Source organism: Mesorhizobium sp. B2-3-6 (genome assembly GCF_006442305.1).
Classification (GTDB): Bacteria; Pseudomonadota; Alphaproteobacteria; order Rhizobiales; family Rhizobiaceae; genus Mesorhizobium.
The window spans coordinates 787241-901914 of sequence record NZ_VFVW01000001.1 but is presented as its reverse complement, the minus strand read 5'-3'; the positions used below and the strand labels follow the sequence as shown (position 1 = coordinate 901914).

Here is a 114674-nt window from a genome sequence, read left to right as displayed (position 1 = left end):
GCATCCGGCCCGCGCACCAACCCCTGGTTCCAGGAATGCTCCTCGCGCCTCATCGAGGCGGGCGATCTCGTCGCCTTCGACACCGACCTGATCGGCCCCTACGGCTTCTGCGCCGACCTGTCGCGCACCTGGCTGTGCGGGGATGTGAAGCCAACCGACGAACAGCGCGATCTTTTCCGCATCGCCGCCGACCAGATCGCGCACAACACCGAATTGATACAGCCGGGCACCGCCTTCCGCGACCTTGTCGACCGCTCGGCGGTGCCGCCCGGCGACTGTTTCCCGACCCGCTATGGTGTGCTCTACCATGGCGTCGGGCTGGCCGACGAATACCCCACCTTGCCGCATGCCGACGACTGGACATCGGACACGCCCGACGGCGTGATCGAGCCAGGCATGGTGCTGTGCGTGGAGAGCTATATCGGCAGGCTCGGCGGGCGCGAGGGTGTCAAGATCGAAGAACAGATCCTGGTCACCGGCACCGGCAACGAAAAGCTTTCAACCTATCCGCTGGATGCGAGGCTGCTCGGCTAAGCCGGCAAGGGCCTCGCGCATCGCGGCAACCGTTTTTTCCGGCGTCGTTTTCGCGGTGATGAAGGGCAGGCCCTTGCGCAGGCCCGTCCAGCCGACGACCTTCACTTGCCGGGCGGCCCCCTCGAAGCGCTGCGCCAGCGCCCAGCTCTCGCAGTCGATCGCCGCGACATCGGCCCTGCCCTCGGCCACGGCGACGATCGAAGCGCGATGTCCGCCGCTTTCGCTGCGCGAGGAAAACACATCAAGGCTTTCGCCCAGCGCCTCCAGGTCGCGCGTCGGCGCGATGATACCGGACATCGAATCGAGGCTGTTGAAGGTGAAGCGTTTGCCGCGGATCAGATCGAGCGGGATGACGGGCCTGCCATTGGCAGGCGCAGGCACGGACGCCTTGCCGTCCGCCCGCATGACAAGCGCGCTCGAATAAAGCTCGCCCTGGCCGCCTTCGTAGACGTCATAGCTCGGCTGGCCGACAACCTGCACATGGCTGGCCAGGCCAAGCTCCATTGGCCCCCAGCAAGTCTGCGCGAACAGCAGTGCGGGATGCAGCCAGAGCTGGTGAAAATCGAGCGCGTCCGGCGGCAATGTCGCGGGGTCGGGCGCGATCAGAACGCCGGTGGCACTATGAATGCCGCCCGGCACTGGCGGCAGATCGCCGTTGCGGCGAATGACGGTCTCCGGCGCATCGATTATCCCCCCTTGACGGAAGGCATCGCGCAGCAGTGCCCATTGGTCGTCGACCTCGCGGCGCACTTCCGGCCAGTCATACATCGGCAGCGCTGCAACGAATTCGCTCATGCCGGGATCTGACCATTAAATCTGGAGAGAGGTTCGCAAAAACGCGGCGTCGGATTTGAGTTAGCCGACACCGTCCGTCGTGTCGCGGGCTTCATTCCTTGGGCGGCTCGGCCGGGACTGGCGCGGTGCCGAGCCCGCTGATGCTGCGCGCCCTGACGCGCGGCTTGAACGCCCTGCCCGGCTCCGGCTGGCGCCGCAACACCGGATGCACGATCGGCTCCTTGGCCTTGAAAGCATAGGACCTGATCAGCGCGAAATAGTTGGGATAGGCATAGCCATTGTTCATCCGCAGCCATTCCTCGCGACGCTCGCGAAACAGCTGAGGCAGTCTGTACCAGGCCACCGTTGGGGTCTTGTGGTGGACGAAGTGCAAATTGTTGTTGAGGAACAGGAACGACAGCGGCGAGCGCTCGATGATCACCGTGCGGCCTTCGGGATGCTCGGACCATTGATGCTCGGCAAAGGTGCGGATCGCGATCAGCGACTGGCCGAGCCACACCGGCAGAATATAGAGCCAAAGCGGAATGCCGAAGCCGAACTGCACGATCGGCGCCACGACGGCGAGGCCGATCGCATGCAGCAGCCAGGCTTTGCGGATGGCCTTGTCGCCGGCCATCATATGTTTGGCGTCGTCGATGAAGAAGCCGATGCAGGACAGCCAGGGACCGAGGAAGAACCGGCCGGCCATGGTGTTGTTGATCCCGAGCAGGAATTTCATCGTCGGCGGCAGTTCATCATGCTGCCACAGCGCCTGATAGTAGCTTTCCGGATCGTCGAGCGGATCGGTCAGGCGCTCGTCGGCATGGTGGCGCAGATGAAGCGTCTTGAAGCGGCGGAACGGCCAGACCAGACCGATCGGCAGGAAGACGAAAGCCTCGTTGATCAGGGCATTGCGCGTCGGATGGCCGTGCAGCACTTCGTGCATGATCGACGACTGAAGTGCCAGGATGAAACCGAGGAGAGCGAGCGCGAAGATCGGATAGGACGGCCAGAGCAGTAGACCGGTGGCGAGCCATGCTCCGTAACAGAAGAAAGCGAGGGCTGCGGTTGGCCACTCGATGGCCGGTGTATTGCGTCGCCTTATGCTCTTGCCAGTCATGCTATCGACCACTGCCCCTCAGTCGCCGGAACCCCAGCGGCTCCTGACAGCATAGTGTCAGGAGAAACGATTCCACTCAACGAGACAAAGTGTACAAAATGTTGCGATTGCGCATTTTCAACCGCACATGTTACAGATTGTAAACAGGCCCAGGGATTCATTTACGCCTGGAGCGCCTCGTCAGGACGTCTCGGCGAAAATTTTTCCTCATGATTCGGAGACTTGGAAGATGGACAAACGAGATCTGTCAGCAATCTTTCGGGAGCGTCTCAAGTTGCTCCTGACAAGGTCCGACCTCAACCAGTCCGCCTTCGCCACCGCCGTCGGCATCGATCGGTCGGCGCTGTCACAGCTGATGTCCGGCGCGTCGACGCGCCTGCCGCGGGCCGAAACGCTGCTCAACATCGCGGCCGAGTTCAAAGTGTCGCTGGATTGGCTGCTCGGCCTCAGCCAGGACGAGGGCGTCACCGGTGAAATCCGCGAAAGCCTGGAGATCGAGGAAGCCCCCGACGGTTTCGACCGCACGCTTCTGGCCAGATGGTTCGCCGAGGCCGCAGGCACCAAGATCCGCTATGTGCCGGCCGGCATCCCCGATCTTCTGCGGACGCACGCGCTGGTCGACTATGAGGCAAACATCACCAACAGGAGCAGGCTCGCACAGGCCAGCGAGACCCAATACCGCATCGAATACAACCGGCGCCCAGAGACCGACATGGAAGTCTGCATGCCGCGACACACGCTGGAGATTTTCGCACGCGGCCTCGGCGTCTGGGACCGCTTTCCGGAGGCCGACCGTCGGCAGCAACTCGCCCATATGGCGACGCTGCTTGACGATCTCTATCCGACTTTCCGGCTGTTTCTCTACGACGGCCGCATGCGCTATTCGATCCCGCTCACCATCTTCGGACCTTACCGCGCCGCCATCTATGTCGGCGACATGTACGTCGTGCTGAATGCCACCCAGCCGGTCCAGGCCTTGACCCGGCATTTCGACAATCTGATCCGGGCCGCCGACGTCAACCCGCATGAGGCAGCAAGCTTCGCGCGCAATCTGGCTGGCCTGTCGTTTCCATCAGGTTCCGCATGACAGCGGCACCCGTAACCGCGCCCTTCAACTGCGACTCCGCCGTCGCTATTTCATTGACTGGACATAAAGACTTCTTTATATCCTTATTCGACTTCAGAATGTGAAAGCCAATCCGATGACGACGACCAACCCGATCGACGCGCTGCTGGCGCAAAAAGGCGTGCTTTTGGCCGACGGCGCCACGGGCACCAATTTGTTCGCAATGGGTCTGGAGGCTGGCGAGGCGCCTGAGTTGCTGAACGAGACCGCGCCCGACACCATCACCCGCCTGCACCAGAATTTCGTCGACGCCGGCGCCGACATCATCCTGACCAATTCGTTCGGCGGCACCCGTCACCGGCTGAAGCTGCATCATGCGCAGGACCGCGTGCACGCCCTGAACAAGCGCGCCGCCGAGATCGCCCGCGCGGTCGCCGACAAGGCCGGCCGCAAGGTGATCGTTGCCGGCTCCGTTGGCCCGACTGGTGAGTTGCTGGTGCCGCTTGGCGCCATGACCTATGACGAGGCGGTAGACGCCTTCGCCGAGCAGATCGAAGGCCTCAAGGAGGGCGGCGCCGAGGTCGCCTGGATCGAGACCATGTCGGCGCCCGACGAGATCCGTGCCGCCGCCCAAGCGGCGATCCGCGTCGGCCTGCCCTATACCTATACCGGGTCTTTCGACACAGCCGGCCGCACCATGATGGGCCTGCTGCCGAAGGACATACACGGCGTCGCCGACGGCTTGTCGCAAGCCCCTCTCGGCGTCGGCGCCAATTGCGGCGTCGGCGCTTCCGACATCCTCGCCTCGCTGCTCGACATGACGCAGGCGAAGCCGGAGGCAACCGTGATCGTCAAGGGCAATTGCGGCATTCCCGAATTCCGCGGCACCGAGATCCACTATTCCGGCACGCCCGAACTGATGGCCGACTATGTGCGTCTTGCTGTCGACGGCGGCGCGAAAATCATCGGCGGCTGCTGCGGCACCTCGTTCCAGCACCTGGCCGCCATGCGCAAGGCGCTCGACGCCCACACCAAGGCGGATCGTCCGACCGTCGAGACGATCGTCGAGCGCATCGGTCCGATGCGCAACAAGGTGGCCACGGCGAACACCGCCGAGACCAGTGAGGCCCGACGCGAGCGTCGTCGCAGCCGGGCCTGAAGCCACCGCTTTCTAATTATTCGCTGTTGTCGGCGTAGCTCGACTGCGCCGATTTAAGATCGACGACATTGGCGCCGCGCATCGTCATCAGCGCTCCGGATGAAACCGGATCGGTGATCTGCTCCAGCATAATGCGGAAACGGTCGTTGGTCAGAGCCGACATGGCGGTGTGGCGCGCCTGCGCGACATCGTCGCCGATGCGCCTGGATTCGGCTGATTGGGCGGCCGCCGAAGCGTCCCGTGCCGGCGGTGTCGAGTTGGCGGTAGTCCTGATCTGCAATTCCGGCTCCCTCAGCCCCACACACCTATCCGGCGTAACAAGAGGAAATTGCGATCCGGTACCGGAAATGCCGCGCAATTTAACGATCGCAAATTCCCGCAAAAAACGGGCCGGCAGGGAATGCCCCCTCGCCGGCCTCGCCTCACCCGCCCGTGGCCGGTTTTCCCATCAGAACGACCCCATCTGGAAGAAACCGACCGTCATCAACATCAGCGGTTGCCGCCCAGCGCCGAGGCAAGGCGCACAAGCGAGAGGAACTCGGACCTGTACCCAAACGGGTCGGCTCCCCGGGCGGCTGTGGCGATCTCCAAGATCTTGTCGTAGCCGAACTTCGCCGTTGCATCCTCCTCGCGCAGCTTCTGGCCGAACGCCGCGACGGCGACGGAGAAACGCTGGTCGGCGCCGGCCTGGTCGAAGGATGCCACCTCGTTGGCTGACGTCACCGGCGTGGTGATCAGCTTCGAGACGTCCTCGTTGGGCAGCTTGTAGCGTATCTTGACGAAGGCGTATTCGTCCGCATTGGCGACGCCACCATTGTTCATCGCGGCCTGGCCATAGCGCAGCGGATCGATCCGTTCGCCGCCGCTGCCCTTGGGCGTGATCTCGTAGATTGCGGTGACCGAATGGCCCGAGCCGATCTCGCCGGCATCGACCCGGTCATTGTTGAAATCCTCGCGGTTCAAGGCGCGGGTCTCATAGCCGATCAGCCTATATTCCGAGACCTTGGCGGGATTGAACTCGACCTGGATCTTCACGTCCTTGGCGATGGGGAACAGCGTCGAGGAGGCATCCTCCACCAGCACCTTTTCCGCCTCGGCCAGCGTGTCGATATAGGCGGCGGTGCCATTGCCGTTCTGGGCGATGGTCTGCATCATCTCGTCGTTGAGATTGCCGCGGCCGAAGCCGAACACCGACAAGAAGACGCCGCTCTTGCGCTCTTGTTCGATCAGGCGCTTGAGATCGTCGTCGTCGCTCTGGCCGACATTGAAGTCGCCGTCGGTGGCGAGCATCACGCGGTTGACCCCGTCCTTGATGAAGGACTGCTCGGCCAACTTGTAGGCCTCCTTGATGCCGGCCTCGCCGGCCGTCGAGCCACCCGGCTGCAAATTGTCGATGGCGTTGAGGATCTTGTCCTTCTCGGCAACCTTTGTCGGCATCAGCACCGTGCCGGCATCGCCGGCATAGGTGACGATCGAGATGGTGTCGTCGGCCTTCAGCTTGCTGACCAGCAGCCGGAATGCCGCCTTGAGCAGCGGCAATTTATCCGGTTCGTCCATCGAGCCCGAGACGTCGATCAGGAACACCAGATTGGCCTTGGGCTGCTCGGCCGGCTTGACGTCGAAACCCTTGATGGCGACATGCATCAGCTTGCTGTGCGCGTTCCACGGCGTCGGCATGACGCTGACGGTCGAATTGAACGGCGTCGACGCCGCATCCGGCCCCTTCCAGTCATAGGGGAAGTAGTTGATCATCTCCTCGACCCGCACCGTGTCGGCCTGCGGCAGGAAGCCCTCCTTCAGCGAACGGCGCACGAAGGAATAGGAGGCGGTGTCGACGTCGATCGAAAAGGTCGAGACCGGGTCCTCGAGTGCCGAATGTACCGGATTGGTCTTAAAATCCTGGACGCGATCGCGGTTTTCCTCCTGTGGTGCGATCTGGTCCGCCGGCGCCATGGCGGGCTGCTGCGGTGCTATCATTTTGGACATGCGTGCGGCTCGCGACGTGCTGGGCGCGGCAGTGCTATCCAGGGCGAACGCGCCCGTTGGCGCAGGTGGCGCAGGTTCCGCCGGCGCAACCTGTTCCTGCGCATTCTGCGGCGCCAGGCCTCCAGCAACGGCCGATTCGGATTTGCTCGGCGCCGCCAAGGCCTCCGTTTCGTCGCGGCTTTCCGCGTCGGTCTTCTTGTCTTTCTCAGGCGCGCTCGTTGCGAGCGGTTTGTCGATCGCCTGATCGCCCGTGGCCTGTTTAGCCAGCGGCTTCACCGTGGCGGGCTTGTCGGCCAGCGTCTCGGTGATCTTTTCGCCGCCGCCGAAAGTGGACGGCTGTTCCCTCAGCATATGGAAAGTGGCGTATCCGGCGATCGGCAGCGCGACGAGCCCGGCAATAGCCGGCGTGGCAATGAGTTTCTTTTGCATGATTTCGCTCCAGAGCTTTCGTGCTCGCTCTGTGAGACGAAGGCCGCCGGCCGATCCTTGGCTGACGGCGGAAATATTTTCCTCATCATAGGCGCGCAAGGCGGCCTCGAAGGCGCGCGCCTTCGCGCTCTCGCCGGGAGCCGGGATCACTATGTCGCGCAGCCTCTTGAGTTCGTTCTCGTCGACCATGCTCACACTTCCCCGGCTGAACGCATGAGCGTCTTCAGCCGTTTCTTCGCTTCATGGATGTGCCAGGAAACCGTCGTCTCCGAGATCGCCATCGCCTCGGCGGCGGCGGCGTGGCTCAAGCCCTCGCCATAGACCAGCAGCACGGCGTCGCGCTGCTTGTCGGGCAGTTGCCGCACCGCGACCCACATCGCCTCGGCAGGATCCTCGTTCTCGGCAGGATCCTCGCCCGAAATCAGCGCATGGACGCCATAGGCTTCGGTCTTGACCGTCTCGCGGGCGCTCTTGCGCATCATGTCGCGCGCGGCGTTCAGCGTCATGGCATAGAGCCACGTGGTGAAGGCGCTGCCGCCGCGATAGTCGCGGATCGCCTTGCCGAGCCGGACGCAGACTTCCTGGGCGATGTCTTCGGCATCCGCCTTCCGACCGCACCAGCGGTAGGCGGCGCGATAGACGAAGTCATAGTGCCTTTCGAGCAACGCGCCGAAAGCTCCCCTGTCTCCGCCCTTCGCCCGCCCGATCAGTTCGGCGTCGGAGGCTTCGCTCTCATCCAGCATCATCGCCATCATTTGCCTGTTGGACGAAGGCTAATGGCCAATCCTTGGGGTGAGGGAAAGATTTTTTTACTGGTACCTCTTCCTTCTCCCCGTTCTACGGGGAGAAGGTGCCCGAAGGGCGGATGAGGGGCGGCGCCGACCTCTCGAAGATTGGCTTTACCCGAGCGTCTCGGAAAACAGGGTGATCAACCGGTTCCAATGCCGCTCGGCGCCATCTTCGTTGTAGACGCTGTGGTCCGGCACGCACCAGCCATGCGCCATGCCGACATAATTCTCCAGCACGTAATCGACTTCCGCCGCCCTGAACGCCTCGGCCAGCCGCGCTGATTGTTCGGGCGGAAAACTCCTGTCGACGCCGGCCATGCCGACATGGACGCGTGCCTTGACCGACCCCGCCTTGCGGTGCGGACTGTCGGCCGCGTCGCTGGCGAGATTGCCGCCATGGAAACTGGCCGCCGCCCTGATGCGATCCGGATAGGAGGCGGCTGCGTTCAGCGCCCGCGCGCCGCCCATGCAATAGCCGACAACGCCGATCGGCCCGGTGACGCCTTCGGCAGCGAGTGCGTCGAGGAAGGCGCCGCTGTCGGCAATCGTCATCTCCTGCGTCGTGCCGCTGATCAGCGCCATTAGCGGCACCTTGGTTCTCTCCTCGACGAAGGCGGTCTTGGCATCGAAAGGACCGTAGGGCGCGTTGCGATAGAAGAGATCGGGCACCAGCACCGGATAGCCCTCGTCCGCCAGCCGCCCGGCCATGCCGTCGAGCGCGGGGCGCGGGCCGAAGGCATCCATATAGAGGATGATGCCGGCCTTGGGCGGGGAAGCGTTGGCCGGGCGGAACAGCCCCGCCCTCGCCATACCGTCCCTGGTCTTGATCTGAAGGTCTTGTTTCGCCATCGCCAGCTCCGTTCGGTGCTGGGCGATACATATCCGGGCACGCCGACAGGGCAAGCTGTTGCCTGATTTTGGCAGTCAACATTTCGTGCGGCAGCGCGACGAGCTTACCGGCCCGCGAACGCTGCCATGTGGAAGGCCTGCACCTCTGAGGGGTAGCGATAGGCTGTGCCATAGGGACAGGCGTTGCGGTCAAGGCAGCCGCCGTCACAACAGGGCCCGCCACTCGGCCCGCGCACATGCGCCAAGCAGGCCTGGTAGGCGAAGCCTTGGATGGAATAGGCATCGACCGGACAGGATTTCAGGCACGGTTTGTCGACACAGGTGTCGCAAAGATGGACCGCCTCGCGAGCCTCCGGGAGCGCGATCTCGTCCTCGAACAGCAGCGCGCCGCGATAGGCATGCCAAAGCCCATATCGCGGATGCATGAGGATGCCGAGCGGTGACGGCTTCAGGCCCTCGGCCCGCATCGCCCATCGCTGGAACGGCAGATAGGGCTTGTCGGACGGCGACACGGCGCGTGCGCCGAATTCTTCCGCGACCGCGCCTATGACCTGCCGGGACCAGGTGTCGAGCGGATTGGCGATTGCTCGCGGCTGCTTTTCACGCCAGCGCAGAAAATGCGGCCAGGGTGCTGCCCCCGCCTGTCCCACCAGCAGCGCCGACCTGGTTGGTGCACCGGAGCGGCCACAAGGCGCCGCCTCGCCGTCCCCAAAGGTGAAGCCGCCACGCAGGATGAGGCCGTCGGCGCCAAGCGCGGCCGCAATCTCCTCCATCCTGCCGCGCGAAGGAATCATCCCTTCTTGACCGGATCGGAGAAGGCGCTCCGCCAGACTTCCTTGTGGATGATGTTGGCGACTTTAGCCCCGCCTGACTCGGGCTCCTTTCACGTGAAGGCGTCGGGCATCGACCCCTTCTTCTTGGCGATGAAGTCCTTCAGCGCTTCGTCGATCGCCGGATCGAGATGCGGCGCCTCATAAGATTCCAGCCAGCGGCGGGCGAGTTCGTTGGCGCGCTGCGGCGCGGTCTTCTCGCCTTCGGCCAGCCACTGCTCGTATGAATTGTTGTCGGCGATGTTGGAGCGATAGAAGGCAGTCTGGAAATTCGCCTGCGTGTGGTCGCAGCCGAGATAGTGGCTGCCCGGCCCGACTTGGCGGATGGCGTCCATCGCCTGGCCGTTTTCCGACAGGTCGACGCCTTCGGAGAATTTTTGCGTCATGCCGAGCTGGTCGATGTCCATCATGAATTTTTCGTAGCAGGACGCCAGCCCGCCCTCGAGCCAGCCGGCCGAATGGAGGACGAAATTGGTGCCGGCCAGAATGGTCGAGTTCAGCGTGTTGGCGCTTTCATAAGCTGCCTGCGCGTCGGGGATTTTCGAGGCGCAGAGCGAACCGCCGGTGCGGAACGGCAGGCCGAGGCGCCGTGCGAGCTGTGCGGCGCCGTAGGATACCAGCGACGGCTCCGGCGTGCCGAAGGTCGGCGCGCCCGACTGCATCGAGATCGACGAGGCGAACGTGCCGAACAGCACCGGCGCGCCCGGCCGGATCAGCTGCGTGAACGAAGCGCCGGCAAGCACCTCGGCAAGCACCTGGGTCAGCGTGCCGGCCACCGTCACCGGGCTCATCGCGCCGGCGAGGATGAACGGCGTGACGATGCAGGCCTGGTTGTGGCGCGCATAGACCTTCAGCGCGCCAAGCATGGTCTCGTCGAAGACCATCGGCGAGTTGGCGTTGATCAGGCTGGTCAGGACCGTGTTGTTTTCGACGAAGTCGTCGCCGAACACCAGCTTGGCCATGGCGACCGTGTCTTCAGCACGTTCCGGTGCGGTGACCGAGCCCATGAACGGCTTGTCGGAATATTTGATGTGCGCGTAGATCATGTCGAGATGGCGCTTGTTGACCGGCACGTCGACCGGCTCGCACACGGTGCCGCCCGAATGGTGGATCGAAGGCGCCATATAGGCGAGCTTCACGAAATTCTGGAAATCCTCGATGGTCGCGTAACGCCTGACGCCGTCGAGGTCGCGCACGAAGGGCGGGCCATAGACCGGGGCGAAGACGGTAGCATTGCCGCCGATCTGCACCGAGCGTTCGGAATTGCGGGCATGCTGGGTGTAGATGGGGGGCGCGGTCTTCAAGAGCGAACGGCAGAGCCCCTTCGGGAAATGCACGCGTTCGCCCTTGACGTCGGCGCCCGCCTCTTTCCACAGCTGCAACGCCTCCGCATCGTCGCGGAAGATGATGCCGATTTCTTCGAGCACCGTGTCGGTGTTCTTCTCGATCAGCGCCAGGCCTTCCTCGTCCAGCACTTCATAGACGTTGATCTTGCGCTTGATGTAGGTGAGCTGGGTGCCGGGACCGCCGCCCGAACGCGCCGCCCGCCTTGCCGCCGCCCCGCCGCTGGCGCCGCGTCCACGTCGCGCGTTTGACGCTTCCTGGTCCACTGCCGCGTGTTCGCTCATGATCGTTCTTCCCTGAATTTGGACCGGCTTGACTAGCGCCCGGCCCGGAACCGTTGTGGCCGCCTAACGCGGCTTCCGGCGGATCGTAGCCATGCACCCTATTCGAAACGGCCCGTCCGCGCCAACGCCTGTCGCAAAATCGACAAGAAAACCGATAGATTTTTCAGTCGCTTTCCTTTTGCGGGAAGTCGCAAATCAGCTATGGATACCCGCCCCTTGCGGGTTAGGTATTGGCGCATTGATTTTAAGCTGCCATGGTCGTTCCCGGCAGCAAGGAGCCTGAGAAACAATGTCCGACGACGAGATTATCCTCTCCGAGCTTTCCGACGACGAGTTGGTGCAGCAGATGCACGACGATCTCTACGACGGTCTGAAGGAAGAGATCGAGGAAGGCACGCGCATCCTGCTCGAGCGCGGCTGGGCGCCCTACAAGGTGCTCACGGAAGCGCTGGTCGAAGGCATGCGCATCGTCGGCGAGGATTTTCGCGACGGCATCCTGTTCGTTCCCGAAGTGTTGCTGTCGGCCAATGCGATGAAGGCCGGCATGTTCATCCTGCGCCCGCTGCTCGCCGCCACCGGCGCGCCCAAGCAGGGCAAGATGGTGATCGGCACCGTCAAGGGCGACATCCACGACATCGGCAAGAACCTCGTCGGCATGATGATGGAAGGCGCCGGCTTCGACGTCATCGACCTTGGCATCAACAATGCGGTCGAGAAATATCTTGATGCCATCGAGCAGCACCAGCCGGACATTATCGGCATGTCGGCGCTGCTGACCACGACCATGCCCTACATGAAGGTCGTCATCGACACGATGAAGGAAAAGGGCATCCGCGACGACTACGTCGTCCTGGTCGGAGGCGCGCCGCTGAACGAGGAATTCGGCAAGGCGGTCGGCGCCGACGCCTATTGCCGCGACGCCGCTGTGGCGGTCGAGACGGCCAAGGACTACATGAAGCGTAAACACAATGTGCGCGCTTCCGCCTGATACAAGGCAAGGCGGACGCTCAACAGCCGAAGCCGCGCCTTGCAGCGCGGCTTTTTTGTTCCCAGATGTCGGGAGCGGCGGTCAGGGTTTCTTGACGGTATCGTCAACGGCTTTCGCGGTAGACTTGATATCCCTGCCGACGCCGCGAACGGTGTTGGCACAGGCCGAAAGGGCCAGGGCACAAGCCAGGATTGCGATTGGCGCAATGCGTAACAGTTTCATCGACGGTTTATCCCTCTCTCGGTAGATCGCCCCACAGCAACGAAAGCCGGCTCGGCTGGTTTCATGAAGATGCCCAGACCCAAGCAGAATCAAGCGGACAAGCTGCTCATCATCGCCTGCGGGATGATTGCGCGCGAGGTGTTGGCCGTCAAGGAACAGCTCGGGCTCGATCACCTTGAATTGACATGCCTTCCGGCCGAGTTTCATTTCTATCCGGACCGCATCGCGCCGGCGATGGACAAGGCCATCGAAAAGGCCAAGGCGGAAGGCTACAGCAACATCTTCGTCGGTTACGCCGATTGCGGCACCGGCGGCCTGCTCGATCGGGTCTGCGAGAAGCATGGCGTCGAACGCATGGCCGGTCCGCATTGCTTCGCCTTCTACCAGGGCATGGATGCCTATGCGAAGGTCGCCGACGACGACATGATGTCCTTCTACATGACCGATTTCCTCTGCCGCCAATTCGATGCCTTCTTCATGAAGCCGCTCGGCCTCGACAGGCATCCGGAGCTGATCAAGGACTATTTCGGCAATTACGAGAAGCTGATCTACCTGGCCCAGACCGACGATCCGGAGCTCGACAAGGTCGCGGAAAAGGCCGCGAAACTGCTTGGCCTCGTCTATGAGCGGCGCGCGACAGGCTATGGCGATCTGACGGCTGGGCTGGCCAAGGCCGCGGCTGACGTCTGACGTCTGACGCTGGCTGGGCTGCGGCCCTCTTGCGCGGCGATTGGCGATTATCGCCCTTTCCGAAGGCGAAGACAGGACGGATCGCCGCCTTCTACTGGAGAATGGCCTTGATTTGTTCCCAGGCCAATTGCCTTAATTTGGATCGCGGCGTGGTTTCGTTGTTAAGCACGGATGACAGCCTGCCGCGAATGGGTAAATTGCGCGCAACCCATGCAAAGGCGCCGTCCAGTGGTCGGCTGCCGGACACCGACGAGGAATGCCGATGACCCTTCGCCTGATGCTTGCCGTTGCCGGCCTTCTCTGCTGCACCTTGCCCGCGCTTGCTGACGGCGAGGTGCAGAAGCTGATCACCGCCGCCGACAAGGCGCGGCTGGACAAATATGGCGAGACGCGCAAGGCGGCTCTTGCCGAGGCGAAGGCGGGCAATCCTGGCGAGGTCAGGCAGCTCGACGCCTTGCTTGCCAAGCCGCTGGTTGCTTTCTCCGAGAAGGACCTCACCGGCAAATGGCAATGCCGCACCATCAAGGTGGGCGGGCTGAGCCCGCTCGTTATCTATGGCTGGTTCAAATGCCGGGTGACCGACGATGGCTCCGGCTGGCGGCTGGAAAAGCTCACCGGCTCGCAGCGCACCAAGGGCCGCTTCTTCGACGACGGCGAAAAGCGCGCGATCTATCTCGGTTCCGGTTCCGTCAACAACGACCAAGCAAAACCCTATGGCAGCGGCTCTCAAACAGACCAGGTCGGCTACGCCTTCCGCAATAGCGCCGGGGAATGGCGCATCGAGTTCCCCGCTCCCTATTACGAATCGAAGCTCGACATCATGGAGTTCAAGCGCTGAGCGGAGCCTTCCTGACGGCTCCGGCATACCAAGGATTAACCCGCCTCGTCTAAGCTCCGGCCGTGGCAGTTGGTCCCAGGGGTGGCAAGATCAATGGCAATACCGGAAACCGATCCGAGACCGATCGTGGTCGTTACCGGAGGAGGCCAGCACGTATGGGCAATGGTCAACGCCATCGCCGACCGTGTCGGCCCAGTCATCGTGATCCTGGAAGTCCCTGAATCCAAAAAGCGATTGCTGCTTGGCCGTGCCCGGCGCCAGGGCTGGCTGCAGGCCACCGGCCAGCTCGGCACGATGGTGCTGAGCAGGCTGGGCAAGCGGCTCTACGCCAGCCATGCCGCCCGGTTGATTGCGCAGGAGAAGCTCGAGACCGAGCCGCGGCCGGGCCAAGAGATCATCCATGTTGCCTCGGCCAACGGGCCGGAGTGTCTAGCGGCGATCCAGAGAATCCAGCCAGGCATCGTCCTGCTTAACGGCTGCCGACTCCTGTCGAAGGACATGTTGGCCAGGATGCCTTGCCCGGTGCTCAACTATCATGCAGGTATCACGCCGAAATATCGCGGCATGAACGGCGGCTACTGGGCGTTGGCATCGGGCGATTCCGCGAATTTCGGCACCACGGTGCATCTGGTCGATGCCGGCGTGGATACGGGCGGCGTGCTGAAACAGGCCTACGGTCAGCCGAAACCAGGCGACACGATCTCAAGCTATGCGCTGCGCCAAACGGCGTTTTCGCGCGACATCTGCGTCGAGGCGGTCAGCGATGCTCTGGCCGGAAAACTCGTGACGTTCGATCCAGGCCTGCCATCTAAACAGTGGTACCACCCGACGATCTGGTTCTATCTCTGGACGGGGCTCAGAACCGGCATCTGGTAGCGCTGGCGATACTGGCGATCGTATGCTATTGTCATACAAAATATGGAGCCCTATCGATGTCCAGCATGGCGCCTGTCAGCGTTCGCGTCACCTCGGACGAGCGTGACATTCTCGAGGCCGCCGCCAGGCAGGCTCATACAAATCTGAGCGACTTCATTCGGCGCAAGGCTGTTGAGGCGGCCGAGATGGAGGTTTTGGGCGGCCGTGTCGTCGTTATTCCCGCAGTCGATTGGGAACAATTCGAGGCCTGGGCGAAATCGACGCCAACGACCATGCCTGGACTGCAAAGGCTTGCTGCGTCCAGGCCAGTATGGCGGGACTGACGCCACCCCGCCCGCTTGCCGGAGATGACAGCTGGGACGCTTTCGATTGCGGTCGTGAGTCGTTGAACAACTGGCTTCGCCGTCATGCATGGCGCAACCAGCAGGATGGATTGTCGCGGACGAGCCTCATCTGTGATTCCGAAACCGGTGGGATAGCGGCTTACGTTGCGCTGAGCGCTGGCCATATCGAACGCGCATACCTGCCCAAATCGGCACAGCGTAATCGGCCTGATCCCATTCCGGTAATCCTGCTCGGCCAGTTGGCCGTCGATCGCAAATATCAGGGACGCGGCTGCGGGCGCTCCCTTCTCCTGTTTGCGCTCAGGACGGCGGTGCGGTTTTCCAGCAATATCGGCTGCTTCGGCGTTATCACACACCCGCTGGACGAAGGCGTAAGAGACTTCTATCGCGACTTCGCTTTTCAGGATCTTCCATTCGATCCCAAACGGAGCATGATCGTCCGCATTGCCGATCTGAGGCACAATGGCTTCGATGGCAGCATCGATCATTCCTGCTGATTTCTACCTCAGGCCGACATTGAAGATTGCCTTTCATTTTACGACATCCAAATGCGTCGCTTTTGAATGCGCGCGCGTCGTCCCATAACAAGCGGCCCAATTGCGCATGCGGCAATGCTCGCAGATCGAGGAGTGAGAATTCATGGCCGATCTGATCGTCGTCTACTGGCGCGACATCCCTGCCCAGGTCATCGTCAGGAAAGGCCGCCAGAACGCCAAGCGCGAACTGCCGCTGCGCTTCACCGAGGCGATCGACATGTGCGCCATGCGCACCGGCGCCGGCGGCACGGACGACTATCTAGCCGAATGGCGCAAGGCCGATCCGGTTCCGGTCGGCGACGACCTCGAAGCCGAGGTCGAGAAGGCATTCCAGGACATCGACGCGAAATATGACCGCGAGCGGCTGGTCGCTCTGGTGAAGGCGGGCGGCAAAGAAAATGTCTGAAACCATTCCCGCCAAGGAGAGCCCGGCGGCCCTCCAGCCGGTCACCCAGGCCACCCTGGTCAAGAAGGCGGCACCGAAATCCGACTACAAGCCGGCCGACGTGTCGCCACAGCGCCGCGTGCAGCGTTCTTTCGCGGTGAGATTATGGTCAGTCCGGCACTCGCGCCTGCTCGAATGGTTCTATGCCCGCTTCGCCGACACGTTCCTCCTGCTGCATCCTTTGTGGAAAGGCATCGGCTACAGCCGTGTCGAGGCCCCGGTGAAGTTTGTCGAAAAGCGCGTCAAGGGCTTCATGTTCGACTGCCGCATGTGCGGCCAGTGCATCCTGTCCTCGACCGGCATGTCGTGCCCGATGAACTGCCCCAAGCAGCTGCGCAACGGCCCTTGTGGCGGCGTGCGCGCCAACGGCAATTGCGAGGTCGAGCCCGATATGCCTTGCGTCTGGGTCAAGGCCTGGGAAGGGGCGCGCAACATGGAGCACGGCGACAGGATTCTTGCAGTGCAGAAGCCGGTCGACCAGTCGCTGCGCGAAACGTCCGCCTGGCTGCGCGTCACCGCGCAGGCGGCAGCCGCCCGTGAAGCCGCGGCCGATGCGAAGACCGGAGCGGCCGCATGATCGCCCGCCAGCGTGACGAGAACCCGGCCGGCATCCATCTGCCGCTCGACCCCTTGCCCGGCCACACCTCGCGCGGCCGGCTCGAACGCGTCCTGCGACGCGGTGAATTCGCGGTCACCACCGAGCTCAACCCGCCCGACAGCGCCGACCCCGAAGACGTCTACAACAGGGCGAAGATCTTCGACGGCTGGGTCGATGCCATCAATGCGGTCGATGCGTCGGGCGCCAACTGTCATATGTCGTCGGTCGGCATCTGCGCGCTCCTGACCCGCATGGGCTACGCACCGATCATGCAGATCGCCTGCCGGGACAAGAACCGCATCGCCATCCAGGGCGACGTGCTGGGCGGGGCTGCCATGGGCGTCGCCAACATGCTGTGCCTGACAGGCGACGGCGTGCAGGCCGGCGACCAGCCCGGCGCCAAGCCGGTGTTCGACCTCGATTCCATGTCGCTGCTCGAAACCATCCGCATCATGCGCGACAACGGCAAGTTCCTGTCCGGCCGCAAGCTCACCACGCCGCCGCAGTTGTTCCTCGGCGCGGCCGTCAATCCGTTCGCACCACCCTTCGACTTCCGCCCGATCCATCTCGGCAAGAAGATCGCCGCCGGCGCTCAGTTCGTCCAAACGCAGTATTGTTTCGACGTACCGATGTTCAAGACCTTCATGCAAAAGGCACGCGATCTCGGCCACACGGAGAAAGTGTTCGTCCTGTGCGGTGTCGGACCGCTCGCCTCGGCCAAGACCGCCAAATGGATCCGCTCCAACGTGCCGGGAATCCATATTCCCGATACCGTCATCAAGCGGCTGGAAGGCGCCCAGGACCAGAAGAAGGAAGGCAAGCAGCTCTGCATCGACATCATCAACGAGGTGAAGGAAATCCCAGGCGTTTCAGGCGTCCATGTGATGGCCTACCGCCAGGAGGAGTATGTCGCCGAGATCGTCGATGAATCGGGCGTGCTGAAGGGCCGCCAGCCGTGGAAGCGCGAAATCCGCCGCGACGACCAGATGGTCGCCGACCGGCTCGACCATATCCTGCACGACGATGTTACCGAAACCCAGGTGGACATGGTGAAGACCGCGCATTGACTTGCGCGGAGAACCACCATTCGCTTGATCGACAAGAGATAACGATATAAAGAACTCTTTATATCACGACGGAGAGATTTCATGACCCGGACCATCGTTGCCTCGGCGACACGAGAAATCATCATCGGCTTCGACCAGCCCTTCTGCGTGATTGGCGAGCGCATCAACCCGACTGGCCGCAAGAAGCTCGCCGCCGAGATGATCGCCGGCAATTTCGAAACCGTCATCAAGGACGCGCTGGAACAGGCCGCTTGCGGCGCCACCATGCTCGACGTCAATGCCGGCGTCACCGCCGTCGACCCCAACGCGACCGAGCCGGCATTGCTGGTACAGACGCTGGAGATCGTCCAGGGCTTGGTCGACCTGCCGCTGTCGATCGACTCCTCGGTCACCGCCGCGATCGAGGCGGCGCTCAAGGTCGCCAAGGGCCGTCCGCTGGTCAACTCCGTCACCGGCGAGGAGGAAAAACTCGAAGCCATCCTGCCGCTGATCAAGAAATACAACGTGCCGGTCGTCGCCATCTCCAATGACGAGACCGGCATTTCGATGGATCCGGATGTGCGCTTCGCCGTCGCCAAGAAGATCGTGCAGCGCTGCGCCGATTTCGGCATTCCGGCGCATGACGTCGTCGTCGACCCGCTGGTCATGCCGATCGGCGCGCTCGGCGACGCCGGCCGCCAGGTGTTCGCCCTGCTGCGGCGCCTGCGCGAGGAACTGAAGGTCAACACCACCTGCGGCCTGTCCAACATCTCCTTCGGCCTGCCGCACCGCCACGGCATCAACGCCGCCTTCATCCCGATGGTGATCGGCGCCGGCATGACATCGGCCATCATGAACCCGGTGCGTCCGCAGGAAATGGAAGCCGTGCGCGGCGCCAACGTTCTGAACGGCACCGACGAGAATTGCACCAACTGGATTCGCACCTATAAGGATTACAAGCCGGCCGAAGGCGGCCAAGCGGTCGCCGCTCCGACGGCGGTCAATGCACCAGGCGAAGGCGGCGGCAATGGCGGTCGCCGTCGTGGCGGTCGTGAAGCCCGCATGGCAAGGGGATAAGCGCGCAATCGTGAATTCGCATACCAACATCACCGATCCGCTCGTGCTGTTCATGCCGTCGGGCAAACGCGGGCGGTTTCCGGTCGGCACGCCGGTGCTCGACGCCGCGCGCCAGCTCGGCGTCTATGTCGAGAGCGTGTGCGGCGGGCGCGCCACTTGCGGGCGCTGCCAGATCGAGGTGCAGGAAGGCAATTTCGCCAAGCACAAGATCGTCTCCTCCAACGACCACATCTCGCCCAAGGGGCCCAAGGAAGAGCGCTATGAGCGCGTGCGCGGCCTGCCGGAACGGCGCCGCCTCTCCTGCTCGGCGCAGATCCTCGGCGACCTTGTCATCGACGTGCCGCAGGACACGGTCATCAACGCACAGACCATCCGCAAGGATGCCGACACCAGGGTGATCGCGCGCGATACGGCAATCCGCATGTGCTATGTCGAAATCGAAGAACCCGACATGCACAATCCTTCAGGCGATCTCGACCGGCTCAAGATCGCGCTGATGAAGGACTGGAACTTCAAGAACCTCGAATTCGATTTCTATTTGCTGCCGCAGGTGCAGGGCATCTTGCGCAAGGGCAACTGGACCGCGACCGCCGCCATCCACAAGGATGCCGACAGCGATATCGCGCGCGTCATCGCTTTGTGGCCCGGCCTCAAGAACGAGGCCTATGGGCTGGCCTGCGATATCGGCTCGACCACCATCGCCATGCATCTGGTGTCGCTGCTGTCGGGCCGCGTCGCCGCTTCGTCAGGCACGTCGAACCCGCAGATCCGCTTCGGCGAGGATCTGATGAGCCGCGTCTCCTATGTGATGATGAACCCGGATGGCCGCGAAGGCATGACGGTCGCGGTGCGCGAGGCGATCTCGGGCCTCGTCGACAAGGTCTGCGCGGAAGGCAGTGTCCAGCGCAACGACATCCTGGATTCCGTCTTCGTCGGCAATCCGATCATGCACCATCTGTTCCTCGGCATCGATCCGACCGAGCTCGGCGGCGCGCCCTTCGCGCTCGCCGTCTCGGGCGCGGTGCGCATCAAGGCCTCGGATATCGGTCTCAAGCTCAACCCGGGCGCACGTCTCTACATGCTGCCCTGCATCGCCGGCCATGTCGGCGCCGACGCCGCGGCGGTGACGCTGTCGGAGGGCCCGCATCGTCAGGACGAGATGATGCTGATCGTCGACGTCGGCACCAACGCCGAGATCGTGCTCGGCAATCGTGCCCGGGTCGTGGCTGCTTCCTCGCCCACCGGTCCGGCCTTCGAAGGCGCCGAAATCTCCGGCGGCCAGCGCGCCGCGCCCGGCGCCATCGAGCGCGTGCGCATCGATCCCGACACGCTCGAGCCGAAATACCGCGTCATCGGCTCTGAACTGTGGTCCGACGAGCCGGGCTTCCTCGACAGCGTGCAGGCGACCGGCGTCACCGGCATTTGCGGCTCCGGCATCATCGAGATCGTCGCGGAGATGTATCTGGCCGGCATCATTTCCGAAGACGGCGTCGTCGACGGATCGCTCAGCATGCGCTCGCCGCGTATCGTCGCCAACGGCCGCACCTTCTCCTACGTGCTGAAGGAAGGCGAGCCGAAGATCACCATCACCCAGACCGACGTGCGCGCCATCCAACTCGCCAAGGCAGCACTTTATGCCGGCACCAAGCTGTTGATGGAAAAGCAGAACACCGAGCATGTCGACCGCATCCACTTCGCCGGCGCCTTCGGCTCCTTCATCGATCCGAAATACGCCATGGTGCTGGGCCTGATCCCCGATTGCGACCTCGACAAGGTCTCGGCCGTCGGCAACGCCGCCGGCGCGGGCGCGCGCATGGCGCTGCTCAATCGCGGCTATCGTCGCGAGATCGAGGAGACGGTGAGCCAGATCGAGAAGATCGAGACCGCACTGGAGCCCAAATTCCAGGAGCACTTCGTCTATGCGATGGCGTTGCCGAACAAGGTCGATCCGTTCCCGAAACTGTCGGCGGCGGTGAAGCTGCCGCCGCGCAAGACGGTGAGCGAAGACGGCATCGCCGGCGACGCCACCCCGCGCCGGCGCTCGCGCGAAGGCCACGCCGCGCGACGTGGCCGGGAATAAAATTAGGGCACAATGCAACGCCGAGGCGCCTTGGCCGCTTGTCAGTCGTTTGCCTCATTCGATGGCAAGCGCAAGCTGGGCCGCTGAGCCAGCAACGGCATGCTTTTGACGCGCGACCGGTTGAGAAAGCCCGTCAGCGGCTTTTCAATCGACAGGTAAAGCATCGCGGAAAGCGCGATGCTGATCAAGGCAATCGGCGCCGGCTGCCAATTTGGCGGAACCCCAAGCCGCAGCATGATGCCAGTTACCACGACAACCACCAGCACATGCCACAAGTAGATCGAATACGAGGCACTACCAAAAAATGTAAGCAGGGCCACGGGGTTGAACGGTCTGGCACGCTCGGCAAAAACCGCTCCGGCAACGATCAGGGTCGCCGGAATACCCCAACGCAGAACACGAGGCAGCTCGGGGTCAAGCATCTGGATCGTCATCAACAGGAGAAATCCGCCAACAACCAGCGCCAGCGCCGGCACAAGCCGGAGCCGAATATCCTCCATCCACAGCCGCCCGATAACAATGCCGGCCGCGAACTCGAGCATGAGGGGAGAGGTAAAGCGGTAGCCTTTGAGCAGCAAGTTCGATGCGACCATCACCGTCAGCACGCCGATCAGCGCGGCAAAACGCTGCTTCTCGCCTAAAAAGAGCGCCAAGGCGAAAATGACGTAAAACATCATTTCATAGCACAGCGTCCAGCCCTGGATCACCACGGGATGAAGTACCCCATCCTGCACGATCGGAAGAAACACCAGCGAGCCGAAAAAATTTTCCGGGCTCAGCACATGTCCGTAGAGAAATTGCGGCTTGAGGAAAATTGCCAGCGCGGTCAGCACCGTGACGATCCAATAGAGCGGCACGATGCGAACAATCCGACGCCATATGAAACGCCGTGGATTGGCAGGGCGATCGGCCGTGGTCACCCACATGATGAAACCGCTGATGACAAAAAACAGGTCGACGCCAGCAGCACCGACCGCGAACGGACCGCCGAACTGTTCGTTGATGTGAAAGCAAACTACCGCGGAAGCGGCGAGTCCTCGAAGGTATTGGATACTGTGAATGTCATTCACGCCATACTCCTTACCCGCACCCCCGATGCTGCAATGCACAATAGCAGACATCCGCCATCTGCTGTCAACGGGCAAGCTAGGTAGGATCGCGGCACGCCCTCTTGGACGCGGCCAAGAAGCGATCGCTCGGGGGTGTCAATCGCCCTGCAATTTCATTTGTATGCAAATGTTTCCGGAATGACTGATCCGGAAACCAAATCACCGTTTTCGCGAAATCCGACCGATACATGGCAGGCGCATTTACCCGGCATCGAACGGCGGTCGAAGATAATCCTCGGCCGTCGCCGTTCTTCAAGGGAGATGAAAATGTCGATCTTCGAAAATCTCGGCCGCTACGGTGCGACCATCAGGCAGGCCCGTGCCAGGAACAAGGCCGTCCGCGCCCTGAACAGCCTGCCGGCGCATGTCCAGAAGGACATCGGCTGGCCGGCCTCGCCGCCCAGCGACCCGCAGGCGGCGCTTTCCGCCTTGCTTTTGGGCTTTACGCGCTGATGACCTTTGCCGAAAAGTGCAAACTGCTCGGCACGCGCCGGAGCCCGCGAGGGGCTCCGGCCGTCACCAGCAACCGCCTGCGCGCAGCCCTTCTGCCGCAGCGCTGATCCCTCCCGCGAGAAATGCGGCGCCGATCACAGCGACGTGTGCACACAGCGTAAATCTTGACATCTTCGACCAGGGCACGATCTTCAAATATGAAGGGGACTTCTCTTAGTCGGCTGCCGCCGAAGTTCGTGTATCCGCATGCCAAGTTTGAAAAGCCACGTCGTGTCCTTCGTGCTCAGGCACAGTCGCAAGAAGGCGTTTTCCAGCCCGGAAAACCTGCAGCGCTGGATCGCTGCGGCGCGCCGGACAGAGGACCATCACCCTCCGGTGTCAGTGCAGCAGCGCTTCAACATCGAGACGCGCACCGTCGACGGCTTTCCCGTCTACGAGATCGCCCCCAGGGCCGGCGAGCGCAAGCGGGTTCTCTATCTGCACGGCGGCGCCTATGTCTTTGAAATCACGCCCTATCATTGGCACCTGATCGCCGACATGGCCGACCGGCTGGGCTATGCCTTTACGGTGCCCATCTATCCCATCGCGCCCGAGCATGACTTCCACGCCATGTTCGGCATGGTCGGCGACGTCTATCGCCGGATGCTCGGCGAGACGGAGGCGGAAGACATCATCTTCATGGGCGATTCCGCCGGCGGCAACATGGCCGTGGTGCTCACCATGATGGCTGCCGAAGAAGGCCTGCCCTTGCCGTCGCGCCATGTGCTGATCTCACCCGGGCTCGACGTCTCGCTTGCAAACCCCGAGGTGTTCGAGGCGGAGCGGAACGATCCCTGGCTGGGCATCGCGGGCGGACGGGAGGCTATCCGGCTCTACAGTGCCGGAATAGACCCGACGGACTGGCATATCAGCCCCGTCTATGGCGACCTCTCGGTGCTGCCCAGGACATTGCTCCTGGCGGGCTCTCGCGATCTTCTCACGCCCGACAATCTGATCTTCGCACAAAAAGCACGGGCCGCTGGCGTCGAGGTAGAGCTCGTGCACGAGGAAGGCATGTTCCACGTCTGGCCGCTGATCGACATGCCGGAATCGCGCCGCGCGCGCGAACGGATCGTGGCGTTTCTGACCGAGAACCCCTCGCCCCTTGTTGAAGGCGCCGGCGCAAGCTTCGAAGCGCCGTCCACCGAGGCTTCGGGGCAGAGCCTCCAGTCAGAGCACCCCGGTTGATCAGAACTTGCCGGTTTCCCGGAAGACTTCGAACGTCGCCCGGATGTGGTCGGCCACCGCCTTGACCGGCGCGCTGGCGTCCGGCGCTACCACCATGGCGAGGTTATAGGTGCCGATATCGGGCATGCCGTCCTTGGGGCAGAGCTCGACCATGTCGTTGCCGAGGAAAGACTTCGGCAGCGGCGCCACGGCGAGATCTGACATGATGGCGGCGCGCTGGCCGGCCGTATGCGCGCTCATATACGCGATGCGGTAGTTGCGGCCCTCGCGGCTCAGCGCTTCGAGCGCCCCTGCCCGCCAGGCGCAGCCCTCTTCCCACAGCGACACCGGCAAGGGTTCGCGCAGATGCGCGCAGCCGCCCTTGGCGCCGGCCCAGACGATCGGCTCCGTCAACAGCACCTCGGCGCCGAGCGCGCTGGTCTTGTAGGAATTGGTGAGCAGCGTGATGTCGAGCGCCCGGTCATCCATGCGCCGGCGCAGATTGCTGCTCTGGTCGATGGTGACGTCGACGGCGATCGATGGATGCGACTGCGCAAAACGCTTCAGCACATGCGGCAGCACGCGCTCGCCATAATCGTCCGGCGAACCCAGCCGCACCACGCCGACAATATCGGGAATGATGAACTTGGACACCGCCTCGCGATTGATCGACAGCAGACGACGGGCATAGCCCAGCAGCATTTCCCCGTCGGTGGTCAGCGTCACCGAGCGCGCATCGCGCGCGAACACCGAGCGGCCCAGAATATCTTCCAGCTTCTTGATCTGCATGGAGACCGCCGAGGGCGTACGGAAGACCGCATTGGCCGCTGTGGTGAAGCTGCCGGTTTCGGCGATCGCCACGAAAGTGCGCAGCACGTCGAGGTCCAGCAGCGGCAGCGGATGATTGAGTGGGGCGTTCATGACGATCGACCTTCAATTTTTCTGATGCAAACTATCATTCCATTTCGTTTGATTGAACATCAGTTCGAGCGCATAGTCAACTCCATCGAAGCAGGATGCTGCCAAGGCAGCCACGAAACGATCACGACACAGACCTGCCTTCGACATGCAATGAAGCTGATACAGACCTGACGTAAGGCATTGCCGGGCACTTCCGCCCCGACATGAGGAGATCGAAATGTCTATCCTGTCATCCATCGGTCGGCTTGCGACCGAATTCAGCGCGGCCCGCGCCCGCTACCAGACCGAACGCGCCATCCGCTCCCTGCCGATCGAGCTGCAGAAGGATATTGGCTGGCCTGAAGCGGCCGACACGAAGGCCGGCATACGCGCCGGCGTCGGATCCTGGGCTGGAGCAAAGTAAACCGTGTGTACCATGCATTGAAGGCCTGCCGCGCAAACCGCCCGGCAGGTCTTCTTGTTTTACCGACCTGTTTTGCCGTTTTATTTGCGTTCACATGAATTTCGGAGCCATGCTGCCGCTGCATGGCGCATATGAACAAGCCGCATAGCGGCTTGGTTTTAAGCTAACCGTTTGTAAATTATCGAAAAATCCGGGAATGCCTACAAAGCCTCCCGCCTTGCGTGTCGCTTTTCATATCAAGTGCTTCGCTTTTGCGATTTAGTTTTTACTTACACAAGCCTATATCCACGCCAGCAAACGAGCTGCCCCACTCCATCAAGCGAAGGCGACCCGTCTGAGCAACCGATTGGAGATGAACATGAAGCTTTTTGCCCGCCTTTTCCCTCGCCGCGAAATGAACCTGACCACGGCCCTCGAGCGCCAGCGCCTTGCCAACACCATGCCCGGCCAGACCGGCGCCATGGCTGCCGCACGCCTCGGTTTTGTCGCCTGAACCGATCCCGCAGGCAGCGCTCCCTCGCGCTGCCTGAATAGATGACGCCGCCCGGTTCCGCCGAGGCGGCGTTTGTTTGCACACCCCTGACGGCGCTTCCATCATGGACGGCGCCGCGGCTGCGCGGCATCGCAACACGATTGCTCATTTGCGACCCATGTCGCAAATTAAATCTTGCTAAAGCTCCTTAGCCGATTGACAAGGATGGTTTTTCCTGTTGTCGCTATGCTATTCGCGACATTCTGTTCGCGCCATGGCTGCGTGAGGTTCCCGTGAACGCCGTTAAGCATCCGATCAAGCGATCGTTTGTATTTTTTCTCATTCCCGACTTCACCATGATCGCCTTTGCGACGGCGCTCGACCCGCTGCGCTCGGCCAATCGCATGCTCGGCTACGAGGCCTATCGATGGCGCCTCGCCAGCATCGACGGCAAGCCGGTGCGCGCTTCGAACGGTGTCGAATGCGCGGTCAACACCTCGCTGGAGGAGGAGCGCAGGAAGATGGGAGGGCCGGATCGCCCCAACATGGCCATCGTCTGCAGCGGCACCAATGTCGAGCGCTACCAGAACAAGTCCGCCTTTGCCTGGCTGCGCGAGGAATACAATCGCGGCGTCTCCGTCGGCGGCCTGTGCACCGGAGCGCATGTTCTGGCCGCTGCCGGCCTGTTGTCCAACAAGCGCTGCGCCATCCATTGGGAGAACCTGCCCGGCTTCTCCGAGGCATTCCCGAAAGCCAATGTCTTTGCCGACCTGTTCGAGATCGACCAGAACATCTACACCTGCGCCGGCGGCACCGCCGCGCTCGACATGATGCTGAAGCTGATCGGCGACGATTTCGACGAGAATCTCGTCAACCGCGTTTGCGAACAGGTGCTGACCGACCGTGTGCGCAGCCCCACCGACCGCCAGCGCCTGCCGCTGCGCGCCCGGCTCGGCGTACAGAACTCGAAAGTGCTGACCATCATCGAACTGATGGAAGGCAATCTGTCGGAGCCGCTGTCGCTGATCGAGATCGCCGACCATGTCGACCTGTCGCGCCGCCAGATCGAGCGGCTGTTCCGCACCGAGATGGGACGCTCGCCGGCCCGTTATTATCTCGAAATCCGCCTCGACCGTGCAAGGCATCTCTTGATCCAGTCCTCGATGCCGGTGGTCGAGGTGGCGGTCGCCTGCGGCTTCGTCTCGGCCTCGCATTTTTCGAAATGCTACCGCGAGCTCTACGCCCGCTCGCCGCAGCAGGAACGCGTCGATCGCAAGCAGCTGCTGGCGGCATAGCGGCGCGCCTCAGAGCACCTCTGCCGACCGCATCGCCTCGACGCGGATGTCCTCGGTCAGCCGCGCCTTCAACACGGAGAATTCCGGACTGGTCTTCAGCGTGTAGTGGCGCGGGTGCGGCAGGTCGATGGTGACGTCCGACTTGATCCGGCCGGGCCTGGCCGTCATCACCACCACGCGCGATGCCATGAAGATCGCCTCCTCGATGTCGTGGGTGACGAACAGAACCGTCTTCTTGCGCCGTTCCCAGATGCCGAGCAGCAGTTCCTGCATCAGCCCGCGCGTCTGGTTGTCGAGCGCGCCGAACGGCTCGTCCAGCAAAAGGATCGCGGGGTCATTGGCCAGCGCCCTGGCGATCGCCGTGCGCTGCTGCATGCCGCCGGAAAGTTGCTTCGGCCAGTGGTTCTCGAAGCCCTTCAGCCCGACGAGGTCGATATAGGAGGCGACGATTTCGCCCCTCTCCCGCTCGGCCATGCCGCGTTCGCGCAGGCCGAAGGCGATGTTTTCGGCGACCGTCAGCCATGGGAACAGCGTATAGGACTGGAAGACCATGCCGCGATCCGGCCCCGGCCGGGTCACCGCTTTGCCGTCGAGCAGCACGCGCCCTTCGCTCGGCGCCTCCAGCCCGGCGACGATGCGCAAGAGCGTCGACTTCCCGCATCCAGAAGGTCCCAGGATGGTGATGAAATCATTGGCCGCGACCGCCAGGTCGATCGGCATCAGCGCCTGGACGGGTGAGCCGCCGCGCACGCCGGCGAACGTGCGCGAGACGCCCTCGATGAGAAGCTTGCTCATGCCAGGCTCCATGGGAAGAGCCAACGATTAAGCGCCTTGAAGGCAAGGTCGGACAACAGGCCGATCAGTCCGATGACGATGATGCCGAAGATGATCTGCCCCGTTGCCAGCCGCGACTGGCTGTTGATGATCATGTAGCCGATGCCCGACGACGAGCCGATCAGTTCGGCGACGATGACATAGGTCCAAGCCCAGCCGAGCACCAGCCGCAGCGTCTCGGCGATCTCGGGCGCATTGGCAGGCATGATCACACGCTTGACGATGCCGTTGTCCGTGGACCCGAGCGTGTAGGCCGCCTCGACGAGATCGCGACGCGTGGAGCCGACCTTTACCGCGATGATCAGGATGATCTGGAACACGGAGCCGACGAAGATGACCAGCAGCTTCTCCAGTTCGCCTATGCCGGCCCAAAGGATGAGCAGCGGAATGAAGGCCGAGGCCGGCAGGTAGCGGGCGAAGGAGACGAACGGCTCCAGGAAGGCCTCGACAGGTTTCCACGCGCCCATCGCTATGCCCAGCGGCACGGCGACGGCCGATGCCAGCACGAAGCCGCCGAAGACGCGCCAGATGGTGATCAGTATGTCGAGCCAGAACCGGTCCTCGACCAGCAGCCGCCAGCCATCCCGCAGCATCGACAGCGGATCGGCGAGAAAGATGCGGTTGACGTGGCCGCCAAGCGTGATCCACGCCCAGAAAACGACGAACAGCACGAAGAAGGAAATGCCGAGCACGGTTCGCGTGCCCGGCGAGATCGGATGCAGGGGGCGCGGCATTTACAACGGTCCTTGTGGAAGCGAAACGGCGGCGCGGGGCGCCGCCGCAAGACAGCGGCCGCTCAGTTCGCCACGGCGCTGGTATCGGCCAGCGTGGAGACGTCAGGCGCTTCCTTGATCAGCCCCATCTGCAGCAGAAGCTCGCCGGCGGTCTTGGAGAAATCCTGGAACTCCTTGGTGAAGAACTGCTTGTTCTCCGCCCGGTCGGCCCATTTCAGGTACTTCGCCGAATCCTCGAACTCCTTGGCCGACTGTTTCACGTCCGCGCCCATGATGCCGTAGGATTTCTGCGGGTCCTTCTTGATCAGGTCGAGCGCGTCGAAATAGCTGTCGGCAAGCGCCTTGGCGGCGTCCGGATTGGCTTTGAGGAATTCGGGCGTGCAGCCGACCGTGTCGAGCACCATCGGGTAATCGAGCGTGGTCGCCAATATGTGGCCCTGGTCGGCCTTGTCGCGCACGGCCGAGATGAACGGCTCATAGGTGACGGCCGCGTCGTTCTGGCCGGCAAGGAACGCCTGCGCCGCCGCGTCCGGCTCGAGATTGACGACCGTGACATCCTTTGTCGACATGCCGTTCTTGTTCAGCACCCAGGCCAGCAGGAAATAGGGCGAGGTGCCCGGCGCCGAGGACGCGACAGTCTTGCCCTTGAGGTCGGCGACGGTCTTGATGTCGTTGCGCACCACGATGCCGTCGGCGCCGTAGGATTTGTCGAGCTGGAAGATCTGCTTGGTGGTCACGCCGCTGGCGTTCCACACCTGCCACGTCTCGACCGTGGTGGCGGCGCATTGCAGGTCGCCGCTGGCGATGGCGAGCGGGCGGCTGGCCTGCGGCACTTTCTTCAAGGTCACGTCGAGGCCGTGCTTCTCGAAGAGCCCCGCCTGTTTGGCGAGCGTTAGCGGCGCGAAGCCGGTCCAGCCGCTGATGCCGATAGTGACCGATGTGGCGGCCATCGCCGGCGCGGACAAGCCGGCGGCAAGCGCCAGCGTAAGGATAATGGTCCTGTTCATGTCAGTTCCCCTTTGTTTTCTCTGGGGGAATGTTCACGGACGCCGCCCGGCTGTCAATGAACAGGGCCGTGTTTGCCCACATCGTCGGCGACGAAGGTTCGCCTTGCCGCCACAAAACGGCAAGGCCGAGGACCTTGTCGTCAATACTGGTCGCAGTAGCACTCCGCGGACGAGATTCGGTCGTTCCAGTCGCTACCGCCGAAATCGCGGACCCTGCGCCTGATCTCGATCGATCGGCCTCCCCTGCGCGAATCCTCATAGGCAACGAGAGTGCAGCCTCGGCGAACGATCACCGACGACACGCGGTCGTTCCAGAACTCGCGGCCGCGAAAATTGACCGAATCGTCGGCCCCGAGCGCGATCGACCGTCCGCGAAAATTGCCATTTTCGAACATGATGCAGGCGGCCTGATCGTCGTATTGGGCGCTGGCGCCGTCGGCGTAAAGCATGGACGCGACCGCAGTCAGGATAGCTAGACGTCTCATCTGGTGTTTCCTCGGTTTGACCGCGTCACCCCGCCCGCCGGATGGCGCGGCAAGGTCAGTTTGCCACTGCTTCTGCCGGACTGGCAAGCCTGGAACAGTTCGGCATTTCACGGAAACGCCGAACCGCTTTAACTATTTTTTTCAATCAATTCCAAAGGGAAAGCGTTACGCGCGTACCGGCAAAGCGCTATGCGCTTTTTCTGGAATTTCTCAGCGGCTATCGAGCATCCAATTGCGGTTGCGCCACATCTTTTCGCCGACCAGGCAATCGCTGGTTTGTTCGGCCTGCGCCAGCACCACCGGCGGACGATTGGCCTGGTCAACCGACCGCGGCGAGGCCGGTCCGGCGAGCTCAAGCACAAGCTTGCGGCGGATAGCTTCGGGAAACTGCGTCCAGTCGTTGACCGGAACCATGAAGGCTCCGGGACCGCCGATGACGCAGTCGCTGTAATAGCGGTCGAGATCGTTGACATCGTAGGCGCTGGTGAAGCCGCCGCGGGTCATCAGCGGCAACCCGTTGATGACGATGCCTTGCTTGACCACCTCGTCGCGGATGATATCGACCGGCGCGCCCTGGTTGTTGGGGCCGTCGCCGGAAATATCGATGACCCGCTTCGTCCCTTGAAAGCCACTTTCGGCGAAAAGGTCCGCGCCGAATTCCAGCGCGCCGGAGATAGACGTGCGCCGCGCGCTGTTGGGAGGCTGGGCGGACAGCCGCGCCACCACCTGCTCGGCGTCGGCGCGAGTGGAGATCACCGTCCACGGCACGATGACGTGCTGCGAGTTGGTGCCAGCCCATTCGACATAAGTAACGGCGATCCTGCCATAAGCGCCGGCGGCGATGGCTTGCAGCACATGATCGTGCGTCAATGCAGCAGCGTAGCCGCGACGCTGGATCTCGAGCTCGTCCGCCGACATGGACAGCGAGACGTCGACCGCCAGCACCAGTTCGACGTCGACGGGTTCGTCCGCGAGCGACACCGGGGCCAGCCACAGCATCAGCGCCAGGGCGGCGGCGCCTGAAAGCAGATGTCTTGCGCGAGCAAAAGCAGACATGCCGCAGGGTAAGCCAGAATCGCCAGCCGAAAAAGAGAAAAGCCCGACCTTGGCCGCCGGGCTTATCCAAAAATTTGCTCACGAGCCCTGCTGGGAGGTTGCCTAGCTTCTCGGCTTCAGATTCTCCGGATCGTAGAGCGGCTTGTAGCCGACACCAGCGACCTCGACCGGATAGGTCTCGCCGAAATACTCCACCTTCAGCTTGCGGCCCTCTTGGGCATAGGCCCATGGCAGATAGGCGAGCGCGATGTTCTTGCCGATGGTCGGGCCGTAGGCGACCGACGTGGTGAAGGAACGGCGGCCGAGTTCGTCGACCAACGTCTCGCCGGTCTCGGGGTCCAGCACCGGCATCGTGCCCACCGGATAACGCGCCACACCCTTGGAATCGGTGTTTTCGGTCATCACCAGCGTGCACAGCATCGCCGGCTGGTGCTCGCGGGCGCGGTATTCCAGGTGCTTGGCCTTGCCGCAGAAGTCGTTCTCCTTGACTTTCGGGCGGGCAAGATCGGCCTCGAGCAGGTTGTACTCGGTGAGCAGATCGGCATTCTGCAAACGCAGGCTCTTTTCCATGCGCCGCGTATTGGCATAGGTCTCGACGCCGAACGGCATGACGCCGGTCGAGCGCAGCGCATCCCAGACGGCCAGGCCGTCCTCGTAGCGCATGTGCAGTTCCCATCCCTGTTCGCCGACATAGGAGATGCGGAAGGCGGTGACGTCCTTGCCGGCGATCCGGATCGGCTTGATCGCGGCGAACGGGAAATTCTCCAGCGCAAGGCCCTCGGGATTCTCGACCACCTTTTGCAGGGTTGCTCGCGCGTTCGGGCCCCAGATGCCGATGGTGACGTATTTTTCCGTCACATCGGTGATGGTGACATCGAAACCTTTATCCTGCGCGGTGCGGCGCATGTACTGGAAGTCGCGCGGGCCGGCGTCCGCGCCATCGATCAAACGGCAGCGGTCGGCCATGCGGATGACCGTGAAGTCGGCGCGCACCATGCCTTCCTCGTCTAGGAAGTGGGTGTAGATGCCCTTGCCGATATTGTTGTCGCCGCCGATCTTGGCCGCGCACAGCCACTCCAGCAGCGCGACGTGGTCAGGTCCCTCGATGTCATACATCGAAAAGTGCGACAGGTTGACGATGCCGCAGTCTTCGCTCATCGCCAGATGCTCGGCATTGGACACGCGCCAGAAATGGCGATTGTCCCATTCGTTCTCGCGCACCGGCACCCGGTTGGCGTATTTCTCCAGAAGATGCTCGTTGGCGGCATAGCCGTGCGCGCGCTCCCAGCCGCCCAGCTCCATGAAATAGCCACCGAGTTCCTTCTCGCGCTCCCAGAAGGGCGAGCGCCTTATGTTGCGGCCCTTGGAGAAGGGCTCGCGCGGGTGCACGGCGGGATTGTAGACCTTCATCGCCGTCTCGGTGCAGCGATCCCAAATGAACTGCTCCTTGGTCTGGTGCGGATAGAAGCGCGCATAGTCGATGGCGTGATGGTCGATCGAGGTGCGGCCGTCCGTCATCCAGTCGGCGATGAGCTTGCCCATGCCCGGGCCGTCCTTGACCCAGATGGCAACGGCATACCACAGCCCCCTCACCTTCTGGCTCTCGCCCATCGACGGGCCGCCATCCGCCGTCACCTGCAGCAGGCCGTTGAAGGAATGGCTTTCGTTGTAGCCGAGTTCGCCCAGGATCGGCGTCAGTTCCATGGCGCGCTCCAGCGGCGCCAGGATCTGCTCCATGTCGAGATCGCGCTGCGAAGGCGAAAGCCGGGCCTGGTCCTTCTCGAGCAGGTCGCGCGGATGGCAAAGGCGCGGATTGGTCTCTTCGTAATAACCCCATTCGATCTGCCCGCCCTCGGCGGTCTTGGGGTCGCCGGTGTCGCGCATATAGGCCGAATTGCCCTGGTCGCGCAGCAGCGGCCAGCCGATCTCCTTGCCCGTGCCGGCGAACTCGTTGTAGGGCCCGAAGAAGGTGAGCGGATGGTCGATCGGCATGACGGGCAGGTCCTCGCCCACCATCTCGGCGATCAGCCGGCCCCAGATGCCGGCGCAGACGATGACGTAGTCGGCCTCGATGGTGCCGCGGTCGGTCACCACGGCGCTGATGCGGCCGTCCTTGACGACGAGCGACCGGGCCGGCGTGTTGGCGAAGGATTTGAGCTTGCCCGAGGCTTCCGCCTGGTCGACGAGCTTGCCGGCGACCGTCTGCGAGCGCGGGATGACCAGGCCGGCGTCGGGATCCCACAGGCCGCCCTGCACCATTGCCTCTTCGATGAGCGGAAATTTCTCCTTGATCTCGGCGGGTTCGATCAGCCGGGCGCGCGTGCCAAAAGCCTTGGCCGAAGCGATCTTGCGCTTGATTTCGTCCATGCGGCTGTCATCGCCGACGCGCGCGACTTCGAGGCCGCCGATGCGCGCGTAATGGCCCATCTTCTCGTAGAAATCGATGGAGTAGAGCGTCGTCCAGCAGGACAGGAAATCGTGGCTGGTGGTGTAGCAGAAGTCGGAAGCGTGCGCCGTCGAGCCGATGTCGGTCGGGATGCCTGATTTGTCGATACCGACAATGTCGTCCCAGCCGCGTTCGATCAGGTGATGGGCGATCGACGCGCCGACAATGCCACCCAGGCCGATGATGACGACCTTCGCCTTGTTCGGAAACTCTGCCATTGCCCGCGACTCCAAGTGCTGTTGCGGGCGGCGTCGGCGCCCGTCTGATCGGCGCACAATATGCAGACGACGATGAGCGCGCTACCGCCTGTTTGCGACACGCCGCGGATGCGTCGCGACCCGACTTGGATCAGGAAAATCGCTGCCGTCAGGCGAAGGCCCAGATGTCCTCGGCCTGGAAACCGACCTGGTAGCCGGCGGTCTTGAGCTTGACCACGACCTGGCCGATCTCCTGAGCGGGCAGTGCGCCGACCTCGACCTTGATCATGCCCGGACGGTAGCGTTGGAGATCGAGTTGCTCGAAGACCATCCAGTCTGCGCCCTCGCAATCGACGAGGAAGGCGTCGATATGGGTTATGCCGTTGCGGTCGAGCAATGTCTGCAACGTCTCGGATGGCACTTCGATGTCCCTGAGATACGGCGCGAACTTGTTGAAATTCACGTCATCCTCGCCCCAGGCATTCTTGCCCGACATCAGGTTGGTGTCGGTGACCGAGGAGCAGCCGATGAACTCGATCGGCAGCGTGCCGGCCTCGAGCGCGGCGGCATCGAAGGTGTGGACGGTGATCGTCCCCCTTATTTTCGTGACGGCAACCGGCTCGATGATGAAGCGGCTGGTATCGGAATAATTGGCGCGCAGGCGCTTCTGGTTATAGGGGATCGGCTCGACCAGCAGGGCACGGGCGCCCGGTATGCGATGCAGCCAGGGTGTGACATCGTCGAACAGGGCGCCGTCGCAGGCGCCGACATTGACCATCTGGAAGGGCCGCCTTGTCCCGCCGAAACGCGCTTTCAGTGCCGCCCCGGCCAGGAATTTCGTGCCGCGCAGCGACGGACCGCGGTCGAGCAAACCAGCCGGAAGGCCAAGCGACAGCGCTATGCGCGTCAGGCTGGACAGCGAACTCATGGCGTGTCTCCGGGAATTGGATGCAAGGCGGCGCGGTGCTGGCCGCGGGCGACTGTCACCCACAGCGCCATGAAAGGGGTGGCCAGCAGCAGGAATGGCGGGACCAGATGCGGGAAATAGATGCGCGTGTCGTGGATCGGGAAGACGGTGAATTTCGCCAGCGCGCCGAGCACGAGCGCGGCAAACAGAATGCCGGCGCGTCGGTCGAGCCGGAAGCCGGTCCGGCCGGCCGCGTACCAGCCGGCCAGCGCCAGCACCGAGACGCCAACCCAGCTGTTCAGGTTGACGGCGCGCAGCAGCGATGCGGCAAATGCCTTGAGATAGGCAACGACCGAGAACGGCGGCTCGAATCCGTCCATGTTGTAGTGCTGCGCGACGCTGGAGAACCACAGATGCGGCCACCAGCCAGGATGATGTGCCCAGTGCGAGATAGCGAAATAGGCGACGAAAGACGCCGCAAAACCGGCCAGCGCACCCCATGCCTTCTGCCGGAAGGCGATGAGCAGAACGGCGAAAACGGCAAGAAAGACAATATTGTCCGGCCGCACCATGAAGGCGAGGAAGAGCAGGATCGCCGTCGCCGCCTCGCGGCCCCTGACATAGGCGTAAAGCCCGCCGAGCAGCAGTGCCGAAGTCAGCAGATCCGGCGTCGAGGCGCGCGCCGCATCGCCGAAATCGGCCATGATCAACACCGCGCCGATCACCGGCGCCAGCGCCAGGGCCTTTTCCGAGCGCAGCCAGAGCAGCGTGATCGCGCCGAACAGCAGCACCGAGGCTACCTGCACCAGCCGCATCGCCTCGACCGGCGACATCGCCGCGCTCAGCGTCGACAGGATCTCGGCGTAGAGGAACTTGATCCGGTACATGCCGAGCAGCGAATGGAAGTCGGCGGCATTCTCCGCCATGTGGCTGCGGAAGCCGCCGCCATCATCGGTCAGCGTCTTGTAGTCACCTGCCGAGACCCCGGCCTTGACGGTGTTGTAGGCATAATCATGCAGCGCCTGCGCATCGGGGTATGTGCCTTCCTCTGATATGGCGAGATAGGGAAGCATGTCCCAATTAGAATCGGGCATCAACCAGGCCGTCAGCGCCGTCAAAAGGATGTAGAGCGCGAAAGCCGCCGCGCCGATGGGTGCCGCCAGCCGCGCATAGGTCCCCTCACCCCACGCCAGGCCGGCCGCTGTGAGCCGGTCGAGCGGGTTTTGCGGAGTGGGCGACTTGGTCAGCATCGTCGTGGGGCTCAACGAACCTGGCTTTTGACGAAATCCTTCACGATTCCCACAATGCCGCGCGACAAAAGGCTGTCGAAAGCATCGACAAACCGGTCGACATGCTCGCGCTGGCAGATCAGCGGCGGCTCGAGCCGGATGACGTTGCGGTTGTACTCGGTGAAGGCGACGAGCACGTCATAGTCACGCAGCAGCAGCGCGCCGACGAAGCCCGACAGCGAGCCCTTCAGCTTGTCGTCAAGCACGCTGACCACCGGCCGCAACACCGTGGGCAAGGTCTGCGAGAAATCATGGAACTCGAGCCCGATCATGAGCCCCTTGCCGCGGACGTCCTTGATGATCTTGGGGTATTTGTCCTTCAGTGCCTGGAGGCGCTGCAAAAGGTACTCGCCGGTAGCGGCGGCATTGTCGATCAGGCCCTCGTCATAGAGAACGTTGAGCGCTTCGATCGAGGTGACGCAGGCCTCGCCCATACCGCCGAAAGTCGCCATGGCATGGATCATCGCCGTCTTCGGCGTGCCATAGGCTTTCATATAGATCTCGCGCCTGGCGACCATCGCGCCGACCGCCGCCTTGCCGCCGCCGAGCGACTTGGCGAGCGCCGTCACGTCGGGAACGACGCCATAATGTTCGAAGGCATAGAAGCGGCCGGCGCGGCCATAGCCGCACTGCACTTCGTCGGCCACCCACAGCACACCGTATTGATCGCACAATGCGCGCAGCTTCTGCCAATATTCCGCGGGCGCCTGGATGATGCCGCCGCCGCCCTGGATGGTTTCCAGCACGATGACGCCGATCTCGGGATCGGAGCGGAATGCGCGCTCGACCGCTTCGATGTCGGCGAACGGAATCCGGACCGCATTGTCGGCCACCTTGAAATCGGCGCGGTAGAGCTGGCCGTCGGTGATCGCCAGCACACCCTTGGTCTTGCCGTGGAAGGAATTCTCGGCATAGACGATTTTGGGCCGCTTCGGACCGGCGGCACGCTCGGCGAGTTTTACCGCCGCTTCCATCGCTTCCGAGCCGGACGAGCCCAGAAACACCATGTCGAGATCGCCGGGCGAACATTTGGCGATGTTGTGGGCCAACGCGGCCGCATATTGCGACATGAAGGCGATGGCGATCTCCTGGCGCTTCTCCTCCTGGAATTTTTTCCGCGCTTCGAGGATGCGCGGATGGTTGTGGCCGAAGGCCAGCGAACCGAAGCCGCCGAAGAAATCCAGGATCTTGCGGCCGTTCTGGTCGATGTAGAACATGCCCTCGGCGCGCTCGATCTTGACCTTGTGGAAGCCGAGCAGCTTCATGAAATGCAGCTGGCCCGGGTTGAGATGCGCCTTGAACAGGTCCGTCATCGCAGCGACGTCCATCGCCTTGGCCTGCTCGACGCTGATCAGGTCAGGCTTGGCGATGGTGGCTGGCGACAGCGCCGGCGCGCTGACCATGGTGCGTGCGCTCGCCTGATCGGGCTTGGCCATGACGGTCATTTCAATCTCCTGTCCGCGCGCAGGATCGGGGATCGTGCGCAAATGAAACTGTTGGCGGGCTGCTATTCGGCGGGCACATGTTTGGTGGCGACGGCGTGGCCGGCCTTCCTGGCGCGGTATTCGCTGTAGGCGGCGATCAGCATGTCCTCGTCGCGATGTTGCGGCACCCAGCCGAGCTGGCGTCCCGCTTTGGAGACGTCGAGCACGCACTCCTCGTCGGCGATCAGATATTGCTCCGGATCCATGATCGGCAGGTTCATCAGGTCGAGCAGGTCCAGCGTGCGCTTCACCGCCCAGCCCGGTGTCGGGATCAGGATCGATTTCGAACCGGCATGCCTGATCAGGTCGCCGAGCAATTTCCTGACCGGCGGCGGGTTGAGCGAACCCAGATTATAGGCCTCGTTCGGTACGCCGGCTTTCCAGGCCGCGCGGGCCGCTTCCGCACAATCGAAAACAGAAATGAACTGGTATGGATTCCGGCCCGAGCCGATCAGCGGCACCGGAAGGTTCCAGTCGATCAGCTTGAACAGCTTTTCAAGGATGCCGAGGCGGCCGGGACCGATGATCAGGCGCGGACGAAACAGCGAGATCGACATGCCGCGCTTGCGCCATTCGGCGGCCAGTTCCTCCGTCTTCTGCTTCGACCAGCCATATTCGCCGAGCGGCGCGACCGGATGCTCCTCGGTCATCGGGAAGGTGACCGTATGGCCGTAGATCATGTCGGTCGTGTAGTGGACAAGCCTGGGTGCGCCGGCCTTGTCCATCGCCTGCATGATATGCTCGGTGCCATGGAAATTGACCGGAAAGAAGAAATCGTGCCGCTTGGCGCGCACCTGGATCGGCGACAGCATCTTTGCCGACAGATTGTAGATCATGTCATCGGCCTTCAGCCCGACCGCCGCCACCGATGCGGGATCGGTCACGTCGCAATGGATGAAGCCGGCGTTGCGATAATGCGCAAGATCGCTCTTGACGATGTCGGCGACGACAACCTCCTCGCCATCCGCCACGAGCTTCGGGGCAAGGTGGCGACCGACAAAGCCGTCGCCGCCGAAAATCACATGTCTCATCGAACGATCTCGCTGGTGCCGATCTTGTCGGAGGTGATGGAAACGGTCTGCTCGTCATGCCCGTGGTCACCCAGGTCTCGGCCGCTTTGGGCGATCAGCACCGTGCCCACGCAGATGCAGCCGATACCCGCGATGCGCCAGCCATTGAGGTCCTCGCGAAAGACGAAATAGGCGAAGACCGCGACGGCGACATAGGCGAGGCTAAGGAACGGGTAGGCAAAGGAAAGCTCGACCTTGGACAGCACGTAGAGATGCGAGGCCATGGAAATGACGAAGGTGCACAGGCCGAGGAACACCCAGGGGCTGAAGACGATCTGCAAAAGCCTGATAAGCGGGTTGGCGCCTTCGAACGAGATCGGTCCAAGCGACATCATGCCTTGCTTCAGCATCAGCTGCGCGGCCGCATTGGTCATGACCGTAAAGAGAATGAAGACGATATATTTCATAGCTGCTCACCCACCCGTGACGCCTTCTATTACAAACCCGAAAAGATTTCGTGAACTCACAAGGATATTTTGAGTAAATCTCCTCGTTAACCAGTCGCTAACCAAGATCCATTTCAATTTTATCTATTCGGCGGCCTCGGCGCCCCGCCTTCCCAGGTCGATGTTTTTCGCGGTGCGCGCCCAGAAGCCGGACATGAAGGCCGGATCGCGCTGCGCCTCCAGCCGCGACCACTCCGGAAAGGACGCGGCGAAGGTTGCGGCACTCATGCGCGCATCCTTGTAGGGGTTGACCGCTCCGCCGGCTCCGATGGCGATGCGGTCGAGTTCATCCAGCAATGCCAGGGTCGCGGCTCCCCTGTTGGGGAAATCCAGCGTCAGCGTGTAGCCAGGCCGCGGGAAGGAGAGCAGCGCCGGGGATCGGACGCCGCCGAAGCGTTTCAGAACAGTGAGGAACGAGCCCTGCCCCGCCCGCCTGGCAGCCGCGAGCAGCATCGGCACCGCTTCACGCGCGGCTTCTTCCGGCACAACGCTCTGGTGCTGGAACAGCCCGTTCGGACCGTAAAGCCTGTTCCAATCGCGCACACCGTCCAGCGGGAAGAAGAAGTCCTGGTAGCCGACCTGGCGCGGCGCGGCAGAGCGGCCCTTCCGCCATCGGTAGGCCGCATTGAAGGCGCTCAGGAACGGCCGGCTGAGCACATTGAAAGGCGGCTGGAACGGCACCGCGAAATTGCCGCCGGCACGCGCGGCGGTGTGCGAGCCATGCTCGGCGTGGTTGCCTGTGAACAGCAGGCCGCGCCCGCTGCGCCTGCCGCCGGCGAGCTGATCGATCCAGGCGACGGCATATTCATTGGCCTGGTCCGCCGCCTCGGCCAGGTCGAAGAACTCGCCCAGGTCGCGAAACGGCGTCACCTTCTCGATGATGTCGAGGGAATGCACCCGCATCAACCGGATCGAGGCCGACAGGATCAGGCCTGTCAGCCCCATGCCGCCGATCGTCGCCCGGAACAACCGCGGATTGTCCGTGGCGGAGCAGCGGTAGGTCTGTCCATCGGACCGCAGCAGCGTGAGGCTTTCGACATGGCAGCCGAACGTGCCGCGCCGGTGATGGTTCTTGCCGTGGACGTCGTTGGCTATGGCGCCGCCGAGCGTGACGAACTGCGTGCCCGGAACGACTGCCGGGAAGAAGCCGTAGGGCGCGGCGTGGGCAATGATGTCGGACAAAAGCACGCCCGCATCCGCTTCGAGAAGGCCGGTCTCGGCATTGAAGGCGCGGATGCGGTTCAGCGGCCGCATGTCGACGACCGCGCCGGCCTCGTTCTGGCAGGAATCGCCGTAGGATCTGCCATTGCCATAAGCAAGCAGCGAGGCTTGCCTGGCCTGGCCGCCCTTCAGCAACACGATCGCGTCATCGATGCCGATGACGCGGGGCGCGGGCAACGTCGCGCGCCCGAAGCTGTCGAAGCGCTCGCCGGCCATGTCTACCAGCCCCCAATCACCAGCAGCACGGCGCCGATCAGCACCACGATCTGGCTGCGCCAGTCGCGGATGATGAACACGACCGGATCGTCATGCATCTCATCGCGACGCGCCAGGATCCAGACCCGCATGGTGAGATAAAGCACGATCGGCGGCAGCGGCCAGATCAGCCAGGGATGCGGGTAGAGCTCACGCACCGCGACACTGTCCATGTAGAGCGCCAGCACCAGTGCCGAGGAGAAGGCCGAAGCCATGCCGGCCTGAGCGACAATCTCCTGGTCCTCGGTGCGATATCCGCGCCCGGCAATGCGCTCGCCGGGTGGAATGGCCGTGGTGCGCAATTCGACGAAGCGCTTCACCAGCGCCAGCGACAGGAAGAAGAAGATCGAGAAGGCGAGCAGCCAGAACGAGACCTCGACGCCGGTCGCGGCCGCGCCCGCCAGAACGCGGATCGTGTAGAGGCCGGCCAGCGTCAGCACGTCGACCAGCAGCATGCGCTTGAATGACAGCGAATAAGCCGTGGTGACAGCCATGTAGCCGCCGAGCACGGCGAGGAATTCGGGCGCCAGAAACAGTCCTGTGCCGATGCCGATCGCCAGCAGCACCGCGATCGCGCCGATCCCGAACGGGATGGAGAGCGCGCCGCTGGCGAATGGCCTGTGACGCTTGGTGGCATGCTTGCGGTCAAGCGCCAGGTCGAAGAAATCGTTGAGGATATAGATGGCCGACGCCACCGCGCTGAACGAGATGAACGCCAGCACGCACTCCCAGATCATGCCGGCGTTGAAATATTCATGCGACAGCACCATCGGCACCGCGATCAGCGAATTCTTCAGCCACTGATGCACGCGCAGCATTTTGACGATGGTCCGCAATGTCGGTTTCGGCGCCGACATGGTTTCGGCGCCATGCGCCGCCTGCCAGCGCGCGGCGTGGCGGTCCGGCGCCACCACGATCGCGCTGCGTGCCGCATCGAAAACCTGGAGATCATGGCGGCTGTTGCCGGCATAGTCGAAGCCGCCATCGCCATAGGCCGCGACAAGCGAGGCACGTTTCTTGCCGGAAGTCAGATTGTCGACCCCGTCCGTCGCAAGCACCCTGTCGAAGACACCGAGGTGGCGAGCGATGGCGTCGGCGAATTTGCGCGGCGTGCCTGTCGCCAGCACGATCTTGCGGCCTTCGGCATGCTCGGCCCGTATGCGGTCGAGCAATGGCGCGCGGTAAGGCAGCGACGCGGGATCGATATCGACGCGCTGGGCGATGGCCTGCTTCAGCCGGGCCGGCCCGGCGGCGGCCCAGAAAGGCACGAGGAAAATGTAGAGCGGGTTCTTCTTGAGAAGGATGAACAGTCCTTCCCATAGCAGGTCGGTCGCGATCAGCGTGCCGTCGAGATCGACCGCAAGCGGTATTGCGTTTCCGTCGGACCGCGCGTCCATGTCGTCCTGCCCTGCCTCGAACCCGCCGCGCCGTTTGTCGGCGTCTTCGCAAGACGTATAGCGGGGAGACGGCGTAACGAACGTTAAAACGCCCGGTTGTGGGCGGCTGCCGCCGCGGTATTTCCGGCGTCATTGTTAAACAACTGTTACCGAAAACAATAAAAGGCCGGACAAATGTCCGGCCTTTCAAGGCATGCCGTCGAAATTACTTGATGCGGGCGACGCCGCCCGAGATCTCGACCGTTTCCGAGCCGGTCAGGGCTTCGAGGTCGCCATTGGGCAAGGTGACGAAGCAGCCATTCGGGCAGAATTCCACGGTTTCGCCGGCGGCCAACGCCAGGTCGGTCTTGCTGCCGCCTTCCGTCACGATCAGCGTGCGGGTCTCGGCGTCCTTGTTGACCGCGCTGGCGGAATGGGCCGAGCCGCTCACGGCGAGCAAGGCGACGGCAGCGACGAGAGACTTCCACATGTGCAATATCGGTGTTCCCACCGCCTCTGTTGCATTTCGCAAGGCATCCTCGCCTTTGCATGGGAGCTTATATGAGATGGAAGCTGAACCGCAACTGAATGCCGCATTCATGCCGCAATTGGTTTCGACGGCCTGAAACCTTCCGATCGCCGATCTAATCCGGATCAGGTTTCTTCGCCTTGCGTCCCGATCTGGCTAGACGTTTGGCCTCGGCCGCGGCTTCCGCCTTTGCTCGTTCCTGCTCGGCGAAATCGGCCTCGATCTTGTCGTCGTCGGTCGGCCAGGCCTTCGCATGCTTGGGCTCGACGACCGCGCGTGGCGTCGAGGGTATCTCAATATGCTGGTCGCTGAACGTCTCCAGCACGGTGAAGCGGATATCGTTCTGCACGATGTTGCCGTTCATCACATCCGCCAGGAACAGGCGGATCTCGAATTCCAGCGCGGCAGGCCCGAAATTGGAAAACAGCACGAAGGGTTCGGGGTTCTTCAGCACCAGCGGATGACCGCGGGCGATCTCGAGCAGGACGGCGTGCACCTGCTTGACGTCGCTGCCATAGGCGACGCCGACCTTGATGTCGATGCGGCCGAGCTTGTTGCGGTGCGTCCAGTTGCCGACGGCGTTGTTGATCAGGTTCGAATTGGGCAGGATCACCGACTGCCGCTGGAAGGTCTCGATCTCGGTGGCGCGCACGCTGATCTTCTTGACGGTGCCGCTGATGTCGCCGGCGACGATCCAGTCGCCGACCTTGAACGGCCGCTCGGCCAGCAGGATCAGGCCCGAGACGAAGTTCGACACCACGTTCTGCAGGCCAAAGCCGATGCCGAGGGAAAGCGCGCCGGCGACCAGCGCCAGGCTGGACAGATCGATGCCCGCCGCCGAGATGCCGATCAGTGCCGCGAGTGCCACGCCGGCATAGCCGACGGCCAGCCGGATCGAGTTGCGCACGCCCGTGTCGACCTTGCCGCGCGCCATCACCGAACCGTCGAGCCAGCCCTGGAACCAGCGCGTCAGGAAATAGCCGATGATGAAGACGACGATGCCCGAAAGGATGCCGGTGACCGAAATCGTCACCGAACCGATATTAATCCCAGTCGCCAGTTTGTAAGCCCAGGCCTGGATGTCGCCCGGTTGGAAGCCCCACATCAACAGGATCAGCGGCAGGAAGACCAGCACGATCATCACATTGATGGCGACGCTGACGACAAGGCCGAGCTGGTCGAGTGCGGTGTCCTCGTAGCTGGAATTGGCCGACAGCCAGCGCCCGACCGACGTATTGGCGAAGGCGCCCTCGTCGCCGATCGCCTGTGCCGACAGGAAGCCGATATAAGCGGTGACGAGCGCCGTGCCGGTGACCACCACCTGCAGCGACACGAACAGCGCAAGGCCGATATAGCCAAGCAAGGCGGCTATGATGGTGAAGAGCCCCAGAGCCAGCGCCAGGTAGCGCAGCCATGCCGGCCAAGGCCGCCAGCTGCCGTCACGGGCCTTGAACGGCCGCAGCATCGCCATCAGGATCAGGATGATGCCGACGACGATGGTGGCCACGAAACTGCGCGCGATCGTCAGCGACAGCGGCGATCCCATCTTGTCGTTGATGACGGACAGGAAGGTGTTGACGCTGATGACCACGGCCATGGCGGTGGTCAGGCGCACCAGCCAACGCGCCGGGCCGGATTCGACCGGGATCAGGCGCCAGTTCGGCAGCCTCGGCTCGAGCGCCGCATTGGCCAGCCGATTGACGCAGAACACCACCCCGATGACCGTCGCCAGCGCGTTGAGGAAAAGGCCAATGTCGCCGCGCAAAACGTTGTAATAGTTGAAAAAGAAAATCGTCGATCCAAGAAAGGCGCCGACCGCCAGCGTCGGCAGCAATGTCGACCAGAAGGCCACCGACAGGCGGCTGAGATAGGACGGGTCCTCATTGGACGGATCGGCTTCGAACACCCGTCCAAACAACCGCCTGCCGCCGACCAGAAGCACCAGGGCCAGCCCGAGCGCCACGAAGGTAGCCGCCAGAATGGCCTGGAACTTGAACCTGAAGGCGAAGCTCAGCCAGGACGAGACCGCCTTGTAGAAATTGCCGAACTCGTCGCGGGCGTCGGAAAAGACCTGTGGGCTCAGCGCATCCGACAGCACATAGCGCTTGGTCAGGAGATTGCGGAAGAGCGCGCTGCGCATGTTGCCGATCTTGTCGATCATCCCGCTGATGCGGATCGACAGCGTCTGCGCCTGCGCGATGACCGCGTTGATCTCGGCCTTTTCGGAGACCAGCGCCTGGCGCTCGGTGCTGACGATATCGGGCTCGGGCGGCTGGCCGGCGGCGGGTGCCGGGCCGAGTTGCTCGAGCCGGCTGTTGATCTCGCTAAGGCGGGTGCGGAAGGCCAGCGCGCTGTTCAGCGATTGCCGCGACAACTCCTCGAGCTGCAGGCGGATATCGACGAGAGTGGCATCGTCATCACCGTCCTGCTGGATCTTCTTGTCGAAATTGTCGGTCTTGGTCGTCAGGTCCTGAAGGATTTTCTGCTGGTCGGCGACCAGTCCGGCAGGCGCCTGGCCAAGCCCTTGCGCCGACGCATCGAACGAAAGCGGCGCCGCAAGGACAAGCGCGAACATCAAGACGAGACGAAGCAATTTGAAAAACATGATTTGTTGGCGACTCAAGGCGGCAATGGCAATTGAATTTGCCTGTCCTTGATAAAGACGGCCATATCATGGGGCAAGCCGTCGCATCCGACCGCCAGGGCTCCGAACTCGGGGCAACAAGGGGCCCGATGGCGGCCAATCCCGCGCGCCGGCACTTTTTATGATAGGAATTTTTTCTTGACTGGGTGAAGGCAGCTATGGTAGATATTCGGTCATGGTGCTGAGTTGCGCCAACGACCCGCCGCACAGGCGGGTTTTCCGTTCAATGCTCCATCAACAGCGTACCGTCGAAGGAACCCGTTAACCCGGATTCGTTTGCCCTGATCCGACCGCACCTGCGCTGATCTGGCGGTGGCCGGAGCGTCGGCCAGTCGAAAGGCGATGGCGCAATATTGGCTTTGCGCGTGCGGCCTGCTCTATAGTCTGCCGCATCGCCCGAAACGGACATCATATCCATGGCAGAGTACTCGGCCCTTTCGCTGCTCGCGAATGCGCTCAAGGGAAACAAGGACTGGAAGCCGGCCTGGCGCAAGCCGGACCCGAAGGCATCCTACGACGTCATCATCATCGGTGGCGGCGGGCACGGGTTGTCGACCGCCTATTATCTCGCCAAGGAACACGGCATCACCAATGTCGCGGTGCTGGAGAAAGGCTGGCTCGGCTCCGGCAATGTCGGCCGCAACACCACCGCCGTGCGCTCCAACTATCTGCTGCCCGCCAACACCCGCTTCTACGAGCATTCGATGAAGCTGTGGGAGAACCTGTCGCACGATCTCAACTACAACGTCATGTTCTCGCAGCGCGGCTGCCTGAACCTGGCGCACACGCCGGCCCAGTTCGACGACTATGCACGGCGCGGCAACGCCATGCGCCATCTCGGTGTCGACGCCGAACTGATGACGCCGGCGCAAATCAAGCGCCTGATCCCCGCGCTCGATATTTCCAGTGATGCACGCTTCCCCGTGGTCGGCGGCCTGATGCAGCGGCGCGCCGGCACCGCCCGCCACGACGCCGTGGCCTGGGGCTATGCGCGCGGCGCCGACCGGCGCGGCGTCGACATCATCGAGAATTGCGAGGTCACCGGCTTCCTGCGCGACGGCGACCGCATCACCGGCGTCACCACATCACGCGGCGACATCCGCGCCAAGAAGGTGGCGGTCGCGGTGGCCGGCAGCACCGGCCGGGTGATGCAGCTTGCCGGCATCGAGACGATGCCGATCGAGAGCCATGTGCTGCAGGCCTTCGTCACCGAATCGCTGAAGCCCTTCATCGATACGGTCGTCACGTTCGGCATGGGCCATTTCTACATGTCGCAATCGGACAAGGGCGGCCTCGTCTACGGCGGCGACATCGACGGCTACAACAGCTACGCCCAGCGCGGCAACCTGCCCATCGTCGACGAGGTGATGAGCGAGATGCTGGCGCTGTTCCCGGGGCTTGCCCGCGTGCGCATGCTGCGCTCCTGGGGCGGCGTCTGCGACATGTCGATGGACGGCTCGCCCATCATCACCACCGGGCCCCTGCCCGGCATGTATCTCAACTGCGGCTGGTGCTATGGCGGCTTCAAGGCGACGCCCGCCTCCGGCTGGTGCTTTGCCTGGACCATCGCCAAGGACGAGCCGCATGACCTCAACGCCCCCTTCACGCTCGACCGCTTCCATCGCGGCCTGGTGATCGACGACAAAGGCCAGGGCGCCAATCCCAGACTGCACTGAACAATATCTCTCCAAGCAAGGCTTCACCAAGCAAGGCTGCACCAGGAATATCCGATGTTGATCACTTGTCCCTATTGCGGCCCGCGCGACGTCATCGAGTTCACCTACCAGGGTGACGGCAACCGCGAGCGTCCCGACCCCGCCTCGCAGAACTTCGAAGCCTGGAACGCCTATGTCTATGACCGGCTGAACCCGGCCGGAGACCACAACGAGATCTGGCAGCATTCCGGCGGCTGTCGCGCGCATCTCAGGGTCGTGCGCAACACGCTGACGCATGAGATTTCCAGCGTCGCCTTCGCACGCGGCGATCACGGTCCGGTCGCGCGGCGCAAGGCGGAGGGCAGATCGTGAGCCCGCGCCGGACCGAGACCGGCGGCCGCATCGACCGGCTGAAGACCATCCGCTTCACCTTTGATGGCACGCCCTACACCGGCCATGCCGGCGATACGCTGGCTTCGGCGCTGCTGGCCAACGGCGTCACGCTTTACGGGCGCTCGTTCAAATACCACCGCCCGCGCGGCCTCCTGACAGCAGGCGTGGAAGAGCCGAACGCACTGGTGACGGTGCTGAAGGGCGAGGTCCGCGAGCCCAACGTCGCGGCGACCATGGTCGAGCTTCATGACGGGCTGGTCGCCGTCAGCCAGAACCGTTTTCCGTCGCTGGCCTGGGACGTCAGCGCCGTCAACCAGCTCGGCGGCAAGCTCCTATCGGCCGGCTTCTACTACAAGACCTTCATGGGTCCGGTGATCGGTCCGCTGAAGGGCACGCGCTTCTGGATGTTCTGCGAGCATTTCATCCGCCGCGCCGCCGGCCTCGGCCGGGCCGGTTCCACCGCCGACCCGGCGCGCTATGAGCGCATGAACGCCTTTTGCGACGTGCTGGTGGTCGGCTCCGGCCCTGCCGGGCTGACGGCCGCCAAGGCCGCTGCTGATCAGGGCGCGCGCGTCATGCTTGCCGAACTCGATCCGCGTTTCGGCGGCTCTGCCAACTGGTCGAACGAGACGATCGATGACCTGCCGGCGGCCGACTGGGCCAGGCGAACCGTGGCCCAGCTCGAGGGTTACGACAACGTCCGGCTTCTGCCGCGCACCACGGTCTGGGGCTACTACGACAGCAATACGCTTGCCGCCCTTGAGCGCGTCACCGATCACAAGGAGACACCCGGCAAGGGCGAACCGCGCCATCGCTATTGGGCGATCCGCGCCCGATCGGTGGTCTTGGCCACCGGCGCTTTCGAACGGCCGCTCGTATTTCCGGGCAATGACCGCCCGGGCGTGATGCTGGCGCATGCCGCGGAGCGCTACGCCAACGAATTCGGCGTGCTGGCGGGGCAGACGGTCGCGCTGTTCACCAACAATGACAGCGCCTATCGCTGCGCCCTGGCGCTGAAGAAGGCCGGCGCAAGGATTGCCGCGATTGTCGATGTCCGTCCCGAGCTTTCGGGCGAAATGCGCAAGCTGGCCGAGGAGACCGAAGCCGAGATCTTTCCCGGCCATGCCGTGATCGCCACTGAGGGCGGCAAGGCGCTCTCCGGCGTCAAGCTGCAGCGCTTCGACATGACCAACGGCACGCTCACCGGCGACGCCCGCAGCATCCATGCCGACTGCCTCTTGATGTCGGGCGGCTGGTCGCCAACCATCCATCTGGCCAGCCAGGCCGGCGGCAAGGCGCAGTGGAATGCCGCCCGACAAGCCTTCCTGCCGCCGAAGCCGACGCAGAACTGGATTGGCGCCGGCGCCTTCACCGGCAGCTTTTCCACGGCCGAAGCAATGATCGAGGGCCGCGCCGCGGGCCTTGCCGCGGCAGGCGCGCAAGCCACGCCGGCCGCACTGCCCCCGGTCGAAGCCGTAGCTTGCGATCCCGATCCGGCGCCGGTGTTCGAGATCAGGGCCAGCGGCAAGAGCTTCGTCGACTTCCAGCACGACGTGACGTCGGAGGACGTGCGGCTGGCGCACCGCGAAGGCTTCGTCTCGGTCGAGCATCTGAAACGCTACACCACGCTCGGCATGGCGACCGACCAGGGCAAGAATTCCAACGTCCCCGGCCTGGCCATCATGGCCGAGGCGCTCGGCAAGCCGATCCCGGAAGTCGGCACGACACGCTTCCGGGCGCCCTTTGCACCGGTTTCGATCGGATCACTGGCAGCGGAGCGCTTCGGCGACCTCAAGCCCGAACGGCTGACGCCGATGCATGACTGGCACCTGGCCAATGGCGCGACCATGTATTCCGCCGGCCTGTGGTACCGGCCGATGATCTACGGCCTTGCCGGCGAGACGATCGAGCAGGCCTATGTACGCGAGGCCAGGGCAACGCGCGAAAGCGCCGGCATCGTCGATGTCTCGACGCTCGGCAAGATCGCGGTGCAGGGTCCGGACGCGGCCGAATTCCTCGACCGTGTCTACACCAACATGTTTTCCACGTTGGCCGTGGGCAAGGCGCGCTACGGACTGATGCTGCGCGAGGACGGGCTGGCCTTCGACGACGGCACCACATGGCGGCTCGGCGAACGGGATTTCCTGATGACCACCACCACGGCCAATGCCGGCAAGGTGATGCAGCATCTGGAATATTTTCTCGATGTGGTCTGGCCGGAGCTCAAGGTTCATGTCACCTCCGTGACCGACCAGTGGGCGGGCGCTGCGATCGGCGGGCCGAAAGCCAGGCAGATCCTGGCCGGCTGCGTCGCCGGCACCGCTGTCGACAATGCGGCGCTGCCGTTCATGGGCATCGTGCATGGCCAGATCGCTGGCGTGCCGGTGATGATCTGCCGGCTGTCCTTCTCCGGCGAAATGGCGTTCGAGGTCTATTGCGGCGCCGACCATGGCACCCATGTCTGGGAAACGCTTGTCGAGGCCGGCAAGCCGTTCGGCCTGGCAACCTACGGACTGGAAGCGCTGGGCACGATGCGCATCGAGAAAGGCCATGTGACGGGCGCCGAGATCGACGGCCGCACCACGGCGCGCGACCTGCATCTCGACTGGATGCTGTCGAAGAAGAAACCGTTTATCGGCTCGGCGATGATGGACCGCGAGGGCCTCATCTCGCCCGACCGGCTGGAACTTGTCGGCCTGGTCGCGCTCGACAACAGGCCGCTCAACGGCGGCGCGCATATCGTCGAGGAGCTTGACGAGTCCAACCCGCACGGCTCCATCGGCCACATCACGGCATGCTGCTATTCGCCGGCGCTCGGCAAGCACATCGCGCTGGCGCTGGTCAAAGGCGGCAAGGCCAGGCACGGCTCGCGCGCCCATGTCTCCGATCCGCTGCGCAACCGGTTCGGACCGGTCGAGATCGTTTCCAACCACTTCTACGATCCGGACGGGAGCCGCATGCATGGTTGAGCGCCTTTCACCGCTGGAACCGGAATTCCATGTCGGCTCGCACGGCAATTTCGAACATGGTGTCGAGGTCATCCTGACCGAGACGAGACCGGGCTCGATCGTGCAGCTCGCCGCCTGGCCGGGCGAAGAGAAGAAACTGATATCATGCATCCGCGCCGTCACCGGGCTTGCGCTGCCCGACGGTGCCGGCGGTGGCGCCACCAATGGCGCCAAATCGGCATTCGGTTTCGCACCGGGAAAGTTCACCGTAGCCGACGAAGCCGAGGGGCTGGCCGCGGCTTTCGCGGGCGTGGTGACCCCCGCCATCGGCACGGTGACCGATCTTTCGCATGGCCGCAGCGCGATCCGCATCGCCGGACCGAAGGCCGAATGGGTGCTGGCGAAGTTCTTCGCCATCGATTTCGCGCTGCCTGCCTTCCCGCTCGGCGCCGGCCGCTCGACCACCCATCACGATGTCTTCGCCCAGATCCAACGCACCGGCGGCGACCAGTTCGACATCTACGTCTTCCGCTCTTTCGCGCGCTCCTTCTGGAAGGCGCTGTGTCACGCCAGCGAGGAAGTCGGCTACGAGGTCCAGTAGGCGCGCCTCGAGGGATTCTGGCATCAAGGCCGGCCGGCTCTGACGCTACAGCAATGCGCCGGCGGCCGCCATAATGGCGTGATATGGCCGTCAAGCCGGTCCGAAGGGTAACAAAACCCGTCTCCAGAATCCGCGCATCCGTTTGGTTCGAATATCTCCATGACCGCAGAAATATCCGCCGGCGTCACCGATCGCGCCGATGTGCCAGCCAGAGCCCTGCTCCTGCTGCCGCTGACGGTCGCCTGCGGCGTGTTCATGACCAGTCTCGACCAGAATGTCGTGGTGACGGCGCTGCCCGGCATCAGCGAAAGCCTTGGCCGTCCACCGAGCCAGCTTGGCCTGCTGATCACGGTCTACGTCGCCAGCCTGATCATCTCGATGCCGCTCGGCGGTTGGGCTGCCGACCGCTTCGGCCTGCGCAACGTCTACTGCTTTGCGCTGCTGGTATTCGCCGCCTCGTCGGCGCTGTGCGGCCTGTCCGACAACATCTGGACGCTGGTCGGCGCCCGCGCGCTGCAGGGCTTCGGCGGCGCGCTGATGGGCACGCTCGGTCAGGTCGTCATCCTGTCGACCTTCCCTCGAAGCCGGACGCTGAAGATCAACATGTATATCTCGCTGGCCGGCCAGTCCGGCCCGCTCGTCGGTCCGCTCGTCGGCGGCGCGCTGACCACTTACATTTCCTGGCGCTGGATCTTCTTCATCAACGTGCCCTTCGCGCTGGCCGCGGCTGTCCTTGCCGCCTCGCTGTTTCCGACGGTGACCAAACCCGTGCGCACACCGTTCGATTTCCCGGGCTTCCTGCTGGTCGGCAGCGGCATGGTCCTGCTTGTCTTCGGCATGGATTCGCTGGCGGCGAAAGATGCGGCCGCCGGCGTGATCGCGGCCGAGCTTGCCCTAGCGCTGGTCATCCTGACGGTCGCCTCGTTCTATTGCCTGCGCGTGCGCAATCCCTTGCTCGACCTCAAGCTCCTGCGCATCCGCACCTTCCGCATCTCCTTCCTCACCGGCGGCGGTCTGGACACGATCGGCCTCAGCTCCGTCGTCTTCCTGCTGCCGCTGATGTTCCAGCTCGGCTTCGGCATGAGCGCGGTACAGGCGGGATCGCTGACCTTCGTCGCCGCGGTCGGGTCGGTGGTCATGCGTGTCTTCATGCCTCGCCTGCTCAACCGCTTCGGTTTCCGCCGCGTGCTGGTTTTCAACACGCCCGTCGTCGCGGCCATGGTTGCGGGCTTTGCCCTGATGCAGGCGACCACACCGGTGTGGATCGTGCTTGCCTACATCTTCATCTTCGGCGTCTTCCGTTCCGCGCAATGGGCGTCAACCGGCAATCTTGCCTATTCCGATATCGCGCCCGAGCAGCTCGCCCGCTTCAGCGCGCTCTATTACATATTGTGGCAGCTGGCGGTGGCGATCAGCGTCGGCCTCGCCGCCGCGGCACTATCGTTTCTGGCCGGCGGCGGTCCGGCCGTCGCCAATGACTTCCGGATACTGTTCGTGATCGAGGGTGTCATCACGCTGTGCGCGCTATCAGCCTATCTCAAGCTGACGCCGCAGGATGGCGCCCATGTCAGCGGCCATGGCGCCCAGATGAACACGGAATAGCGGATGTCGCAGCGCAGCAGCGGCCTACCCGCTGAACGTCACCCATTCCTCCAGCGGCACGCGGTCGGTTCGGAAGGCGTTTTCGGGCTTCGACGTATCTTCATAACCGAGCGCCATGCCGCAGACGACGATCTCCTCGTCGGGAATGCCGAGCACCGGCCTGATCTGCCGGTGATAGGGCGCGAACGCCGCCTGCGGACAGGTGTGCAAGCCCCTGCCCCGCGCGGCAACCATGATGTTCTGCAGGAACATGCCGTAGTCGATCCAGGAACCCTGGTTGAGCCGGCGGTCGATGGTGAAGATCATGCCGACCGGCGCGTCGAAGAAGACGAAGTTGCGGTCGTGCTGGGCACGCATCTTGTCGACCTCGCGGCGACCGATGCCGAGCGCGCCGTAGAGCCCGAAACCGTTGGCGCGGCGGCGGGTCAGGTAGGGTTCGAAGAACTGCGTGGGATAATAGCGATATTCGTCCCAGTCTGCCTTTTCGGCACGGATGCCGGAATTCAGGATGGCATCCGATATCCGCTGCTTGGTGTCGCCCTTGGTGACATAGACCCGCCATGGCTGCATGTTGGTGCCGGAAGGGGCGCGTGCCGCGACCGCCAGTATGTCGCGGATCGTATTGTCGTCGACCATGTCGGGCAGAAAAGCGCGCACCGACCGGCGCGATACGATCGCGTCGTCGACGATCTCGGCATCGGCCGTGATTCGAGCCTTCTTTTCAAGCATGGGCCGTCCCTTACCCTGTGTCCCGATCGGACGTCCCCACTCGCCGTTCGCGGCCGAGCCTTTGCATGAACCGCCAAAATCGCGCAAGCAATTCTTGTGCACCTGTGAAAATCCGCTTGATTTTTTCACCGCACCGGCATCTCATGAAATTTAATCGGATTTTTTCACGAGGACGCGGTTTGCCTCCAGCTACAGCGAAAGCATTGCAGGGAAATTACGAGCGATTGCTGGCCAGCGACATCAGGGCGTTGCGCAAGGCGCGTGGGCTGACGCTCGCCGAGATCGCCCTGAAACTCGGCCGGTCGGTCGGCTGGGTCAGCCAGGTCGAACGCGGCCTGTCGACACCGTCGCTCAGTGATCTCAGGGCCTTTGGCGAACTGTTCGGCGTACCGGTCAGCCTGTTCTTCGGCCACGACGTTCCCATCGAAAGCGAGCGCGGCGCGGTCGTGCGGGCCGGCAGCCGCCGCACCCTTGGCACAAGCGAATCCGGCCTCATGGAGGAGCTTCTGTCGCCTGATCTCGGCGGTAGCTTCGAGATGCTGCGTTCCGTCTTCGCGCCGGGCGCTGGGCTCAAGAGCGAGGCGCGCCGGCCAACCGAAGAGGCTGGATATGTCGTGTCGGGGACGTTCGACATCGAAATATCGGGGACATGGCACCGGCTCGGCGAAGGCGATTCCTTTCGCTTCGAGGGCAAGCCTTTCCGCTGGCGCAATCCGGGATTGGAGCCGGCGGTCGTCATCTGGGTGGTTTCGCCGCCAGTTTATTGAATGAAATTGGACCAAGGGTTGGAGAAGAACATGGCCGGTTTGCCGAGCACGGCACGCGTGGTGATCATCGGAGGCGGTGTCGTTGGCGCCTCCTCTCTGTACCATCTCGCCAAGGCGGGCTGGACCGACTGCGTTCTCCTGGAAAAGAATGAACTCACCTCCGGCTCGACCTGGCATGCCGCCGGTAATGTGCCGACCTTCTCCTCGTCCTGGTCGCTGATGAACATGCAGCGCTATTCGACCGAGCTCTATCGCGGGCTGGCCGAGGCCGTCGACTATCCCATGAACTACCATGTCACTGGCTCCCTGCGGCTTGCCCACACGCAAGAGCGCATGCAGGAGTTCCAGCGCGCCAAGGGCATGGGCCGCTACCAGGGCATGGACATCGATATCGTCGGCACGGACGAGATCAAGCGCCGCTATCCCTTCATCGAGACGCATGAGCTGGAAGGCGCCCTCTACGACCCGAGCGACGGCGACATAGACCCGGCGCAGCTGACCCAGGCGCTGGCCAAGGGCGCGCGCGACATGGGTGCCCGGATCATACGCTTCTGCCCGGTGACAGGCGTGCGCCGCGAAAGGGACGAATGGGTGGTCGTGACGCCGCAAGGCGAGATCCGCTGCGAGATCGTCGTCAACGCCGCCGGCTACCGTGCCGCCGAAGTTGGAAAAATGTTCGGCCGCGAGGTGCCGATGATGGTGATGAGCCATCAGTACATATTGTTCGAGGAGATCCCCGAACTCGCCGCATGGTCGAAGGAACAGGGCAGGAAGCTGCCGCTGCTGCGTGACGTCGACACTTCCTACTATCTGCGCCAGGAAAAGAACGGCATGAATCTCGGCCCCTATGAGCGCAATTGCCGCGCGCATTGGGCGGGTCACAACGATCCGATGCCGGAGGATTTTTCCTTCCAGCTTTTCCCCGACGATCTCGACCGGCTGGAACATTATCTGGCCGACGCCGTCGCCCGCGTGCCGATCCTGGGCACCGCCGGCCTGTCCAAGGTCATCAACGGCCCGATCCCCTATGCGCCGGACGGCAATCCGCTGATCGGGCCGATGCCGGGCGTCCCCAATGCGTTCGAGGCCTGCGTCTTCACCTTCGGCATCGCGCAAGGCGGCGGTGCAGGCAAGGTGTTGGCCGAATGGGTCACGCAAGGCCGGACCGAATGGGACATGTGGTCTTGCGACCCGCGCCGCTTCACGTCCTTCGCTTCGGCTCCGGATTACTGCGTTGCCAAAGGCATGGAGATCTACGGCAACGAATACGCCATCCAGTTTCCGCGCCATGCCTGGCCGGCGGGACGCGACAGGAAATTGTCGCCGATCCATGATCGCATGAAGGCGTTCGGCGCGCGCTTCGACGCCTATAATGGCTGGGAGCGCGCCACCTGGTATGCGCAGGATGGCGACGACGTCTCGGAGGAAGCAACGCTCACCTTCCGTCGCGACGGGCCGTGGCAGCACCGCGTGCGCGAGGAATGCCTGGCCGTCCGCGACGCCGCCGGCATCCTCGACCTGCCGGGTTTTTCGCGCTTCAACCTCGAAGGTCCGGGCGCCGCCGAATGGCTTAGCCGGCAAGTGACCGGCCTCGTGCCGAAGCCCGGCCGCATCGGTCTCGTCTATTTCTCCGACGACAAGGGCCGCATCGTCACCGAAATGTCGGTGGTGCGCCACGGCGAGGAATCCATGACGCTGATCACCGCGGCGGTGGCGCAATGGCATGATTTCGAATGGCTGAAATCGCACATGCCCGTGGATGCGACTTTCAAGCTGATCGACCGGACCGAGGAATTCTCCACCCAAATCCTGGCCGGACCCAAGTCGCGGGAAATCCTCGCCGCCGTCTGTGAGGCCGACCTGACCTTGCCGTGGCTCACGCATCAGGAAACCAAGATCGCCGGGCGCTGGGCGAAGCTGGTCCGCGTCTCCTTCGCCGGCGAACTCGGCTGGGAAATCCACACCAGGGTCGACGACACCGCCGCCGTTTTCGACACCATCTGCGCGGCGGGACAGCCGCACGGCCTGAAACCATTCGGCATGTACGCGCTGGATTCGCTGCGGCTCGAAAAGGGCTACCGCACCTGGAAGGGCGACCTTTCGACCGACTATTCGATCCTGCAAGGCGGGCTCGAGCGGTTCGTCAAATGGGACAAGCCCGAGTTCCGCGGCAAGGCAGCGCTGCAGAACGAGAAACAGCAGGGCGTCAGGAAGCGCTTCGTCACGCTGGTGGTGGAAAACCCCGGCGATTGCGACGCGCCCTACATGTCGACGCTGTGGCGTGAAGGCCAGATCGTCGGCGAGACGACGTCGGGCGGCTGGGGTCATCGCGTCGGCAAGTCGATCGCGCTCGGCATGCTGCGTGCCGATCTGGCGGAGCCCGGCACCGCCGTGGAGATCGAGATCTTCGGCGACCGTTTCAAGGCGGTCGTGCAGAACGATGAGCCTTTGTGGGATCCGAAAAACGAAAGGTTGAGAGCCTGATGCCAAAACCATCATCGCGCATTTCAGGCATCGTGCCGTCGGGCAAGGATGGCTGGGAAGTCCATTTCGCCGCGTGGGCCCGCAAGGAAGCCGGCGAGGACATCATCATGCTGTCGGTCGGCGATCACGATTTCGACACACCTTCCGAAACGATCGAGGCCTGCGTGACCGCGGTTCGCGGCAGCAATCACCACTATACCCCTTTGCCCGGCCTGCCGCGCCTGCGCAAGGCGATGGCGGCGGCCTCGGTCGCCTGCACGGGCGTCGGGACGACGCCGGACCAGGTCATCGCCACGCCGGGCGGCCAGGCGGCGCTCTACGCCGCCGTGCAGGCCGTGCTCGATCCGGGCGACCACGCCATCGTGGTCGCGCCATACTACGCGACCTACCCCAACACCTTCAGCGCCGCGGGCGCGACCTTCACGGTTGTCGAGACGCCGGCCGAGGACGGTTTCCAGCCCCGCGCCGACATGATCCGGGCGGCACTTCGGCCGAATACGCGCGCCATCCTGATCAACACGCCGAACAACCCGACCGGAGCCGTCTATTCGCGCGAACGGTTGGAACAGCTGGCCGAGGTCTGCCGCGAGCACGATTTGTGGCTGCTGTCCGACGAAGTCTACTGGACGCTCGGCGGTGGCGAGCACATCTCGCCGCGTTCCCTGCCCGGCATGGCCGAGCGCACGCTGGTCATCAATTCCATGTCCAAGAGCCATGGCATGACCGGTTGGCGCATGGGCTGGCTGACCGGCCCCAGCGAGATGATCTCGCTGCTGACCAACCTCAATCTGGTGACGACCTACGGCCTCCCGGCCTTCATCTCGATCGCTTGCACCGAGGCGCTGGAGAAGGGTTATGGCGTGAAGGAAATCGCCGAACGCTATGCGGCGCGACGCGCCGTCCTGCTCGACGCCGTGCGAGGCATGAACGATGTCGGCGTGCGCGGCTCCGAAGGCGGCATGTATGTCATGCTCGACATATCGGCCGTCGAATCCGACGACGAGAAATTCGCTTTCGCCTTCCTCGACAAGGAGAAGGTCGGCGTCATGCCCGGCTCCAGCTTCGGCGAGGCCGCGGCAGGCCATATCCGCGTCAGCCTGTGCCAGCCGGAACCCGTCTTGCGGGAAGCAGCACTCCGGCTGCGCCGCTTTGTCTCCAGCTACCGCCGCGAGGCCGCATGAACATCCCTTCCCCCAGAACCATTCCCGCCAAGGCAAGGGCCGTCATCATCGGCGGCGGCGTTTCGGGCTGCTCGGTCGCCTATCACCTGGCCAAGCTCGGCTGGACCGACATCGTCCTTCTGGAGCGCAAGCAGCTGACCTCGGGCACGACATGGCATGCCGCCGGCCTGATCGGCCAGTTGCGCGGCTCGCAGAACATGACGCGGCTGGCGAAATATTCGGCCGACCTCTACGTCAAGCTGGAAGCCGAGACCGAGGTCGGCACCGGCATGCGCCAAGTCGGCTCGATCACCGTCGCGCTGACCGAGGAGCGCAAGCACGAGATCTATCGTCAGGCGTCACTCGCCCGCGCCTTCGATGTCGACGTGCGCGAGATTTCGCCCAGGGAAGTCAAGGAGATGTACCCGCATCTCAATGTGTCCGACGTCGTCGGCGCCGTGCATCTGCCGCTTGATGGCCAGTGCGACCCCGCCAACATCGCCATGGCGCTGGCGAAGGGCGCGCGCCAACGCGGCGCCACCATCGTGGAGAATGTGAAGGTCACCAAGGTCCACACCAAGGCGGGCCGCGTCACCGGCGTGTCCTGGGCGCAGGGCGAAGAGCAAGGCACGATCGAGGCCGACATCGTCGTCAACTGCGCCGGCATGTGGGCGCGCGAACTGGGCGCCCAGAACGGCGTCACCATCCCGCTGCACGCCTGCGAGCATTTTTACCTCGTCACCGAGCCGATCCCGGGGCTGAGCCGCCTGCCGGTGCTGCGCGTGCCCGACGAGTGCGCCTATTACAAGGAAGACGCCGGCAAGATGATGCTCGGCGCCTTCGAGCCGGTGGCCAAGCCCTGGGGCATGGACGGCATCCGCGAGGACTTCTGCTTCGATCAACTGCCCGAGGACATGGACCATTTCGAGCCGATCCTGGAAATGGGCGTAAACCGCATGCCGATGCTGGCGACCGCCGGCATCCACACCTTCTTCAACGGCCCCGAGAGTTTTACGCCCGACGACCGCTACTATCTCGGCGAGGCGCCGGAACTGCGTGGCTACTGGATGGCGACCGGCTACAATTCGATCGGCATCGTCTCGTCAGGCGGCGCCGGCATGGCGCTGGCACAGTGGATCAACGACGGCGAGGCACCGTTCGACCTGTGGGAAGTCGACATCCGCCGCGCCCAGCCTTTCCAGAAGAACCGCCGTTACCTCAAGGAGCGCGTCTCCGAAACGCTCGGCCTGCTCTATGCCGACCATTTCCCCTATCGCCAGATGGCGACATCGCGCGGCGTGCGCCGTTCACCCCTGCATGAGCATCTGAAGGCGCGCGGCGCCGTGTTCGGCGAGGTCGCCGGCTGGGAGCGCGCCAACTGGTTCGCGCGCGAGGGACAGGAGCGCGAGTACCGCTATTCCTGGAAGCGGCAGAACTGGTTCGACAACCAGCGCGAGGAGCACCTCGCCGTCCGCAACAAGGTCGGCCTGTTCGACATGACCTCGTTCGGCAAGATCCGCGTCGAGGGCCGCGACGCCTGCGCGTTCCTGCAAAAACTCTGCGCCAACAACATAGACGTGGCGCCGGGCAAGATCGTCTACACGCAGATGCTCAACCGGCGCGGCGGCATCGAGAGCGATCTCACGGTGTCGCGCCTGTCGGACACCGCCTATTTCCTCGTCGTGCCCGGCGCCGCGCTGCAGCGCGACCTCGCCTGGCTACGCCGGCACGTCGATGAGGCGTTTGTCGTCATCACCGATGTAACCGCTGCCGAAAGCGTGCTCTGCCTGATGGGCCCGGATGCGCGAAAACTGATCCAGAAGGTCAGCCCGAATGACTTCTCCAACGAGAACAACCCGTTCGGCACCTTCCAGGAGATCGAAATCGGCATGGGACTCGCCCGCGCCCATCGCGTCACCTATGTCGGTGAACTCGGCTGGGAGCTCTATGTCTCGACCGACCAGGCGGCCCACGTCTTTGAAGCCATCGAAGCGGCCGGCGCCGATGTCGGCCTCAAGCTGTGCGGGCTGCATACGCTCGATTCCTGCCGCATCGAAAAGGCTTTCCGCCATTTCGGTCACGACATCAACGACGAGGACAATGTGCTGGAAGCCGGCCTCGGCTTCGCGGTGAAGACGGCCAAGGGCGATTTCATCGGCCGCGACGCGGTGTTGAAGAAGAAGGAAGCCGGATTGAGCCGCCGGCTGGTCCAGTTCCGGCTGAAGGACCCGCAACCGCTGCTCTTCCACAACGAGGCGATCCTGCGCGACGGCAAGATCGTCGGTCCGATCACCTCAGGCAATTACGGCCACCATCTCGGCGGCGCGATCGGGCTGGGCTATGTGCCCTGCCAGGACGAGACCGAGGCGGATGTGCTGGCCTCGTCCTATGAGGTCGAGATCGCCGGCGAGCGGTTTGCGGCAGAGGCATCGCTGAAGCCGATGTATGATCCGAAATCGGAACGGGTGAAGATGTAGCGCGGTTTTCCCTTCTCCCACAAGGGGAGAAGGGCAGTTCGCCCCCTCAAAACCGCTCCAGCTTTGCCCGCACCTTCGCCAGAAACGCGGCTCTCGTCTTCGGCGTCGAGGCGTCCATCAGATAGTGCGCCATGAAGAAAGTCCGGCAGCGCGTGGCGCACAGCGCGCGCATGCCGCGCAGCAAGGTCTTGCGCCCGGGCTGGCCGACGACGACGCTCCACCATGTCGGCGCGCCGCAGGTGGTGATGACGCCGACCTTGGTCACATGCCGCATCAGCGACTTGATCCGCCCCTTGCCGGCCGGCAGCTTGAAGGCGACGTCCGTCGCCCACACCCGGTCGAGCCAACCCTTCAGCATCGCCGGCAGCCCGTACCACCAGGTCGGATAGACGAAGAGGATCGCCTCGGCCCAGTTGAGCAGCTCGAAATGCGGCTTCAGGGCAAGGTCCTGCGGCGCCTGGTTGTTGTAGAAACGCCGTTCCTCGCAGCTCATCACCGGATCGAACTTCTCGGCATAGAGGTCGAGCAGCCGCACGTCCCAGCCCTTTCGCGTCAGCACCTCCACGGCGGTGTCGCGGATAGCGGCGCAAAAACTCTCCGGCACCGGATGGCAATAAACCACCAGCGCGCGCATCAGAATCTGTCCATGCTGGCCGTGACCTTGGCCAAGAACGCCTTGCGCGTCTCGTCGCTCGAAATGTTCATCGAATAATGCGCCAGGTAGGAAACCGAAGCGCCCGGCTTGACTGTGGCGCGCAGCATGCGCTGGACCAGTTTGCGCGGCGGGTCACCCATCAGCATGGCGCGGAACCGGCTGCCGCCATAGGTGGTGACCGCCGCGATCTTCCTGATTTTGTGCAGCGACGGCTGCGCCTTGCCGTCGACCAGCTTGAACGACACGCCGGGCAGGAAGACGCGGTCGAAGAACCCTTTCAGGATTGCCGGAAAGCCGTAGTTCCAGACCGGATAGGAAAGCACCAGCGCATCGGCGCGCAGCAGGCGTTCGACATACGGCGCCGCAGGGTCGGCGGAGCCGCGCGGATTGTGGTAATCCAGCCGCTCCTGGCGAGAGAGCCGCGGATCGAAATCCTCTGCATAGAGGTCGCAGTCGTCAATCGCATGACCGGCAGCCGTCAGTCGCTCGACGATCGTCCGGTGCAGGCCGGCATTGAAGCTGGTTTCGACCGGATGGGCGTGGACGACGAGGATGTTCATGGCGAAGCATTGCCTGGGTCAGCGCGAGGCACCCCCCTCTGCCCTGCCGGGCATCTCCCCCGCAAGGGGGGAGATCGGATTATCTCCCTGCTTTCGCCAATTGTCAGCGCGGCAGGTTGGCGGCAGCGCTTAAGCTGCCAATCTCCCCCCTTGAGGGGGGTGAGGAGTGGTCCGCGCAGCGGACGGGAAGCCGATTTCTTGGCTTTCCGAGCGACGAACGCCCGAAGCGACAGCGAAGGGCCCGGGCCGGAAGGCCAGAGGGGGGTGTTCAAGCGCGAACCTCTCCTCATCCCGTCCTCTGCAGCCCCTTGAACAGAAAAGTCCGGCCCGAACGGTAGTCATAATCCGGGTTCTCCCAGGCGATCATCTTGCCGGGATTGAGCAGTCCTTGCGGGTCGGTCTCGCGCTTGAAGGCGAGTTGCACCGCATCGGTCTGCTTCATGCCGCCCTCTTCCAGCGTGTAACGATGCGGGTTGAAGATCGGGCAGCCATTCTCCTCATGCAGGCGGATGATCTCGTCGAGCCGCGCCTCGGTGGTGAACTTGACCAGCGGCAGGCCGAAGCAGGTGATGTTGCCGTCCAGCCGCACGAACTCCAGATGCGAGAACACTTCGCCTGGAAACATCGCGTCCATTTTCTCGACCAGCGCCAGCTGGTTGGGAAAGGGATAGAGCGACTGCAGATAGGTGATGTCGGGGTCGACCCGCAGCGCCCTGAGCGTTGTGTGGTTCCAGGCCAGTTCATAGGCCGGCGGCAGACCCTTCTTCTCCTCCGGCGTCGCCGTCGCGGCGTTGAAGATCACCTCGCCTCCAGCCCGCCGCGTGAAAGCGAGAAAGGCGTCCAGCCCATGCCGCGCCACCATGACGACGCAGATGCTCTGCCCATCCTTCAGGAATTTCTGGTGCCGTTTGAAATAGAGCTGCGGCACCGGTGCCGCGATCTGCGTGATCAGCTTGGTCAGGATGCCGTCCTGGCAGGCCAGCGCGTTGCCGTAGCGCGCCGCATTCATGAAGGCGTCGTAGCCGACAATGATGTCGATCCACTCATAGGCCGCGGTCAGCGGCATCTCGACTTCGGTGATGATACCGTTGGTGCCGTAGGCGTGGGTCACCTTGTGCAGATCCTCGCCGGTGAGTTCGAGCGCCCTCGGCTCGGCCTCCATGGTTACCACGCGCAGGCGCAGCACATTGCCGAAATCACGCAAGCCGCCGAAATTGATCGAACCGACGCCGCCCGAACCGCCCGCGATGAAGCCGCCGATCGAGGCGGTGTTGTAGGTCGAGGGTGAGAGCCGCAGTTCCTGCCCTGAATGCGCCCGCGTTGCCTTGTCGATGTCGGCCAGCACCGCGCCCGGCCCGGTCACCACGCGCCCCGGCGCGATCGACTTGATCTCGTTCATCTCGGCGAGGTTGAGCACCACGCCGCCCGAGAGCGGCATCGCCTGGCCGTAATTGCCTGTGCCGCTGCCGCGCGGCGTCACCGGCACGCCATGCCGGTGGCAGGCGGCAAGCACGCGGATCAGCTCGGCCTCGTTCTTGGGTGTCACGACCAGGTCGCCGGTGACGTGATCGAGCTGCTGCTTCAGCACCGGGCTGTACCAGTAGAAATCGCGGCTTTTCTGCTGGACGATGGCCGGATTGTCGTCGAGTTTTATCCCGTCGAGATCGCGTTTCAGCGCGGCGATATCCATCAGTCCACCATCAGCTCGTCGAGTTCGGCATAGTCGGGCAATTGCCGGTCGATTGCGCGCCCGGCGCGCACGACGATGCGATCCGATTCGGGCCGCGACAGCAATTCCGTCCAGCTGCGGCCCTTGAAGACAATGAAATCGGCATCCCCGCCGGCGGCAAGCGTGCCGAAACCATCGAGCCGCATCACATCAGCCGGCGTTGCCGTGACGGCCTGCGGCCAATCGGCGACCGGATGATCGAAATGCAGGATGCGCGTCGCCATGCGGTAGACCTCCAGCATGTCGAGATCGCCATAGGCATAGAACGGATCGCGGGTATTGTCGGAAGCGACCGCGACCGGAATGCCCCTCGCCTTCATCTCGTGCAGCAGCGTCACCCCACGCCAGCGGGGCGTGGTTTGATCGCGCCGCCGGTCCTGCAGATAAAGATTGCACATCGGCAGCGAAACGATCGCCAGCCCGGCTTTCGCCACCTTGTCCAGAGTGTCCAGCACGTCGAGGTCCGGCTGGCGCGCCAGCGAACAGCAGTGGCCGACGAGGATCTTGCCCTCGAAGCCGCTCCATAGCGACGCCTCGGCGATCTTCTTCAGCGAGATCGCCGCGACGTCGTCGGTCTCGTCGGCATGGAAATCGAGATCGAGGCCATGCTTGACGGCTTGGAAGAAGACATGGTCGAGCAGTTCTTCCAGATCCGGCACCATGTAGGTGACGACGCCAAGCACGCCCTTGGCGGCGGCCACCCTTTTGGCCAGCCTGTCGAACCAATTCTTGTCGCGCACGCCCTCGACGCCAATCAGGCAGGCGCCCTGCAACTCGATGCGGCCGCGCCACCTCTCGCGCATCGTCTCGAACACCGGCCAGGAGATTTCCTCCTGCGGCGGGACACTGTCCAGATGCGTGCGCAGTGCTTTGGTGCCATGCGCGTAGGCGCAGCGCAGCGAGAAATCCATGCGCCGCGCCACGTCCTCGGCACTCCAGCGGTCAGTGCGGTCGGCACCTGTGGCATTCAGCGCGCCGATGAAAGTGCCGTCAGGATTGGGTTTTCGCGGCCAAATATGGCCCTTGTCGATATGGGTGTGGCAATCGATGAAGCACGGCAGCAGAATCCGCCCGCCGAGGTCGATCGCATCGGCAGGTGCGTTCGATCTGCCAGGAACAGCAATGCTGGAAATCTTGCCGTCGCCCACCGCGATGTCGGCAAGTGCGAAACCGTCGCCGTCGAAGGGCGCGGCAAGGCCAGGCGTGACGGACCGATGAACGCGTGCGTTGGCGAGCCGGTATGAACCTGTGTTCGGAATCAAGGCGCTACCGCTCCTGCTTCAGCGCGCTCTCGTGCCAGCGCCGTAAGATGAGATGCGAAATCAGCGACAGCACGAGGAAGATCAGGATGCCGGTCAGCGAGATCAGGAACAGCGCCGCGAACAGCCTGGGCGCGTTCAGCCGGTAGCCGGCCTCGATGATGCGCGAGGCGAGGCCCGAAGACTGGCCGGTGGCGCCGGCGACGAACTCGGCCACCACCGCGCCGATCAGCGACAGGCCGCCGGCGATCTTCAGCCCGCCGAGAAAATACGGCATCGCCGCCGGCAGCCTGAGATAGCGCAATTGCTGCCAGCGCGTTGCGCCGTTGAGCTTGAACAGGTCGCGCAGATTGCGGTCGACCGAGTTCAGGCCGAGGGTGGTGTTGGAGAGGATCGGAAAGAAGGCGACGATCCAGGCGCAGAGCAGAAGCTTGGTCGTCTGGTTGTCGACATAGATGTTGATCAGCGGGAAGATGGCCACGATCGGCGTCACCTGCAGCACGATGGCGAAGGGAAAGAACGACATCTCCACCCATTTCGACTGCGCGAACAGCACCGCCAGCCCGACGCCGCCGATGACGGCAAGGAGCAGACTGAGGAAGGTGATGCGCAAGGTGACCAGCAGTGCGGAGAACAGCAGGCCGGCGTCGTTGTAGAGCGTTGCCAGCACCACACCGGGACGCGGCAGGATGTATTGCGGAATTTCATTCCACACGCAGATACGGTCCCACAGCCAGATCGCCAGGATCATGATCGCCAGCGGCAGAACCCAGCGGCCGATCCGCTCGAGCCGCTCCTGGCGCGCGCGGCGTGCTTCCTCGGGGTCGAGTTTCAATGCACCGTCAAGGGTCGTCATGATGCGAGCCTGCAATTGAATTGATGGCCTTGGCCAGCACGTCGGACGTCTGCCGGCACAGCGCCGCATAATCGGGGGAGGTGCGAAAGGCCTCGTCGCGCGGATAGGCCGCATCGATGGCAAGCTCGTCGAAGATCCTGCCTGGCCGCGCCGCCATCACGACAACCCTGTTGGACAAAAACACGCTTTCGAAGACGCTATGCGTGACGAAGACGACGGTGAAGCGCTCGTCCTGCCACAACTCCAGCAGATCGTTGTTGAGCTTGAAGCGGGTGATTTCGTCGAGGGCCGCGAACGGCTCATCCATCAAAAGCACGCGCGGTTTGGTCACCAGGGCCCGTGCGATCGAGACGCGCATCTTCATGCCGCCCGACAGTTCGCGCGGCACCGCGTTCTCGAAACCGGTGAGATGAACCCTTGCCAGCATCTCGGTCACCACCGGTGCCGCCTTGGCGCGGCTGACGCCCTTCAGCCTAAGCGGCAGCCAGACATTGTCGAAAACGCTGGCCCAGGGCAGCAATGTCGGCTCCTGGAACACGAAGCCGATGTTCGAGCGGTCGAGCGAACCGCCCGCACGCCAGTCGAGCATGCCGGAGGTCGGCGTTGACAGGCCAGCGATCAGCCGCAGCGCCGTCGACTTGCCGCAGCCGGACGGCCCGAGCAGGCTGAGGAAATCCCCTTCCCGGATCGTCAGGTCGACGTCGGCGAGCGCCGTCACGCCATTGGAAAAGACCTTGCCGACGCCCCGCAGCGCCAACAATGCCGGAGCCGTGTCGGACCCGTTCGCCGGCGCCTGCGCTACCTGTTCCCGCATCATGCTGGGACGGCCTATTTCTTCAGCTCGAGCCCGACGCCCTTGTTGACGAAGGCCAGCGTGTAGGCTTTCGTGATGTCGATGCCGGCGGGCGTGACCTTGGCCTTGACCATCTTGTCGTAAAAACTCTTGATCCGCGCCTCGTTCATGGCGCCGATGCCGAGCTTCTCGGTGTCGCCGGAATCGGCTAGGCCGAACTTCTTCATCTGCTCGATCGAGAAAGCGATCTGCTCATCCGTCATGTCAGGATTGTCTTTCTTGATCATGTCGTTGGCGGCCTTGTTGTCGCCGTAGAGATATTTGTACCAGCCCTTGGCCGAGCCATCGACGAAGCACTGGACCACCTCCGGCTTCTTGTCGATCGTGTCCTGCATCACCTCGATCGTCGTCGAATAGGTGTCCCAGCCATAGTCGGCGAGCAGGAACTGGTTGGGCACGAAGCCGCCTTCCTTTTTGACCGCGAACGGCTCGGACGTGACATAGCCTTGCTGGATCGACTTCTTGTTGGCGAGGAAGGGAGCAGTGTTGTAGGTGTAGGGCACGCGCTTGGCCGCGTCGAAGCCGAGCTCGATGATCATCCACTGGAAGAAGGTCTGCGCGCCCTCGTCACCCAGAATGTACTGCTCGGCGTTCTTCAGGTCCTCCCATTTGTCCAGCCCCTCGCCGGGATGGGACATGATGACCTGCGGATCCTTCTGGAAGTCCGCCGCCACCACGCGCATCGGAATGCCTTGCTGGACGGCGTCGAAGGCCGACAGCAGGTTGCCGCCCATGTAGAAATCGATCTTGCCGGCCAGGAGCATCGGCCGGCCGCTGACCTGCGGGCCACCCTGCATGATGGTGACGTCGAGGCCGCAGGCGGCATAGGTGCCGTCGGCCACGGCCTGGTAGTAGCCGCCATGTTCCGGCTCGGCTAGCCAGTTGGTGCCGAAGGTGACTTTTTCATTTGCCGCGGCACCAAGCGTGCTCGCTGCAAGCACGGCCACCGCCGCTACCGACATCTTCAGTTTTCCGTACATCGACACCACCACCCTTTGTTTGCTCCGGCGCGCCACGCGCCAGGCTCGACACCAGAGATTCAAGAAGCAAGACACATGCCACCGGCGTCTCGCGCCGGGACCCGCCCGCCTGCACCACAGCCATCTGCGAACGCCGGAAAGGTCGTGCTGCACCGGAGGCATCGTGCCTATTTTTTAAACGCCTGTCCACAATCGCACCGGCGACATGCACCGCCATCTTGAAGCTGTGATGAATCCAGTCTTAGGCTGGCGGTATCCAGGAGATTGCCATGTTCAAGTTCCTCACCCCGAAGTCGATCAAGCCGCCTTTTGCCCGCTACAGTCACGGCGTCGAAGTGCCCCCGGGCAAGCGGCTGGTGTTGTGTTCAGGCCAGGTCGCGATCACGGCGGACGACCAGATCCCCGAAGACGCCGGCGCCCAGGCCGAGCTTTGCTTCAAGAACATCGCCGCGATCCTCGGCGAGGCGGGGCTGGGGCTCGGCGATATCGTTCGCATCAACGCCTATGTCACCGACCGCGCGCATCTGAGACCCTATATGGATGTTCGCGACCGGCTTTTTTCGAACCCCGCGCCGGCCTCGACCCTGATGATCGTCAGCGGATTTGCCCGGCCTGAATTCAAGGTCGAGGTCGAGGCCATCGCGGCCGGGTGATCGACACGCCGTGTATCTCGCGCTAGGTCTCACCGTTCATCGAAGAGGCATGACATGACCGTAGCAAAAAGACGTGTGTGGTGGGGTGACTATCGGACCACCGAATATGCCTCGATCGATCCCGAAGCGACGATCGCCGTACTGCCGGTGGCGGCGATCGAGCAGCATGGACCGCATCTGCCTGTCTCGACCGACACCTCGATCATGAACGGCATGCTCGACACGGTGATCGCCCGCCTGCCCGACGATCTCGACATCCGCATCCTTCCGGTCCAGGCGGTGGGCAAATCGAACGAGCATCTTCACGCGCCGGGCACGCTTACTTTGCCGGCAACGACGCTGGCGGACGCCTGGACCGAGCTTGGCGTGTCGATTGCGCGGGCAGGCGTGCGCAAGCTGGTCGTCGTCAACTCGCATGGCGGCAACGAGGAGATCATGGGCATCGTCACGCGCGAATTGCGGGTGCGCGAAAAGATGCTGGCGGTGAAGACCAGTTGGCAACGCTTCGGCCGCCCGGCCGGCATGTACACCGAACTCGAGGACCGCCACGGCATCCATGGCGGCGACGTCGAGACCTCGCTGATGCTGCATTTCCGGCCGGATATCGTCGACATGGCCAGGGCCGACAATTTCGTGTCCAATGTCGCCAAGGCCGAGAAGGAATTCGCGCTGCTGCGGCACACCGGCACCCACGCCTTCGCCTGGATCGCCAGCGATCTCAACCCGAACGGCGTGGTCGGCGACGCCAGCATTGCCACGGCTGAAAAAGGTCGGCTGACAGCGGAACATCAGGCTGATGGTTTCGTCAGCCTGCTTAGGGACGTACGCAAGGCGAAGCTCGCCGATTGGCTGAAGTAGCCTCTAGCCGTCGATCCTCAGTTCGAACGGGTTGCCTTCAAAGGCATCGGCGCCGCGCCCGATCGCTTCGATTGCCGCGATCATGCGGCCGCCTCGACCAAGCAGCGCGTCGGCCACCGCGATCAGCCGCGGATTGGGCGTCGCCGAAGGCGACAACCTCCGCAACGTCCGGGCCAGCTCGGCCTCGTCGCGTTTCGGCGCCAGCGCGGCAGCGATGATATAGGCGGAGGCTGTCGAGCGGCTGATGCCGGCATAACAGTGAACGACCATCGGCCTTGCGCGGTCCCAGCGGCGCGCGAAATCGAGCAGATTGCGCACATGCTCCTCGCCCGGCATGGTCATGCCATCCTGCGCCGCCGCGATGTCGTGCATGACCAGGTGCAGATGGTTTTCCCTCATGATCGAGGCCGGGCGGAGCACATCGGTGCCGGCGGCCAACAGCGACAGCAGCCGCTCGGCGCCGGTCCTCGCCACCGTTTCCTCGACCTTTGCCAGCGAGCAGACATGGATCATGGTTTGATACCTTCCGCTCGATCCTCGCGCCGGGCCGCCCATTCGGCAAGGGCGGATTCAAGCCGCAGCCACTCCTCCCCGTTCCCCGGCAGGCCGGCCCGCAGGACATGCGGGCGGTCGGTGAAATGGCGAAGCAGGATGCCGCGTTCCCCAAGCACAGAAAACAAGCCGGCGGCATCCGACAGCCTGAGATAGCGGAACAATGTGGTGCCGCCCGCGGCAGGCACGCCGAAACGACCGAACAGCCCGTCGAGCCGAGCCGATACCTCCGCCAGCGACGCGCGCATCGCGTCCTGCCAGCCGATATCGGCAAGTGCGCGAATGCCATATTCCAGCGCCGGGCCGGCGACGGCCCAAGGTCCGAATTGCGTTTCCAGCCGTTGGGCCGTCGGCGCATCGGCAAGCGCGAATCCAAGCCGCAGGCCGGCCAGCCCAAAAAACTTGCCGAAAGAACGCAGCACGACGATGCCGCCCTGGCCGACATCGCCGGCAAGGCTGTGTTCGCGCGGGCCGACATCCATGAACGCCTCGTCGACGACCAGCAGCCCGCCCTTGGCGCGCAAACCGGCGGCCAGCGCCAGCAGCCGGTCGCGCTCGACGATGCGCCCATCCGGGTTGTTCGGGTTGACCACGACGGCAAGGTCGGCATTCGCCAGATCAGCGAAATCGCTGACTTCGGTCACCTCGTGCCCCGCGATCGCCGCCGCGCGGGCATGTTCGGCATAGGTCGGCCCTAGAACGAGCGCCCTGCCCGGCGCGACCAGCGATGCCACGCGCGGCAGCAGGATCTGCGTACCGGGCGCAGCGACGACATTGGCTGGCGAGGGCGCACCATAGCTACTGGCTGCGATCGCCGTCAGCTCACGCGCCCGCCCCGCTTCCGGCAATCGCGACAGCGAGGTGGCGGGCAGCTCGAAAAGCGGGTAGGAGTGCGGATTGATTCCGGTCGAGAGGTCGACGAAAGGCTGGGGGGCGTTGGGGAAAAGCGCCCTTGCCCGGCCGAGACTTCCACCATGGTCCACCGCTCCTTCAAGAAGCTTCATGTCAGTCCTGATCGCTTTCCTGTCATTGGCCATCGAATCCGCGCTGGGCTACCCCGACTGGCTGTTTCGCGCCATCGGCCATCCCGTGACGTGGTTTGGCTGGCTGATATCCTTTCTCGATCGCAGGCTCAACCGCGCCACTGATCCCGACGCACTGCGTCGCCAACGTGGTGTCCAGGCGCTTCTGGTCATCGTGCTGGTGCCGGCGCTAATTGGCCTGTGCGTGCAGATCCTGCTCTGGTTCATTCCCCTGGGACTGTTCATCACCGCCCTTCTGGCAACATCGTTCCTGTCGCAGCGGAGCCTTTATGAGCATGTCGAGGCCGTCGCCGATGCGCTCGACTCGGGCGGCCTCGACATGGGCCGCGCCGCCGTCTCGCGCATCGTCGGCCGCGATCCCGAAACCCTCGACAGGGCCGGCGTCTGCCGCGCGGCGATCGAGAGCCTGGCCGAGAATTTTTCCGACGGCATCGTTGCCCCCGCCTTCTGGACGGGCGTCGGCGGCCTCGCCGGCGGCGCCGCCTACAAGGCCGCCAACACCGCCGATTCGATGATCGGCCATCGCACGCCGCGCCACGAAACGTTCGGCAGGGCAGCCGCACGCTTCGACGATTGGATCAACCTGCCGGCGTCGCGGCTGACGGCGTTGCTCATCACGTTGGCGGCTTTCCTGGTGAAAGGCGCCGACGCGAAAGCCGCATGGCAGGCGGTGCGGCGCGACGCGAAAAAGCACCGCTCGCCCAATGCCGGCTGGCCGGAGGCGGCGATGGCGGGCGGGCTCGGCCTGGCCCTCGCCGGGCCGCGCAGCTATGGCGGCGTAACGGTCGACGACGCGTTCATGGGCGAAGGCGGCCGGCGCGAAGCCGACAGCATCGACATAAGGCGGGCGCTGAAACTTTATCGTGTCGCCGACTGCCTGTTGATCGCGCTGTTCGGCGTGGTTTCGGCGATCGTCATTCTGGCATGATCTCACCCCCCCGTGAGTTCTCTCCCGAAGGGGAGGAAGGGAGCCGGGCTGCAACAGGTTCGCGCCTTTCCTCTCCCCCGTCGATCGGGGAGAGGTGGCTCGGCGAAGCCGAGACGGAGTGGGGGTCGACGAGCTCGGCAGTCGCGTTTCTCGCACCCGCCGGGTTGCGCCTGCCTGTCTGCGGACCGCGCGTTCGATAACCGCCTTCCCCCAATCCGTCGCTGCTTCGCAGCGCCACCTTTCCCCCCTCCGGAGGGAAAGGAAGTGAGCCCTGCTGGAAGCGTTTGGCGACCAGACTTGAATGCTCATCCACAAAAGGGGACAACAGCTCTCAAAACTCCACCCCCTGCTGCGCCTTCACGCCCGCCGCGAAATGGTGCTTGGTCAGCCCCATCTCGGTCACCAGGTCGGCCGCCTCGACCAGCGCCGGCTTGGCGTTGCGACCGGTGACGACGACATGCAGGCCCTCGCGGCGCGCTTTCAGCGCGACAACCACCTTGTCCAGATCGAGATACTCGTAGCGCAGCGCGATGTTGAGTTCGTCGAGCACGACGAGACTGATCGACGGATCGGCCATCAGCTCCAGCGCCTTGGCCCAGGCGGCCTCGGCCGCCGCGATGTCGCGCTTCAGATCCTGTGTCTCCCAGGTGAACCCCTCGCCCATCGCGTGCCAGACGACGCGGTCGCCGAAGGCGGCGAAGGCCTCCTTCTCACCCGTATGCCATTTGCCCTTGATGAACTGGACGACGCCGACGCGCTTGCCGTAGCCGAGCATCCGCAGCGCCAGGCCAAAGGCAGCCGTGGTCTTGCCTTTGCCCGGGCCGGTGTTGACGATCAGCAGCCCCTTTTCGACCGTCTTGCTCGCCACCTCGGCGTCTTGGACCGCCTTGCGCTTGGCCATCTTGGCGCGGTGGCGCTCTTCGTCCTTTTCGTCGATGTCGGTCATGTCACTTCACCTTGAGCGGCAGCCCCGCCACCATCAAAAGCACGGTCTCGGCAATCGCCGCGACCTGCTGGTTGAGCCGGCCGGCGGCGTCGCGGAACCGGCGCCCCAGCGCATTGTCGGGCACGATGCCTTGCCCGACCTCGTTGGATACCACGAACCAGGGTCCGCGCGGCCGCGACAGCATGTCAGCCAGCCGCCGACATTCGGCCTCTACATCATGATCGGCCAGCATGTGATTGGTCAGCCAGAGCGTTAGGCAGTCGACAAGGACCGGCTGGTCCTCCGGTAGGGCCTCGAGTGCACCGACAAGGCCAAGCGGTGCATCGATGGTCGTCCAGCCCTCGCCGCGCCGCGACCGGTGCAACGCGATGCGCTGCTGCATCTCGTCGTCATAGGCTTGCGCCGTGGCGATGTAGGTCCATGGCGAAGGCAAGGCCGTCATCAGCGTTTCGGCGTGCGCGCTCTTGCCGGAGCGCGCACCGCCGATGATGAAGGTCAGTCTTCCGCGATCAGGCAAAGCTGTCGCGCAGGCTCGTCGCGCTGCCGGTGAAGCGTCCACGCACCACGCCGACGGCAGCGCCGAGCACGAGCCAGAACACCAGGTTGGTTACGGTCACCGCCACCACGAATTGATGATGCAGGCCTTCCGGAATCGGCGTCTCGAAACTGTCCGGCTGCGGCGCGCCGACAATATGCGGCGCGACGATCAACACCACGCCCAGAATCGCCAGCGGCAGTGATTTGCGGAAGGCGATCGGGGCAAGGCCGATCGCCGTCGCCGCCACCGTCGCCGTCCACCAGATCTGGCGTGGCAGAAGCTCGGCGGCAGGCATGGCCGGCAGTTCCGGCGGCAGGCCGAGGCCCGGCGCCAGCGTGAACACGGCAAAGCCGGCCAGTCCCCAGAACACGCCCTGGCGCCAGTTGCCGATGCCGCCGGCGAATTCCGAAACCGCGACCAGGACCAGCGCGAAGCCGATGCCGGTGACGATGTTGGCAAGCACGCTGAAAGCGAAACGCTCGAAGCCGTCGGCCGGCGCCCAGCCTTCCTCTTCAGCCGGAACAGCTTCAGCGGCTGCCGGCGCGGCGGAACTCATGGCATTGCCCGCCGGGGCGGCAGAGTTCATGGCGTTGTTGTCGGTCGGGGCCGGTGCGGTATGGTCGTGGTGGTGGCCGCCGCCGGCCTGTTCGTAGACTTCCGCCTTCAGGATCAACGGCACGGTGGCATAGGCCTGCATGCAGGCGAGAACGACACCGGCCACGAGCCCTGCGATCGCCGCGATGAACACGACGTTGCGAAACAGGTTCATGATGTCAAATCCCTATCAGTGGCAGGGAAACGCCATCGAGTGGCGATAGTCGTGCGCAGCATTGTGGACCGCGTCGATATGCGAGAAACCGACAAAGCCTACGACGAAAACGCCGAGCAGCGCCGCGAGCGCGAGCTGCAGGAGGCGCGACTGCGAGGAGATGGAGGCGCCGAGGGAGACGGAAGCGGTATTCATGTCTTGTCCTTTCACCCTCCACCCGAGGGCATCGAAGTCAGTTTCCTGTCGCCGGCAGGTCTCCTGGCTCGCGGATCAGCGCCCTTCCCCACCTTCCCGAAGAAAATCTTCAGTGGCATATGGAGAGGACTACCGCACACAGTTGCGGGGGCAGCCACGGCATTGGGCAACAAATCTGCCCGCACCGCATTCCCTCTTGGCTCCAATCGGAACCGACGACGAAGGTGACTATAGGGAAAATCGCCGCATCCGGCAAACCAAATTCCGACGGCGACAAGCGCTTTAGCGCCGTCCGGCCGCTTGCTCCGCTGCAATTGACAATTTCCGTGGCCGGGTGTCGGCTGCCATCCTCACAGGAGGCCAGCCATGCAGCCCGTCCGGAGCCAGCACGCCCCCTATAACGGCCTCACCCGGGCCGAGCCGACATTGCCGTCCTCGGCCTATTGGGATGCGGCGGCCTACCAGCGCGACCTCGACGCCATCTGGTACAGGAACTGGCTGCTCGTCTGCCGTGAAGCTGATCTCGCCCAACCGCTGGCTTTCCGCACCTTCCGTGTCGGCACCCAGGAGATCGTCGTGCTGCGTGACGATACCGGCGAACTGCGCGCCTTCCACAACACCTGCCGGCATCGCGGCTCGCAGCTTTGCCAGGAACGCGAGGGGCGGCTGAAGGCGCGGCTGATCACCTGCCCCTACCACGCATGGTCCTATTCGCTGCGCGGCGATCTCGTGCGCGTGCCATCGAAAACGCTGCCCGAAGGTTTCGACAAGGCGGACCATCCGCTCTATCGCGTCGCGCTGTCGGTCTGGCGCGGCTTCGTCTTCGTCAATCTCGCGGAAGATGCCGCCGGCTCGGCGCACTCATCCTTCGACCCGGCCTCCGGCGATCTCGGCAACTGGCCGCTGGAATCGCTGGTATCGGGCCATGTGCTGCGCAAGGTGATGAACTGCAACTGGAAGATCTTCTGGGAAAACTTCGACGAATGCCTGCATTGCCCCGGCGTCCACAAGGACCTGTCGCGGCTGGTGCCGATCTACGGCCGCGGCCTGATGGGCCGGCATGACGACCCCGAATGGACCCGCCATGCCGACAATGACGCGCCGGAATTTTCCGGCGGGCTGCGGGCGGGTGCCGAAACATGGTCACGTGACGGCCAGGCGCATGGGCCGGTCTTTTCGGGCCTGACGCCGGCCGAGCACGCCGCCGGCCAGACCTACGCCACCAGCCTGCCCTCGATGTTCATCGTCGGCCACGTCGACTATGTCAGGTCCGTACGGCTGGTGCCGCTTGGCCCCGAGCAGACCGAATTGACCGCCGAATGGCTGTTCGCGCCCGACGCGCTCGCCGCCACCGACATCGACAACATCGTCGGATTCGGCACCCAGGTGCTGGAGGAGGATGCCGCGATCTGCGAGGTCAACCAGAAAGGGCTGCGCTCCATGCGCCATAAGGCCGGCGTGCTGATGCCGGAGGAGTACGACCTCCACCGCTTCCACGATTGGGTACGCGAACGACATGCTGCGCTTGTGCCGTAAGCTTCACAGCGACTTCGGCAGATACCGCCAGGTGACATAACCGCAGACCGCCGCAAGCAGGCCGAGCGTGACGAAAACCGAGCCCAGTCCGAAAAAGGCCAGCACCACCGAGTAGACCAGCGGCGGCGTCAGTTCGGAAAAGTCGAGATAAGTGCGGTAGACCGCAGCCATCTGCGCCCGCTCATAAGAGCGGACCGAGCGCATGAAGGCGGTCGAGCCCAGCGCGTCGAGCGCGATGGTGAAGAAGGCGCCGCACAGCAGGAAGGCGCCGGTGACGAGCGGCGCGCTTTCGCCGACGGCACCCGCCGCCAGCAGCACCACCGACATGGCGAAATAGGCAAAAGTCATGGTCCTGCGGCCGCCGAAGCGCTTGCCGGCCTTGCCCCAGAAAATCGCCATGAACAAAAGCGCGTTGCCTGCCGAAACCAGAATGCCGCCGGCAAGTTCGCCCTCACCGGTGATGACCATGAACAGCGGGCCATAGACGAAAAATGTCGTCCAGAAGCAGGAGCGGCCGAAGGCGATCAGCCAGGCCAGCCTCAGCCTCGGCTGCGCGACGAAGCGGCCGATATTGGCCAGCGGGTTGACCGGGCGCGTCTTGCCCGGCCGGATCGAGGGATTGTCGCCGAGCCGGTAGGTCCAGAACAACGCCAGCAGGGCCAAGGCGAATACGGCGACCGCGCCATGCGCGGCATAGATGCCGAAGCGCGTGTAGAGAAAGATGCCGAGCGTCGGCCCACCCGTCCAGGCAAACATCGACCACGCCATGCGCAGCGATTCGGCCTGCATGAAATCGGTCTTGCGGATGTGGTCCATGATGTAGAGGTTGAGCGTGATCGACAGCGCACTGGCGCCCATGACACGGCACAGCATGCCGGCCAATTGCCCTGCGAGCGTATGCGTGACGAAGAACAGCGAGCCGATCGCCAGCAGGCAGGCGCCCGCCGTGTAGACCCAGCGCCGCGCGAAGCGCTGGATCAGCATCGGCATGAACAAGGTCACGGACAGGCCGAGCATCGCCACTATGGTGTAGAGGATCGAGACGATCTGCTCGTTGTGGAGGATCTCGTAGGCCTGGATCGGGATGACGCTCGACACCGTGGCGCGAGCGAAGGATTCGACCGCGTAGAGCGAGGCGAAGGTGCGGGCATCCGCGGCCTTGAGGGCCGGTAGCCAGATCGGATGGCGCACATGCGTGGACATTGCTTCCCCAAAGCAGAATCACCAGCCAAATCTGCGGCCATCATTTCGCGACCGGTAACAGGAAACCGACGTGCCCCGGTTAAAACGAAGCCGGTCAAAGGCTTTCCGGTGCTGGCCTAAAGGGGTGCCTGATGCAGCGCCGGCTGATCGTCCGTATCGAAGCTCACGGCCTTCTTTTGTCCGGCGTAACCGTGATAGTCCTCGTGCGGGGCTGAATCAGATCGCGAGACCATGAGCATCCAGACGCCGACCATGCCCGCCGCGGAGTTGCCGAAGACCAAGCGCATCGTCGCCATCGACATGCTGCGCGGCATCGCGCTGATCGCCATGGCGAGCTACCATTTCACCTGGGACCTGGAATTCTTCGGCTACACCGATCCCGGCCTGACCGCCTTCGGCTGGTGGAAGTTCTATGCTCGCTGCATCGCCTCGACCTTCCTGTTCCTGGTCGGCGTCAGCCTGTATCTCGCCCATGGCAAAGAGATCCGCTGGAACGGCTTCTGGAGACGCTTCGCCATGGTCGCCGGAGCGGCGATCGCCATTTCGGTCGCCACCCGTATCGCCACGCCGGACGGGTGGATCTTCTTCGGCATCCTGCACCAGATCGCGCTGGCGAGCCTGCTCGGGCTGGCATTCCTGCGCCTGCCGGCGCTGCTCACACTGCCGATCGCCGCGGCGGTCATCGCCATTCCCTTCTATTTTCGGCTGGAATCGTTCGATCACCCCTGGCTGTGGTGGGTCGGCCTTTCTGCGGTCAACCCACACTCCAACGACTATGTCCCGCTGTTCCCCTGGTTCGGTGCGGTGCTTGTGGGCCTCGGAGCGACCAAGCTTGCCTCCCGCTTCGGCGTCTTGGCGCGCCTGGCGGATGTGGCGCCCGGGCGCTGGTCCAACCCGCTGGTCTTCATCGGTCGGCACAGCCTGGCCTTCTACCTGATCCATCAGCCGCTGCTGATCGGCAGTGTCTGGTTGTTCTCGCAAGTAATGCCGGCCAAGGTCGAAACCCCGCAGGTGAACTTTCTCAAGACCTGCCAGATCTCGTGCGAGCAGCAGCGCGACAGCAAGTTCTGTTCGAGCTATTGTGGGTGCATGCTGGACACGCTGGAGGGCGAGGCCACGCTTGATCGGCTCTACAAGAACGACCAGACCGCCGAATGGAGAGCGCATCTGGCGGACCTCGCCGGCACCTGCACGGCCCGGACCGACAGCAAGATGACGGAGGAAGGTGTCGAATGACCGAGACCGTGCCCAAACCTGGGCTGATACCGTGGCCGCCGCTGATCTACATCGCCGCCATCGCCATCAGCATCGCGCTCGGCTTGCTTTTTCCCCTGCCCTGGATCGGCGACCTCCTGGGCGACCTCCTCTACGCGGCCGGCTGGGTGGCGCTGTTCGGCGTCGCCGCACTCTGGTTCACCGCCATCCGCACCATGACGCGGGCCAAGACCACGCTCAACCCCAACGCCGTGCCGGACCATTTGGTCACCACGGGTCCTTTCGGCATCACCCGCAATCCGATGTACCTCGCCAACACGCTGCTGTTGATCGGCGTTGCCTTCATCTCCGGGATCGTCTGGTTCCTGCCGCTCGCCTTCATCGCCGCCTTCGTCACGCAGAAGGTCGCGGTGGAAAAGGAAGAAAAGATGCTGGCGGCAAAGTTCGGCAAGAAATACCGCGACTATGCCAAGCGAGTGCGGCGCTGGATTTGAGCATCTGAACGCCGGCTGCCAGAGCCATATCGGGAAGATAACGGTTTCCGATTTGTGGCGGAGACCAACAATTTGTCGATGTCGGCGCCGCCCCTCACCTGCCTGCCGGCATCCTCTCCCCGTATAGTGACGGGGAGAGGGGCGCTGTCATCAGCGGTTTCGCCAGCCACCAGCGTTGCAGCAAAGAGACCGAGATCACGGTCAGCCCCCTTCTCCCCGTCACTATACGGGGAGAAGTGCCCGGCAGGGCGATGAGGGGCGGCGCCGACTCTAAAGCGATTGTCCTGCCTGGAAGGCCGCTACGTATTAACCCCGAGCTCGACCAGCCGCTCGACGCAGGATTCTTCTGCCTGGTCCAGCTCTGCCAATGTCTCCTCGAGGTCGCGGCGCTTTTGCCTCAGATCCTCGCGCTTTTCCTCGATGCGCTTGATCATCAGCTTGAGCTGGCCGACCTCGCCGGGCGGTTCCTTGTACATCTGGATGATTTCGCGGATCTCGTTGATCGAGAAGCCGAGCCGTTTTCCGCGCATGATCTGCCGGATCAAGTGTCGGTCGGATGGACGAAACAGCCGCGTGCGGCCCCGCCGCACCGGCTGCACCAGTCCCTCGTCCTCGTAGAACCGCAGCGTCCGCGTCGACACGTCGAATTCGCGCGTCAGCTCGGTGATCGAATAATATTCCCGCATTCTCGCCCCATAGCCGGAGATTGGCGACTGCTGCTCTCCGTCCGCGGCAGACCTGCCGGAATCGGCCGCAGTCTGCCTGTCGCCGAGCCTCGCACGGCATTTACGTAAAAGTCAATTGAGCCGGATCAATGGACGCCGAACCACCACGTGGCAAGGCCCAGAAAAGCGAAGAAACCAACGACGTCGGTGACCGTGGTGACAAACACCGCCGAAGCGACCGCGGGATCGACCTTGAAGCGGTCGAGCAGCAGCGGGATCAGGATGCCGGCAAGGGCCGCAACGAACATGTTGATGATCATGGCCGCGGCGATGATGCCGCCCAGATTGGCATCGCGGAACCAGACGGCGGCTACGATGCCGATCAATATGGCGAAAACGATGCCGTTGATGAAGCCCACGCCTATCTCGCGGCGAATGATGCGGCCGGCATTGTAGATGTCGAGATCCCTTGTCGCCAGCGCCCGCACGGTGACGGTCATGGTCTGCGAACCGGCATTGCCGCCCATCCCGGCCACGATCGGCATCAGCACGGCGAGCGCCACGATGCGCTCGATCGTGTGGTCGAACAGGCCGATCACCGATGCCGCAAGGAAGGCGGTCAGGAGATTGACAAGCAGCCATGGCACACGCGAACGCGAGGTCGAAAAGATGCTGTCGGAAAGCTCTTCGTCGCCGACGCCGCCCATGCGCAGGAGATCTTCCTCGGCTTCCTGCTGGATGACGTCGACGACGTCGTCGATGGTCAGCACGCCGACCAGCCGCTCGTTCTCGTCGACGACGGCGGCGGACAGAAGGTCATATTGCTCGAACTCCCGCGCTGCCTCTTCCTGGTCCATCGTGGCCGGAATGGCGTGCCGCGTCTCATGCATGACCTCCTCGACCTTGACCGAGCGCTTGGTGCGCAGGATCTGGTCGAGGTCTATGGCGCCAAGCAGCTTGAAGCTCGGGTCGATGACGAAGATCTGGCTGAAGCGGTCGGGAAGGTTCTTGTCCTCGCGCATGTAGTCGATGGTCTGGCCGACCGTCCAGAACGGCGGCACCGCGACGAACTCCGTCTGCATGCGCCGCCCGGCGGTCTCCTCGGGGTAGTCGAGCGAGCGACGTAGCCTGATGCGCTCGGTAAACGGCAGCTGCGACAGGATCTCGTCCTGGTCCTCCGGTTCGAGATCCTCGAGGATGTAGACCGCGTCGTCGGAATCGAGTTCCTGCACCGCCTGGGCAATCTGCGCGTTGGGCAGATTGTCGACGATGTCCATGCGGATCGCCTCGTCGACCTCGGTCAGCGCGGAAAAATCGAAGTCGGCCCCCAAAAGCTCGACAAGGGCGCGCCGCTGGTCGGGATGCAGCGCCTCGATCAGGTCGCCCATTTCCGACTGGTGCAGGTCGTCGACCTCACGCTTGAGCGTGAGCGTATCGCGGTCGGCGATCGCCGCGCCGATCTGGGCGAGAAAGGACGAAAGGACAGCGCCGTCCTCACCGTAGATGTCGGCGCGGTGTTCGTCAGCGACCCCAGCGCCGGTCGTCCGTTCGTCCTGGCCTTCCACCAGCGCCTCCCGCCATTGCAATCCTGGAAAAGGTGCATTTCAGGTCTAGAACATCGGACCCGAAAGTGGAAACCGGTTTCGGGAAAATCCGACGCTCAAAAAGAAACTGGCGTAACGCGCGGGAATATCAAACGAAATGCGAGGTGCCCGAAGGGCTGGAGGTGCCGCTACAAATCAGATTCTGGGGAGAGAGAATGGTGCGGTCGAGAAGACTCGAACTTCCACGGGTTGCCCCACAGCGACCTCAACGCTGCGCGTCTACCAATTCCGCCACGACCGCACGTGGTAGGAGCCGGAACCGACCGGCTCGCGGCGTGTAGCAAATCGTTTCCGGCGAAACAAGTGCGCCCCGAGCATTTAATCGCGGGGAATTGCCATAACGGATCAAAGCGCCAAAATGCACCGCGAACTGGACGTTTCGGCCCGATATCGCCATATGGAGTACAACAAGAGACATCCCATGCCAGAACGCAGCCAGATCGCCACGTCGTTCCTGCCTTTGCCCGGTTCGGCGCCCGTCGAATGGGCGATCGAGCCCGGCCTCACCGCCTACCCCGAGGCGCTTGCCTTCATGGAGGCGCGCGCCGAAGCGATCCGCAGCGGGGCCGCCGGCGAGATGGTCTGGCTGGTCGAGCATCCGCCGCTCTATACCGCCGGCACGAGTGCGCGCAGCGAGGACCTGATCGACGCCAACCGGTTCCCGGTGTTTTCGGCCGGCCGCGGCGGCGAATACACCTATCATGGGCCGGGCCAGCGCGTCGCCTACGTCATGCTCGACCTGAAACGCCGCCGGGAGGATGTGCGCGCCTTCGTCGCCGCCCTCGAACGATGGATCATCGGCACGCTCGCCGCCTTCAACGTCAATGGCGAGCGCCGTGAGGATCGCGTCGGCGTCTGGGTGGTGCGGCCCGATCGCCCTGCCCTGCCGGACGGCTCTGCCGCGGAGGACAAGATCGCGGCAATAGGTATTCGGCTCAGGCGCTGGGTGAGTTTTCACGGCATCGCCATCAATGTCGAGCCGGACCTCGGCCATTTCAGTGGTATCGTGCCGTGCGGCGTGCAGGACCACGGCGTCACCAGCCTCGTCGATCTCGGGCTGCCGGTGACGATGGCCGATCTCGATCTGGCGCTGAAATCAGCGTTCGAGGATATCTTCGGCCCGGCTACGGCCTTGCCCTTGGAAACAGCCCGCGAGGCCGGCTGAACGCTTCCCGGACAGCTCAGATCAGCCGTGCCGACGCCCAGAGCACTCCATAACCGTGGATGACGAACACCGCCAGCAGCGCGCCGGCGATGACGAAACGGTCGGCCGTGCGGATCGGCTTCAGTTCGTGGCGCGGCCTCACCCCGCTGCCCGCTGTCAGAAGGCTGAGGATTGCAAAGACCGCGCCGGCCGCGAGCAGAAAGCCGATGGAAAAGCCGGCCCGCCAGCCAAGCGCCAGGAACGCCGAGAGCAGGAAGAAGGAGGCCAGCGCCAGCGCGACCGGCCCCGGGCAGATCTGGCGCAGCACCTGGCCGCCATCGAATTTCCACACCGGCACCAGATTGGCGATGTTGAACAGGGCAGCACAGCCCGCCAGTGTCGCCAGCAATGTCGCGGCAAGCCAGTGCCCTTCCGCGCTTGCAAACGTGCTGCCCATCATCGCCAACGGCACCAGGAAAGCAGAGAACCCGGCGCCCATCAGCGCCACGAACGCAACTTCGAAACGGCTGTCATAGGGCCGGCCGCCAATGGCGAGGCCGCCGAGCAGCGGGATGAAGATCATGCGCGCCCTGCGATGGCCCATCAGGCGGAATGCCGCCATGTGGCCGAACTCGTGCAGGGCGACAACGGAAGTCAGGATCGCGGCCAGAGCAAGCCCGCCGCGGTGAAGCCCGAAGAACGGCCACAGGATGAATGCCGAGAGAGCGGCGAAGCCGAGCTGGCTCAGCGGATGTTCGAACCAGCCGCCCTTGCGATACCGCCCTGTCCTGGCCCAGCCATCCAGCTTGGCGAGTTCGCGGCGCATGGCGAAATAGCGGAACGCCAGGAAGGCCACGCCGCGGTAACGGTCGGTCTGGGTGAGCGTAACCCGGGTGGCCTCGCCAATCGAGACCAACTGCGCGGTTTCCCGATAATGCGCCCAGAAAGACGGATCGAGCGCCGTGTCCTCGATGACGCGCATCGAAAAGCACCTGCCATGCACGACATTCTCGAGCAGGGCCTTGCGTTCGATCGGCAGGCCGTCCCGGCCCTCCCAGGACATTCTGGTGCGGACCACTCCCTCGCCCAGCATCTCTGCCGAGAGGATTTCGCCGGACCAGCCGGCATTGCTCCCGAGCGGCCACAGCGCCTGCCACAGACGCTGCCGGTCGGCCGCGACCGTGCGGCTGAGCCTGATTGTGCGCAAACCAAGCGGCACGCTCATCAGGAGAAAAATCAGCCCTAGATTGCTGGCCACGAGGAAGGCGGCGACGATGGGCGACACGCGGCGCTCCTGCTTTCAGGAGCGACACCCTAGCGCCATGGGCGGCAAGAAAGGCTTAACGGCAAAGCGGACTTTCGTCCGCCGGAACAGCGACTGCAGAGACGGTCACCTCACATGGCTCCGATCCAGATCGCCATGGAAATGAGGAAGGTGCTCATGCAAACCAGCGAGATGACATCCTGAACCAGATCGGTCATAACTCTCTCCTGTTGTTGATATGTTCGCAATTTGTTCTAATTTTGTTTCAAAGTCAACGAGCGGAATCCGTCCGCTGCCGGAATTTTCGAGCGATCAAACCGGCAGGGTTAAGAAAAGGTTGACGGCGCGTCCTATCAACAGGTGAGGAAGATGTCGGCAACGCTATCGTCAGTTAGCGTATGGGATGAGCGCCTGCTTGCACTCAATGTCAGTCGAGACAATAGTGGGTAAGCTAAGACTGCCGAGTGATGCACGTGAGGCAACACCAAGGCGCCAATCAAGCTGATCGCTGGCGAAAGCGCATGAGGCAAGGCCGCCGGTGGCGCCTCTCGCGCAGCTTTGTAACCTGGCTGCTCATCCTGGTGATAATCGCGATCTCTTCCACCCTGATCGCACTGAAGGCTCATTGGCGGTTCTGATCCCCGGAGGGACCAGTATCCCCGACGGCAAACTAAACCCGCGGAAATCTCGCTGGACGTTGTTAAGGTTGGACCCAATCTCGCAGCGGACATCAACGTTCTACAGCGGCACCACCTTGCCCTCGGCCAGGGTGACGCGCCGGTCCATGCGCGCTGCCAGCTGGTGATTGTGGGTGGCGATCAGCGCCGCGAGGCCCGATTGCCGCACCAATGCCTCCAGCGCCTCGAACACATAGGAAGCAGTGACCGGGTCGAGATTGCCGGTCGGCTCGTCCGCCAGCAGCACCAGCGGCGCATTGGCGACCGCACGCGCGATTGCCACGCGCTGCTGCTCGCCGCCCGACAGTTCGGACGGCCGGTGCGATGCACGCTTGCCGATCTGCATGTAGTCGAGCAGCTGCGCCGCGCGCTCGGCCGCCTCCTTGCGCGGCAGCCCTTTGATGAGCTGCGGCATCATGATGTTTTCCAGCGCCGAAAACTCCGGTAGCAGATGGTGGAACTGGTAGACGAAGCCGACATCGTTGCGGCGGATCGACGTGCGCTCGTCATCGGATAGCCGGCCGCAGGCCCGGCCGGAGAGAATCACGTCGCCGGCATCGGGCCGCTCCAGGAGCCCTGCCGTATGCAGCAGCGTCGATTTGCCGGTGCCGGACGGCGCCACCAGTGCCACCATCTCGCCGCGCTTCAGCGAGAAGTCCGCGCCGTTCAGGATGGTGAGCTTGCGCGGCCCCTGGACATAGTGCCGCTCGACGCTCTTCAACTCGATAATGGCCTGCGCCATCATTCGTACCTCAGCGCTTCGACCGGATCGAGGCGGGCCGCGCGCCATGCCGGAAACAATGTCGCCAGGAACGACAGGCCGAGCGCCATGATGACGACATAGGTCGTCTCGCGCGGATCCATCTTCGCCGGCAACTGGCTGAGGAAATAGAGCTCCGGATTGAACAGCACCTTGCCGGTCATCCAGGAGAAGAACTCGCGGATCGATTCGATGTTGAGGCAGATGACCACGCCGAGCAGCACGCCGGCGATAGTGCCGGTGACGCCGATCGCGGCGCCCGTCATCAGGAATATGCGCAGGATGGCGCCGCGCGAGGCGCCCATGGTGCGCAGGATGGCGATGTCGTGCCCCTTGTCCTTCACCAGCATGACCAACCCGGAGATGATGTTGAGCGCCGCCACCAGCACGATCAGCGTCAGGATCATGAACATGACGTTGCGCTCCACCTGCAGGGCGGAAAAGAAGGTCTCGTTGCGTTGCCGCCAGTCGACGAGGTCGACGGGTCGCTGCGCCGCTTCTTCCACCTTCGGCTTCAGCGCGTCGACATCATCGGGATTGTCGACATAGATCTCGATCGTCTGCGCCCGTCCGTCCATGTTGAAATAAAGCTGCGCTTCCGAGAACGGCATGTAGACGATGGAGGCGTCATATTCCGACATGCCGACTTCGAAGATCGCCGCGATCTTGTAGCCCTTCATGCGCGGCGTCGTGCCGAGCGGCGTCACGTCGCCGTCCGGCGAGATGAGCGTGATCGTGTCGCCGAGCGCCAGGCCGAGATTCTCCGCCATGCGCTTGCCGATGGCGACGCCCTCGCCCGTGTCGAAATCGGCGATCGAGCCCTGCTTGATGTTGCTGGCGACGATGGCGATCTTGCCCAGGTCCTCGCCCCTGATACCGCGCACCAGCGCGCCGGAGCCGCCGCCGACATTGCCTTGCGCCAGCACTTGGCCGTCGATCAGCGGAATGGCGTATTTGACGCCGGCCACGCCGTTGATGCGGCCGGCGACCTGCGCATAGTCCTCAAGCGGCGAATCCAGCGGCTGCACGATCAGATGGCCGTTTACGCCGAGAATGCGGGTGAGCAGCTCGGCCCTGAACCCGTTCATGACGGCCATCACCACGATCAGCGTCGCCACCCCCAGCATGATGCCGAGGAAGGAGATCGAGGCGATGACCGAGATCACCGTCTCCTTGCGTCGCGAGCGCAGATAGCGCCACGCCACCGTGCGTTCGAAGATGGAAAACGGTCCGGCGCCTGCCGGTCTCGCTGCCGCCGCCTCGCTCATGCGGCGGCACCGAAGCGTTTTTTCGCATCGGCGATCGGCAGCGTCACGCGCTCGCCGGTCTTGCGGTTCTTGATCTCGACCTCGCCGGCGGCCACGCCGCGCGGTCCGACGATCACCTGCCAGGGCAGGCCGATCAGGTCGGCGGTGGCGAACTTGCCGCCCGGCCGCTGGTCGGTGTCGTCATAGAGCACATCCTTGCCGGCGGCAGTGAAAGCTGCGTTGAGTTCATCGCAGACGCGGTCGCAATCGGCATCGCCGGCTTTCATGTTGGTCAGGCCGATGTCGAACGGCGCCACCGCTTCCGGCCAGATGATGCCGTTCTCGTCATGGCTGGCTTCGATGATCGCCGCAACCAGCCGCGACGGGCCGATGCCGTAGGAACCGCCGGAAGCGAAATGATCCTTGCCGTCGGGCCCGGTCACCTTGGCGCCCATCGGCTTGGAGTATTTCTCGCCGAAATGGAAGATATGGCCGACTTCGATGCCGCGCGCCGAAACCTTGTCGCTGTCGGGAACCTCAGCCCAGGCCGCTTCGTCATGCATTTCGTCGGTCGCGGCGTAAGGCGTCGTCCAGGTCTTGACGATGCCTGATATCTCGGCGTCGTTGGAGAAATCGGTGTTGGCTCCGGGCACGCCGAGCGACAGATAATCGCGATGGCAGAACACCTGGCTCTCGCCGGTGTCGGCCAGGATGATGAATTCATGGCTGAGATCGCCGCCGATCGGACCGGTGTCGGCCCGCATCGGGATCGCCTGTAGGCCCATGCGGGTGAAGGTCCGGAGATAGGACACGAACATCCTGTTGTAGGCGGCTCTCGCGCCTTCGAAGTCGAGATCGAAGGAGTAGGCATCCTTCATCAGGAATTCCCGGCTGCGCATGACGCCGAAGCGCGGCCGCACCTCGTCGCGGAACTTCCACTGGATGTGGTAGAGGTTGAGCGGCAAGTCCTTGTAGGACTTTACATAGGCGCGGAAGATCTCGGTGACCATTTCCTCGTTGGTCGGGCCGTAAAGCATGTCGCGGTCCTGGCGGTCCTTGATGCGCAACATCTCCTTGCCGTAGTCGTTATAGCGGCCGCTTTCGCGCCAAAGGTCGGCCGACTGGATGGTCGGCATCAGGATTTCGAGCGCGCCGGCGCGGTTCTGTTCCTCGCGGATGATCTGGCAGACCTTGTCCAGGACCCGTTTGCCCAGCGGCAGCCAGGAAAAACTGCCCTGCCCCTGCTGGCGGATCATGCCGGCGCGCAACATCAGCCGATGCGAGACGATCTCCGCCTCGCGCGGATTCTCTTTGAGGATGGGCAGGAAATAGCGCGACAAACGCATGGGCTGGTCCGTGAATGAGGAGGCCGCGCCAGAATCGGTGCGACGCAGGCTTGCTTGCCCCGGCTTCATAGCCATTTCATGGCGCAATGGGAACCCGGACGCATCGACCCGGAAATCGGAAATTCAGCGTTCGAACGGCGTGGCGCGCGGAATGAAAACGTTTTGAGCACCCCTCGCGCGCGCCGCGAATGCTGGACGATCGAAGGAGCCACGGTTGCATAAAACGCCCGGCTGGTGGTTTCCCAAGCAAAGCCTGCCGTACTATTGTGCAGTGCAGCACGAGAATGCCCGTTTCAAGGCAAAATTCTTCGTGACATTTTCATTTCCGTTGGGCTAATGTGCCCCGATAACCGAGAGAGCAGAGAAAAATCTGTTCTCCTACGCGGTCAAAGTCTTGGGAGGATGCGATCTAGGCGCGGTTACTCGCTGCCGCCGGAAACCGGAAACAGATCGGACGCGTTTAAATTGCAAGGCCTTGTGCCTTGCATTTTTTTTGTGCAATCACCTGCTTAGCGCAATGCGTTGCCAAACCACCTTACCCCACGTCATGATTTTTGAAGCCTGAACAGATGAGCCGGCGCCGAATGGCGGCGTGACCTCGCCCGAAGCGCAAGAGCCGGTTTGAATGCTGCTATTTTGCCGTGGCCTGGCCGAATTCCGGCACGATGTGCGGGATGTCGTTGAGGCTATATCCCAGCCCGTGCGTCAGGCCGTAGAAAATGCCCATGAGCACCGCCGTGGCGACGGTGGTGCGGATCACCGCACGCAGCATATGTGGTCCGCGCGGCGCGCTAGGCACCGTGCCCAGCGTCACGTCACGGTCGTCATCCTGCGTCCTGACGCTGAACGGCAGAACGGCAAACAGCACCACCCACCAGGTCGCGAAAAACAGTGCGGTGAACGAAACCCAGCTCATGATTGCTCCAGTTCGATCAGCGTGCCGAAGAAATCCTTCGGATGCAGGAACAGCACAGGTTTGCCATGCGCGCCGGTCTTCGGCTTGCCGTCGCCCAGAACCCGGGCGCCGGCTGCCTGGAGCCGGTCCCGCGCGGTAAGGATATCGTCGACCTCATAGCAGAGATGGTGCATGCCGCCCGACGGGTTCTTCTCGAGGAAAGCCGCGATCGGCGAGCCCTCGCCGAGCGGCTCCAGCAACTCGATCTTGGTGTTGCCGACATTGACGAACACCACGGTGACGCCATGCCCGGGCAGCGCCTGTGGTTCGCTCACTTCGGCGCCTAGCGTGTCGCGATAGCAAGCGACAGCCGCAGCCAGATCCGGCACCGCAAGCGCGACATGGTTCAGGCGTCCAAGCATAGAGCGCTCCGCTTTAGGGGAGTAACGGAGTAGGGAAACAAGACAGAAGAAAAGCAACGGCTCATTCTCCCCTACTCCCCTACTGCCTTATTCCCCTATTCGTCACCGCGTGACGAATACAGTCACCAGCGGTTTCTTGCCCCAGGCTTCGTTGGCGGCGCCACGTACGGCACGGCGTACCGCCTCCTGCACCAGGTCGAGGTCTTTTCGGCGCTGACGGGGGATGGAGTCCACCGCGCCGATTGCCGCATCGATCATCAGGTCCTCCAGCGTCTCGCCCCTGGCATCGGCCTCGGCGACGCCGATTGCGACCAGATCGGGATCGCCGGCCAGTTCATACTTCTCGTCCAGCACCACATTGACCGCGACATGGCCGGCAAACGACAGTTTGCGACGATCGCGAATGCCCATCGCCTGGTCGGTGCCGATCAGCCTGCCGTCCTTGTAGATGCGGCCGAACGGCACCTGGTCGATGATCGTGGCAGGGCCGGGAGCGAGCCGCAGCATGTCGCCGTCGCGCACCTGCGCCACCTGGCCGATGCCCGACGTCGACATCAGCGAGCCCTGCGCCACCAGATGCGCGGCTTCGCCATGCACTGGAACGCCGATCTGCGGCCGTACCCATTCATACATCTTGCGCAATTCGCTGCGCCGCGGGTGGCCGGAGACATGCACCAGCGCATCGCCGTCCTCGATGATCTTGATGCCGAGATCGACGAGGCGGTTCTTGATTTCGAGGATCGCCTTCTCGTTGCCGGGAATGGTGCGCGAGGAAAACACCACCGTGTCGCCGGCCGTCAGCGACACCGACTTCATCTCGTCGCGCGACAGCTTGGCCAACGCCGCCAGCGGCTCGCCCTGGCTGCCGGTGCAGATGACGACCAGGTTTTCGCGCGGAATGAAGCCGAAATCCTCCTCGGCTATGAACTCCGGCAGACCGTCCATGTAGCCGAGTTCGCCGGCGACATCGATGACGCGCTTCAGCGAACGACCGAGCACCAGGCACTGACGGCCGGCATCGCGCGCCGCCTTGGCGATGGAAACGATACGGCCGACATTGGACGAGAAGGTGGTAACGGCGACGCGGCCCTTGGCGGCCTGGATAACCCCTTTCAGCCCCTCGCCGACCGCGACTTCCGATGGCGATTCGCCTTCGCGCATAGCATTGGTCGAATCGCAGACCAGCGCCAGAACGCCCTTGTCGCCATAGGCGCGGAACCGTGCTTCGTCGGTCTTGGGTCCGATCGTCGGCGCCGGGTCGATCTTCCAGTCGCCGGTGTGGATGACGGTGCCTGCCGGCGAGGTGATGGCCAGCGACATCGGTTCGGGAATCGAATGCGCGACCGGGATCGCCTCGATTTCGAACGGACCGACGGTGAATTTTTCGCCCGCGCGGTAGATGGTCAGCGGGATCTTCGGCGCGCCCTGCTCGCCCTGGCGCTTGGCTTCCAGCAGCCCGGCGCTGAACGGCGTCATCCACACCGGCGCCTTGAGCCTCGGCCAGATATCCAGCAGCGCGCCATAGTGGTCCTCATGCGCGTGGGTGATCACGATACCGCGCAAATTGGCGATGTTCTCTTCGATGAAGCGCGTGTCGGGCAGGATCAGGTCGACGCCCGGATGCGCCGCGTCGGGAAAGGTGACGCCGACATCGATGACGATCCATTCGCGCGCGCTCGGCGGACCATAGCCGTAGAGAGCGAAGTTCATACCGATCTCGCCGACGCCGCCCAGCGGCACGAAGACGAGTTCGGCGTTTTCCGCTTTCGCCATGATTTTTTCCTTCCTGGCCCTCAGGCCAAGCCATTGAAGCAATTCCGGGAAAAGTCTGTAACGGTTTTCCGTCTGGAATTGCGCAAAAACAAAACTATACCCGGGCGGATGCGACCGCGCCGAAATGCACATCGCCGGCGGCGATCGTCAAAACCGAGCCCTCATCGTCGCGGATCACGAAACGGCAGTCCTCGTCAATGGTCTCGAACACCCCGCGCACCACATTACCGTCAATTCTGACAGCAACCTCGCCGCCAAGCCCTGCCGCGCGTGCCAGCCAGCGCCGCCTGACGGCGGCAAGTCCCCGCCCGTCGTCCCACAGGCGGGCATTCTCGCTCCAGGCATCCGACAGCGCCAGGAACAGCGTTTCGGCATCGCATGCCGCACCCAGTGCGTGAAGCGACGTCGCGGGATAGGGCAAATCCTCAGGGTACGCCACAACATTGACGCCGATGCCGACCGCCACCGCGAAACGGCCGCCGTCCAGCATGGCCGATTCCAGCAGGATGCCGGCGAGCTTGGCGCCGGAGGCGAGCACGTCGTTCGGCCATTTCAGCTCGAAACGGTTCTTGCCTTCATTGCCGCCGTCGAGGCCGATGGCGATCCGGCCCGCCGGCACCACGGCATCGAGCGCATCGGCCAGCGCCAGGCCGGCGACGAAACCGAGCGTCGCGGCGAGTCGAAGCTCGCCCCCGGTGAGGACGAGCAGCGTCGCCGCCAGATTTCCCTCGGGTGTCGCCCAGACGCGGCCGCGCCGCCCGCGCCCGCTTTCCTGTTTCTTGGAAACGACCCACAATCTGCCGGGGTCGCCGGCCCGGGCGTGATCCAGCGCCAGCGCATTGGTGGAGCCGACGCTGTCATGCGCCTCCAGCCGGAATCCTTCCGACGCCGAGGTTGGAGCCAGCCGAAATGCCATCCCGTCAGAAGAATGTCTTGGCGGCGGCTTCGGCATAGGTGCCGATCGGACCGCCGATCAGCACATAGAACAGCACGAAAGCGCCGGAGACACCGAGTACGAGGCGCAATTCACTGGCCATCGGCACGAAGCCGCCGACCGGTTCGTCGAACCACATGATCTTGATGATGCGCAGGTAATAATAGGCGCCCACTACCGAGGCCAGCACGCCGATGATCGCCAGCGCGTAGAGGTTGGCATTGATGGCGGCGAGAAAGACGTACCACTTCCCCCAGAAGCCGGCAAGCGGCGGGATGCCGGCCAGCGAGAACATCAGGATGGTCAGGATCGTCGCCATGATCGGGTTGGTCGAGGACAGGCCTGCCAGGTCGCTGATCTGCTCGACATTGCCTTCCTTGCGCCGCATGGCGAGGATGAAGGCGAAGGTGCCGAGCGTCATCACCAGATAGATCAGCATGTAGATGGCGACGCCGCGCACGCCGGCCTGGCTGTTGGCGGCAAGGCCAACCAGCGCGTAGCCCATATGGCCGATCGAGGAATAGGCCATCAGGCGCTTGATATTAGTCTGGCCGATCGCCGCGAAAGAGCCGAGCGCCATCGACGCGATCGAGATGAAGACGATGATCTGCTGCCAGTCGGAAGCGATCGGCTTGAACGCGCCCATGGTGACGCGCACGATCAGCGCCATAGCCGCCATTTTGGGTGCCGCCGCCAGGAAAGCCGTCACCGGTGTCGGCGCACCCTCATAGACGTCGGGCGTCCACATGTGGAACGGCACCGCCGAGATCTTGAAGGCGAGGCCGGCCAGCACGAAGACCAGGCCGAAGACGAGGCCAAGCTGGCGCTCTCCGCCGCCCAGCGCCGTCGCGATCTCCTGGAACCCGGTGTTGCCGGTATAGCCATAGACCAGGCTGATGCCATAGAGCAGCATGCCCGATGATAGCGCGCCGAGGACGAAGTACTTCAGGCCCGCCTCGGTCGAGCGCAGGTTCTCGCGGTTGATCGCGCACAAGACATAGATCGCCAGCGACTGAAGCTCGAGGCCGAGATAGAGCCCGATCATGCTGTTGGCGGAGATCATCAGCATCATGCCGAGCGTGCACAGAAGGATCAGCACCGGATATTCGAACTTGTCGAACCGCTCCGCCCTGGCGAAGCGCATCGACATGATCAGCGTCACCGCCGAGCCCACCAGCGCCAGCAGCTTCATGAAGCGGGCAAAGGAATCCTGGATGAAGGCATTGCCGTAGGCGCTGCCCTGCCCGGTGGAGAAGATCAGCCAGGCGCCCGATATCACCAGCACGGCAACGGCAAGGCCGGTCACGGTGTTGGCGGTGTTGGCGCGCGAATAGGCCCCGACCATCAGCAGCGCGAGCGCGCCGATGGCAAGGATCAGCTCGGGCGTCGAGAGCGACAGGCTGGAGAGAAGGTCCGGCGTCATGGTTCGCAAAACCCCTGGGTCAGTTCGCCGCCGCGGTCTGCGCGGCGCCGATGGATGCGGTGACATTGGTGACGAGCGACTTGACCGACTGGGCCGTCGCGTCGAAGACGGGAGCGGGATAGACGCCGAAGAAGATGACCAGCACAACCAGCGGATAGATGATCGCCTTCTCGCGTGTCGACAGGTCGAGCAGGCCCTTGAGGCTGTCCTTGGTCAGCGCGCCGAAGATCACCCGGCGGTAGAGCCAAAGCGCGTAGGCGGCCGACAGGATGACGCCGGTGGCAGCGAAGAACGCCACCCAGGTATTGACCCGGAACACGCCGAGCATGGTCAGGAACTCGCCGACGAAGCCTGACGTGCCCGGCAGGCCGACATTGGCCATGGTGAAGATCAGGAACACGGTGGCGTATTTTGGCATGTTGTTGACTAGGCCGCCATAGGCGGCGATCTCACGCGTGTGCATGCGGTCATAGATGACGCCGACGCACAGGAACAGCGCGCCCGAGACCAGGCCGTGGCTGAGCATCTGGAAGATCGCGCCCTGCACGCCTTCCTGGTTCATGGCGAAGATGCCCATGGTCACGAAGCCCATATGGGCGACCGACGAATAGGCGATCAGCTTCTTCATGTCCTCCTGCATCAGCGCCACCAGCGAGGTGTAGATGATGGCGACGACCGAAAGTGCGAAGACCAGCGGCGCGAACATCTCGGAGGCCAGCGGGAACATCGGCAAGGAGAACCGCAGGAAGCCGTATCCGCCCATCTTCAACAGAATGGCGGCCAGGATCACCGAACCGGCTGTCGGCGCCTCGACATGCGCATCCGGCAGCCAGGTATGCACCGGCCACATCGGCATCTTCACCGCGAAGGAGGCGAAGAAGGCGAGCCACAGCCATGTCTGCATGTTGGCGGGGAAATTGTGCGTCAACAGCGTCGGGATATCGGTCGTGCCGGACTGGTAGAACATCGCCATGATGGCGAGCAGCATCAGCACCGAGCCGGCGAGCGTGTAGAGGAAGAACTTGAAGGAGGCATAGACGCGGCGCTTGCCGCCCCAGACGCCGATGATGATGAACATCGGGATCAGGCCGGCTTCGAAGAAGACGTAGAACAGCACGATGTCGAGCGCGCAGAACACGCCGATCATCAGCGTTTCGAGCAGCAGGAAGGCGATCATGTAGGCCTTGACGCGCTTTTCGATCGCTTCCCACGACGCCAGGATGCAGAGCGGCATCAGGAATGTCGTCAGGATGACGAACAGCATCGAAATGCCGTCGACGCCCATATGGTAGGAGATGCCGGAATCGAGCCAGGCGACCTTCTCGACGAACTGGAAGCCGGCTTGCGAATTGTCGAAGCCGGTCCAGATGAACAGCGAGATGATGAAGGTGAACGTCGTCGTCAGCAGCGCGATGGCGCGGATGTTGCGGCGTGCGTTTTCGCTGTCGTCGTTGATGAGCAGGATGAGCAGCACACCAACCAGCGGCAGGAAGGTGACCAGCGAGAGAATTGGCCAGGCGGTCATCAGAGCATCATCCAGGTGACGAATGCGGCAACGCCGATCAGCATGGCGAAGGCATAGTGATAGAGATAGCCGGTCTGCAACTTGACGACGCGGTTGGTGACATCGACGACGCGTGCCGAAATGCCGTCAGGCCCGAGACCGTCGATGACGGTGCCGTCGCCGGTCTTCCACAGGAAGGAACCGAGGCGTTTGGCCGGCCGCACGAACAGGAAGTCATAGAGCTCGTCGAAATACCATTTGTTGAGCAGGAAGGCATAGAGCCCGCGATGCTGGGCCGCCAGGTTGACCGGCACTTCCGGCGAGCGGATGTAGAACTTCCACGCCAGCGCCAGGCCGATCAGCATGGCGATGAACGGCGACAACTCGACCCATAGCGGCAGTTCGTGGATGTCGTGCAGGATGTGATTGTCCGGCAGCGTGAACAGCGACGCCTTCCAGAATTCGGCATAGCCTTCGCCGATGAAGGCACCGTGGAAGATGATGCCGGCAAACAGCGCGCCCGCCGCCAGCACGAACAGCGGCACCAGCATCACCGGCGGCGATTCATGGACATGGTGCATCACCTCATGGCTCGCCCGCGGCCTGCCGTGGAAGGTCATGAAGATCAGCCGCCAGGAATAGAAGGAGGTGAAGCCGGCGGCGATCACCAGCAGCACGAAGGCGAGGCCCGCCACGGAATTATGCCCGGCAAAGGCCGTCTCGATGATGGCATCCTTGGAGAAGAACCCGGCGGTGCCGATAACGGTGACCGGAATGCCGACGCCGGTCAGCGCCAGGGTGCCGATTACCATCATCCAGTAGGTCGTCGGGATCAGCGTCCTCAGGCCGCCCATCTTGCGCATGTCCTGCTCGTCGGAAACCGCATGGATGACCGAGCCCGAGCCGAGGAACAGCAGCGCCTTGAAGAAGGCATGCGTGAACAGGTGGAAGATCGCCGCGCCATAGGCGCCGACGCCGAGCGCCACGAACATGTAGCCAAGTTGCGAGCAGGTCGAATAGGCGATGACGCGCTTGATGTCGTTCTGGACGAGGCCGACGGTCGCCGCGAAGAAGGCGGTGAAGGCGCCGATGAAGGTCACCACCGTCAGCGCCGAATGCGACAGCTCGAACAGCGGCGACAGCCGCGCCAGCATGAACACGCCGGCCGTCACCATGGTGGCGGCATGGATGAGCGCCGAGACCGGCGTCGGGCCTTCCATGGCGTCCGGCAGCCAGGTGTGCAGCGGCACCTGCGCCGACTTGCCCATGGCACCCATGAACAGCAGCAGGCAGACGATCGTCATCGCTGCCTGCTTATCCAGCGCATAACCGAGGAAGGTCAGCACCGCAGCACCTTGCGGGGCGCCTTCAGCCGGGATGAACGTCGCCGCATTGGCGAAGATGGTGCCGAGATTGACCGAGCCGAACAGCACGAACACGCCGAAGATGCCGAGCGCGAAGCCGAAATCGCCGACGCGGTTGACGACGAAGGCCTTGATGGCCGCGGCGTTGGCCGAGGGCTTCTTGTACCAGAAGCCGATCAGCAGGTAGGACGCCAGGCCCACCCCTTCCCAACCGAAGAACATCTGCACGAGGTTGTCGGCCGTCACCAGCATCAGCATGGCGAAGGTGAACAGCGACAGATAGGCAAAGAAACGCGGCCGGTTCGGATCGTGGTGCATGTAGCCGATCGAGTAGATATGGACCAGCGCCGACACGGTGTTGACCACCACCAGCATGACCACCGTCAGAGTGTCGATCCTGAGCGCCCAGGACGCCTCCAGTCCGCCGGACTGGATCCAGCGCAGCACCGGCACGGTGAACACCTCGCCATGGCCGAAGCCGACGGTGAAGAAAGCAACCCACGACAGCACCGCCGCGATCACCAGGAAGCCGGAGGTGATGTATTCGGACGCCTTGGCGCCGAGCGACGTGCCGAACAGGCCGACGATCAGGAAGCCGAGCAGCGGAAGGAAGACGATGGCCTGGTACATGGTGGTTCCGTCAACCCTTCATCATGTTCACGTCTTCGACCGCGATCGAGCCGCGGTTGCGGAAGAAGACGACGAGAATGGCAAGTCCGATGGCGGCCTCCGCCGCCGCGACCGTCAGCACGAACAGCGCGAACACCTGGCCGACGAGGTCGCCGAGAGCCGCCGAAAAGGCGACGAAATTGATATTGACCGCAAGCAGGATCAACTCGACCGACATCAGGATGACGATCACGTTCTTACGGTTCAGGAAGATGCCGAACACGCCGAGCGTGAAAAGGATCGCCGATACGGTCAGATAATGTGCGATGCCGACGACCATCTCAGACTCCTTCGCCCGACTTGACCTTGCGGATTTCCATGCCCGTCGCCGCCGTGCGGGCGACCTGGGCTGCGATCGACTGCCGCTTGACCCCTTCCTTGTGGCGCAGCGTCAAAACGATGGCACCGATCATGGCCACCAGCAGCACGAGGCCCGAGATCTGGAAGTAGTAGAGGTAGTCCGTATAGAGGATGTCGCCGAGCGCTGCCGTATTCGAGCGCGCCGCGAGATCGGGAATCGGCTTCGATACCGTCGAGGCGAGCTGCGGCGCGAAGGTATAGCCGCCGAGCACCACGATCAGTTCCGCCGCCAGGATCAGTCCGACCAGCGCGCCGATCGGCGCATATTGCAGAGCGCCCTCCTTCATCTCGGCGAAGTCGACGTCGAGCATCATGACGACGAACAGGAACAGCACCATGACAGCGCCGACATAGACGACGAGCAGGATCATCGCCAGGAACTCGGCGCCCGTCAGCATGAACAGGCCGGCGGCGTTGAAGAAGGTCAGGATCAGGAACAGCACCGAATGCACGGGGTTGCGCGACGAAATGACCATGAACGCCGACGCCACGGCGACAAAGGCGAAGAGGTAGAAAAAGGCCGCCTCTAGTCCACTCAGCATTGGGGTTCCCCCGGGTTCCTGTCCAAACAGGACGTTCGTCCTGTTTGTTGTCTGTGGCTTCGTTCCGCCTCCGGTGCGAAGCCGCGTTGTCCTAGCCCATGTTCCAACCGGGTTGAAAGACCCGGCGCAAAGAAACATGGGCAACTCTGAAGTCCTGAGGGATGACCTTGCCTGAAATGCTTCGGGTCATCCCCGGACAAGGGCCCTCGCCCCTGTCCATGCGATATCAGCGGTACGGTGCGTCCAGCGAGATGTTGCGCGCCAGTTCGCGCTCCCACCGGTCGCCATTCGCCAGCAGCCTATCCTTGTCGTAGTAGAGTTCCTCGCGCGTCTCGGTCGCGAATTCGAAATTCGGCCCCTCGACGATGGCGTCGACCGGGCAGGCTTCCTGGCAGAAGCCGCAATAGATGCACTTCACCATATCGATGTCGTAGCGCACGGTACGGCGCGTGCCGTCGTTGCGGCGCGGGCCGGCCTCGATGGTGATGGCCTGCGCCGGGCAGATCGCCTCGCACAATTTGCAGGCTATGCAGCGTTCCTCGCCATTGGGATAACGGCGCAAGGCATGCTCGCCGCGGAAGCGCGGGCTCACCGGCCCTTTCTCGTGCGGATAATTGATCGTCTCCTTCGGCGCGAAGAACTGGCGCATCGACAAGAAGAAGGCGCTGACGAAATCCTTCAGCAGCAGCGATTTGGCGGCCTGGGACAGAGCGGACATCACGCAAACCCCGTGATCTTGAGGAAGGCGGCGGTCAGCACCACCATGAACAGCGAGATCGGCAGGAACACCTTCCAGCCAAGCCGCATCAGCTGGTCGTAGCGGTAACGCGGCACGAACGCTTTCACCATGGAGAACATGAAGAACATCAGGCAGATCTTGAGCACGAACCAGATCACCCCCGGCACCCAGGTGAAGGGCGCGAAGTCGAACGGCGGCAGCCAGCCGCCGAGGAACAGGATGGTGGCCAGCGCGCACATCAGCACGACGGCGACATATTCGCCGAGGAAGAACAGCAGGAACGGCGTCGACGAATATTCGACCATGTGGCCGGCGACCAGTTCCGATTCGGCTTCGACGAGGTCGAAAGGCGGGCGATTCGTCTCGGCTAGCGCCGAGATGAAGAAGATGACGAACATCGGCAACAGCGACAGCCAGTGCCAGTCGAGGAAGGTGTTGGGCAGGCCGAGCCTGGTGCCCAGCCCATCCTGCTGCGACAGCACGATGTCGGACAGGTTGAGCGAGCCGACACAAAGCAGCACGGTGACGATGACGAAGCCGATCGAGACCTCGTAGGACACCATTTGTGCGGCCGAACGCAGCGCCCCGAGGAACGGATATTTCGAATTGGACGCCCAGCCGCCCATGATCACGCCATAGACCTCGAGCGAGGAGATGGCGAAGACATAGAGGATACCGACATTGACGTTGGCGACGGCCCAGCCCTGGCTGACCGGAATGACCGCCCAGGCCGAGATCGCCAGAACCGCCGATACCAATGGCGCCAAAAGGAACACGCCCTTGTTGGCGCCGGACGGGATCACCGGCTCCTTGAAGACGAACTTCAACAGGTCGGCGAAAGCCTGCAGCGTGCCCCAGGGGCCGACGACGTTCGGGCCGCGGCGCAGTTGCACCGCCGCCCAGATCTTGCGGTCTGCATAGAGCAGGTAGGCGACGGCGATGAGAAGCACGACGATCAGTACGACCGACTTCAACACGATGATCAGCGCCGGCAGCACGTAAAAGGAGAAGAAGGTGTCCATGCTTATTCCGCCGCCTGCTTGAAGCCGCTCTTGGCAAGCGCCGAGCATTCCGCCATCACGGCAGAGGCCCGCGCAATCGGGTTGGTCAGGTAGAAGTCCTGCACCGGCGACGTGAACGTGCCCTTGTTCAGCCGTCCGCCAAGCTTCGCCACATTGGCGATATCCTCAGCATTGCCCGCAGCAACCTGGTCGATGCGGGCAAGATGCGGGTACTCGCCGTAGAGTTTAGCGCGCAGCTGCGGCAGTGAATCGAACGGCAACTTCTTGCCCAGTACATCCGACAATGCCCTGATGATGGCCCAATCCTCGCGCGCGTCGCCCGGCGCGAAGCCGGCGCGGTTGGTCTGCTGCACGCGCCCTTCCGTGTTGACGTAAGTGCCCGATTTCTCGGTATAGGCGGCACCCGGCAGGATGACGTTGGCGCGGTGCGCGCCGGCGTCGCCATGGGTGCCCACATAGACGACGAAAGCGCCGCCGGTCTTTGCCATGTCGATCTCGTCGGCGCCGAGCAGGAACAGCACGTCCGTCTCGCCCAGCATGCCGGCGACGTTCCTGCCGCCCTCGCTCGGCACGAAGCCAAGGTCGAGGCCGCCGACGCGTCCAGCCGCATTGTGCAGCACGGCAAAGCCGTTCCAGTCCGCGCGCGCGGCGTTCACGGCCATGGCGAGCTTCGCTGCCTGGCCGAGCACCGCCGCGCCATCGGGGCGTGCCAGCGCGCCCTGGCCGACGATGATGAGCGGATGCGTGGCCTTCTTCAGCACCTGGAAGAACTTGCCATCGCCGTCAGCCAGATCCTTGAGCGATTCCGGTCCTGCGCCCAGCAGTTCGTAGTCATAGCGTGTATCCCCGACATCGCCGATGACGCCGACCGGCAGATTGCCGACCCGCCAGCGCTTGCGGATGCGGGCGTTGAGCACCGAGGCTTCGAAGCGCGGATTGGCGCCGATGATCAACACCGCGTCCGCCTGTTCGATGCCTTCGATGGTGGGGTTGAAAATGTAGCTTGCCCGGCCAAGCGACGGGTCGAGCGCGGCGCCGTCCTGACGGCAATCCATGTTCTTCGAACCGAGTGCGGCCATCAGGAGCTTCAGCGCGTAGATTTCCTCGACCGCGGCAAGATCGCCTGCTATGGCGCCGATCTTCTCGGGCGTAGTCTTCGACACGGCGTCCTTGATTGCCGCGAAGGCCTCGGCCCAGCTCGCCGGGGCCAGCTTACCGTCCTTGCGCACATAGGGCCGGTCGAGGCGCTGCGTGCGCAGGCCGTCCCAGATGAACCGGGTCTTGTCGGAGATCCATTCCTCGTTCACCGCCTCGTTGACGCGCGGCAGGATGCGCATCACCTCGCGGCCGCGGCTGTCGACGCGGATCGCCGAGCCGACGGCATCCATGACGTCGATGGATTCGGTCTTGGTCAGTTCCCACGGCCGTGCCTGGAAGGCGAAAGGCTTGGAGGTCAGCGCGCCGACGGGGCACAGGTCGATGACATTGCCCTGCAGCTCCGAGGTCATCGCCTGCTCGAGATAGGTGGTGATCTCGGCATCCTCGCCGCGGCCGATCAGGCCGAGTTCGGAAATGCCGGCAACCTCGGTGGTGAAGCGAACGCAGCGCGTGCAGTGGATGCAGCGGTTCATCACCGTCTTGACCAGCGGGCCGATATACTTGTCTTCGACCGCGCGCTTGTTCTCGTGATAGCGTGAGGAATCAACGCCGAAGGCCATCGCCTGGTCCTGCAGGTCGCATTCGCCGCCCTGGTCGCAGATCGGGCAATCCAGCGGATGGTTGATCAGCAGGAATTCCATCACGCCTTCCCTGGCCTTCTTGACCATCGGCGTGTTGGTGAAGATTTCCGGCGCTTCTCCGTTCGGACCGGGACGCAGGTCGCGCACGCCCATGGCGCAGGACGCTTGCGGCTTGGGCGGCCCGCCCTTCACCTCGATCAGGCACATGCGGCAATTGCCGGCGATCGACAACCGCTCGTGGAAGCAGAAGCGCGGCACTTCCGCGCCCGCGTCCTCTGCCGCCTGCAGCAGCGTGTAATGGTCGGGTACAGTGATTTCTTTCCCGTCGACCTTGAGCTTTGCCATTCGCCTCAAACCTCTGCGGATTTCCCGCAATCTCATTTCCCGGGCGCGACAGACGCGGCGCCCGGCATTTCACTCACTTCTTCGCGGCCAGCACAGCCGCCTGGGCAATCCAGTCGTCGCGCACGATACGGCCGTTGAACGACAGGTAGTCGTCGACCCAGGCGATCTCTTCGGGCGACCAGTCGGCGATCTGGCGGAACGTCCAGATGCCGAGCCCGTTGAGCACCGTCTCCAGCTTCGGGCCGATGCCCGATATCTTCTTGAGATCCGAAGGCTTCGCCGGCCTCTCGATAGCCTTGGGCTGCCGGAAATCCTCGGGCAGCAGCACATCCGAAAGCTCGTCCGCTGACCGCCCCGCCTGTGCCGCCGGCACCGTGGTGGCGGCCTCCCTGGCGGCAATGTCGGTGACTTCCTGCGCGAAGGACTGCGCCTCCGCAATCAGGGTCTTGGCCGTCGCCCGCGCTCTGGTGGATGAAAGGCTCGCATCCTCGAATTGTTCGACGCGCGCCCCGAAATCCTCGATGAGCGGCTGCATGAGGCGTTGCGACGCCTCGGCTGCGCCCGACAGCGCGCCCAACCAGACGCCGAAAGCATGGTTGGCGAGCCCAAGTCCCAGAGCCGACATCGCCGCCGCGCCCGCGACAGGGTGCGCCAGAAGGTTGACGGCGCCGGCCATCTCCTTCGGCATCATCCTGGTCAGGTCCTGGTTCATCTTCTCGATCTGGTCCAAATTGGGCATCAACGGGTGGGGTGTCGAATACGGCGCCATAGAATTCTCCTGGTCGTTTCTTCGTTCGCCCCGCCCCGTTCTTCTCGCTCCGGGCTATCGCCCATTCAATGCTTCTCTATTCCGCCGCCACCAACACCGGCTCGGCCCGGTGCGCGTTGCGCGAAAACTCGTCGATGCGCCGCTCCACCTCGCCGCGGAAGTGCCGCATCAGGCCCTGGATCGGCCAAGCGGCCGCGTCGCCCAGCGCGCAGATCGTGTGGCCTTCGACCTGCTTGGTCACGTCGAGCAGCATGTCGATCTCGCGCTTCTGCGCCTCGCCGCGCACCAGCCGTTCCATCACCCGCCACATCCAGCCGGTGCCTTCACGGCACGGCGTGCATTGGCCGCAGCTCTCATGCTTGTAGAAGTAGGACAGCCGCGCGATGGCTTTGACGACATCGGTCGACTTGTCCATGACGATGACGGCCGCCGTGCCGAGGCCGGATTTGAGGTCGCGCAGCGCGTCGAAATCCATCGGCGTATCGATGATCTGCTCGGCCGGCACCAGCGGCACCGAGGCGCCGCCAGGAATGACCGCCAGAAGATTGTCCCAGCCGCCACGGATGCCGCCGCAATGCGTCTCGATCAGCTCGCGGAACGGGATCGACATCGCCTCTTCGACGGTGCACGGATTGTTGACGTGGCCGGAGACGCAGAACAGCTTGGTGCCGACATTGTTGGGCCGGCCGAAGGATGAGAACCAGGCCGCGCCCCGACGCAGGATCGTCGGCGCCACAGCGATCGATTCGACGTTGTTGACCGTCGTCGGGCAGCCATAAAGGCCGACATTGGCCGGAAATGGTGGCTTCAGCCTGGGCTGGCCCTTCTTTCCCTCGAGGCTTTCGAGCAGCGCCGTCTCCTCGCCGCAGATATAAGCCCCGGCGCCATGGTGCATATAGACGTCGAAATCGTAGCCTGAAGTGTTGCCCTTGCCGATCAGCTTGGCCTCATAGGCCTCGTCGATGGCACGCTGCAGCGCCTCGCGCTCGCGGATGAACTCGCCGCGCACATAGATGTAGGCCGCGACCGCGCCCATGGCGAAGCCGGCGAGCAAGGCGCCTTCGACCAGCGTGTGCGGATCGTTGCGCAGAATGTCGCGGTCCTTGCAGGTACCGGGCTCGGATTCGTCGGCATTGATGACGAGATAGCTCGGCCGGCCGTCACTCTGCTTGGGCATGAACGACCATTTCAAGCCGGTCGGGAAACCGGCGCCGCCGCGGCCGCGCAGGCCCGACGCCTTCATCTCGTTGACGATCCACTCGCGCCCCTTGGCGACGATGCCGGGCGTGTTGTCCCAGGCGCCGCGCGCCATTGCGCCGGCCAGCGACTTGTCGAAGAGGCCGTAGATGTTGGTGAAGATGCGGTCTTTGTCCTGAAGCATTGTTCGTCCCTCAGACCGGCTTCTTGCCGAAGACGCGGATATATTCGGCGACGCCGCCCTTGGCGAGCGCCTTGGCCTGCTTGACCCAGTCGTCTCGCTCGATGCGGCCGCGGAAGGAGAGATAGCTGTCCACCCACTCCCGTTCGGCCTTCTTCCAAGACGCAACCTGGGCGAAGGTGAAGATGCCGAGCGAATGCAGGATGCTCTCGGTCCTCGGGCCGACGCCGGAGATCAGCTTGAGATCGTCGACCAGCGCCGGCCTGGCGATGCCGGCCGGCCGGTTCTTGTCTTCCAACGAAGGCTTGGCCGCTTTGGCGGGAAGCTTGGTTTCCGGCGACTTGAACGCGGAAGCCGGCTCAGCCTTGTTCAGGGGGCCGCTGCGCGGCTTCAAAACTTTCTCGACCTCGGGCGCCGCCTTGTTGGCGTTTGTCGCCGAGTGGCGGGGAGCCGCGACGCTCGCCGCTTTTTCCGTTGCCGACGCGACCTTGGCCGGCGACGGCGTTTTCAGCGCCGGGCTGGTTTCAGCCGCATCGGTTTTCGGCTTGCTGGCATTGGACGGCGCGACAGGGGTGGCGGCCGGCGTTGACACCGGCGCCGCGATGATCGCGTCGGGTGCCGCCTTGGCGGCCTTGGCGGCTTCCCTGGCGTCCCTGTCACGGGTCGACTTGAGGATCGCCTTCTCGCTCTTCAGCGTCGTGAGGCCGGCGGCCGGCTCCGAGCCGGTGCGGCCGTTCTGCGGCCCCGGCGTCACCGAGGCGCCCTTGCCCGCATCGTAGAGATCTATGATTTCGGCCAGCCGTTCCGCCGTCAGGTCCTCGAACGTGTCCTTGAAGATCATGACCATCGGCGCGTTGACGCAGGCGCCGAGGCATTCGACCTCTTCCCACGACAGCGTTCCCTTGTCGTTGGTGTGGAACTGGTCATGGTGGATCTTGGAGCGGCACACGTCCATCAGCGCTTCCGAGCCGCGCAGCATGCAGGGCGTGGTGCCGCAAACCTGGATGTGCGCCCGCGTGCCGACAGGATTCAGCTGGTACTGCGTGTAGAAGGTCGCGACCTCGAGCCCGCGGATGCGCGGCATGCCGAGCATGTCCGAAATCGTCTCGATCGCCGCCTTGGTGACCCAGCCTTCCTGCTCCTGCGCCAGCATCAGCAGTGGAATGATCGCAGACTGTTCCCGGCCCTTCGGGTACTTCTTGATCCATTGCTTGGCCGCGGCCGCGTTCGCCCGGTTGAAGGCGAAGGATGCTGGCTGGACGCTGGCTTCTGCGAGACGACGGACTGACATTTAGCGATCGACCTCACCAAACACGATGTCGAGGGAGCCGAGGACGGCGGTGACGTCGGCCAGCATGTGACCGCGGCACAGGAAATCCATGGCCTGGAGATGCGCGAAACCGGGCGCGCGCAGCTTGCAGCGATAAGGCTTGTTGGTGCCGTCGGAGACCAAATAGACGCCGAACTCGCCCTTGGGCGCCTCGACCGCCGCATAGACCTCGCCGGCCGGCACGCGGTAGCCCTCGGTGTAGAGCTTGAAGTGGTGGATCAGCGCTTCCATCGAGCGCTTCATCGCCTGGCGCTTTGGCGGCACGACCTTGCCGTCGAGGTTCGACACCGGCCCGGCGCTTTCCTTGCCGAGCAGGAGATCGATGCACTGGCGCATGATCTTCGCCGACTGGCGCATCTCTTCCATGCGCACGAGGTAGCGGTCGAAACAGTCGCCGTTCTTGCCGATCGGAATATCGAAATCGAGCTCCGAATAGCATTCATAGGGCTGCGATCTGCGCAGGTCCCAGGCAGCGCCCGAGCCACGCACCATGACGCCGGAAAAGCCCCAGGCCCAGGCGTCGGCCAGCGAAACCGTGCCGATATCGACATTGCGCTGCTTGAAGATGCGATTGCCGGTCAGCAACTGATCGAGGTCGTCGATCGACTTCAGGAACGGATCGATCCACTTGCCGATGTCCTCGAGCAGCTTCTGCGGCAGGTCCTGGTGAACGCCGCCCGGACGGAAATAGGCGGCATGCATGCGCGAACCCGAGGCGCGCTCATAGAACACCATCAGCTTTTCGCGCTCGACGAAGCCCCACAGAGGCGGCGTCAGCGCGCCGACGTCCAGCGCCTGCGTCGTCACATTGAGGATGTGCGACATGATGCGGCCGATCTCGCAGTAGAGCACGCGGATCAGCTGACCGCGCTTCGGCACCTCGATGCCGAGCAGGCGCTCGGCGGCCAGTGCGAAGGCATGCTCCTGGTTCATCGGCGCGCAATAGTCGAGCCGGTCGAGATAAGGCACTGCCTGCAGGTAGGTTTTGTGCTCGATCAGCTTTTCGGTGCCGCGATGCAAGAGCCCGATATGCGGATCGACACGATCGACCACTTCGCCGTCCAACTCCAGAACCAATCTCAAAACACCATGCGCGGCAGGGTGTTGCGGTCCGAAGTTGATGTTAAAATTGCGGACGGAAGTTTCGGCCATTACTGCTTTGCCTTCTCATCCCCTGGCAGCACGTAATCGGTGCCTTCCCATGGGGACAGAAAATCGAAATTGCGGAATTCCTGCTTCAGTTCCACCGGCTCGTAGATGACGCGCTTGGCTTCGTCGTCGTAACGCACCTCGACGAAGCCGGTCAGCGGGAAATCCTTGCGCAGCGGGTGACCGTCGAAACCGTAATCGGTGAGAATGCGCCGCAGATCGGGGTGGCCCGAAAACAGCACGCCATAGAGATCGTAGGTCTCGCGCTCGAACCAGTCGGCGCCGGGATAGACGCCGGTGATCGACGGCACCATCGTCTCCTCGTCGGCCTGCACCTTGATGCGGATACGCACGTTCTGCTTCGGCGACAACAGGTGATAGACGACGTCGAAGCGCTTGGCCCGCGACGGATAATCGGCGCCGCAGACATCGATGACCGAGATGAATTGGCAGCGCGGATCGTCACGCAGGAAAGTCACCACTTCGATCAGATCGCGCGGTTCGACATGGATGGTGAGTTCGCCATAGGCGAACACTGCTTCATTGACGCGGCCAATCAATTTTTCGCCGAGATAGGTCGACAGTTCGCTCAGGGATGCGGCCATGGATTTACCGTTCGATCGTGCCGGTGCGGCGGATCTTCTTCTGGAGCAGAAGAATGCCATAGAGCAGCGCTTCGGCGCTCGGCGGACAGCCGGGCACATAGATGTCGACCGGCACGATGCGGTCGCAGCCGCGCACCACCGAATAGGAATAGTGGTAATAGCCGCCGCCATTGGCGCAGGAGCCCATCGAGATGACGTAGCGCGGCTCCGGCATCTGGTCGTAGACCTTGCGCAGCGCCGGGGCCATCTTGTTGGTCAGCGTGCCGGCAACGATCATGATGTCGGACTGGCGCGGAGACGCGCGAGGAGCAACACCGAACCGCTCCGAATCGTAGCGCGGCATCGAGGTGTGGATCATCTCGACGGCGCAGCAGGCGAGGCCGAAGGTCATGAACATCAGCGAGCCGCTGCGCGCCCAGGTGATCAGCGCCTCGGTCGAGGTGACGAGAAAGCCCTTGTCGGCGAGTTCGTTGTTGATTTCGAGGAAGAACGGATCATCGGACCCAACCGGCCTGCCGGTATTGGGATCGATCAGACCCTTGGGCTTCGGCGCGACGAGCGTGCCGGAACTGTCGCTCAATCCCATTCGAGCGCTCCTTTTTTCCATTCATAGGCAAAGCCGATGGTCAGCACCGCCAAAAACACCATCATCGACCAGAAACCGAGCATGCCGATTTTCGAGAACGACACCGCCCACGGAAACAGGAAGGCCACTTCCAGGTCGAAGATGATGAACAGGATCGACACCAGGTAGAAGCGGATGTCGAACTTCATACGGGCGTCATCGAACGAGTTGAACCCGCATTCGTAGGCGGAAAGCTTTTCCGGGTCGGGATTGCGATAGGCCACCAGGAACGGCGCCACGATAAGCGCGACGCCGACAGCCGCCGCCACTGCGATAAACAGGACGATGGGCAGGTACGAACTGAGAAGTGCGTTCATGCTGCGGCTTTCCGTTGGCGCCAATCCATTTTGATTACAGCACCAGACCCTATTGCGGAAGCGTGACAGTTTAACCGCTGAACCGTTTTAAGGGGCCTTTGCTGCAACGCGGCGAGGGTTAGCGCAGCGCTTCCGGCGAAGCAAGTCAAACCTTGTTCAAAACACTGGCCTGGACGGCATAAGGGAAGAAACTGGTCCGATCCGCTCCTGTTTGATTTCCTTCGCTTTTTACTCCACTTTTCTCTCCTGACAGAGTTGCCGCCAAAACCCTGCTAGCATGGCCGGAATCAACTGTCCGAACGACGCTCAACAAGCCATCAGAGTCGCATCCGAATGAAGGAAAAGATCTCGCTTGCCACGGCCCGGCGTATCGCGCTCGCCGCCCAAGGGTTCACTGATCCCCGCCCCGCCGGCACGCCCGACCGACGCCACTTCGCCCGCGTGCTCTCGCGTACCGGCCTGCTGCAGATCGATTCCGTCAGCGCGGTGGTGCGCGCTCACTACATGCCGCTCTATTCGCGCCTTGGTCCCTACCCGTTCGCCTTGCTCGACAACGCCGCCGTCACGCGCAAGCGCACGGTTTTCGAATACTGGGCGCACGAGGCTTCCTTCCTGCCGGTCGAGACCTATCCGTTGATGCGTTGGCGCATGCAGCGCGCCGAGCGTGGCGATGAAATGTATCTGGGCCTGGCCAAATGGGGCCGCGAGCACGCCGCCTATATAGAAGAGATCTACCGCGAGGTCGCGGAGCGCGGCCCGATCGCCGCCTCCGCGCTCGAAGGCCAGAAAGGATCCGGCGGCTGGTGGGGCTGGAGCCACGCCAAGCATGCCTTTGAATGGCTGTTCTGGGCAGGACGCATCACCACCGCGCACCGCCGTGGCTTCGAACGCTTCTATGATTTGCCCGAGCGCGTACTGCCGCAGGCGATCCTCGATCTGCCGGTGCCGTCTGCCGAGGACGCGCATCGGGAATTGCTGCGGATATCCGCCCGCGCTCATGGCGTCGCGACAGCAAGCGACCTGCGCGACTATTTCCGCCTGTCGCCGGCCGACATGAAGGGCCGGCTGGAGGAGCTGGTTGAAACAGGCGAGCTGGTGCCGATGCGTGTCGAGGGCTGGAACAAACCGGCTTACCTCCATAAGGAGGCCCGTATTCCACGAAAAATCGAGGCCCGCGCCTTGCTGGCGCCGTTCGATCCGGTCGTTTTCGAGCGCTCGCGCACGGAGCGGCTGTTCGATTTCCACTACCGCATAGAAATCTACACCCCTGCCGAAAAGCGGCAATACGGCTATTACGTCCTGCCGTTCCTGCTCGGCGACAGGATCGTGGCGCGCGTCGACCTCAAGGCCGACCGGCCGGCCAGCGTGCTACGCGTCTACGCGGCCTATGCCGAGCCCGGCGCGCCGCCTGAAACCGCCGCCCAACTCTTCCAGGAATTGACGCAGATGCAGGGCTGGCTCGGCCTCGAACGGATCGAGGTTACGCCCGCCGGCGACCTTGGGCAGCCGCTCGCCGACATTGCCGTGTCGTAGACGCGCGTTGACACCGCCGCCTGCAAGAGCCTAAATCCATTCCAGACGGTCTCCTCTCGGCAAAGGGAGGAGCCAAGAGGGAATGCGGTGCGAAATCTCGATTTCAAATCCGCGGCTGTCCCCGCAACTGTAAGCGACGAGCCAAGGCCGAAAACCACTGGGACGGTCCCGGGAAGGCGGCACGAAGGCGATGACCCGCGAGCCAGGAGACCTGCCGTCTGAGACATAAGAATCCGATCGCCCGGCGGGTTTTCCGGGCAAGGAGCCCGATTTGGAACGCGACAGCAGTTTCCCGGCTGAAACAGCGGACATTTTGTCTGGCGACAGCGACGCCTTGGCCGGCGTCACTGTCATCATCTGCGCTTCCTGCCGCGACGAGACCGGTTCCGATGCCCATCCCCGCGCCGGCGAAGTTTTGGCTCAAGATACGCGCCAAGCCGCAACGGCCGACAATGTCCGTGTCCGCACCGTCGAATGCCTCGGCAACTGCAAGCGCCGTCTCAGTGCCGCGATTCTTCGCGACGGCTGCTGGAGTTATGTCTTCGGCGACCTGAACATCGCCAGCGGCGCCGATCTCGTCACCGGCGCGAAACTCTTCGCCGCTTCGACCAACGGCCTCATTCCGTGGCGCGGCCGTCCGGATTCCCTCAAGCGCGGTCTCGTCGCCCGCATTCCTCCCCTCGACATGCTGAAGGACTGATCATGACCGCCGCAGTTTCCGCCACTCTCTCCCGCGTCCCCTGTACCGTCGTCACCGGCTTCCTGGGTGCCGGCAAGACCACGCTGGTCCGCCATCTCCTGGAAAACGCGGGCGGCAGGCGTATCGCCATCATCGTCAACGAATTCGGCGACATCGGCATCGACGGCGAGATCCTCAAGGGCTGCGGCATCGACACCTGCCCGGAGGAAAACATCGTCGAACTGGCCAATGGCTGCATCTGCTGCACCGTCGCCGACGATTTCGTCCCGGCGCTCGACCAGATCCTGTCGCTGACGCCGAAGGTCGACCACATCCTGATCGAAACCTCGGGTTTGGCTCTGCCCAAGCCGCTGGTCCAGGCCTTCCAGTGGCCGACGGTGAAGAGCCGGGTGACAGTCGACGGCGTGATCGCCGTGGTCGACGGTCCGGCATTGGCCGAGGGGCGCGTCGCCAACGACATGGACGCCCTGCAGGCGCAACGCGCGCAGGACCAGACACTGGACCACGACGACCCCGTCGAGGAGGTGTTCGAGGACCAGATCGCCTGCGCCGACCTCATCATCCTGTCGAAGAGCGACCTGATGGATGCCGCAGGTTCGGCTCGCGCCAACGCCATCATTGGCGAACACTCCGCCCGCGCCGTGAAGGTCGTGCCGACGGCTCATGGCAAGGTCGATCCGTCCGTGCTGCTCGGGCTAGGCCTCGCCGTCGAGGACGACATCGAGAACCGCAAGTCCCATCATGACGGCGCCTTCGACCACGAGCACGACGACTTCGATACGTTCATCGTCGACATCCCCTCGATCGCCAACCCGGACGACCTGGCAAAGCGCGTCGCCACCGCCGCCGAACAGGAGAACGTGCTGCGGGTGAAAGGCTTCGTCGAGGTCGGCGGCAAGCCGATGCGGCTGTTGCTGCAGGCGGTCGGTCCGCGCGTCAATCATTATTATGACCGCGCTTGGACGGCTGACGACGACCGCCGCTCGCGCCTGGTCGTCATCGGCCTCAAGGGGCTGAACCGCCCGGCGATCGAGCATATCCTCGCCGGCTGAGGCAACACCGACCGCGATGCACATCCTCACCACCACATCCGCCTCGCTCGACGATCTCGCCGAGCCGGTCGATCTGCGGCAGACGCCGGCGGAAATGGTGGCGCTGTCCTTCACGGACAGCGACCTGGCCGGACTGGCAGCGGCCTGGAAAGGCGACGCCGATCGGCTGCCCACGATGCGGCTGGCCGCGCTGCGCGACCTGCGCCACCCCATGTCCGTCGACCTCTGGATCGACAGCGTCGCCCGTCACGCCAAAGTCATTCTGGTGCGTATTCTCGGCGGTTACGAGTGGTGGCGCTACGGCTGCGACCAGTTGGCCGTGGTTGCCCGTGAGCGCGGCATAAAGCTGGCACTGCTTCCCGGTGAAAGCCACGACGAGGATATCAGGCTGATCGAAGCCTCGACGCTGCCGCGCGAGGAACTGGACGGGCTGCTCAATTATTTCCGCCAGGGCGGCCCGGCCAATATGAGCGCGCTGGTGCGCAGGCTGGCGCGGTTGGCGGGGTCTGATGCCGAATTTGCCGAACCGGTTAGCGTGCCGAAAGCCGGGTTTTATGAGCCGGGGCGCGGAGTCGTGGAGAAGCCGGACTTATCGAATGTTGACGATCCTTCACACCCCCCTCTGTCCGGCAGGACATCTCCTCCGCAAGGGGGGAGATCGGCTGTCATCAAAGCCGGCTCCTCTTTTGTTGCGTCAGAAAAGGATGTGTTTGCACCATCTGAAAGGGGCAAGAGCATCGATGACGGGGCAATCTCCCCCCTTGCGGGGGAGATGTCCGGCAGGACAGAGGGGGGTGTGACGGGACTCGACGTTGACAACATCAATGCTCGCACCATTCCCGTCCTCTTCTACCGCTCGATGCTGCTCGCCGCCGATGTCGCGCCGATCGACGCGCTTTTCGAGGCGCTACGGCAGCGCGACATGCTCCCCGTCCCCATCTTCGTCTCCAGCCTGAAAGACCCGGCATCCCTGGCGTTTGTTGAAACCGCGATTGCCCAGCTCAAGCCCGCCGCCATCATCACCGCGACCGCTTTCGCGTCCGGCGCCGAACCCGGCGTCGAAACCCTGTTCGACCGCGCCGGGGTTCCCGTCTTCCAGGTCATCGTCGCCACCACCCGCCGCGACGTATGGGAGAAGAACCAGCGCGGGCTGGCGCCCGCCGACCTCGCCATGCATGTCGTTCTGCCCGAACTGGACGGCCGCATCCTCGCCGGCGCCGTTTCGTTCAAGGGCGAAAGCGAGACCGACCCGGCGCTCGGCCACCGCGCCTTTGCCAACCGGCCGGAGCCCGATCGCGTCGAACAGGTGGCGGACCGGGTCGCGGCCTTCATCAGGCTTCGGGAAACGCCGCGCGCCGAGCGCAAGGTCGCCATTCTGATCCCCGATTACCCGAGCGCTCCCGGCCGCACCGGCTATGCGGTCGGGTTGGATGTGCCATCCAGCGTGCTGGCGATGCTGCACGACCTCCAGGAACAGGGCTATGTAGTTGAGGGAATTCCCCAAACGTCGCGTGCGTTGCTGGATGCGCTGGAGCGCAGCAAGGCTGGGTTGGAGTTGGATGAGTACCTTGCCTTCTCAACGGAATTGCCGGGCGCAGCAATTGCTGCCGTAGAAGCAGCTTGGGGCAAAGCCGAAGGCGAGACAGGTTTGCGCGAGGCACCCCCCTCTGTCCTGCCGGACATCTCCCCCGCAAGGGGGGAGATTACGCCGTCATCTCTGTCTTCGCCAATCTCCAACGTTGCAAGAGTAGCTCCAGCGTCTAAACTGCCAATCTCCCCCCTTGCGGGGGAGATGTCCGGCAGGACAGAGGGGGGTGTTCAAGCGCTGTCCGCCGCCAAATTCCCCTTCCGCGCCGCGACCTTCGGCAACATCACCGTGGCCCTCGCCCCCGATCGCGGCCGCTCGGCCGACCGCCGCGCCGACTATCACGACCCGACGCTGCCGCCGCGCCATGCATTGCTCGCCTTCGGCCTGTGGCTGCGCAAATTGCTCGGCGTCCATGCGCTCATCCATGTTGGCGCGCATGGCACGCTGGAATGGCTGCCGGGCAAGACGGTTGCGCTTTCGCAAAGCTGCTTCCCCGAGATCGTCACCGGTCCCCTGCCCGTCATCTATCCCTTTATCGTCTCCAATCCCGGCGAGGCGGCGCAGGCGAAGCGGCGGATCGCCGCCGTCACGCTCGGCCATCTGCCGCCGCCGCTCACCGGCGCCGGATTGGACAAGAACCAGCACAGGCTCGAACGGCTGGTCGACGAATACGCCCAGGCTGACGGTCTCGACCGCCGCCGCCGCGACCGTCTGGCCAGTCTGATCGTCGAAACCGCGCAGACGACGGGCCTCGCCGCGGAGGCCGGCGTTGCCCGCACCGACGCGCCGGACGAGGCCCTGCGCCGCATCGATGCCTGGCTCTGCGACCTGAAGGATTTCGCTATCAAGGATGGGCTGCATGTCTACGGCCGCGCGCCCGACGAAGAGCCCGACCTTATGCGCCGGCAAAGCGCCGAGGCCGAAAAGGCCGCCCTTCTTGCCGCGCTCGACGGTCGTCATGTCACCGCGGGCCCGGCCGGCGCGCCCGCGCGCGGGCGTTCCGACGTTCTGCCCACCGGCCGCAACCTGTTCACGTCGGACCCGCGCGCCATGCCGACGCCGACGGCTTACGACATCGGCAAGGCTGCCGCCGAGGAAGTGGTGCGCGCCTATATGCAATCGCATGGCGACTGGCCGCGCTCGCTGATCATCGACCTCTGGGGTTCGGCGTCTTTGCGCACCGGCGGCGAGGAGATCGCGCAGGGGCTTTCGCTGATGGGCTGCCGCCCGCAATGGGATGCCGCCACAGGCCGCGTCACCGGCATCGAGGTGTTGGCGCCGGCAGCGCTTGGCCACCCGCGCGTCGACGTCACCTGGCGCATATCGGGCCTGTTCCGCGACATGTTCCCGACCCAGATCGCGCTGATCGATGCCGCTGCCAACGCCGTTGCCGCGCGCGACGAGGACGATTCGGAAAATCCGCTCGCCGCAAGGACCCGCGCCGAGGGCAAGATCAGCCCGCGCATCTTTGGCACCTCGCCTGGCACTTACGGCGCTGGCGTCGAGGAAATCCTGTCGAGCGGCGACTGGGCGGCGCGCGAGGAAATCGGCCGCGCCTATCTCGATGCCACATCGCATGCCTATGGCGGCGCCGGCGGTGAAGGGATCGCCGCGCCCGGCGCTTTCGAGAACCGCATCGCCGAGGCCGATCTTCTCGTCCACACCGGCGACGATCCCGGCCGCGACATCCTCGAAGGCTCCGCCGATGTCGCCTTTATCGGCGGCTTTTCGGCCGCCCTTGCAGCGCTTGGCAGGAATGCCGACGTTATCGTGCTGGACACGACGGACCCGCAGAGGCCGAAGCCGCGTTCACTTAGTGAGGCTGTGACGCGCGTCGTGCGCGCCCGCGCTGTCAACGCCCGCTTCATAGCGGGCCAGATGCGCCACGGCCCGCGCGGCGCCTCGGAATTCGCCGAAACCGTCGACCGGCTGGTTGGCTTCGCCGAAACCACGCAGGCCATACCGGGCGCGCTGATAGACGCCGTGCACGATGCCTATCTCGGCGATGCGGACGTCCGCGCCTTCATCCTGCGCGAAAACCCGGCCGCCGCAAAAGCCATTGCCGAACGCCTCCTGTCGGCGCGACGGCGGGGCCTCTGGCATCCCTTGCGCAATTCGATCGACGACGACCTCGCGGCACTGATTGCCGAGGCACGGGAGTTGGCGGCATGAACGCCTACTCCCGCCGCGGCGCCTGCCCGGCCCTTTCGGCGCCGATGCAGACCGGCGACGGCCTGCTGGTGCGGCTCAACCCGGTCGCCGGAGGCCCATCTTCTGGCGGATTGTCGCCGAAGCTTCTGATCGGGCTGGCAGAATCCGCCCTGCGGCACGGCAACGGCATCATGGAAGTGACAGCGCGCGGCAGCTTGCAAATACGCGGATTGACCACGCAAAGTGCAACCCTGCTGGCGAAGGAAGTCGATGCGCTGGGCATTGTGGTCCGCACTGGCGTACCAGTGGAGACCGGACCACTGGCCGGCATCGATCCGCAGGAGATCGTCGACCCCAGGCCGCTGGCTGATCGGATCAGGGAAGCGGTCGAGGACGCCGGGCTGTCGCAGCGGCTCGGGCCGAAGGTTTCGGTCGTTGTCGACGGTGGCGGGCAACTGACGATGGATGCTGTGACGGCCGACGTGCGGCTGAAGGCGGTGAGCACCGAGGCGGGAATCCGCTGGCGGGTGTCGGTTGCCGGTGACGGGCGGAGTGCGAAAGTGTTGACAAAGGTCAACGCGCATGCCGCTAGAGACATAGCCGTCGCAGCGCTCAGGATGGTGGCTGAAAAAGGCCGCGAAGCGCACACACGGGATTTATCGGAGAGGCAAATAGCGTCTCTCGCAAGTTGGCATTCTATGGCGCCCCCCTCTGTCCTGCCGGACATCTCCCCCACAAGGGGGGAGATTGCTTATTTACGCTCGCCTTTGCCAATTTCCTCGGATGCAGAAGGAGAGCCGGCGCCCGAACCGCCAATCTCCCCCCTTGTGGGGGAGATGTCCGGCAGGACAGAGGGGGGCGCCGTAGAGCACCCTCGCTCGCCGATTGGCGTTTTCGACTTGAACACTGGCCACGCCCTCGGCATCGGTCTCCCCTACGGCAGCATGCCCGCCGAAAGGCTCATCGCCCTCGCTCAAAGCGCTCTCACCCTCGGGACGTCGGAAATCCGCCTCGCCCCGGGCCGCGCCCTGCTCTTCCTCGGCCAGCCACCAGCCGCCAATCCTTCCCTCCAGCAAACAGCCGCCACCCTCGGCTTCGTCACCGCCCCCACCGACCCGCGCACGCGCATCGCTGCTTGTCCCGGCGCGCCGGCTTGCGCCTCGGGTCGCATCGCCACGCGCGACATTGCCGAGGCGATCGCCACCGAAAACGCCGATAGTCTTGACTTCACCTTGCATGTTTCTGGCTGCGCCAAGGGTTGCGCGCATCCCGGCCCAGCGGCGCTGACCGTGGTCGGCGGCGAAAATGGAGCCGGACTTGTCGTGAACGCGACGGCAAAGGCCCTTCCTGCCGGTTACAGGCCGGGCTATGACGCCGCGCGCGGCATCGGCCGCGTCGCGGCGGCAATCCGCAGCGCACGCTATCAGGGCGAGACCGCCGCCGCCTGCCTGACGAGGCTGGGGCCGGCCGGCATCGCAGAGGCTTATCGACAGGAATGACAATGGTCGCCTACGACTACATCCACGACGGCACGGCGATCTACGAACGCTCCTTTGCCATCATCCGCGCCGAGGCTGATCTCGCGCGCTTTTCCGAAGCAGAGGCCGATGTCGCGGTCCGCATGATCCATGCCTGCGGCCAAGTGGAAGCCGCCAAGAA

At 63.6% G+C, this 114674-nt stretch carries 105 protein-coding genes, 1 tRNA gene, 1 pseudogene and 2 riboswitches (2 of these 109 running past the window's edge); of the genes and pseudogenes, 41 read left to right on the top strand and 66 right to left on the bottom strand.

The annotated features are described in order from the left end of the window. Positions 1–534, top strand: partial view of a Xaa-Pro peptidase family protein gene (locus tag FJ953_RS04385; protein WP_140623268.1) — the 3' end only. 822 nt of this gene lie to the left of the window's left edge; only the last 534 of its 1356 coding nucleotides appear in the window; its start codon lies off the left edge, out of view; it ends in the stop codon at positions 532–534. On the opposite strand, the gene FJ953_RS04380 is transcribed toward FJ953_RS04385, so the two are convergent. Continuing rightward, on the bottom strand, positions 499–1329 hold the full coding sequence (locus tag FJ953_RS04380; protein WP_140623266.1) for a PhnD/SsuA/transferrin family substrate-binding protein: 831 nt from the start codon (positions 1327–1329) through the stop codon (positions 499–501). The two genes, FJ953_RS04385 and FJ953_RS04380, sit on opposite strands and share 36 nt — an antisense overlap. A 91-nt stretch (positions 1330–1420) precedes the next feature. Beyond that, the gene (locus FJ953_RS04375) at positions 1421–2428 is read right to left on the bottom strand and encodes a fatty acid desaturase (protein ID WP_140623264.1); all 1008 of its coding nucleotides are present in this window, start codon (positions 2426–2428) and stop codon (positions 1421–1423) included. 229 nt (positions 2429–2657) lie between these two features. On the opposite strand from FJ953_RS04375, the gene FJ953_RS04370 reads away from it, so the two are divergent. Together FJ953_RS04370 and bmt are read left to right on the top strand one after the other, a co-directional pair. Next, the gene (locus FJ953_RS04370; protein ID WP_140495665.1) at positions 2658–3515 is read left to right on the top strand and encodes a helix-turn-helix transcriptional regulator; all 858 of its coding nucleotides are present in this window, start codon (positions 2658–2660) and stop codon (positions 3513–3515) included. A 115-nt stretch (positions 3516–3630) separates the two neighbouring features. Next, a complete protein-coding gene (gene bmt, locus FJ953_RS04365) occupies positions 3631–4653 on the top strand; it encodes a betaine--homocysteine S-methyltransferase (RefSeq protein ID WP_181165301.1) in 1023 nt (340 codons plus the stop codon). A 16-nt stretch (positions 4654–4669) separates the two neighbouring features. Here bmt and FJ953_RS30375 read toward each other — a convergent pair whose 3' ends face one another. The 6 genes from FJ953_RS30375 to FJ953_RS04335 all read right to left on the bottom strand — a co-directional run bounded on the left by FJ953_RS30375 (position 4670) and on the right by FJ953_RS04335 (position 11163). Continuing rightward, positions 4670–4933, bottom strand: a complete 264-nt coding sequence (locus FJ953_RS30375; RefSeq protein WP_181165302.1) for a hypothetical protein — start codon at positions 4931–4933, stop codon at positions 4670–4672. A gap of 209 nt (positions 4934–5142) precedes the next feature. Then, the gene (locus FJ953_RS04355; RefSeq protein ID WP_140623262.1) at positions 5143–7257 is read right to left on the bottom strand and encodes a VWA domain-containing protein; all 2115 of its coding nucleotides are present in this window, start codon (positions 7255–7257) and stop codon (positions 5143–5145) included. A 2-nt stretch (positions 7258–7259) separates the two neighbouring features. Beyond that, entirely contained in the window at positions 7260–7820 is a 561-nt protein-coding gene (locus tag FJ953_RS04350; RefSeq protein WP_140495662.1) for an RNA polymerase sigma factor, read from the bottom strand. Positions 7821–7967: 147 nt separating this feature from the next. Then, positions 7968–8705, bottom strand: a complete 738-nt coding sequence (locus FJ953_RS04345; RefSeq protein WP_140623260.1) for a dienelactone hydrolase family protein — start codon at positions 8703–8705, stop codon at positions 7968–7970. Between the two features lie 104 nt (positions 8706–8809). Next, positions 8810–9499, bottom strand: coding sequence for a 4Fe-4S dicluster domain-containing protein (locus tag FJ953_RS04340; protein WP_140495660.1), 690 nt, complete (start codon positions 9497–9499; stop codon positions 8810–8812). Between the two features lie 89 nt (positions 9500–9588). After that, complete coding sequence (locus tag FJ953_RS04335; protein WP_140495659.1) at positions 9589–11163, bottom strand: trimethylamine methyltransferase family protein; 1575 nt, start codon at positions 11161–11163, stop codon at positions 9589–9591. 289 nt (positions 11164–11452) lie between these two features. On the opposite strand from FJ953_RS04335, the gene FJ953_RS04330 reads away from it, so the two are divergent. From FJ953_RS04330 to FJ953_RS04275, 11 genes are all read left to right on the top strand, one after another. Continuing rightward, complete coding sequence (locus FJ953_RS04330; protein WP_140495658.1) at positions 11453–12151, top strand: B12-binding domain-containing protein; 699 nt, start codon at positions 11453–11455, stop codon at positions 12149–12151. Between the two features lie 285 nt (positions 12152–12436). After that, positions 12437–13063 (top strand): DUF1638 domain-containing protein, encoded by a 627-nt coding sequence (locus FJ953_RS04320; RefSeq protein WP_140516331.1) that lies wholly within the window; start codon positions 12437–12439, stop codon positions 13061–13063. A gap of 262 nt (positions 13064–13325) precedes the next feature. Continuing rightward, a complete protein-coding gene (locus FJ953_RS04315) occupies positions 13326–13901 on the top strand; it encodes a DUF4893 domain-containing protein (protein WP_140579816.1) in 576 nt (191 codons plus the stop codon). A 93-nt stretch (positions 13902–13994) separates the two neighbouring features. Beyond that, positions 13995–14777, top strand: coding sequence for a formyl transferase (locus FJ953_RS04310; protein ID WP_140579817.1), 783 nt, complete (start codon positions 13995–13997; stop codon positions 14775–14777). Positions 14778–14833: 56 nt separating this feature from the next. Further along, positions 14834–15100, top strand: a complete 267-nt coding sequence (locus FJ953_RS04305) for a DUF6290 family protein (RefSeq protein WP_140559615.1) — start codon at positions 14834–14836, stop codon at positions 15098–15100. Positions 15101–15162: 62 nt separating this feature from the next. Beyond that, complete coding sequence (locus tag FJ953_RS04300; RefSeq protein ID WP_318012537.1) at positions 15163–15618, top strand: GNAT family N-acetyltransferase; 456 nt, start codon at positions 15163–15165, stop codon at positions 15616–15618. A 142-nt stretch (positions 15619–15760) separates the two neighbouring features. Then, complete coding sequence (locus FJ953_RS04295) at positions 15761–16063, top strand: virulence factor (protein WP_140516337.1); 303 nt, start codon at positions 15761–15763, stop codon at positions 16061–16063. Beyond that, positions 16056–16679: a methylenetetrahydrofolate reductase C-terminal domain-containing protein gene (locus FJ953_RS04290; protein ID WP_140555039.1), complete on the top strand. Its 624-nt coding sequence runs from the start codon at positions 16056–16058 to the stop codon at positions 16677–16679. Before FJ953_RS04295 ends, FJ953_RS04290 begins: the two co-directional genes overlap by 8 nt. After that, positions 16676–17767: a methylenetetrahydrofolate reductase gene (locus FJ953_RS04285; RefSeq protein WP_140516341.1), complete on the top strand. Its 1092-nt coding sequence runs from the start codon at positions 16676–16678 to the stop codon at positions 17765–17767. The genes FJ953_RS04290 and FJ953_RS04285 overlap by 4 nt, the downstream gene beginning before the upstream one ends. A gap of 81 nt (positions 17768–17848) precedes the next feature. Beyond that, positions 17849–18823 carry a methyltetrahydrofolate cobalamin methyltransferase gene (locus tag FJ953_RS04280; RefSeq protein WP_140495648.1) on the top strand — a complete coding sequence of 325 codons (975 nt, stop codon included), beginning with the start codon at positions 17849–17851 and terminating at the stop codon, positions 18821–18823. Further along, positions 18774–20903, top strand: a complete 2130-nt coding sequence (locus tag FJ953_RS04275; RefSeq protein ID WP_140495647.1) for an ASKHA domain-containing protein — start codon at positions 18774–18776, stop codon at positions 20901–20903. Before FJ953_RS04280 ends, FJ953_RS04275 begins: the two co-directional genes overlap by 50 nt. Before the next feature lie 41 nt (positions 20904–20944). On the opposite strand, the gene FJ953_RS04270 is transcribed toward FJ953_RS04275, so the two are convergent. After that, positions 20945–21973, bottom strand: coding sequence for an acyltransferase (locus FJ953_RS04270; protein WP_224619890.1), 1029 nt, complete (start codon positions 21971–21973; stop codon positions 20945–20947). A 306-nt stretch (positions 21974–22279) separates the two neighbouring features. Between FJ953_RS04270 and FJ953_RS04265 the strand changes: the two genes are divergently transcribed. Together FJ953_RS04265 and FJ953_RS04260 are read left to right on the top strand one after the other, a co-directional pair. Beyond that, the gene (locus tag FJ953_RS04265) at positions 22280–22465 is read left to right on the top strand and encodes a hypothetical protein (RefSeq protein WP_140495872.1); all 186 of its coding nucleotides are present in this window, start codon (positions 22280–22282) and stop codon (positions 22463–22465) included. A gap of 246 nt (positions 22466–22711) precedes the next feature. Continuing rightward, on the top strand, positions 22712–23692 hold the full coding sequence (locus FJ953_RS04260) for an alpha/beta hydrolase (protein ID WP_140495645.1): 981 nt from the start codon (positions 22712–22714) through the stop codon (positions 23690–23692). Here the strand turns inward: FJ953_RS04260 and FJ953_RS04255 are convergent, their stop codons facing one another. After that, complete coding sequence (locus tag FJ953_RS04255; protein ID WP_140495644.1) at positions 23693–24592, bottom strand: LysR substrate-binding domain-containing protein; 900 nt, start codon at positions 24590–24592, stop codon at positions 23693–23695. 217 nt (positions 24593–24809) lie between these two features. Between FJ953_RS04255 and FJ953_RS04250 the strand changes: the two genes are divergently transcribed. The 3 genes from FJ953_RS04250 to FJ953_RS04240 all read left to right on the top strand — a co-directional run bounded on the left by FJ953_RS04250 (position 24810) and on the right by FJ953_RS04240 (position 26762). Beyond that, entirely contained in the window at positions 24810–24995 is a 186-nt protein-coding gene (locus FJ953_RS04250) for a hypothetical protein (protein ID WP_140495643.1), read from the top strand. A 358-nt stretch (positions 24996–25353) separates the two neighbouring features. After that, a complete protein-coding gene (locus tag FJ953_RS31090) occupies positions 25354–25488 on the top strand; it encodes a hypothetical protein (RefSeq protein ID WP_127853696.1) in 135 nt (44 codons plus the stop codon). 272 nt (positions 25489–25760) lie between these two features. Next, positions 25761–26762 carry a GlxA family transcriptional regulator gene (locus tag FJ953_RS04240; protein WP_140495642.1) on the top strand — a complete coding sequence of 334 codons (1002 nt, stop codon included), beginning with the start codon at positions 25761–25763 and terminating at the stop codon, positions 26760–26762. 9 nt (positions 26763–26771) lie between these two features. On the opposite strand, the gene FJ953_RS04235 is transcribed toward FJ953_RS04240, so the two are convergent. The 15 genes from FJ953_RS04235 to FJ953_RS04165 form a co-directional block, all read right to left on the bottom strand. Beyond that, on the bottom strand, positions 26772–27557 hold the full coding sequence (locus FJ953_RS04235) for an ABC transporter ATP-binding protein (protein WP_140623258.1): 786 nt from the start codon (positions 27555–27557) through the stop codon (positions 26772–26774). Further along, positions 27554–28330: an ABC transporter permease gene (locus FJ953_RS04230; protein WP_140495640.1), complete on the bottom strand. Its 777-nt coding sequence runs from the start codon at positions 28328–28330 to the stop codon at positions 27554–27556. The genes FJ953_RS04235 and FJ953_RS04230 overlap by 4 nt, the downstream gene beginning before the upstream one ends. Before the next feature lie 62 nt (positions 28331–28392). Beyond that, complete coding sequence (locus FJ953_RS04225) at positions 28393–29337, bottom strand: ABC transporter substrate-binding protein (RefSeq protein ID WP_140516347.1); 945 nt, start codon at positions 29335–29337, stop codon at positions 28393–28395. Between the two features lie 140 nt (positions 29338–29477). Further along, a complete protein-coding gene (locus FJ953_RS04220) occupies positions 29478–29822 on the bottom strand; it encodes a peptidase inhibitor family I36 protein (protein ID WP_140495638.1) in 345 nt (114 codons plus the stop codon). A 210-nt stretch (positions 29823–30032) separates the two neighbouring features. Next, entirely contained in the window at positions 30033–30878 is an 846-nt protein-coding gene (locus FJ953_RS04215; RefSeq protein WP_140564158.1) for a DUF1194 domain-containing protein, read from the bottom strand. A gap of 102 nt (positions 30879–30980) precedes the next feature. Further along, positions 30981–33542, bottom strand: coding sequence for an FAD-dependent oxidoreductase (locus tag FJ953_RS04210; RefSeq protein ID WP_140521113.1), 2562 nt, complete (start codon positions 33540–33542; stop codon positions 30981–30983). A 148-nt stretch (positions 33543–33690) separates the two neighbouring features. Continuing rightward, on the bottom strand, positions 33691–34449 hold the full coding sequence (locus tag FJ953_RS04205; protein WP_140623256.1) for an FkbM family methyltransferase: 759 nt from the start codon (positions 34447–34449) through the stop codon (positions 33691–33693). Then, entirely contained in the window at positions 34446–35678 is a 1233-nt protein-coding gene (locus FJ953_RS04200; RefSeq protein ID WP_140623489.1) for a DUF2029 domain-containing protein, read from the bottom strand. The genes FJ953_RS04205 and FJ953_RS04200 overlap by 4 nt, the downstream gene beginning before the upstream one ends. Before the next feature lie 11 nt (positions 35679–35689). Continuing rightward, the gene (locus tag FJ953_RS04195) at positions 35690–37120 is read right to left on the bottom strand and encodes an aspartate aminotransferase family protein (protein ID WP_181171562.1); all 1431 of its coding nucleotides are present in this window, start codon (positions 37118–37120) and stop codon (positions 35690–35692) included. A gap of 104 nt (positions 37121–37224) precedes the next feature. After that, positions 37225–38232, bottom strand: a complete 1008-nt coding sequence (locus tag FJ953_RS04190) for an NAD(P)-dependent oxidoreductase (protein ID WP_140623252.1) — start codon at positions 38230–38232, stop codon at positions 37225–37227. Then, positions 38229–38678 carry an EamA family transporter gene (locus tag FJ953_RS04185; RefSeq protein WP_140521117.1) on the bottom strand — a complete coding sequence of 150 codons (450 nt, stop codon included), beginning with the start codon at positions 38676–38678 and terminating at the stop codon, positions 38229–38231. Before FJ953_RS04185 ends, FJ953_RS04190 begins: the two co-directional genes overlap by 4 nt. A 123-nt stretch (positions 38679–38801) precedes the next feature. Then, entirely contained in the window at positions 38802–40154 is a 1353-nt protein-coding gene (locus FJ953_RS04180; RefSeq protein ID WP_140495631.1) for an FAD-binding oxidoreductase, read from the bottom strand. A gap of 2 nt (positions 40155–40156) precedes the next feature. Next, a complete protein-coding gene (locus FJ953_RS04175) occupies positions 40157–41590 on the bottom strand; it encodes a UbiA family prenyltransferase (protein ID WP_140623250.1) in 1434 nt (477 codons plus the stop codon). Between the two features lie 205 nt (positions 41591–41795). Beyond that, a complete protein-coding gene (locus FJ953_RS04170) occupies positions 41796–42059 on the bottom strand; it encodes a hypothetical protein (protein ID WP_140521120.1) in 264 nt (87 codons plus the stop codon). Between the two features lie 154 nt (positions 42060–42213). Continuing rightward, a complete protein-coding gene (locus FJ953_RS04165) occupies positions 42214–44703 on the bottom strand; it encodes a mechanosensitive ion channel family protein (protein ID WP_140516361.1) in 2490 nt (829 codons plus the stop codon). Between the two features lie 455 nt (positions 44704–45158). On the opposite strand from FJ953_RS04165, the gene FJ953_RS04160 reads away from it, so the two are divergent. The 5 genes from FJ953_RS04160 (at position 45159) to FJ953_RS04140 (ending at position 51941) form a co-directional block, all read left to right on the top strand. After that, positions 45159–46418 carry a sarcosine oxidase subunit beta gene (locus FJ953_RS04160; protein ID WP_140495627.1) on the top strand — a complete coding sequence of 420 codons (1260 nt, stop codon included), beginning with the start codon at positions 45159–45161 and terminating at the stop codon, positions 46416–46418. Positions 46419–46472: 54 nt separating this feature from the next. Beyond that, positions 46473–46769, top strand: coding sequence for a sarcosine oxidase subunit delta (locus FJ953_RS04155; RefSeq protein WP_140516363.1), 297 nt, complete (start codon positions 46473–46475; stop codon positions 46767–46769). Beyond that, entirely contained in the window at positions 46766–49759 is a 2994-nt protein-coding gene (locus FJ953_RS04150) for a sarcosine oxidase subunit alpha (protein WP_140623248.1), read from the top strand. Before FJ953_RS04155 ends, FJ953_RS04150 begins: the two co-directional genes overlap by 4 nt. Beyond that, positions 49752–50339 (top strand): sarcosine oxidase subunit gamma, encoded by a 588-nt coding sequence (locus FJ953_RS04145; RefSeq protein WP_140564167.1) that lies wholly within the window; start codon positions 49752–49754, stop codon positions 50337–50339. The genes FJ953_RS04150 and FJ953_RS04145 overlap by 8 nt, the downstream gene beginning before the upstream one ends. A 159-nt stretch (positions 50340–50498) precedes the next feature. Next, positions 50499–51941 carry an MFS transporter gene (locus FJ953_RS04140; protein ID WP_140623246.1) on the top strand — a complete coding sequence of 481 codons (1443 nt, stop codon included), beginning with the start codon at positions 50499–50501 and terminating at the stop codon, positions 51939–51941. 24 nt (positions 51942–51965) lie between these two features. Here the strand turns inward: FJ953_RS04140 and FJ953_RS04135 are convergent, their stop codons facing one another. Continuing rightward, positions 51966–52670, bottom strand: coding sequence for a nitroreductase (locus tag FJ953_RS04135; protein WP_181171549.1), 705 nt, complete (start codon positions 52668–52670; stop codon positions 51966–51968). Positions 52671–52894: 224 nt separating this feature from the next. Between FJ953_RS04135 and FJ953_RS04130 the strand changes: the two genes are divergently transcribed. The 4 genes from FJ953_RS04130 to FJ953_RS04115 are packed head-to-tail and all read left to right on the top strand — an operon-like array spanning position 52895 to position 59558. After that, positions 52895–53437 carry an XRE family transcriptional regulator gene (locus FJ953_RS04130; RefSeq protein WP_246674701.1) on the top strand — a complete coding sequence of 181 codons (543 nt, stop codon included), beginning with the start codon at positions 52895–52897 and terminating at the stop codon, positions 53435–53437. Between the two features lie 30 nt (positions 53438–53467). Next, positions 53468–55921: an FAD-dependent oxidoreductase gene (locus tag FJ953_RS04125; protein WP_140623240.1), complete on the top strand. Its 2454-nt coding sequence runs from the start codon at positions 53468–53470 to the stop codon at positions 55919–55921. Next, entirely contained in the window at positions 55921–57102 is a 1182-nt protein-coding gene (locus FJ953_RS04120) for a pyridoxal phosphate-dependent aminotransferase (RefSeq protein WP_140495619.1), read from the top strand. Before FJ953_RS04125 ends, FJ953_RS04120 begins: the two co-directional genes overlap by 1 nt. Then, complete coding sequence (locus FJ953_RS04115; protein ID WP_140623238.1) at positions 57099–59558, top strand: FAD-dependent oxidoreductase; 2460 nt, start codon at positions 57099–57101, stop codon at positions 59556–59558. Before FJ953_RS04120 ends, FJ953_RS04115 begins: the two co-directional genes overlap by 4 nt. A gap of 46 nt (positions 59559–59604) precedes the next feature. Here FJ953_RS04115 and FJ953_RS04110 read toward each other — a convergent pair whose 3' ends face one another. From FJ953_RS04110 to FJ953_RS04080, 7 genes are all read right to left on the bottom strand, one after another. Continuing rightward, positions 59605–60192: an NAD(P)H-dependent oxidoreductase gene (locus FJ953_RS04110; protein WP_140623236.1), complete on the bottom strand. Its 588-nt coding sequence runs from the start codon at positions 60190–60192 to the stop codon at positions 59605–59607. Further along, complete coding sequence (locus FJ953_RS04105; protein WP_140623234.1) at positions 60192–60773, bottom strand: NAD(P)H-dependent oxidoreductase; 582 nt, start codon at positions 60771–60773, stop codon at positions 60192–60194. The genes FJ953_RS04110 and FJ953_RS04105 overlap by 1 nt, the downstream gene beginning before the upstream one ends. Before the next feature lie 286 nt (positions 60774–61059). After that, positions 61060–62463 (bottom strand): FAD-binding oxidoreductase, encoded by a 1404-nt coding sequence (locus tag FJ953_RS04100; protein ID WP_140623232.1) that lies wholly within the window; start codon positions 62461–62463, stop codon positions 61060–61062. After that, positions 62463–63764 carry a cytosine deaminase gene (locus tag FJ953_RS04095; protein WP_140623230.1) on the bottom strand — a complete coding sequence of 434 codons (1302 nt, stop codon included), beginning with the start codon at positions 63762–63764 and terminating at the stop codon, positions 62463–62465. Before FJ953_RS04095 ends, FJ953_RS04100 begins: the two co-directional genes overlap by 1 nt. 4 nt (positions 63765–63768) lie before the next feature. After that, complete coding sequence (locus FJ953_RS04090; protein ID WP_140516383.1) at positions 63769–64617, bottom strand: ABC transporter permease; 849 nt, start codon at positions 64615–64617, stop codon at positions 63769–63771. Then, positions 64604–65434, bottom strand: coding sequence for an ABC transporter ATP-binding protein (locus tag FJ953_RS04085; RefSeq protein ID WP_140623229.1), 831 nt, complete (start codon positions 65432–65434; stop codon positions 64604–64606). Before FJ953_RS04085 ends, FJ953_RS04090 begins: the two co-directional genes overlap by 14 nt. Positions 65435–65445: 11 nt before the next feature. Next, positions 65446–66450 (bottom strand): ABC transporter substrate-binding protein, encoded by a 1005-nt coding sequence (locus tag FJ953_RS04080; protein ID WP_140495611.1) that lies wholly within the window; start codon positions 66448–66450, stop codon positions 65446–65448. A gap of 269 nt (positions 66451–66719) precedes the next feature. Here FJ953_RS04080 and FJ953_RS04075 point away from each other — a divergent pair, with 269 nt between their 5' ends. Next, positions 66720–67103, top strand: a complete 384-nt coding sequence (locus FJ953_RS04075) for a RidA family protein (RefSeq protein ID WP_140495610.1) — start codon at positions 66720–66722, stop codon at positions 67101–67103. Between the two features lie 54 nt (positions 67104–67157). Further along, positions 67158–67961, top strand: coding sequence for a creatininase family protein (locus FJ953_RS04070; RefSeq protein ID WP_140623227.1), 804 nt, complete (start codon positions 67158–67160; stop codon positions 67959–67961). A gap of 3 nt (positions 67962–67964) precedes the next feature. Here FJ953_RS04070 and FJ953_RS04065 read toward each other — a convergent pair whose 3' ends face one another. Together FJ953_RS04065 and cobD are read right to left on the bottom strand one after the other, a co-directional pair. Then, a complete protein-coding gene (locus FJ953_RS04065) occupies positions 67965–68474 on the bottom strand; it encodes a tyrosine phosphatase family protein (protein WP_140495608.1) in 510 nt (169 codons plus the stop codon). Next, positions 68471–69517 carry a threonine-phosphate decarboxylase CobD gene (gene cobD / locus FJ953_RS04060; protein ID WP_140521133.1) on the bottom strand — a complete coding sequence of 349 codons (1047 nt, stop codon included), beginning with the start codon at positions 69515–69517 and terminating at the stop codon, positions 68471–68473. The genes FJ953_RS04065 and cobD overlap by 4 nt, the downstream gene beginning before the upstream one ends. Here cobD and cbiB point away from each other — a divergent pair. Next, positions 69516–70484 carry an adenosylcobinamide-phosphate synthase CbiB gene (cbiB, locus tag FJ953_RS04055; protein WP_140623225.1) on the top strand — a complete coding sequence of 323 codons (969 nt, stop codon included), beginning with the start codon at positions 69516–69518 and terminating at the stop codon, positions 70482–70484. The genes cobD and cbiB overlap by 2 nt on opposite strands. Before the next feature lie 331 nt (positions 70485–70815). On the opposite strand, the gene cobO is transcribed toward cbiB, so the two are convergent. Genes cobO through FJ953_RS04035 form a run of 4 tightly spaced genes read right to left on the bottom strand, consistent with a single transcriptional unit; the run spans position 70816 to position 72932 of the window. Continuing rightward, complete coding sequence (cobO, locus tag FJ953_RS04050; protein WP_140555012.1) at positions 70816–71430, bottom strand: cob(I)yrinic acid a,c-diamide adenosyltransferase; 615 nt, start codon at positions 71428–71430, stop codon at positions 70816–70818. Position 71431: 1 nt separating this feature from the next. Further along, a complete protein-coding gene (gene cobU, locus FJ953_RS04045; protein ID WP_140623223.1) occupies positions 71432–71947 on the bottom strand; it encodes a bifunctional adenosylcobinamide kinase/adenosylcobinamide-phosphate guanylyltransferase in 516 nt (171 codons plus the stop codon). Next, entirely contained in the window at positions 71940–72737 is a 798-nt protein-coding gene (locus FJ953_RS04040) for a CbtA family protein (protein WP_140623222.1), read from the bottom strand. The genes cobU and FJ953_RS04040 overlap by 8 nt, the downstream gene beginning before the upstream one ends. Positions 72738–72752: 15 nt before the next feature. After that, positions 72753–72932, bottom strand: a complete 180-nt coding sequence (locus FJ953_RS04035) for a CbtB domain-containing protein (RefSeq protein ID WP_140495602.1) — start codon at positions 72930–72932, stop codon at positions 72753–72755. A 35-nt stretch (positions 72933–72967) separates the two neighbouring features. After that, a riboswitch (cobalamin riboswitch) is annotated at positions 72968–73164 on the bottom strand. A 134-nt stretch (positions 73165–73298) separates the two neighbouring features. Between FJ953_RS04035 and FJ953_RS04030 the strand changes: the two genes are divergently transcribed. Further along, positions 73299–74468, top strand: coding sequence for an aromatic ring-hydroxylating dioxygenase subunit alpha (locus FJ953_RS04030; RefSeq protein ID WP_140623220.1), 1170 nt, complete (start codon positions 73299–73301; stop codon positions 74466–74468). A gap of 3 nt (positions 74469–74471) precedes the next feature. On the opposite strand, the gene FJ953_RS04025 is transcribed toward FJ953_RS04030, so the two are convergent. Continuing rightward, entirely contained in the window at positions 74472–75671 is a 1200-nt protein-coding gene (locus FJ953_RS04025; RefSeq protein WP_140495600.1) for an MFS transporter, read from the bottom strand. Between the two features lie 231 nt (positions 75672–75902). Here FJ953_RS04025 and FJ953_RS04020 point away from each other — a divergent pair, with 231 nt between their 5' ends. Continuing rightward, positions 75903–76907 carry a DUF1624 domain-containing protein gene (locus FJ953_RS04020; protein WP_140623218.1) on the top strand — a complete coding sequence of 335 codons (1005 nt, stop codon included), beginning with the start codon at positions 75903–75905 and terminating at the stop codon, positions 76905–76907. After that, entirely contained in the window at positions 76904–77380 is a 477-nt protein-coding gene (locus FJ953_RS04015; RefSeq protein WP_140623216.1) for an isoprenylcysteine carboxylmethyltransferase family protein, read from the top strand. The genes FJ953_RS04020 and FJ953_RS04015 overlap by 4 nt, the downstream gene beginning before the upstream one ends. 299 nt (positions 77381–77679) lie before the next feature. Here FJ953_RS04015 and FJ953_RS04005 read toward each other — a convergent pair whose 3' ends face one another. The 3 genes from FJ953_RS04005 to FJ953_RS03995 all read right to left on the bottom strand — a co-directional run bounded on the left by FJ953_RS04005 (position 77680) and on the right by FJ953_RS03995 (position 79890). Next, positions 77680–78066, bottom strand: coding sequence for a MerR family DNA-binding transcriptional regulator (locus FJ953_RS04005; RefSeq protein ID WP_006203215.1), 387 nt, complete (start codon positions 78064–78066; stop codon positions 77680–77682). Positions 78067–78191: 125 nt separating this feature from the next. Next, positions 78192–79610, bottom strand: a complete 1419-nt coding sequence (mgtE, locus tag FJ953_RS04000) for a magnesium transporter (protein ID WP_140495597.1) — start codon at positions 79608–79610, stop codon at positions 78192–78194. 195 nt (positions 79611–79805) lie between these two features. Beyond that, a tRNA-Leu gene (locus FJ953_RS03995) sits at positions 79806–79890 on the bottom strand. A gap of 180 nt (positions 79891–80070) precedes the next feature. Here FJ953_RS03995 and lipB point away from each other — a divergent pair. Beyond that, a complete protein-coding gene (lipB, locus tag FJ953_RS03990) occupies positions 80071–80814 on the top strand; it encodes a lipoyl(octanoyl) transferase LipB (RefSeq protein WP_140623214.1) in 744 nt (247 codons plus the stop codon). Positions 80815–80830: 16 nt separating this feature from the next. Here the strand turns inward: lipB and FJ953_RS03985 are convergent, their stop codons facing one another. The 23 genes from FJ953_RS03985 to FJ953_RS03875 all read right to left on the bottom strand — a co-directional run bounded on the left by FJ953_RS03985 (position 80831) and on the right by FJ953_RS03875 (position 105991). Continuing rightward, complete coding sequence (locus FJ953_RS03985) at positions 80831–82078, bottom strand: site-2 protease family protein (RefSeq protein WP_140623212.1); 1248 nt, start codon at positions 82076–82078, stop codon at positions 80831–80833. Between the two features lie 717 nt (positions 82079–82795). Continuing rightward, complete coding sequence (locus tag FJ953_RS03980; protein ID WP_181165304.1) at positions 82796–83479, bottom strand: ABC transporter ATP-binding protein; 684 nt, start codon at positions 83477–83479, stop codon at positions 82796–82798. Next, complete coding sequence (locus tag FJ953_RS03975; protein ID WP_140623210.1) at positions 83476–84762, bottom strand: lipoprotein-releasing ABC transporter permease subunit; 1287 nt, start codon at positions 84760–84762, stop codon at positions 83476–83478. Before FJ953_RS03975 ends, FJ953_RS03980 begins: the two co-directional genes overlap by 4 nt. Continuing rightward, a complete protein-coding gene (gene proS / locus FJ953_RS03970; protein ID WP_140623209.1) occupies positions 84759–86087 on the bottom strand; it encodes a proline--tRNA ligase in 1329 nt (442 codons plus the stop codon). The genes FJ953_RS03975 and proS overlap by 4 nt, the downstream gene beginning before the upstream one ends. Before the next feature lie 631 nt (positions 86088–86718). Next, positions 86719–87003 (bottom strand): DUF1467 family protein, encoded by a 285-nt coding sequence (locus FJ953_RS03965; RefSeq protein ID WP_140495592.1) that lies wholly within the window; start codon positions 87001–87003, stop codon positions 86719–86721. After that, a complete protein-coding gene (mce, locus tag FJ953_RS03960; RefSeq protein WP_140555002.1) occupies positions 87000–87404 on the bottom strand; it encodes a methylmalonyl-CoA epimerase in 405 nt (134 codons plus the stop codon). Before mce ends, FJ953_RS03965 begins: the two co-directional genes overlap by 4 nt. A 102-nt stretch (positions 87405–87506) precedes the next feature. Next, positions 87507–89177 carry a ribonuclease J gene (locus FJ953_RS03955; protein ID WP_140495590.1) on the bottom strand — a complete coding sequence of 557 codons (1671 nt, stop codon included), beginning with the start codon at positions 89175–89177 and terminating at the stop codon, positions 87507–87509. 94 nt (positions 89178–89271) lie between these two features. After that, positions 89272–90093: a biotin--[acetyl-CoA-carboxylase] ligase gene (locus FJ953_RS03950; RefSeq protein WP_140516406.1), complete on the bottom strand. Its 822-nt coding sequence runs from the start codon at positions 90091–90093 to the stop codon at positions 89272–89274. A gap of 4 nt (positions 90094–90097) precedes the next feature. Then, positions 90098–91534: an NADH-quinone oxidoreductase subunit NuoN gene (gene nuoN, locus FJ953_RS03945; protein WP_140623207.1), complete on the bottom strand. Its 1437-nt coding sequence runs from the start codon at positions 91532–91534 to the stop codon at positions 90098–90100. A gap of 19 nt (positions 91535–91553) precedes the next feature. After that, positions 91554–93059: an NADH-quinone oxidoreductase subunit M gene (locus FJ953_RS03940; RefSeq protein WP_140579846.1), complete on the bottom strand. Its 1506-nt coding sequence runs from the start codon at positions 93057–93059 to the stop codon at positions 91554–91556. Further along, positions 93059–95032, bottom strand: coding sequence for an NADH-quinone oxidoreductase subunit L (nuoL, locus tag FJ953_RS03935; protein ID WP_140579847.1), 1974 nt, complete (start codon positions 95030–95032; stop codon positions 93059–93061). The genes FJ953_RS03940 and nuoL overlap by 1 nt, the downstream gene beginning before the upstream one ends. 10 nt (positions 95033–95042) lie before the next feature. Continuing rightward, positions 95043–95351, bottom strand: coding sequence for an NADH-quinone oxidoreductase subunit NuoK (gene nuoK, locus FJ953_RS03930; protein WP_019858930.1), 309 nt, complete (start codon positions 95349–95351; stop codon positions 95043–95045). 1 nt (position 95352) lies between these two features. Next, positions 95353–95973, bottom strand: coding sequence for an NADH-quinone oxidoreductase subunit J (locus tag FJ953_RS03925; RefSeq protein WP_140495585.1), 621 nt, complete (start codon positions 95971–95973; stop codon positions 95353–95355). A 226-nt stretch (positions 95974–96199) separates the two neighbouring features. Further along, positions 96200–96691, bottom strand: a complete 492-nt coding sequence (nuoI, locus tag FJ953_RS03920) for an NADH-quinone oxidoreductase subunit NuoI (protein ID WP_140495584.1) — start codon at positions 96689–96691, stop codon at positions 96200–96202. Next, on the bottom strand, positions 96691–97734 hold the full coding sequence (gene nuoH / locus FJ953_RS03915) for an NADH-quinone oxidoreductase subunit NuoH (RefSeq protein ID WP_140495583.1): 1044 nt from the start codon (positions 97732–97734) through the stop codon (positions 96691–96693). Before nuoH ends, nuoI begins: the two co-directional genes overlap by 1 nt. A 2-nt stretch (positions 97735–97736) precedes the next feature. After that, positions 97737–99818 (bottom strand): NADH-quinone oxidoreductase subunit NuoG, encoded by a 2082-nt coding sequence (gene nuoG, locus FJ953_RS03910; protein ID WP_140559579.1) that lies wholly within the window; start codon positions 99816–99818, stop codon positions 97737–97739. Between the two features lie 73 nt (positions 99819–99891). Further along, positions 99892–100587, bottom strand: a complete 696-nt coding sequence (locus FJ953_RS03905) for an NADH-ubiquinone dehydrogenase (RefSeq protein WP_140623206.1) — start codon at positions 100585–100587, stop codon at positions 99892–99894. Between the two features lie 76 nt (positions 100588–100663). Continuing rightward, positions 100664–101968, bottom strand: a complete 1305-nt coding sequence (gene nuoF, locus FJ953_RS03900; protein ID WP_140521143.1) for an NADH-quinone oxidoreductase subunit NuoF — start codon at positions 101966–101968, stop codon at positions 100664–100666. A 10-nt stretch (positions 101969–101978) separates the two neighbouring features. Then, positions 101979–103256 (bottom strand): NADH-quinone oxidoreductase subunit E, encoded by a 1278-nt coding sequence (locus FJ953_RS03895; RefSeq protein WP_140623204.1) that lies wholly within the window; start codon positions 103254–103256, stop codon positions 101979–101981. After that, a complete protein-coding gene (locus tag FJ953_RS03890; protein ID WP_140495578.1) occupies positions 103257–104447 on the bottom strand; it encodes an NADH-quinone oxidoreductase subunit D in 1191 nt (396 codons plus the stop codon). It lies immediately after the preceding gene. Beyond that, on the bottom strand, positions 104447–105049 hold the full coding sequence (locus FJ953_RS03885; protein WP_140495577.1) for an NADH-quinone oxidoreductase subunit C: 603 nt from the start codon (positions 105047–105049) through the stop codon (positions 104447–104449). Before FJ953_RS03885 ends, FJ953_RS03890 begins: the two co-directional genes overlap by 1 nt. 4 nt (positions 105050–105053) lie before the next feature. Beyond that, on the bottom strand, positions 105054–105635 hold the full coding sequence (locus tag FJ953_RS03880) for an NADH-quinone oxidoreductase subunit B (RefSeq protein WP_140495576.1): 582 nt from the start codon (positions 105633–105635) through the stop codon (positions 105054–105056). Continuing rightward, positions 105626–105991 (bottom strand): NADH-quinone oxidoreductase subunit A, encoded by a 366-nt coding sequence (locus tag FJ953_RS03875; protein WP_140495575.1) that lies wholly within the window; start codon positions 105989–105991, stop codon positions 105626–105628. Before FJ953_RS03875 ends, FJ953_RS03880 begins: the two co-directional genes overlap by 10 nt. A gap of 333 nt (positions 105992–106324) precedes the next feature. Between FJ953_RS03875 and FJ953_RS03870 the strand changes: the two genes are divergently transcribed. The 6 genes and pseudogenes from FJ953_RS03870 to FJ953_RS03845 all read left to right on the top strand — a co-directional run. Further along, entirely contained in the window at positions 106325–107524 is a 1200-nt protein-coding gene (locus FJ953_RS03870; RefSeq protein ID WP_140623202.1) for a winged helix-turn-helix domain-containing protein, read from the top strand. Between the two features lie 29 nt (positions 107525–107553). Continuing rightward, positions 107554–107758: riboswitch (cobalamin riboswitch) on the top strand. A gap of 37 nt (positions 107759–107795) precedes the next feature. Then, positions 107796–108224: a DUF1636 family protein gene (locus tag FJ953_RS03865; protein WP_140623200.1), complete on the top strand. Its 429-nt coding sequence runs from the start codon at positions 107796–107798 to the stop codon at positions 108222–108224. A 2-nt stretch (positions 108225–108226) separates the two neighbouring features. Then, positions 108227–109276, top strand: coding sequence for a cobalamin biosynthesis protein CobW (gene cobW, locus FJ953_RS03860; RefSeq protein WP_140623198.1), 1050 nt, complete (start codon positions 108227–108229; stop codon positions 109274–109276). Positions 109277–109292: 16 nt separating this feature from the next. Beyond that, on the top strand, positions 109293–113036 hold the full coding sequence (locus tag FJ953_RS03855) for a cobaltochelatase subunit CobN (protein WP_140623196.1): 3744 nt from the start codon (positions 109293–109295) through the stop codon (positions 113034–113036). Next, positions 113033–114593 (top strand): annotated as a pseudogene (cobG, locus tag FJ953_RS03850) (precorrin-3B synthase). Before FJ953_RS03855 ends, cobG begins: the two are co-directional and overlap by 4 nt. Continuing rightward, positions 114517–114674, top strand: the start of a protein-coding gene (locus tag FJ953_RS03845) for a precorrin-8X methylmutase (RefSeq protein WP_140495569.1). The gene runs 475 nt beyond the window's last position; only the first 158 of its 633 coding nucleotides appear in the window; its start codon is at positions 114517–114519; its stop codon lies beyond the right edge, outside the window. Before cobG ends, FJ953_RS03845 begins: the two are co-directional and overlap by 77 nt.

Coding starts and splice junctions, on each gene's coding strand:
- FJ953_RS03885 (WP_140495577.1), bottom strand. CDS start 105,049: ATGGCCGCATCCCTGAGCGAACTGTCGACCTATCTCGGCGAAAAATTG.
- FJ953_RS04125 (WP_140623240.1), top strand. CDS start 53,468: ATGGCCGGTTTGCCGAGCACGGCACGCGTGGTGATCATCGGAGGCGGT.
- FJ953_RS04200 (WP_140623489.1), bottom strand. CDS start 35,678: ATGCTGACCAAGTCGCCCACTCCGCAAAACCCGCTCGACCGGCTCACA.
- cobW (WP_140623198.1), top strand. CDS start 108,227: ATGACCGCCGCAGTTTCCGCCACTCTCTCCCGCGTCCCCTGTACCGTC.
- nuoI (WP_140495584.1), bottom strand. CDS start 96,691: ATGTCCGCTCTGTCCCAGGCCGCCAAATCGCTGCTGCTGAAGGATTTC.
- FJ953_RS04225 (WP_140516347.1), bottom strand. CDS start 29,337: ATGAACAGGACCATTATCCTTACGCTGGCGCTTGCCGCCGGCTTGTCC.
- FJ953_RS04015 (WP_140623216.1), top strand. CDS start 76,904: ATGACCGAGACCGTGCCCAAACCTGGGCTGATACCGTGGCCGCCGCTG.
- FJ953_RS03950 (WP_140516406.1), bottom strand. CDS start 90,093: ATGGCATTTCGGCTGGCTCCAACCTCGGCGTCGGAAGGATTCCGGCTG.
- FJ953_RS04330 (WP_140495658.1), top strand. CDS start 11,453: ATGTCCGACGACGAGATTATCCTCTCCGAGCTTTCCGACGACGAGTTG.
- FJ953_RS04105 (WP_140623234.1), bottom strand. CDS start 60,773: ATGAACATCCTCGTCGTCCACGCCCATCCGGTCGAAACCAGCTTCAAT.
- FJ953_RS04140 (WP_140623246.1), top strand. CDS start 50,499: ATGACCGCAGAAATATCCGCCGGCGTCACCGATCGCGCCGATGTGCCA.
- nuoK (WP_019858930.1), bottom strand. CDS start 95,351: ATGGTCGTCGGCATCGCACATTATCTGACCGTATCGGCGATCCTTTTC.
- FJ953_RS03870 (WP_140623202.1), top strand. CDS start 106,325: ATGAAGGAAAAGATCTCGCTTGCCACGGCCCGGCGTATCGCGCTCGCC.
- FJ953_RS04035 (WP_140495602.1), bottom strand. CDS start 72,932: ATGAATACCGCTTCCGTCTCCCTCGGCGCCTCCATCTCCTCGCAGTCG.
- FJ953_RS04370 (WP_140495665.1), top strand. CDS start 2,658: ATGGACAAACGAGATCTGTCAGCAATCTTTCGGGAGCGTCTCAAGTTG.
- FJ953_RS03925 (WP_140495585.1), bottom strand. CDS start 95,973: ATGCTGAGTGGACTAGAGGCGGCCTTTTTCTACCTCTTCGCCTTTGTC.
- FJ953_RS04135 (WP_181171549.1), bottom strand. CDS start 52,670: ATGCTTGAAAAGAAGGCTCGAATCACGGCCGATGCCGAGATCGTCGAC.
- FJ953_RS03880 (WP_140495576.1), bottom strand. CDS start 105,635: ATGGGATTGAGCGACAGTTCCGGCACGCTCGTCGCGCCGAAGCCCAAG.
- FJ953_RS04260 (WP_140495645.1), top strand. CDS start 22,712: ATGCCAAGTTTGAAAAGCCACGTCGTGTCCTTCGTGCTCAGGCACAGT.
- FJ953_RS04025 (WP_140495600.1), bottom strand. CDS start 75,671: ATGTCCACGCATGTGCGCCATCCGATCTGGCTACCGGCCCTCAAGGCC.
- FJ953_RS04085 (WP_140623229.1), bottom strand. CDS start 65,434: ATGATGCGGGAACAGGTAGCGCAGGCGCCGGCGAACGGGTCCGACACG.
- nuoF (WP_140521143.1), bottom strand. CDS start 101,968: ATGCTTCAGGACAAAGACCGCATCTTCACCAACATCTACGGCCTCTTC.
- cobD (WP_140521133.1), bottom strand. CDS start 69,517: ATGAAGCTTCTTGAAGGAGCGGTGGACCATGGTGGAAGTCTCGGCCGG.
- FJ953_RS04170 (WP_140521120.1), bottom strand. CDS start 42,059: ATGTGGAAGTCTCTCGTCGCTGCCGTCGCCTTGCTCGCCGTGAGCGGC.
- FJ953_RS04250 (WP_140495643.1), top strand. CDS start 24,810: ATGTCTATCCTGTCATCCATCGGTCGGCTTGCGACCGAATTCAGCGCG.
- FJ953_RS03905 (WP_140623206.1), bottom strand. CDS start 100,587: ATGGCGCCGTATTCGACACCCCACCCGTTGATGCCCAATTTGGACCAG.
- FJ953_RS04090 (WP_140516383.1), bottom strand. CDS start 64,617: ATGACGACCCTTGACGGTGCATTGAAACTCGACCCCGAGGAAGCACGC.
- FJ953_RS04165 (WP_140516361.1), bottom strand. CDS start 44,703: ATGTTTTTCAAATTGCTTCGTCTCGTCTTGATGTTCGCGCTTGTCCTT.
- FJ953_RS03965 (WP_140495592.1), bottom strand. CDS start 87,003: ATGAGCTGGGTTTCGTTCACCGCACTGTTTTTCGCGACCTGGTGGGTG.
- FJ953_RS04195 (WP_181171562.1), bottom strand. CDS start 37,120: ATGGTCAGCGCGCCGGCGCTGTCGCCAGCCACCATCGCCAAGCCTGAC.
- FJ953_RS04285 (WP_140516341.1), top strand. CDS start 16,676: ATGATCGCCCGCCAGCGTGACGAGAACCCGGCCGGCATCCATCTGCCG.
- FJ953_RS04205 (WP_140623256.1), bottom strand. CDS start 34,449: ATGAGTTCGCTGTCCAGCCTGACGCGCATAGCGCTGTCGCTTGGCCTT.
- FJ953_RS03955 (WP_140495590.1), bottom strand. CDS start 89,177: ATGGCGAAAGCGGAAAACGCCGAACTCGTCTTCGTGCCGCTGGGCGGC.
- FJ953_RS04290 (WP_140555039.1), top strand. CDS start 16,056: ATGTCTGAAACCATTCCCGCCAAGGAGAGCCCGGCGGCCCTCCAGCCG.
- FJ953_RS04375 (WP_140623264.1), bottom strand. CDS start 2,428: ATGACTGGCAAGAGCATAAGGCGACGCAATACACCGGCCATCGAGTGG.
- FJ953_RS03890 (WP_140495578.1), bottom strand. CDS start 104,447: ATGGCCGAAACTTCCGTCCGCAATTTTAACATCAACTTCGGACCGCAA.
- FJ953_RS03895 (WP_140623204.1), bottom strand. CDS start 103,256: ATGTCAGTCCGTCGTCTCGCAGAAGCCAGCGTCCAGCCAGCATCCTTC.
- FJ953_RS04230 (WP_140495640.1), bottom strand. CDS start 28,330: ATGCCGCGCCCCCTGCATCCGATCTCGCCGGGCACGCGAACCGTGCTC.
- proS (WP_140623209.1), bottom strand. CDS start 86,087: ATGCGTTTGTCGCGCTATTTCCTGCCCATCCTCAAAGAGAATCCGCGC.
- FJ953_RS04180 (WP_140495631.1), bottom strand. CDS start 40,154: ATGGCCGGCGAGCGCTTCGACAGCTTCGGGCGCGCGACGTTGCCCGCG.
- nuoH (WP_140495583.1), bottom strand. CDS start 97,734: ATGGACACCTTCTTCTCCTTTTACGTGCTGCCGGCGCTGATCATCGTG.
- FJ953_RS04210 (WP_140521113.1), bottom strand. CDS start 33,542: ATGGCAGAGTTTCCGAACAAGGCGAAGGTCGTCATCATCGGCCTGGGT.
- FJ953_RS04350 (WP_140495662.1), bottom strand. CDS start 7,820: ATGGCGATGATGCTGGATGAGAGCGAAGCCTCCGACGCCGAACTGATC.
- FJ953_RS04005 (WP_006203215.1), bottom strand. CDS start 78,066: ATGCGGGAATATTATTCGATCACCGAGCTGACGCGCGAATTCGACGTG.
- FJ953_RS03975 (WP_140623210.1), bottom strand. CDS start 84,762: ATGAGCGAGGCGGCGGCAGCGAGACCGGCAGGCGCCGGACCGTTTTCC.
- FJ953_RS04355 (WP_140623262.1), bottom strand. CDS start 7,257: ATGGTCGACGAGAACGAACTCAAGAGGCTGCGCGACATAGTGATCCCG.
- FJ953_RS03940 (WP_140579846.1), bottom strand. CDS start 93,059: ATGACCGCCTGGCCAATTCTCTCGCTGGTCACCTTCCTGCCGCTGGTT.
- lipB (WP_140623214.1), top strand. CDS start 80,071: ATGCCAGAACGCAGCCAGATCGCCACGTCGTTCCTGCCTTTGCCCGGT.
- FJ953_RS04185 (WP_140521117.1), bottom strand. CDS start 38,678: ATGAAATATATCGTCTTCATTCTCTTTACGGTCATGACCAATGCGGCC.
- FJ953_RS04155 (WP_140516363.1), top strand. CDS start 46,473: ATGTTGATCACTTGTCCCTATTGCGGCCCGCGCGACGTCATCGAGTTC.
- FJ953_RS04310 (WP_140579817.1), top strand. CDS start 13,995: ATGGCAATACCGGAAACCGATCCGAGACCGATCGTGGTCGTTACCGGA.
- FJ953_RS04340 (WP_140495660.1), bottom strand. CDS start 9,499: ATGATTCCTTCGCGCGGCAGGATGGAGGAGATTGCGGCCGCGCTTGGC.
- nuoG (WP_140559579.1), bottom strand. CDS start 99,818: ATGGCAAAGCTCAAGGTCGACGGGAAAGAAATCACTGTACCCGACCAT.
- FJ953_RS31090 (WP_127853696.1), top strand. CDS start 25,354: ATGAAGCTTTTTGCCCGCCTTTTCCCTCGCCGCGAAATGAACCTGACC.
- FJ953_RS04265 (WP_140495872.1), top strand. CDS start 22,280: ATGTCGATCTTCGAAAATCTCGGCCGCTACGGTGCGACCATCAGGCAG.
- FJ953_RS04065 (WP_140495608.1), bottom strand. CDS start 68,474: ATGATCCATGTCTGCTCGCTGGCAAAGGTCGAGGAAACGGTGGCGAGG.
- FJ953_RS04275 (WP_140495647.1), top strand. CDS start 18,774: ATGGCGGTCGCCGTCGTGGCGGTCGTGAAGCCCGCATGGCAAGGGGAT.
- FJ953_RS04080 (WP_140495611.1), bottom strand. CDS start 66,450: ATGTACGGAAAACTGAAGATGTCGGTAGCGGCGGTGGCCGTGCTTGCA.
- nuoN (WP_140623207.1), bottom strand. CDS start 91,534: ATGACGCCGGACCTTCTCTCCAGCCTGTCGCTCTCGACGCCCGAGCTG.
- FJ953_RS04320 (WP_140516331.1), top strand. CDS start 12,437: ATGAAGATGCCCAGACCCAAGCAGAATCAAGCGGACAAGCTGCTCATC.
- FJ953_RS04255 (WP_140495644.1), bottom strand. CDS start 24,592: ATGAACGCCCCACTCAATCATCCGCTGCCGCTGCTGGACCTCGACGTG.
- FJ953_RS04280 (WP_140495648.1), top strand. CDS start 17,849: ATGACCCGGACCATCGTTGCCTCGGCGACACGAGAAATCATCATCGGC.
- FJ953_RS04335 (WP_140495659.1), bottom strand. CDS start 11,163: ATGAGCGAACACGCGGCAGTGGACCAGGAAGCGTCAAACGCGCGACGT.
- FJ953_RS04115 (WP_140623238.1), top strand. CDS start 57,099: ATGAACATCCCTTCCCCCAGAACCATTCCCGCCAAGGCAAGGGCCGTC.
- FJ953_RS04120 (WP_140495619.1), top strand. CDS start 55,921: ATGCCAAAACCATCATCGCGCATTTCAGGCATCGTGCCGTCGGGCAAG.
- FJ953_RS04100 (WP_140623232.1), bottom strand. CDS start 62,463: ATGGATATCGCCGCGCTGAAACGCGATCTCGACGGGATAAAACTCGAC.
- FJ953_RS04070 (WP_140623227.1), top strand. CDS start 67,158: ATGACCGTAGCAAAAAGACGTGTGTGGTGGGGTGACTATCGGACCACC.
- FJ953_RS04220 (WP_140495638.1), bottom strand. CDS start 29,822: ATGAGACGTCTAGCTATCCTGACTGCGGTCGCGTCCATGCTTTACGCC.
- FJ953_RS04145 (WP_140564167.1), top strand. CDS start 49,752: ATGGTTGAGCGCCTTTCACCGCTGGAACCGGAATTCCATGTCGGCTCG.
- FJ953_RS04110 (WP_140623236.1), bottom strand. CDS start 60,192: ATGCGCGCGCTGGTGGTTTATTGCCATCCGGTGCCGGAGAGTTTTTGC.
- FJ953_RS03875 (WP_140495575.1), bottom strand. CDS start 105,991: ATGAACGCACTTCTCAGTTCGTACCTGCCCATCGTCCTGTTTATCGCA.
- bmt (WP_181165301.1), top strand. CDS start 3,631: ATGACGACGACCAACCCGATCGACGCGCTGCTGGCGCAAAAAGGCGTG.
- FJ953_RS04295 (WP_140516337.1), top strand. CDS start 15,761: ATGGCCGATCTGATCGTCGTCTACTGGCGCGACATCCCTGCCCAGGTC.
- FJ953_RS04235 (WP_140623258.1), bottom strand. CDS start 27,557: ATGAGCAAGCTTCTCATCGAGGGCGTCTCGCGCACGTTCGCCGGCGTG.
- FJ953_RS04075 (WP_140495610.1), top strand. CDS start 66,720: ATGTTCAAGTTCCTCACCCCGAAGTCGATCAAGCCGCCTTTTGCCCGC.
- FJ953_RS04030 (WP_140623220.1), top strand. CDS start 73,299: ATGCAGCCCGTCCGGAGCCAGCACGCCCCCTATAACGGCCTCACCCGG.
- cobO (WP_140555012.1), bottom strand. CDS start 71,430: ATGACCGACATCGACGAAAAGGACGAAGAGCGCCACCGCGCCAAGATG.
- cbiB (WP_140623225.1), top strand. CDS start 69,516: ATGTCAGTCCTGATCGCTTTCCTGTCATTGGCCATCGAATCCGCGCTG.
- FJ953_RS04190 (WP_140623252.1), bottom strand. CDS start 38,232: ATGAGACATGTGATTTTCGGCGGCGACGGCTTTGTCGGTCGCCACCTT.
- mce (WP_140555002.1), bottom strand. CDS start 87,404: ATGCTTGGACGCCTGAACCATGTCGCGCTTGCGGTGCCGGATCTGGCT.
- FJ953_RS04305 (WP_140559615.1), top strand. CDS start 14,834: ATGTCCAGCATGGCGCCTGTCAGCGTTCGCGTCACCTCGGACGAGCGT.
- FJ953_RS04020 (WP_140623218.1), top strand. CDS start 75,903: ATGAGCATCCAGACGCCGACCATGCCCGCCGCGGAGTTGCCGAAGACC.
- FJ953_RS03855 (WP_140623196.1), top strand. CDS start 109,293: ATGCACATCCTCACCACCACATCCGCCTCGCTCGACGATCTCGCCGAG.
- FJ953_RS03980 (WP_181165304.1), bottom strand. CDS start 83,479: ATGATGGCGCAGGCCATTATCGAGTTGAAGAGCGTCGAGCGGCACTAT.
- nuoL (WP_140579847.1), bottom strand. CDS start 95,032: ATGTACCAGGCCATCGTCTTCCTTCCGCTGCTCGGCTTCCTGATCGTC.
- FJ953_RS04345 (WP_140623260.1), bottom strand. CDS start 8,705: ATGGCGAAACAAGACCTTCAGATCAAGACCAGGGACGGTATGGCGAGG.
- FJ953_RS04040 (WP_140623222.1), bottom strand. CDS start 72,737: ATGAACCTGTTTCGCAACGTCGTGTTCATCGCGGCGATCGCAGGGCTC.
- FJ953_RS04160 (WP_140495627.1), top strand. CDS start 45,159: ATGGCAGAGTACTCGGCCCTTTCGCTGCTCGCGAATGCGCTCAAGGGA.
- FJ953_RS04380 (WP_140623266.1), bottom strand. CDS start 1,329: ATGAGCGAATTCGTTGCAGCGCTGCCGATGTATGACTGGCCGGAAGTG.
- FJ953_RS04215 (WP_140564158.1), bottom strand. CDS start 30,878: ATGTCTGCTTTTGCTCGCGCAAGACATCTGCTTTCAGGCGCCGCCGCC.
- FJ953_RS04175 (WP_140623250.1), bottom strand. CDS start 41,590: ATGGACGCGCGGTCCGACGGAAACGCAATACCGCTTGCGGTCGATCTC.
- FJ953_RS04315 (WP_140579816.1), top strand. CDS start 13,326: ATGACCCTTCGCCTGATGCTTGCCGTTGCCGGCCTTCTCTGCTGCACC.